The following is a 112,412-nucleotide window of genomic DNA, read 5'->3' as shown; positions in this document are numbered from 1 at the left end:
GTACTCCGCCACCGCCCGCTCAGCCTCCTGCTTCGCCTCCTCCGCCGCCGCCCGCATGTAACTCTCGTACTGCACCCGGGCGTACTCGGCGACCCGCCGCGCGTAGTCGTGCGCCTGCGCGATGATCTGCTCGGCCTCCCGCTGCGCCGCCGACAGCAGATTCACCTCCTTGGCCGCCGGCACCTTCGCCGCCGCCGGAGTACTCGGGATCACCCCGTGCCGGTGCAACTCCACCCGGTCGGTGAGCCGCTCGTTCTCCGCGCGCAGGTTCGCGATCTGCGTCGCCAACAGATCCAACTCGTCGGCGACCTGCACCCGGAACCGGTCCACATCCGCGTTGTCGTAACCACGCCGCGCGAACGGCGCCGTCCCGAACTCCCACCGCCGAACCCGGTCGGAGGTCATCCGCACCTGCACACCGCCGGACACCTGCATCCCGTCGTACCGGCTGATCGGGGTCGCGCTCACCGCTCACGCCTCTCGTTCGCCACAGCGGGGCCCGCGAGCCCCTCACTCGACTGCTGAACCGCCGTACGCCACGCCGAGCCGTACCACTGCGTGCCCAGACCCTCGTGGTGCACCTGACCCTCGTGGTAGCCCGCACGGGCCAACGTCTGCACCGTGTGCGACACCATCTCGTCCGACCCGCACACGTACACGTGCCGCGAACGCCAGTCACCATCGGCCAACGCCCGGTCCACCGCCTGCACGAACTCACCCGGCCGGTGCACATCCGCGCCCACCACGTACGTCACCGTCAACCACGGAAACGACGACGCCAACTTGTCGATCGCGTCGCTGTCGTAGAACTCGCTGGGCGACCGCGCACCCACATACAGGTCCACCCGACGACGGGAACCCTCCGCGGCGACCTGCTCCACCAACGCCTTCACCGGCGCCCAGCCGGTGCCCGACGCCAGCAGCAACAGATCACTGGAACCCGCCGACCACAACCCCAGGCGCTCCCCCACCGGCGCGGCCAGATGCACACGGTCGCCCACCGCCGACCCGTACACCAGCCGCGACGACACCGCGCCCCCCGGAGCGGCCCGCACATGCAACTCCAGCGTGCCGTCCGCACGCGGCGCGTTCGCCGGCGAGTAGTACCGCCACGACCGCACCGACGGATGCGACACCCCGATCGACTGACCCGGCGTGAACGGCAACAGGTACTGCGGGCGCACAGTCAACACCGCCACGTCGAACGCCCGCCGCTCATGGGCCACGATCTCCGCCACCCACCACGGCGGATTCACCGCCTCCGCGGCCTGCGCGGACTCCATCATCACCTGCGCGATCAGCCCATACGCCGCCGCCCAGTCCTGAGCCAGCTCATCGGTCCACTGCTCGGCGAGGAAATGCTGCAACGTCGCCAACAGCGCCTCACCGACCGCCGGATAATGCTCCGCGCGGACCGCGAACTTCCGGTGATCCGCGCCCAGGTCCTGCAGGAAACCCACCAGCCGATCCACCTGGTCCACATGGGACACGATGTGCCCCAACGCGGTGACCAGGCGGTCCCGCTGCCCCGCCATGTTCGTGGGGAACATCTGCCGCGTCTCGGGATGCGCCAGAAACAACGTCGAATAGAAGTAGAGCGGCACCTCGTCGCCGTGCCCGGCGACGAGGGACCAACTCTGCTTGAGTCGGGCCTCGTCCACGCTCAGACGCCCGGACGCTCTCCGGCGGCCACCACCTGGTCCTGCACCTGCGCCAGCACCGCCCGCACGTCATCCTGCACATCGGCCGGAACGCCCAACTCGGACAGCGTCGCGATCAGGTACTCACCCACCTTGGCGTAGTGCGCCACCGGAATGCCCAACGGCTGGTGCGCCTCGGCCAACCCACGACCCGTGTACTCGTTCGGGCCGCCCAACACCACCGTCAACATCAACGCCAGGTGCCGACGCTGACCCGCCATGTCCACAGTGGCGAAATAACCCGCCAACTCTGCGTCGGCGAGCACCTTGTCGTAGAACAGTTCCACGGCCGCCTTCACCGAACTCGCACCGCCGATGCGGTCGTAATTCGAGGCGGGAGCGGTCTCTTCCGTAACCGTCACGGTCGTTCCTTCCGGGGTGACAGGTCGCGCGCGCGGTGACGCGCAGGGGCAACGGCCACCGACGTCACACCGTCAAGCCACGGCGGCGCACCGGGGACCGTGACGGACCATAGCGTGCCCCCGACCTCCGGTCAGGGCCCCCCTATCGGTTTCCCGACAGTTGCCGCACACGCACCGTCACCACAGGCAACCCGATGATCCACCCACCGCAACCAGGAGACAACCCACAGTGTCCACAGTGGAACAGACGACCCGTGCAACCGGAACCCGCGCCCAACAACCTGACCCACAGTCATCGGACGGCCGCAGCCAAAATTGTCACGGGTGTCGATGAGCCGAGCACCGACAGTCGCGCCGCGCCACTCAGCCCGCGCGCCGCCGCGCCCGCCGCGCCGCCAACTCGTCACCCACCGGATCCGACGCGGACCCCACCACCGACTCCGCCGGGCCGCTCACCGCCGGCTCCGCCGGCAGATGCGACAACGACCCCTGAATCTCCTTGAACGCCCCACCGATCGCGATCCCGAAGACGCCCTGCCCACCCTGCAACAGGTCGACCACCTCCTCCGGAGACCGACACTCGTACACAGTCGTCCCGTCGGAGATCAACGTGATCCCGGCCAGATCCTCCACACCCCGCGACCGCAACGCCTCGATCGCCTTACGGATGTTCTGCAGGGACACCCCCGCGTCCAACAACCGCTTCACGACCTTCAACACCACCAGATCGCGGAACGAGTACAGCCGAGACGTCCCCGAACCCGACGCGTCCCGCACGCTCGGCACCACAAGCGTCGTCCGCGCCCAGTAATCCAACTGTCGATAACTGATGCCCACCGCGTGGCACGCCGTCACACCGCGGTAACCCACCGAGCCGTCACTCTCAGTCGCCGCACCCGGCGACACCACACCCGACTCGCCTACCTGTGTACCCGGATCGGAATCCTGCGGCTCGTGCATCCGGACAACCTCCCCGTCAGTGCGGCGACGCGTCGTTTCCTCCGACGCGCACCCCTCGACACGGCAACCCTAACGCCACCGTCAGGGGTTACCACGGAGGAACCGACGCGACACGCCGCGCAGCCACCGAGAAAGATCACCAACCGGCACCGACGTCACCCACCGTGACACCAGCACCGAACCGAGCCACTCAGCCCGCGAAATCCTCCGGACGCACCTGCTCCAGGAACTCGCGGAACTTCTCCACCTCGTCCTCCTGCTCATCGGGGATGACGATCCCCGCCTCGCTGAGGACCTGCTCCGCACAACGAATCGGCGCACCGACCCGCAACGCCAACGCGATCGAATCGCTCGGCCGCGCCGACACCCGCACCCCATCGCCGATCAACAGATCCGCGTAGAAGACATTCTCCTTGAGCTCGGTGATCTCCACCGCCTGCAACGGCGCCTGCAACGCCGCCAACACATCCCGCAACAGATCATGCGTCAACGGACGGGCCGGCTTGACCCCCTGCTGCTCATAAGCGATAGCCGTGGCCTCGACCGCGCCGATCCAGATCGGCAGATAGCGGTCACCCTCGACCTCCCTGAGCAGGACGATCGGCTGGTTGCTGGGCAGCTCCACCCGAACTCCGACCACGCTCAGCTCGCGCACCGCCGCCTCCGTGTCGTTGTCACCTACGCCGCACCGCGCCCTTCCCTGCACGGTACACGGACCGCAACACGGCCGTCGTATGCGCTACAGCACCACGCCCGCGCCAGAAAGGGGTTACCCCGGCAAGCCTACGGCACGCTTCGCAGAAGAGATCTTTCCGCTCCACCACCACCTGCCGGGCACCCTCACCGACCCAACGTCGACCGCAGCCCCACCCGCACCAACGCCGCGTGCAACTGCTCCGACAACGCCACCAACTCCCGCGCCGTCTCCGCCGCCCGCGCCCGCGCCGCCGGATCACTCTGCCGCGCCAACGGCGCCACCAACTGCGCGAACAACCCGACCTCACGATCGGCCGCACTCCGGTAACCCCGCAGATGCCGCGGCTCCAACCCGTACGCCGCCAAACCCGCCACCGCCGACGCGATGATCAACGCATCCGCGTCATACCACCCCGGCGGATCCGACACCAGCACACCGAGCCGCTCCAACTCCACCAGAGTCGACTCGTCGATCCCACTACGGGCCACCAGCTCAGCCCGGCCGAGCCGCACCTGCGACGACTCGGCCGGCTCCGCCGACTCCCGACCCGGCACCGCACCATCGGGCCCCACCGCGACCAACGCCGGCCGCGACCGCTCCGGCTGCTCACCGGACGAATCCCACTGCGCCAACTGCTCACGGATCACCCGCAACGGCAGATACCGGTCCCGCTGCGCGGTCAACACGAACCGCAACCGCGCCACATCATCCCAGCTGTACTTCCGGTAACCCGCCGCCGTCCGCTGCGGCTCCACCAGCCCCTCGGCCTCAAGGAACCGCAGCTTCGAAATGGTCGTGTCCGGGAAATCCACCCGCAACTGACCCAGCACCTCACCGATGCTCATCAGCGGCTGGGACCGGGCCGCCCCGGGTGGCGTGGAGGCCGCAGGCTCGTTCACCCCCGGCCGGCCTCCTCCTCCGGGCGCGGACCGGCGATGAACACCACCCGGAACTTACCGATCTGAACCTCGTCACCATTGCTCAACGTGGCCGCCTCGACCCGCTCACGATTCACGTACGTGCCATTCAGGCTACCCACGTCCCGCACCGTGAACGTCCCACCATCACGGTGGAACTCCGCGTGCCGACGCGACACCGTCACGTCGTCAAGGAAGATGTCACTGTCCGGGTGCCGGCCACTGGTCGTCACATCGTGGTCCAACAGGAACCGGGCACCCGCGTTCGGGCCGCGACGAACCACCAGCAGCGCCATACCCGGCGGCAACGAACCGGACATCCGGCTCGGCACCACATCGGTGTCCGGCCCTTCCAGCACTTCGTCGAGCGAGCCGAGATTGAGCGTCGAGGTGACGTCGAGCGGGGGGAACTCGTCGTCTGGGCGCGTCATGGGACCACCTCACGGATCTGTTCGGTCGGCGTCGGGTAATGGCGGGTCTGGCCGCCGGGCGATCGTTCACCCGGCGGCTGGCTCCCCGTGCCCGGGAAGGCAATTCCGCAACGCTCAACTAATGGGTTCTTCTCGGTCGACTGGGCGAGCCTAGCCAGCGCCGAAATGCAGGGCAACCGGACGCGCGCAGACATCCCGCACACCGGATCAAGCACACTCAGCCTTCGGTGATCTTCTGGTACGCGCCCGCCGTCAGCAACCCGTCCGTCGCCGTCGGATCGTTCGGAGTGATCTCCACCAACCAACCCGCACCGTACGGATCCGTGTTGATCAGCTCAGGAGTGTCACCCAACGCGTCGTTACGCGCCGCCACCGTACCCGCCACCGGCGCGTAGATCTCCGACACACTCTTGGTCGACTCGATCTCGCCCAACGAGTCACCGGCCGCGACGACCGCACCCGCCTCCGGCAACTGCACATACACGATGTCACCCAACGCGTCCTGCGCGAAGTGCGTAATGCCGACCCGGATCGAACCGGTACCGTCACCCGCCACCCACTCATGCTCGGCGGTGTATCGCAGATCCTCGGGTATCACCAGACGCGTCCTCATCCATCGGTGCACCGGACCACCCGGGCCCGGCGCGGCCGCGCCGGCCAGGAGACCGGACGGGCGTGTTTCCTACTTGGTCGGCACGTGCAGCGCCGAAACCTCGGCAACCTCACGCTCCCCAAACGTCACGTTACCGCCGTCACCCCGGACCGTCGCGACCACCCCACCAGGAATGTTCAACGCCGTACGCATCGTCGCCGGATCACCGATCACCGTGATCGTGAACGGCCCCGTCAACCGACGCCCCTCCACCATCAACGACCCGTTGTCCCCATCGAGGAAGTACGTCGATGCGATCACCCGCACCGTCGCCCGGTCACCACCGGAGATCTGCATCGCCTCCGCGCCCGCGCCCCGCAACTCCTGCACGGCGTCCAACACCCGGTCCGCCGTGATCGGCTTGACCCCGTTGCTGGTGAACTGCACAGTCAACCCCGGCCCCACCGCCGGCAACGTACCCGCCAGAATCCCCAGCTCGTCCGCCCGACGGGTCGCCTCGTCCAACGCCGCCTGCCGACCCTGCGCACCCGAGGCCAACTGCCGCTGACTGTCCTCCAGCGCCCGAATGTCCTGCTGAAGACGATTCTCACGCGCATCCAGATCCGACAGGATCCGCACCAGGTCCTCCTGACGCGTCGCCCCCAACGTCGGATCCGCCGACGTCGTCCGCAACTGCACCACCAGGGTGAACCCCAGCAACGCCAACAACGCCGCGATCATCACACCCGCCGCGCTGAACCGCGCCCGACCCGCAGCCACCGGCGCCGCCGACTCCACCACCGGCTCGTCCACCGGCGCACCCGCCCGCGACACCGCGCTCAGGTCCACCGTCGCACCGTCATCGGCCGGCGCCACCTCGGGCTCCGCACCCGGTGACTCCGGCTCCTCGGCGGGACCGCTCGGCGCCAACGGACTCAACTCGTCCGGATCCGGCGCGTCCGGCCGCGGATCCGGCTCACCCGCCGGCCCACCCGGCCGCCCCGGCCCCGCCGGCTGCGGCCAACCCGTCCCCGTCTCCGCCTGCTCGTCGCTCATCGCTGTCAAACCTACGCCCGGAACAGGTGCCGACGGATCGCCGCCACATTTCCGAAGATCCGCACACCCAGCACGACGACCACACCGGTGGACAACTGCCCGCCCACCCCCAACTGGTCACCCAGGTACACGATCAGGCCAGCCACCAGCACGTTCGAGATGAACGACACCACGAACTGCTTGTCGTCGAAGATGCGGTCCAACTTCGCCCGGACCCCACCGAACACCGCGTCCAACGCGGCGACCACCGCGATCGGCAGGTACGGCTGCAACGCCGCCGGCACCGTGGGATCAAGCCACACGCCCAGCACCACACCGGCGAGCAACGCCAGCACCGCGATCATCCGCCACCTCCGGAAGGGCTAGCGGTCCCCGGCGAACCCGACGACCCAGGACTGCCGGACCGGACACCCGACCCGGAAGGACTCGGACTGACCGACGGCTTGGCGTAGCGTAGCTGCGGCTCCGGAGCCGCCGGCAGGGCGAGGTCCTCCGCCTTACGCACACCGAACGACAGGCCGGTCTTCTGCGCGACCTCCCGCATCACCGCCGCGCTCCGGCTGTCCTCGAACTTGCGCCGCATCGACCCCGGCCCGATCGCCGACACCTCGTACGGCCCCGTCACCGGCCGGAAATCCACAAGGATCGCCTCACCCGCCGTACGGATCGTCGACGTCGACGTCAACCGCTGACCGTTGATCGAAATCGCCTCCGCACCGGCGCTCCACAACGCGTTCGCCACGCCCTGCAGATCGCTGTACAGCACCTGCGACGGCCCCGCGCCCTTACCGGTCACCGCGTCCGCGTTGCCCGGGCCGTCCGCCAGGCGCACCACCACACCGTCACCGCGCACCCGACCCAACCCGGTGACCGCCTCCAGGTCCCGCAGACGCGCCGCGGTCGGCCCACTCAACGCCGCGTCCCGCTGCCGGCTGACCTCCTCCCGCAGCTGGTCCGCGCGCGTCGACAACCGGTCGGTCTGGCTCTCCCGCTCCTTGATCTGCGCCACCAACCCGGAGCGCGCCTGGGCACGCCCCGGCTCGTCCGCCATCGTCTGGCGATACGCCACCGCGAACAGGAAACCCAGCACCACCACCACGACCAGGCCGACCGCCCGAGCCGGCCAACCCCGGGACTCGTCCGGTGACGACGCCACCCGCCGGCGCGCGGCCGCCGCGTCGGCGTACCCCGGGTCCAGGGGATTGCGGAACAGTTCGGTGAGGAAGTCAGGCGCGTACACCCGATCCGGGCGGGGACGCTCCGGCGGCCTCGCGCTCACGCGGCCGCCCCCGCGCTGCGCGCCGCGCGCACCAGCCGCGACGCCTGCACCACGTACATCGCGCCGGCCACCCAGTAGAGCACCAGCCCCCACCAGGCCAACCCCCAGCCGATCGCGGCCGTCGCCGTCGCCGCCGCGCTCCACTCGGTGGCCAACAGCAGCACCGGGAACGCCGCGAGCAGCAGGAAGGTGGCGGTCTTGCCCATGTAGTGCACCGGCGGCGGCCCGTACCCGTAGCGGCGCAACACCGTCAGCGAGCCGAGCAGCAGCACCTCGCGGGCCAGCAGTGCCGCCGTGAACTGCCACGGCACCACCTCCCGGGCGGTGAAGGCGAGCAGCGTGGCGAGGATGTACAGCCGGTCGGCGAGGGGGTCGAGCAGCTCCCCGAGCCGGCTCACCTGACGCAGCCGGCGGGCGATCCAGCCGTCGACCCAGTCGGTGGTGCCACCGATGGCCAACACCACCACCGCCGCCACGTCCGCGTGGGCCACCAGGAACAGATAGAGGAACAGGGGTACGCCCAGCAGGCGCCCGAAGCTGATCAGGTTGGGCAGGGTGAGGATCTGGTCTCCGGGAGCCTGGTCACCGGTGTCCCGCGGATGCTCTGCCCGAGCCGGCCGACGCGACACCGAACCTCCTCCACGCACGCCCCCGCCGCCAGACCGTGATCGGGCGCGGCTCAGGTCGTACGCGCTGTCGGGCCGGCAACCGCCGGCGCCCCTGCGGCCCCGGGACGGGACCTCTGCTCTGATGCGGCCCGCGATCGTCGTGATCGCGGGCCGGGTGAGTGCGCTGCCACTATATCGGGCCACCCCTGTGTACCCCGGCCGCCGCCGCGTCCTGTTGGTGCGGTGCTGTCGCTTTGTGGTGGGGATCACCACGCGTAAGCCATCCTAGGATGGTAGTCGAAGGGACGGCGGATCAGGCCGTCTGCACCGCCTGGTCCACCTGCTGTTCCGGCACCGTCTGCGTCGCCGCCCGGCCGAAGGCGAGCAACGCCAGCAGCAGGTCGTGCTGCATCCGTGGCGGCATTCTGTCCAGCACGCCCTGCACCGCGCGCTGCCGCCGCTCCGCCAACTCCCCCAGCAGGGTCAGGGCGGCGGCCGTCAGCACCAGCCGCACCTCCCGCCGGTCGCGCGGGTCCGCCACTCGGCGCAACAGACCGGTCGCCTCCAGCCGGTCGCAGAGCCGACTCGCCGAGGAGGGCACCACGTCCAACAGCTCCGCCAGGCCGTTGACGTTGGTCTCCCGCCGGCCGTTGATGAGCATCAGCACCCGCAGCTGGGTCGGTGGCACCTGATGCCGCGCCGCCGCCGAGTCGAGAACGGCGATCAGCGTCTCGGCGGCCGCGTCGATCGCCGAGGCGAGATCCGCCTGTCGCTCCACCCGATGTCCCCTGCCGTCGTCGCGCTGGTGCCCCGCCCGGCACGACCCCGGCGATCCTCATCCGCCGTCCCGCTCACGCGGACCATGCCAGTCCAGGCAGACGACGACGGCGTCGTCGCGCAGATCCGAATCCGCGTGGTAGGCGTGCAGTTCGCGCATCACCGTACCAACCGCCTCGGTCGCCGGCTGCAAGCGCGTGGCCCGCAGGGAACGGGCCATCATCCGCTGCCCGTACGGCTCCCGCCCCGCCGGCTCGGCCGCCCACACCCCGTCGCTGACGACGAACACGCGGTCACCCGGGGCGAGCGGGAACTCCTGCACCTCGTAGCGGGTCTCGGCGAACATGCCCAGCGGCAGTTGCTGCTCCAGCTTCATCGGCTCGACAGTCGCGCCCCGCATCCGCAGCAGGTGCGGCGAGCCTGCGTCGACCGCCCGCACCCGTCCGGTGTGGATGTTCAGCTCCAGCAGCAGCGTGGCCACGTGCCGACGGCCCCGGTGCTGGTAGTAGACGGTGTCCGAGGCCAGCTCCGCCTGCTCCACGAGGCCACCGCCGGAGCGGCGGGCGTTGCGCATCGCGTTCACGGTGACCGCCGTCAGCAGCGACGCGGCCAGGCCACTGCCCTCACCGTTGAGCACCGTCAGGGTGAGCCGGTCCCCATCCAACGACCAGTCGAAGTGGTCGCCACCCACCGTGTACGCCGGTTCCAGCTGCCCGGCCAGGTGGAAGGCGCGGTGCGCCACGCTGCGGCCGGGCAGCAGGTCCCACTGCATCTCGGCGGCCATGCTGAGTCGCTCCCGGCGACGGGCCCGCCGATAGCGGTCGGTCTCCCGGTCCGCCGCCCGCATCGCCACCGCCAGGTCGCCGGCGATGTCGGTGGCGCGGCCGGTGACCGCCGGGCCCGGCACGGTCGGCAGCTCGATGAGCAGCACACCCAGCCGTTCTCCCCACACCGTCAGCGGCAGGTAGAGGCGGCACGCGCCGTTCTCGAGCCCGTCGCGCACCGGTTGCTGGCTGGAGAAGCAGCGCTGCGCCACGGTGTGCCGGGCCAGGGCTCCGGCCGCCGGCAGGTCCGGATCCAGCACCGGCCAGAGCCCGCTGATCCGGTAGTCGGCGACGAACACGTCGGTGCGCAACGCGCCCAACGCCGCCCGGATCGCCCGGTCCGCGGCCTCCGCCAACTGGTCGGGCGCGGCCTCGCGCAGCGCGCGCGACACCCCGTCCGGCGCGTCCACCATTGTTGGTCGTCCCTCCGGAAACTTGCTACAGGGCAAGCATCATACGGACGCCGCCGGACGACCGGTCGCCGCGGGTCAGCCGGCGCCCCGCGCCGCGAGGACGCCGTGGAAGGCGTCCGGCACGTCGGCGGGCGAGCCGCCACCGGGAAACCGCGACGATCCCGACCGGCGGTATCGCTTCGCCGCGCCGCCACGCCCGCGATACTGGCCCGGCGGGAGGTGGACGGTGAACTCGGCGGACAGCGCGGCGGTGGTGGTCGGCGTGGACGGCTCGGAGCCGTCCCTGCGCGCGGTGCGCCTGGCCGCCGCCGAGGCCGTGCGCCGGCACCGGCCGCTGCGGGTGGTACACGGGTTCGTCTGGCCGCTGCTGCACGTGCCCGTCTCCCCCGCGCCCGACGTCCCTCCCGGCGCCGGACTGCGCCAGCGGGCCCAGGAACTGGTCCGCGCCGCGGTGGCCGAGGCCGAGGCGACCGCACCCGGCCTGACGGTCTCCGGCGAGATCATCGACGGCGAGGCGTCCGCGGTGCTGGTGGGCGAGTCCCCCACCGCCGCGCTCGTCGTGCTCGGCGACCGCGGGCTGGGCGGCTTCTCCACGCTCGTCGTCGGCTCGGTGGCGGTGCAGGTCTGCGCGTACGCCGACTGCCCGGTGCTTGTCGCCCGCGGGGACCAGCGACCCGACGAACCGGTGGTGGTGGCCATGGACGGCTCGGCGGCGTCCCGGCTCGCCGCCGAGTTCGCCGCGGAGACCGCGCTGACGCGCGGCGTGCCGCTGCGCGCCGTGCACGCCTACCGCCACCCCGGCAGCAGCGGCCCCGGGGACATGCAACCCCTGGTGTACGACGAGGCGCAGCTGCACGGCGAGCAGGAACGGATGCTCACCGGCTGGCTGGACGGGCTGACCGACCGCCACCCGGGGCTGCGGCTGACCTGGCGGGCGACGCACGGCCGCGCCGGCGCGGTCCTCGCGGAGGCGTCGAGCACCGCCCAACTGATGGTCGTCGGGGGGCAGGGGCGCGGCGAGGTGACCGGGTTGCTGCTGGGGTCGGTGAGCCAGTCGGTGCTGCACCACTCCCGCTGCCCGGTCGCCGTGGTCCGCTGGCCCCGCTGACCCCGGGGTTGTACCGCCGCCAGACGGGTAGACGGCCGCGGTACGCCAACGGCGACGAAGGAGGCAGCAGATGCCAGGACCACGGCCGGGCAGCAACGCGTACGACAAGCAGCGCGCGCGGATGCGCAACGCGATCGACGATTCCGGACGTCGGGTACCCGACGGCAAGGCCAACCAGGTCGCGAACCGGATCCTGCAGGAGGATCGCGGCCAACGGGGCGTCGTCCGCGGCGAGCGCACCTACGGCCCCAAGAGTGAACGCGAACCGGGCGACCCGAAGTGAGGGGGGTCGACCTGGCCGACGGCGCCATCGCGGGCGCCGTCGGCAGCACCGCGCTCAACGTGGTCGGCTTCCTGGACATCGCCCTGCGGGCACGACCGGCGAGCAGCACGCCGGAGCAGACCGTCGACAGGCTTGCCGGCATCGCGCACGTGGACCTGGGGTCGGGGCCCCGGGCGGCGAACCGCCGCTCGGGGCTCGGCGCCCTGGTCGGCTACGGGCTGGGCATCGCCGCCGGCGTGGCGTTCGCGGCCTACGCCGGAGGTCGGCGTCAGCCCCTGCCGCTGGCGACCGGCCTGCTCGGCGCGGGCGTGATGGCGATGACCGACGGGTCCATCACCGTGCTGGGGATCAGCGACCCGCGCACCTGGCGGCGCTCCGACTGGATCTCCGACATCATCCCGCACCTGGCGTACGGGCTGACGGCCGCCGCCACCTGGAACAGGTTGCGGCGGCCGTCCGATCGCGGTCGTTAGGAGCGGGTGTCGCTGTCGTCCTCGGCGACCGGCTCACCCGCCGGGCCGTACGGCGACACCTGCCCCCTGGGCACCGGCCGGCCGGCGTCGCCAGGCGACGTGCCACTGTTGCGTGGGTGCCCGGTCGGCTGGGGCCCCTTGCTGTCCTGACTCGTCGCTCCCTTGGCGTTACGCCGGAACTCCTCCTGCTGCGGGTTGACCACGAGCGTCTCCCTCCCGGTACGGCAGGCGGCATCGACCGCCTCCAGCGGCGGCATACCCGCCCGAACCGGCGGCATTCCGGTCCCGCCCCGCCTCGGAAGGGCTAGCCGGGCCCGGGGTGGGTACCCGTGCGGTGTGGGTGACGATCGAGCGGTGGTGCGGGTCCTGCTGGACCGGCGCCGCCACACGTACGCGGAGGAGGCCGGCATCCGGCTGTCCGACCGCCCCGGTCCGCTGTACCAGCTGCTGGTGCTGGCCACCCTGCTGAGCACCCGGATCCGGGCGTGCGTGGCGATCGACGCCGCGCGGGAACTGTTCGCGGCCGGCTACCGCACACCGCAGGCGATGGAGGCGGCGAGCTGGCAGCAGCGGGTCGACGCCCTGGGCCGCGGTCACTACCGCCGCTACGACGAGCGCACCGCCACCATGCTCGGCACCGGCGCCCGCCTCTGTCTGGACCGCTGGCACGGCGACCTCCGGCGGCTGCACCGCGACGCCCAGGGCGACCCGGCCGGGCTTCGTCGACGACTCACCGAATTCCCCGGCATCGGGCCCACCGGCGCGGACATCTACCTGCGCGAGGCACAGACGGTGTGGTCCGACCTCCGCCCGTACGCCGACCGTCGCGCCCTCGCCGGCGCGAAGCGGCTGGGCCTGCCGGGCTCACCGGACCGGCTGGCCGGGTTGGTCGACGAACCGGACTTCGGTCGGCTCGCCTCGGCGCTGGTGCGGGTGGCGCTCGGCGAGGAGTCCGCGGGCGAGGTCACCCGCGTCGCCGCCGGGTGAGGCGCTCACTTGACGGTCTTGTCACCGGGTCGGGTCAGGTGCCACACGCCGAGGGCGGCGAGCAGCGCCAGGATGATCACCCCGCCGGAGATGCCACGGCCCTCCTCGGGGCTGCGGCCGGCGCTGCCGAAGTAGATCACCGCGAGGCCGGCGAGCACGGTGACGAACGTACGCAACCCTCGGTCCTTCACGTACCGCACGGTAGGCAGCGGGCAACCACGGCGGGTCTTTTCCGGCGTCCTGTCCCCCGTCCGGGCGACACGATCAGTGGTCCGGAACGAACCCGCGCAGCCGCACCCGCCGCACGGCCCGGTCGGCGACCTCCACCACCTCCATCGTCAGGCCGGGCAACCGCACCGTCTCGCCCGGCTCACCCGGCAGGTGACCCAACCGTGCCAACACCAGCCCCGCCACCGTCGTGTACTCCCGCGACAGCGGGAAGCTCAGTCGCACCCCCAGATCGGGCAGGTCGTGCAGGGGGAAGTCACCGGGCACCAGCAGCGACCCGTCCGGTTCCCGGGTCACGCCGCGCACGTCGCGGTCGGTCTCGTCGTACAGCTCGCCGACGACCTCCGCCAGCAGGTCCTCCAGCGTGACGATGCCGTCGATGCCGCCGTGCTCGTCGACGACGAGGGCCAGTTGCTGGTGTTCCTGGCGCAGCCGGCGCAGCGCGTCGGCCACCGGCAGGGTGACCGGCAGCAGCAACGGCGACCGGACCCGCTCCCCCACCGTCCCGGCACCGGCCCGCACCAGGTCGCGGATGTGCACCACGCCGAGCACCTCGTCCAAGCCGCCGGGCCCGGTCACCGGGGCACGGGACCGGCCGGCGCCGGCCAGCCGGCGTACCCCCTCGTCGGCGGGCAGGTCGGTCGGCAATGTGGTCACCTCACGGCGGGCCACCAGGATCTCCCGCAGCGTCCGACCGGCGATGTCGAACGCGCCGGTCAGGATCTCCCGCTGCTGCGCCGACAGGCCCCGCTGACTGACAAGCATCTCCCGCAGCTCCTCCTCGGTCATCTCCTCCCGGCTGGCCCGGGGGTCCCCGCCGGCCAGCCGGACCACCCTGTCGGTCGCCCAACTGAGCAGCCACACCGCCGGGCGCGACACCCGGGCCAGCACGTCCAGCGGCCCGGCGCTGAGCAGCGCCCACCGCTCGGCGCGCTGCATGGCCAGCCGCTTGGGCGCCAGCTCGCCCAGCACCAGCGTGACGAAGGTCAGCGCCACGGTCACCAGCAGCACCGCGGCCGGGCGGGCCGCCGCGCCGAGGAAGCCCAACGGGCCGACCAGCGGCTGCGCCAGCGACACCGCCGCCGCCGCCGAGGCGAGGAACCCGGCCAGGGTGATGCCGAGCTGGATGGTGCCCAGGTAGCGGTTCGGGTCCCGGGAGAGCCGGACCAGCCGCTCACCGGCGCGGGTGCGCCGACCCAACCGCCGCAGCTGCCCCTCCCGCAACGTCACCAGCGCCATCTCGCTGCCGGAGAGCGCGGCGTTGACAAGCACCAGGACGGCCACCAGCGCCACCTGCCCCAGCTGACCGCCCACCACGCACCCCCGTTGACCACCTCAGGTCACCTAACCGCAGCACGCCCGGCTCCGGGTCCGGTTTCCGGCCGTCCGGAACCTCAGTCGACCTCCAGGTCGTCCAGCGAGATGGCGTGGGTCATCAACCAGCGGGCCAGCGCCGACATGCCGAACAGCCAGAGCGGCACCGACTCGGTGGGACCGTTTGTCGCGTAGATGGCGAACCGCAGATCCGGCGCCCGGTACGCCTCGATCCGCCACCGGTGCTGCCGGTCCCGCCAGACCGCCGAAGGGTCCATGGCGTCACCGTAGGTGACCGCCGACGGTCGGGGGGCCGGTTAGCCCGGCACCGGGGGATCAGCCCGGCACCACCGCCACGCCGAGCAGCGCACGCGCTGCGGACACCAGCGCGGCGATGCCGAGCCCGGCGAGCAGCAACCAACCGACACCGCGCCACCCCGAGCCGCGATCGGGCGGCGGCCGCGAGGGTGGTCTCCACATCTCGCGGTACGACCAGGCCAGCACACCCACCCCCAACGGGAGGAGCCCGATCCAGAACCAGTACCAGCGGGTGCCGACCAACGGTGGGGCGCCCCCGACCAGTCGGACCAGCCACAGCAGGGTCACCGTGCCGGCGAGCAGCCCGGCCGCGTCGGCGATCCGGTGCGCGGCGGCGCCGCTGGTCTGCCACGGGTCGGCCACCGCGGCGAGTCGCGCGTCCGACCCCTCGGGCTGCTCCGTCGATTCCGGCCCTCCGGGGTCCACCTGCGCCTCGGGTGACTCGACGAAGGCGTACCGGATCCGGCCGCTCGGCACGCTCCAGGCGAGCATCCCGCCCCGCGTGTCGTACCGCGGCTGCGGCCGGCTGCCCCAGTACGCGTCGTCGTCGACCCAGCCCGACGCCCGCTGGAAGGTCACCACCCGGCCGGCCGCCAGATCCCGGTCAAGCTGCGCCTCCGTCGCCTCACGCGGCGCCACCCACCAGGCCAGCGAGGCCCACAGCACCCACAGCAGCGGCAACGCCCACCGCAACGCGACCGGGACGAGGCCCCGCCACCGGCCACCGGACGGCCGCGACGGGGCCGGAGACAGCTCGACCATCCCCCCACCATGGCAGCCGGACGCACTCCCGTCAGCCCCCGAGAGCGTCGAACACGACAGGGCCGCACGTCGCGGGGCTCAGGTGACGACGATCCGGGCGTCGTCGGGCAGGCGGCGGGTGACGCCACGCCGGTCCAGCAACTCCAGCAGCGGCACCGCCACCCGGCGGGTGGTGTCCAAGGCCTGCCGGGCCGCCGACAGGGTGAACGGCTGCGGCAGCCCGGCCAGCACGGTCACCGCCGCGTCGAGCGCCTCGGACGGCAGCACCACGCTGTCGGCCAGCCGCAGCAGCGCGCCGGCGCGTACCGCCGCACCGATCTCCCGGGGACCCAGGCCCAGGTCGGCGAGGCGGTCCGCCTCGGGGGCGCGAAAGGGCCGGTCGGCGTACTCGGCGCGCAGCCGCTGCACGGCCCGTGCCACCGGCGCCGGCAGGGTGTCGACGGCGGCCGTCCCGATCCGCCCACCGTGGACCCGCAGCGGCGGGCGGATCAGCGCCTCGACAAGCGCCCGGTCGGGCAGGGCGAGGCGTTGGCGCAGCGCGTCCACAGGCATGCCCGGCTCCAACGGGTGTTCCCGGGCGTAGCGGCCGACCTCCTCGGTGAGCTGCACGCCGAGCCGCTGCCAGTGCGCCGGGTCGGCCAGCCAGTCACCGGCCACCGGCGTGGCCTGCACCGGCACACCCATCCGGCGCAGCGCGCCGACCCGGACCAGTCGACGGCGGCGCAGCTCACCAGCCAGGTCGGGACTACCGTCGAGGCCGGCCAGGACCGCCGCGCGGGCGGCGGCCGCACCTCGACGTGACAACGGCGGCGGCGCCACGTCGAGGACCCGCACGCCACCGGCCACGTGGTGTCGGCCGGGATCACGCAGCAGCGCCCGGTCGCCGACCAGCAGCGGCAACGGGCGGGCCAGCCGCAACCGGACGGTGTCCGCGCCGAGCGGTCGCACGCGGACCGGCACCGCCGCCGACCCCACGTGCAGGGTGAGGGTGGCGGGCAGGTCGGCGGCCGCGTCGCCGGTGAGCCGTACGTCGATGACGTCGGTGCGGTGGAAGCGGCCCGGGGTGAGCAGCGCGTCGCCGCGGCCGAGCCGGTCCCGGGGCGTACCGCGCAGGTTGACCGCGACCCGGGCCACGGCCGCCACCTCGGGACGGGCCTCGCCCATACTGTGCAGGCCACGAACCCGCACCGTCTCCTCGGCCCCGGCCAGCTCCAACACGTCGCCGACGCGCACCCGGCCGGCGCCCAGGGTGCCGGTGACGACGGTGCCGCTGCCCCGCACGGTGAAACTGCGGTCCACCCAGAGACGCACCGGGGCGTCCACGGTGGGGGCGGGCAGCCGGGCGGCGAGCCGGTCCAGCGCGGCCCGCAGCTCCGGCAGGCCGGCGCCGGTCAGTCCACTGACCGCCACCGTCTCCACCGCGCCGAGGCTGCTCGCCGCGATCTCGGCGCGGGCGCGCTCCGCCGCCGGCGCCGGATCGGCCAGGTCCGCGCGGGTCACCACCAGCAGTCCGTGCCCGACGCCGAGCGCGTCGAGCGCGGCGAGATGCTCGGCGGACTGCGGCATCCACCCCTCGTCCGCGGCGACCACGAGCAACGCGGCCGGCACCGGGCCGACCCCCGCGAGCATGTTCGGCACGAACCGTTCGTGCCCGGGCACGTCGACGAAGGCGATGGTGGCGCCGGACGGCAGCGTCGTCCAGGCGAAACCCAGGTCGATGGTCATGCCCCGGCGGCGTTCCTCGGCCCACCGGTCGGGTTCCATCCCGGTCAACGCCCGGACCAGTGTCGACTTGCCGTGGTCGACGTGCCCGGCGGTGGCGACGACGAACATTCAGTCGTCCCCGGGAACGCGCAGCACGGCCGTCAGGACCGCCTCGTCGGCGTCGACGGGAACACAGCGCAGGTCGAGCAGGAGCCGACCCCGCACCACCCGGCCGAGCACCGGCTGGTCCCCGGTGCGCAGCGGCACCGCGTACCGCTCGGGCAGGCTCAGCGCCCACGAGTCCAGCTCGACGCCGGGGCCGCCGCCGCCGCCGACCACGGCGACCGCCGGGACGACCTCCGCCTTGCGGCCGTGCGCGCCGAGCCGGTCGCGCAGCAGCTCCACCCGCCGGCGCAGGGCGGCCGGGTCGGCGTGCAGCGCGGCCCGCGTCGGGGTGTCCGGGCGGTGCAGGGTGGCGGCCAGCGCGGCCAGGGTCAGCTTGTCCACGCGCAGCGCCCGGGCCAGCGGGTGGCGGCGCAGCCGTTCGACGAGCGTGGCGTCGCCGAGCAGCAGACCGGCCTGCGGGCCGCCGAGCAGCTTGTCGCCGCTCGCGGTGACCAGGGCCGCGCCGGCGCGCAGGGTGCCGGCGGCGTCCGGCTCGTCGGGCAGCAGCGGGTCCGGCGCGAGCAGCCCGGAGCCGATGTCGGCGACCACCGGCACGTCGAGCGTGGCCAGTTGGCGGACCGGTGTGGCCGAGGTGAAGCCGGTGATCTGGAAGTTCGACGGGTGCACCTTGAGCACGAACCCGGTCTGCGGGCCGAGGGCCGCGGCGTAGTCGTCGAGCGTGGTGCGGTTGGTGGTGCCCACCTCGCGCAGGCGGGCGCCGGTGCTCTCCAGCAGGTCCGGCAGGCGGAAACCGTCGCCGATCTCGACCAGTTCGCCGCGGCTGACCACGATCTCCCGGCCGGCGGCGAGCGCGGTGGCGGCCAGCACCAGCGCGGCGGCGCCGTTGTTGACCACGTGCACGGCGGCGGCGGCCGGTACGGCGGCGGCCAGCGCGTCGAGCGCGTCCCGGCCGCGACGCGCCCGCCGGCCCGTGCGCAGGTCCAGCTCGACGTCGGTGTGCCCGGTGGCCGCCACGACCGCGGCCACGGCGGTGGGTGACAGCGGCGCCCGGCCCAGATTGGTGTGCAGCACGACGCCCGTGGCGTTGAGGACCGTGCGTGGACCCGGGGCGGGCAGTCCGGCGAGTGCCGCGTCGCGGACCTCGTCGGGCTCGATCTCACCGCGGCGGGCCCGCTCCTGCGCCTGGACGACGGTGGCCTTGACCCGGTCCCGGCCGAGGGTCGCGACGGCCGCGGCCAGCCGCGGGTCGGCGAGCAGCGTGTCGGTGCGGGGCACCCGACGTCGCGGGTCCACGCTGCCGTCGCCCATCACGTCACTCCTGCCGCCGTTGGCGGAGACGGACGGGAATCGAACCCGCCTGGCCCGGGTCCCGGACCACACCGGTTTTGAAGACCGGGAGGGGCACCAGCCGCCTGAACGCCTCCGTCGCACATTCGATCACAACGCCGGAGCCGCCGCTCAGTCAGCCGCCGGATCCACCCCGGTCCGCCGCGCGTTCACCCGCTCGCGTTGCGGCACCACCGTGTAGCGCGGATCCCGCGCCGACGCGACGCCGCCGTAGAAGATGCCGAACCGGGTGGCCACCGACGCGCCCAGCAACGCCGCCCCCGACAACGCGCCCGCCGCCCGACTGCGCCGCCCGAGCAGCGCCCCTGCCACACCGGCGACGGTCAGCAGCCGACCGGCGCGCAGCAGCCGACCGGGTCGCCCCGACCGGTAGGGCGCGCTGAGCAAACCCAGGCGCGTCTCCACGCGGTGCGCGCCGAACAGTTCCAGGGCCGCCCCGGCCACCGCCATCCGGCGGGCCGGCCCGGCCTGCGCCGGCGGCGCGGCGAGCAGCCCCACCGCGGCGCCGCTGGCCAGCGCGCTGCCCGCGAAGATGACAGGCAACTCGGGGTACGCCTCATGCCACGACGGCACCGCCGTGTCGGCGAGCAGCACCCCGGTGTACGTGGCCAGTGCCGGCGCGGTGGCGGCGGCGACGAGCCCGGCGGCGTGCCCGGCCGGCGGCAGTGCCCGGCCGACCCACCCGAGCAGACCGCGTCGGGGCAGCCAGCCGGCGGCCTCGGCGACCGCCGCCACCCCTGCGGCCGGCCCGAACGCGGTGAGGATCCAGGTGCCCACCGACATGGGCGAGGTCGGCTTGGCCACCCGCAGCATGTGGTGGAACCGCTCCGGGCGGCCCAGGTCCCGGATCAGGAAGACGGCGCTGGCGCTGACGGCGCCCAGCGCGGTGACCCGGCCGGCGCGGCGCAGCACCGACCGGCCGGTGAGCTGCCCTCCCGCACCGAGCAGGGACGAGCCGGCGGCCAGCCCACCGGTGAACAGGTACGCGGCGATGTCCCACTTCCAGACCGGCGCCTTGAGGACGGGCCGGCCGTAGTACGAGGTGAACTCGGCCTCCGGCACCCGTAGCTCCTCGCCGCCACCGCCCCGGCGACCGCCCCGACGACGAGGCGGACGGCTGTCCGGTCCGACGGTCCCGGCCTGGCGGTCGTTGCCGTTGCCGTTGTGCGGTGCCAGGCCGGTCGCGGCATCGTGGCCGCTCGGCGTCGGCAGCAGTGGACCGTGTGCGGCCAACCGGTCGCGGAACCGGCGGAACCGGTCGCCCACCTCGGGACGGCGTGGGCTCACGAGGATCCTCCGACGACGAACGCGGCGACGGTCGCCGCCGTCATGGCCAGCGCGGCGAGGCCGGCGCGTTTCCACATCGCCGGCAGATCCCGGGTCGTCACCACCGGATCCGGCGGCAACCCGTACACCTCCGGCTCGTCCAACAGCAGGAAGAACGCACCATCACCACCGACGCCGTCGTTCGGGTCGTGCCCGTACAGACGCGCCTCCGGCACACCCCGCTCCTGCAACGTCGCCACCCGCGCCGCCGCCCGCTCCCGCAACTCGTCCAGAGGCCCGTACTGAATCGACTCCGTCGGACACGCCTGCGCACACGCCGGCGTCATCCCCGCACCCAACCGGTCGTAACACAACGTGCACTTCCACGCCCGACCATCATCCTTACGCTGATCGATGACCCCGTACGGGCACGCCGAGATGCAGTAGCCGCAGCCGTTGCAGATGTCCTCCTGCACCACCACCGTCCCGAACTCCGTCCGGAACAACGACCCCGTCGGGCACACATCCAGGCAGGCCGCATGCGTGCAGTGCTTGCACACATCCGACATCATCAACCACCGAAAATCCGACCTCTGCTCCACACCCGTACCCCGCCCCGGCGGCTGCCCACCCGGCATCCCCAGGAACTGCGGGCCCGCGCCGCCGGTGGTCCCGGCCGCAGCGGTGGGGCCGTGGCCCGTGACGGGGTGTGCGCCGGTGTGGTGCGCGCCTACCGGGTCGCCGAGCACGTCGAGCCGGCCGTCGTGGCCGCTGACCGGCGGGGTGCCGTCGGGCCGGGTGCCGTTGGTCATGCGCGCGGCGGCCGACGGTGACCCGGGGGGCAGGCCCGGGTCGGTGCCGGTCGGGCCGGTGGTGCCGGCGGCGACCGCCGCCGACGCCGCGCTGACCGCCGCGCCGGTGGGTGTGCCCGCGAACGCCGCGCCGCCGTGCCCCGCCGAACGCGGCTGCTCGACGAACGCGACGTGCCGCCACGAGTTCGCCGTCAACGCCCCCGTGTTGTCGTACGACATGCCCAGCAGATCCAGACCACTTCCCGGAACGCCGTTCCACTCCTTGCAGGCCACCTCACACGCCTTGCACCCGATACACACGCTCGTGTCGGTGAAGAACCCCATCCGCGGCGGCGCGTCCCCATAGCCGGCGTCCGACGCCGGATCGAGCGGCCCGTAGAGGCTGTTCGGGTCAGGAACCATCGCGCCCCTCCACGTCCTGGTCGGTGGTGACGGCCGGCGCGTGTCCGCCCGGTGTGATCCCGGCACGCCGCTGGTAGTCGGCGACCAGGTCGAGCAACGCCTTCCCGGTGGGCCGGCGGCCCGACCGGACGTCACAGGTACCGATCTTGCTCTCCTGGATGAGGACGTTGGGGTCGAGGGTGATGCCGAACAGGTCGTTGGCCGAGTCACCGGTCACCAGACCCTCGAAACCGAAGTGGTACGGCAACCAGACCTGGTGGATGATCCGACCGTCCACCCGCAGCGGAGTGAGCCGGTCGGTCACCAGCACCTTCGCCTCGATGACCGCGCGCCCGCTGATCAGGTGCGCCCACCCCAGATGCGCCAACCCGACCTCGGCGGCCAACTCCGGCGACACCTCGACGAACATCTCCGGCTGCAGCTCGGCCAACGGGCGCACCGTACGGCTCATCCCACCGGCGGTGTGGTGCTCGGTGAGCCGGCTGACCGTGAACACGTACGGAAAGACCTGGCTGTGCTCCTGCGGAGGGCTCGGGTTGACCGAGTTCACCGGGTGCGCGTACGACTTGCGGGTCGGGTTGGCCTGCTGCCGGTAGAGCGGGTTGCGCACCGGCGACTCCACCGGCTCGTAGTGCGTCGGCAGCGGCCCGTCCAGCACCCCACTGGGCGCGTACAGCCAGCCCTTGCCGTCGCCCTGCATGACGAACGGATCGTCACCGGCGATGCCCTCCGGCCCGGACGCGCCATCCGGCGGCCGGTACGACGGCGGTTTGGTCTTCTCGAAGTCCGGCACGTCGTAGCCGGTCCACTCGGCCCTCTCCGCGTCCCACCACACGTAGCGTTTGCGCTCGCTCCACGGGTTGCCGTCCGGGTCGGCCGAGGCACGGTTGTAGAGGATGCGGCGGTTCGCCGGCCACGCCCAGCCCCACTCGGCTGCCACCCAGTCCTGCTCGTGGCGGGACTTGCGCCGGGCGGCCTGGTTGACGCCGTCGGCGTACACACCTGTGTAGATCCAGCAACCGATCGCGGTGGAGCCGTCCGCACGGGCCTCGGCGAAACTGGACAGTGGACGCCCGGTCGTCACGTCGTACCCGTTGATTTCGCGAAGAACCGACTCGGCGCTCGGCTCCGCGTGCGGGCCGTGCGTGGGGTAGTCCCAGGTGAGGTCGAGCAGCGCCCGGTCGCGCCGCAGCGGCGAGGCGGCCAGCTTCTCGCGCAGCCTGCGCCCGAGGTGGTAGAAGAACCACAGCTCGGAGCGGGCGTCGCCCGGCGGCTCGACGGCCTTCTCCCGCCACTGCAGCAGCCGCTGCGTCTGGGTGAACGTGCCCTCCTTCTCCACGTGGGAGGCGGCGGGCAGGAAGAACACCTCGGTCCGGCATTCCTCGGGCACGATCTCGCCGGTGGCCACCTCGGGACCGTTCTGCCAGAAGGTCGCGCTCTCGATCATGAACAGGTCCCGGACGACGAGCCAGTCCAGGTTGGCCATCCCGAGGCGCTGCGCGCGGCCGTGCGCCGAGCCCACCGCGGGGTTCTGCCCGAGCAGGAAGTACCCCTTGATCTTTCCGTCGATCATGTTGAGCACCTGCTGGTAGGTGCCGTGGTCGCCGGTCATCCGCGGCAGGTAGCCGTAGCAGTAGTCGTTCTCCGGTGTCGCCGCGTCACCCCAGTACGCCTTCAACAGACTGGCCGCGAACGACCGCGCGTTGCCCCAGAACCCCTTCTGCCCCGGATGCCGAATGCTGTCCACCCATTCGTCGAAGCTCGGGTGCTCGGCGTGGTGTGGCATCGGCAGGTAGCCGGGCAGCAGGTTGAACAACGTCGGAATATCCGTCGAGCCCTGGATGCTGGCATGCCCGCGCAACGCCATGACCCCGCCACCCGGCCTACCCATGTTGCCCAGCAACAACTGGATGATCGCCCCGGTACGGATGTACTGCACACCGACACTGTGCTGCGTCCAGCCCACCGAATAGACGAGCATTCCGGTGCGTTCCCGGCCGGAGTTCGCCGTCCAGGCCCTCGCCAACTCCAGGAATTTGTCCTGCGGGATCCCACAGACCCGCTCGACCATCTCCGGGGTGTAGCGGGAGAAGTGCCGCCTGAGGATCTGGTAGACGCAACGCGGATGCTGCAACGTCTCGTCGCGCCGGGTCTGCCCACCCACCTGCGCGCCGTGCGACTCGTGCGCCAGCCCCGCGGCGCTGTCCCGCTCCTGAGCGGTGTGCCCACTGCCCGACGAGCCCCCGTGCCCCTCGTACTGCCAGCTGTCCTGCACGTAGGTGCCGGTCTCCGGATCGAAACCGGAGAAGAAGCCATCGCCGTCCTCGGTATCAACGAACTCTTCGCTGACGATCGTCGCGGCGTTCGTGTACGACAGCACGTACTCCCGGAAGTCCAACTCGTTGTCCAGGATGTAACGCACCACCCCACCGAGCAGCGCGATGTCCGTGCCCGCCCGGATCGGCAGGTACGAGTCAGCCACCGCGCTGGTCCGGGTGAACCGCGGGTCGACGTGGAACACCTTCGCGCCGCGCCGCTTGGCCTCCATCACCCACTGGAAGCCCACCGGATGCGCCTCCGCCATGTTCGAACCCTGGATGACGATGACGTCAGCGTTGGCGATGTCCTGCTGGAAATCCGTCGCACCGCCACGACCGAAGCTGGCCCCCAGACCGGGGACGGTGGCGGAGTGTCAAATACGGGCCTGGTTCTCGATCTGGAGCGCCCCCATCGCGGTGAACAACTTCTTGATGAGGTAGTTCTCCTCGTTGTCCAGCGTCGCCCCACCCAGACTGGAGAAACCCAACGTCCGGTTGAGCGGCCGACCCTGCTCGTCGGCGTCCTCCCAGGTCTGCTCGCGGGCGGCGAGCATCCGGTCGGCGATCATGTCGAGCGCGGTGTCGAGCTCCAGGTCCTCCCACTGCGTCGAGTACGGCCGCCGGTAGCGGACAGTCGTCTGCCGCAGCGGACTGGTCACCAGGCTCTTGCTCGCCGCGCCCTTCGGACACAACCGACCCCGCGAGATCGGACTGTCCGGGTCACCCTCGATCTGCGTGACCTGCCCGTCGGCGACGTACACCCGCTGGCCACACCCCACGGCGCAGTACGGGCAGACGGACCGGGCCACGCTCTCGGCGGCCTCGGTGCGAGCGGTCAGACCGGCCGAGCGCGCCGACTTGGCGGCCGCGCCCCGGCCCAACGGGTCCGTGCCGGTGAGCTGCCGATACACCGGCCAACCCTCGATGAACGTCCGCAGACCCATCCCCGACACCCCCTCCCACGCGAGCGACCCCACGAACATAGGTCAGGCGAGGAGTCTTCGCGAATCGAGGGGGCGCCGGGTCGCGAATGGTCAGTCGGCGCCGGTGCCGGCGAGCCCGCGCAGTCGGCCGACGCGGCCGGCCCGGCCCACGACGGTCACTGTGCACCGTCCGCCGGCAGGCGCTGCGGCAGCCCGAGCAGCGGGAACTGGTCGTCGTGGAAGATGACCATCTCGGCGACCGCCCCGCCGGTGATCCGCAGGACGTCGATGGTCAGCGGCAGGTACGCGCCCTCGGACTCCCGCCACAGGTAGAAGGCGACGGCGGGCTGCCGGTTCACCGCCGTCGGTACGGCGCGCAGACGCCCCAGGTCCGCGAAGCCGTCCTCGACCCAGTCGCGCACCACCGCGTCGCGGCCGACGTGGACGCCGGGAGTGGGCGGCATCGAGCAGCGCACATCGTCGCGCAGCATCGCGGCCAGCCCGTCGATGTCCTTGGCCACGCTCGCGTCGGTGAAACGGCGCACCAGCTCGCGCGTCTGCGCGTCCCCGTCACCGCCGGTCCAGTCCTGCCGCTCGGCGGGCAGATGCTCACGCATGCCGGCGCGGGCCCGTTGCAGCGCGCTGTTCACCGAGTTCACGGAGTCCCCGAGCAGCTCCGCGACGTCCCTCGCGGGCCAGCCCAGCACGTCCCGCAGGATCAGCACGGCCCGTGGGCGCGGCGCGAGGTGCTGAACCGCCACCAGGTACGCCAGCTCGATCGTCTCCCGCGCCACCGCGCGGCTCTCCGGCTCGTCCGCGTCGCCCGCCGGCAGCTCGTCGAGCAGCCGGTCCGGGTACGGCTGCAACCACCGCACCTCACCACCCGTCGCGGGCTCCGGGCGGCACCTGGCGAGCAGGTCCAGGCAGGCGTTCGTGGCGATCCGATACAGCCAGGCCCGCAACGACGACCGCCCCGCGAAGGTCTCCCGCCGCCGCCACGCCCGCAGCAACGTCTCCTGCACGGCGTCCTCGGCGTCCTCGAACGAGCCGAGCATCCGATAACAGTGCACGTGCAGCTCCCGCCGGTGCCGAGCCGTCAGCCCCGCGAACGCCGACTCGTCGACCCCACCCAGACCACCCACGTCCACAGGCTCCCGCGTGTGCGTACTCGTCACGTCCCGCTCCCGTCTCGTCGTGTGCCGTCGTAGGTATGACGGCCGCGGGCGCGAGAACTCATCACCGCCCGCCGCGCGGGCCCAGGAACGTAGCTGAGCGACACCGGGACCGGCGGGGGTTACCCTGACAGCATGCAGGCCGTCTCGCCCACCGCGACCGGCGTGGCCTTCCTGGCCCGCCCGGGTCGTCCGGCCGTCGTGGCGCGCACCCTCACCGAGCTGACCGGCCCCACCCGCGGCGTCGTGGAGCTGCCGGTGCGGTTGATGTGGAACGCCGAGCGCACCTTCGACCTCGGCGACCCCGACCAGCTGCTCTGGATGTACGAGAACGTGCTGCGCGAGACCGCCAGCGCCGACGACCTCCGCAAGCTGATCAACGGGCGGACACTGCGCCGGGTATGGCGGTTGCTCAACCTGCCCCGGGGCGTCCGCCTCGCCTGGGAGAGCCGGCACCGCGGCCTGCGCGCGGCGTGATCGCACCACACCTGCACGAGTTCTACCGGGAGGTGGCCCGGGTGGCGCTGACCGCTGCCGGTCCCCACCGGTTCGTGCTCGGCGGTGGGGTGGCCTGGGCCGCGCACGGCCTGGTCGCCCGGCCCACCGAGGACGTGGACCTCTTCGCCGACGTCGAGGGCGCTGCCGCGGCGGCCACCGCCGGAGTGCGCGTCGCGCTCGAGCGGGCCGGGTTCACCGTCACCGACGCCGACCCCGACAGCGAGCTCGCCGACCTGTTCGACGGCTACGGCCAGGACATGAAGGACTTCGTGGTGAGCCGCGACGGGCGACAGATCCGGCTCAGCCTGGCCCGCCTCGACCGGCAGCAGAGCCCGGTGGTCATGGACCTCGGCCCGGTGATGGACGTACGCGACCTGGTCGCCAACAAGATCGCTGCGTTGGTCAACCGGCGGGAGGTCCGAGACTTCATCGACGTGGCCGCGGCGCTGGAACACTACGACGTGACGCAGCTGCTGGTGCTCGCCCGGCAGGTCGACCCCGCGCTGGATCCGGCCGACGTACGGGCCGCCGGGCGCTACCTGGACCGGCTGTCCGACACGCGTTTCAGCCGCTACGGCCTGGGTGCCGACGACGTCGCGCGGGTGCGGCACCGCTTCGCCACCTGGCCCCGCTGACCCCACCGCCCGCGAACCCGTACCGCCGGGTGGTCACCCACGGGCGACCACCCGGCGGTGCGATCACTTGGTCGGTCGACCGCCGGTGACCCCAAGGATCTCGCCGGTGACGTAGCTGGACTCCTGGGAGGCGAAGAAGACGTACGCCGGGGCCAGCTCGGCCGGCTGACCGGGCCGACCCTCCGGGGTGTCGGTGCCGAACTGCTCCACCTTCTCCTTCGGCATCGTGGAGGGGATCAGCGGCGTCCAGACCGGGCCGGGGGCCACCGCGTTGACCCGGATCCCCTGCTCCGCGAGATCGGCCGCGAGGGCCTTGGTGAAGTTGGCGATCCCCGCCTTGGTGGTGGCGTAGTCCAACAACTGCGGCGACGGGTCGAACGCCTGGATCGAGGCCGTGTTGATGATCGCCGACCCCTCCGCCAGGTGCGGGATGGCCGCCTTGCAGAGCCAGAACATGGCGTACAGGTTGGTCTTGAGCACCCGGTCGAACTGCTCGGTGCTGATCCCGAGGATGCCCTTGTCCTGCGACATCTGGTACGCCGCGTTGTTCACCAGGATGTCGAGGCCGCCCAGGTCACGTACCGCCCGGTCGACCAACTCCTGGCAGTGCGCCTCGTCGGTGATGTCGCCGCGGACCGCGATCCCCCGCCGCCCGGCGTCCTCGACGAGCCGCACGGTCTCCCGGGCGTCGGCGTCCTCCTCCTCGCTCAGGTAGGAGACGAGCACGTCGGCGCCCTCCCGGGCGAACGCGATCGCGACGGCCCGGCCGATCCCCGAGTCACCGCCGGTGATCAGCGCCCGCTTGCCGTCGAGTTTCCCGCTGCCCCGGTACGACTCCTCACCGTGGTCCGGCTTCGGCGTCATCTCCCCCGTCGAACCGGGTGGCGCCTGCTGCTGACCGGGCGAACCGGACTGCTGGCCGTACTGGCTGGTCGGATCCTGCTGGGTGTGCTGGTCCTCACTCACCGACATCTCCTCGCACCGCGCGGGTTCGCTCCCGCGACAACCGTTCCCCACCGCCCTACCCGGCGCCAGGCTGCGAAAACCGGGGCTGGCGTGGCGGGAGTGGCTCCTGCTCGTTATGGTGCGCGAGGCGCTCACGAGGCGCGTCCACCCCCATGGAAAGGCACGTCATGACCTCTGGATCCGGTCCGTCGCGTCGCCAGGTGCTCGTCGCCGCCGCCGCGGCGGCGACCGCCCCGCTGATCGCCGACGCCCCCGCGCAGGCGGCGGGCCCGGCCCGGTCGCGCACCTGGGACCTCACGCTGCTCGGCACGTCGGACACCCACGGCAACGTCTACAACTGGGACTACTACCGCGACGCCGAGTACGACGACAGCAAGCACAACGACATCGGCGTCGCGAAGCTGGCGACCCTGATCAACCAGATCCGCCGGGAGCGGCGCGGCAAGGCCACGCTGGTGCTCGACGCCGGCGACACCATCCAGGGCACCCCCCTCGCCACGTACTACGCCAAGCAGGAGCCGATCACCGCCACCGGCGAGAAGCACCCCATGGCCCGGGCCATGAACGTCATCGACTACGACGCCGTGACACTTGGCAACCACGAGTTCAACTACGGCCTGCCGCTGCTGGACCTGTGGATCCGTCAGCTCGGCTTCCCGGCCCTCGCCGCGAACGCGATCAACGCGAAGACCGGCAAGCCCGCCTTCCTGCCGTACGTCATCAAGAAGGTCTCCCTCGGCTTCGCGGCGCCGACCCTGCGGGTCGGCATCCTCGGCCTGACCAACCCCGGCGTGGCCATCTGGGACAGGGGCAACGTCGAGGGCAAGCTGCGCTTCGACGACATGGTGGCGACCGCCGCCAAGTGGGTGCCGATCATGCGGGCCCGCGGCGCGGACCTCGTGCTGATCTCCGCGCACGGCGGCGACAGCGGCACCTCCAGCTACGGCCCGGAACTGCCGAACGAGAACCCCGTGGCGCTCATCGCCGAGCAGGTGCCGGGGATCGACGCGATCCTCTTCGGGCACGCCCACAACGAGGTGGTCGAGCGGTTCGTCACCAACGCGCGGACCGGGGAGCAGGTGCTGCTCTCCGAGCCGTCGAAGTGGGGCCAGCGGCTGACCCGGATGGACTTCACCCTCACCCGCACGCGTGGCCGGTGGACCATCACCAAGAAGGCCGCCACCATGCTGAACACCAACACGGTGGTCGAGGACCCGAAGGTGCTCGCCGCCGTGCGCGCGCAGCACCAGAAGACCATCGCGTACGTGAACCAGGTGGTGGCCCAGGCCACGGTGGAAATGTCCGCCGTGGAGTCCCGCTACAAGGACACCCCCATCCTGGACTTCATCAACCACGTCCAGGCCGAGACCGTCACGAAGGCGCTGGCCGGCACGCAGTACGCCGGACTGCCGGTGCTCTCGCAGGCCTCGCCGTTCAGCCGCACCGCGGTCTTCCCCTCCGGTGACGTCAAGATCCGCGACGTGGCCGGGCTCTACGTGTACGACAACACCCTCGAAGCCGTCGTGCTCAGCGGCGCCGAGGTACGCGCGTACCTGGAGTACTCGGCGAAGTACTTCCGGACCCTCGCCCCGGGCGCCCCCGTGGACACCGAGCAGATCAACGACTCGACGGTGCCGGACTACAACTACGACGTCATCGCCGGCCTGGACTACGACATCGACATCGCGAAGCCGGTCGGCCAGCGGATCACCCGACTGGTGCTGCCCGGCACCGACACCCCCGTCGACGACGACGCGCAGTTCGTGGTGGCGGTGAACAACTACCGGCGCAGCGGCGGCGGCAACTTCCCCGGCATCGTGAAGACCCAGGTCTACAACGAGCAGCAGGAGATCCGCCAGCTGCTCATCGACTGGGCGCAGGCCAAGGGGACGATCAACCCGGCCGACTTCTTCCAGCCCAACTGGCGGCTCGTACGCGAGGGCGTGCCGGTCTTCTGACCGCGACAGTCGGCGGGCCGTGGGTGGCGACACCCCGGCCCGCCTTCTCGTCTCTCAGCCCTGCACGTTCCAGCGAACCGGGTCCTCGGCCTTCTCCGGCCGGTCCCGCCCGGGATCGGTCTCGGTCAGCGCGACGCGCTCGTCCGGGCGAACGGCGGGCGGCAACTCCCCGAACCGGATGTGGCGCAGAAACGCGTACTCGTCCTCGGTGAACTGTTGCTCGGCCATCGGCACCTCCTCCTACCCCGCCATTGTCCGCCGGCTGGCGCTCCCCAGCACCGGTCTGTCGGCTGACAGCGCCCTCGACCTTCAGGTGCGGTGGCCGGCACACCGCGTAGAGCATCCTAGGATCCTGGGTGTATGGCCAGAAGCGGCATGCGCCGTCGGCATGGGCGGACGAGTCCAGACCAGCAGGCGGGCCGGATCGGGCGCAAGCCACACGGGCCCGGCGAGCGAGCGGGCGCGGGCGAGGCGGCCGGGCGAGCGGACCGCCGCCTGCTCAGGGGTGAACGCTGGTAGCCGGTCGACGAGGGGCGGGCAGGCGGTCCAGCACCGCGAGCGCCGCCCGGACCGGTCGTCGTCGCAGCATGTCGTCGAAGCTCGCCCGGCCCTGACAGAAACGGACGAACATCCGCCAACCCGGCGGGGTCGCCAACAGCGCGTGGAACACCTCCGGGCGGCGGGTGAACAGGTCCAGCAGCCGGTACCCCGCTCGCATCTCCGGCGTCAGGTGCACGCCGACCGCCCGCTCGTACCCGGCCAGATCACCGTCGGCGACCGCCGCGCCGGCCATCTCCCCGGAGCGCAGCGCGAAGCTGATGCCCTCGCGGCTCCACGGCTCCAACAACCCGGCGGCATCCCCCACCACCAGCACGCGGCCGTTCCGCAGCGGCGAGTCCTCCTCGCGGCAACGGGTCAGGTGACCCGAGTCGTGCTCCGCCGGCAGCCCGGTCAGGCCCAACCGGTCGACGAACTGCCGCAGGTAGGCGCGCGTCCCCTCCCCCGCGCCGCGACCCGCGATCACCCCCACCGTCAGCCGGTCGCCCTTCGGAAACACCCAGGCGTACGAGCCCGGCATCGCCCCCCAGTCCAGCAGCAGTCGCCCGCGCCAACGCTCCTGCTCGGCGGGCGGCACCGGCACCTCCAACTCCAGCCCCAGATCCACCTGCCGGTAACGCACACCCACGTGCCGGGCGGTCACACCCGAGGAGCCGTCCGCGCCGATCACCGTGCGGGCCGCGATCGTCGTACCGTCGGCCAGTCGCAGGCGTACCCCCTCGGGGTCCTGCTCGATCGCGCGGACCGCCACCTGCTCCCGCATCTGCGCGCCGGCGGCGACCGCCGCCGCGCGCAGCCGGTCGTCGAACTCCTCGCGGCGCACCATGGTCACCACCGGACTGCCGTTACGGCGGGTGAACTCCCGCCGGCCGTCGCGGGTGAAGGTCACCCGGTCCACCCGGTCGTGCGCGGGCACCTCGATGCGGCCACGCACGGCCGCCAGCGACGTGCCGATGAGGCCACCACCGCACGTCTTGTACCGCGGGTGCGCGGCCCGCTCGACAACCAGCGTACGAACGCCGGCGCGGGCCGCGGCATGTGCCGCGGAGAGCCCCGCGGGGCCGGCGCCGACGACGACGAGATCCCAGACGATCACGGTTGCAGCCTAGGGCACCCCCCGCCGCGCGGCCCGAGCACGCCGCGCCACCAACCGCCCGATCGAGTGGGCATCTTCGGTCAGACAGGGGGTAACCGACGCGGCGCGACCGTCCGCGCGAAGCGGACGAGCAAAGGAGGAGATCATGCAGCAGGTGCAGCTGTCGGAGATCGAGCAGCGGGTGTACCAGGCGGTCACCGCCCTCGAAGCACGTGGTCAAGTGCCCTATCCGGACCTGATCGCCGAAGAATCCGGCCTGACCGACGAGCAGGTGCACACGCCACTGCACCAACTCACCGAGAAGGGCCTGCTGCACCGCGAGGACTCGCCGATGGCCGGCCTCGACTTCGGCCCCCGGTTCTGCGCCCGCCAGATGGCGTGACCCACGGCACCACCCACGACGGTTCGCCCCCCGTTGACCGGGGTAGCGGTCAGGGATGCATGATCGACGGTCAACGGGGGGAACGATGAGCGCGGCGAACGAGCCGCAGCAGGTCGACGCGGCCGAGAACCGCCGGCGCTGGCAGGCCGTCGGAGTCGGGCTGGTCGCCGCGTTCATGACGCTGCTCGACGTGAGCATCGTCAACGTCGCGGTGCCGTCCATCGACCGCGCGCTGCACGCCTCCCCGAGCGACCTGCAGTGGGTCCTCTCCGGGTACGCGCTCACCTTCGGGCTGGTGCTCGTACCCGCCGGCCGCTTCGGTGACTTCCGCGGCCGGCGCAACGCGTTCGTCTTCGGCATCGCGCTGTTCACCCTGACCAGCGCGCTCGCCGGCCTGGCCACCTCCCCCACCTGGCTGGTCGCCGCCCGACTGCTCCAGGGCGCCGCCGCCGGCATCATCAACCCGCAGGTGATCGGGTTGATCCAACAGCTGTTCCGGGGGCCGGAACGAGCCCGCCCGTTCGGGTTGCTCGGCGCGACCATCGGCATCTCCACCGCCGTCGGGCCGCTGCTCGGCGGGCTGCTCATCGCCCTCGGCGGCGAGGAGCACGGCTGGCGGTGGGTCTTCTTCGTCAACGTGCCGGTCGGAATCGTCGCGGTGATCCTCGGGTGGCGGCTGCTGCCCGGCCGACCCGAAGGGCAACCAGGTCGCCGTCGCCTCGACCCGGTCGGTGTGCTGCTGCTCGGCGTCGGCGTGGTGCTGGTCCTGCTGCCACTCGTACAGGAACAACAATGGCGTACGCCGTGGAAGTGGGCGCTCATCCCGGCCGGCCTGGCGGTGCTTGTCGCCTTCGGGCTGTGGGAACGGTGGTACGCGCGGCACCAGGAACCGCTGTTCGACCTGCGCCTGTTCACCTTCCAGTCGTACACACTCGGATCGCTCATCGCGCTTATCTACTTCGGTGGATTCACCGCCATCTTCTTCATCTTCACCCTGTTCCTGCAGAACGGCCTCGGCTACAGCGCGCTCGTCGCCGGCCTCGCCATCACCCCGTTCGCCCTCGGATCCGCCGCTGCCTCCGCGCTGGGTGGACGCATCGTCAACCGCTTCGGCCGTCCCCTGGTCGCCATCGGCCTGCTCGGCGTGGTGATCGGTCTGGCCGCGACAGTGCTCGCACTACGCCTCGCGCCGGACGCCCCCGCGCCCTGGGTCACCGCCGCGCCACTGCTCATCGCCGGCATCGGCAGCGGGCTGGTCATCGCCCCCAACCAGACGCTCACCCTCGCCCAGGTGCCGGTCCCCCAGGCGGGCAGCGGGGCCGGCATGCTCCAGACCGGTCAGCGGATCGGCGCGGCGGCCGGCATCGCCGCGGTCGGCTCGATGTTCTTCTCCTCGCTCGCCGACAGTCACGGCAACTGGACGTCGGCCTTCGAGAAGTCGCTCCTGCTCGCGACGGGGATCATCGCGCTCGCGCTGGTCGCCGCCCTGATCGACATCCTCCGCGGTCACCACGACTGAAAATCAAATCCCAGGGTGTACGCGCGCCGCCGTGCCGACGTACCGCCAGGGCCGACGCGCCGTCACGACCGCCGGCACCCTCGGCGCGGCATCCGGGCCGCCCACCGACCAGCCGGCACGCAACGGCCCGACACCCGCGCCGCCACTGACCGGCCGGCACCCATTGCCCCGGCGGGCACGCGGGCATGCGGGCATCCGGGCATCCGGGCATCCGGGCATCCGGGCATCCGGGCATGCGGGCATGCGGGCATGAGATCTTGGACAGTTTCCGTTCGGGCCGAACGGAAACTGTCCAAGATCTGAAGCCAGACAACCTTCGAGAGTCGGACCCGGGCGGTACCAGGCCCGAACGAAACCAGGCCCGGGCGAAGCCGGGCCGGGGTGGGCGGGGCTGGGTATGCCGCTGGCCGGCACCCGGGTTCGGGTGCCGGCCAGTCGGTCGGGTCGTGCGGTGGGTCAGCTGTTCCAGTGCTGGGCGACGAGGTCGGTGGCCTGCTGCTCCCACTGGGCGTACGCGTCCGGGTACGCGGAGACCTGCACGGTCTGCGCGGCCTCGGTCAGCGGCATGTCCTGCCAGCCGTCAACCTGACGCAGGCCCTTGAGGAACGCGGTCGTCGAGTACTCCGGGTTGGTGATCTGCTCCGGCGTACCCCAACCGGAGGACGGGCGCTGCTGGAACAGGCCCAGTGAGTCGTGGTCGTTGGCGTCGCCGAGGTGACCCAGGTTGTCGAGCTTCGACTCCTGCAGGCTGGTGGCGATGGAGATGACCGCGGCGCGTTCGGGCAGGCCGGCCTTCTTCGTGGCGGCGATGATCGCCTTGGCGTTGCCGGTCTGCTCGTCGTTCAGGGTGATGTGCGACTGGTCGCCCTGCGGCTTCGGCGCCGTGGTCTGCACGACGGCGACGGGCTTGGCGTCCATCGTCGGCGTGGCGGCGTGGGCGGCGATCGGGCCGGCGAAGACACCACCGGCGAACGCGAGACCAGCAACGGACAGCATGCTCTTACGGAAGATCGTGTTCATGGGGGTAGCTCCTTCGGGGGTAGGAACACCCACGCGACCGATGGGGGCCGGTCCAGCGCGGGTGTGAGCACCTCGTCCGGCGCTGCACAGTTCACGGGGGAAAAAGTCTGGGGGCGGCGCCTGCGAGCGGAGGGCTCGCGGCGCACGAGGCGGCCTGCGAGCCGGGGGGCTCGTGGCGCCGGGACCGTGTGTAACGACCGTCGAGCCGGGGTGATTCCCGGGGCCGGCGGGCCGGTTCGCTGGCGGGTCGCCCGGGTGAACGGGTGTGCCGCAGCAGACGGCCGCGCGGGCCGATCAGCCCCGCCGGGGCTACCGGATCTAGCCGGTGCGCTCGGCGGGCCTGCGGTCGTTCGGGGATCCGCAACGACCCGACCGGGCCTGCCATTCCCACCCCCCATGATGGGGCGGGTGGCCGTGGTCCTGCGATCGTCAGGGTGTGTAACGACCCCCGGCCCGCCACGATTCCAGCCCACGGATGCACCCGATCACACCCCAACAACCCCCAGAACCGGACATTCAGCCCCAACCGCGCGTGACCCGACCGGCACCCCGGTCGCCAAAGGGATGATCGACTCCAGGTCGGCGATATCGCGCCATCCGGCCCAGCGGGACACCCCCACATCGATCCGGGCGAGAGTCTCCCCGAGCGCCTCGAAGGAGGCCGCACCGCGTCGATCGACTCGGGTTGCTGGACGTCGGGGTGTCCCGGGCGCGTACAGATGGCCCGTTTTCCAGGAACGCGAGTCGATCAAGCTGACGCCCGTCGGGAGATCCGACGGGCGTCAGCTTGACGTGCGATCCGGGCATTGCCCGGTGGGTGGTGCCGGTTAGTGCGCGGCCCCGCCGAAGCGCTGGCGGCGACGCCAGGCCAGGGTCAGCAGCAGCATGATCGCGCCGGCGCCGACGAGGCCGCCGCCGAGCTTGATGGGCGTACCGATGCTGTCACCGGTGACGGGCAGCGGCTGCTTCTTGTGCAGCACCCGCAGCTCGGCGGTGGCGGTCCGGCCGGACTCCCGGCCCGTGGCGGTGAAGGTCAGGTGACCGGTCACCGACGGCTTGTAGCTCTTGGTGAAGTGGCCCTGGGCGTCGGTGTTCGCCGTGAAGCTGAGCGGCGCGCTCGCCTGGAACGCTACCGGCGCCATGGCCACGGTGGTGCCGTCGCTGCGACGCGCCGGTGCCTGACCTCCTGCCGGAGCGGCGAACGGGGCCACCGTCACCACGATGTCGACGGTCTCGTTGGGGCCGAAGCCGGTCCCCGTCAGGATGACCGTCTCGCCGAGGAAGATCGTCGGCCGGTTGACGGTCAGGTTCGGGCCGGTCGGCGGGTACGGGGGCGGCTGGGGCGGGTCGGTGGTAGCGCTCGGCTGCGGCTGCGGCGCAGCCGCCCCCGCTGCCGTCGGCACGGCCACCACGGCCAGGCCGACCGTGAGCGCCATGATGATGCGGGATAGCCGCATGATTGGTTCCCTCCTACTGGTCACAGCTTGGTGCGGAATGAACTTGGGTGGTCCACGGGCTGGCGGTGGGGGTCAGCCACAGCTCGGCCTGCCCGACGCCGGTCTTGGCCGTCAGAACGGTGACCTCCAGCGCCCGCTCGGCGCCGGGGCCGATGTCGACGTTGGCCGTCGCCACCTGGCGGCGGCGTTCGGTACCGCTGCCAACTGCCGTCTCGGCCCCGTCGAGCCGGGCTTCGAGGACGGTGCCGCCAGCCGGACTGAAGATCGACACCAAGGTGCGAACGGTGTACGGATCACCGGCCAGGCCGAGGCCGAGGACCGACTTGCTCAGTCCTGACTTCGGCGCCGTCGAGCGCAGGGTCACCCGCAGCCGGAGCTCGCGGCGGCCGTCGGGCCGGCACTCGCCGACCGTGAGGCTCGCCGTCGGCCGCAGGTAGTAGCCGAGCTTCGCGCCGCTGCCGTCGTTGAGGAACACGCCGACCGTCGGCACGGTGTCCTGTTCTGGAAGCGTCCCGGCCATCCGGCTGTCACCGAATGTCCGCTGTTCTTCCGGTCGGGCACTCCAGAACAATATCCGGCGTTCAGTGATAGCACGGTCAAATGCGGACAACAACACCCTCGGGTTGACATTCTTCTTGAAGAAGGCGTCGAACACCGCTGCGGCGGAGGACGCGAAGTACTCGTCCTGTTGCGCGGTGTCCAGCCTTTGGTAGGTCTCGTTGAGCAGGGTCTGCACCACCTTCTCGCTGGCCAGCGGCACACCGCCGGGCACCAGCACCGGGCCTGTCGCCTTGAGCAGGTAGGACAGCACCACCGGGTCGACGGCGAGCACGCCGTCGACAGTGATCCCGGTCTTGCGCCGGAACATCTCCCGGTACAGAGCGGCAGCGGTCGGGAAGTGCGGAGTGAGGTTGACGTCGGCGGGATAGATGCCCGGCAGGTCGGTCCAGACGGCCCGCGTCTCGGCGGGCAGCTTCAGCGCCGGCGTGAACCGGCCGAGGGAGGCGCTGCTGCCCTGCTGGCCCATCCGGACGCGACCGTTCTCGGCCTCGATCATCGCGTACGCGCCGAACATGCCGCCGGTGGCGCGCAGCTCGGCCAGGTTCTGCGAGACGAGCAGGTAGCGCCGCGCGCCACTCGCACCGAGCAGCGGCGGCAGCAGTCGCGCGCCCTGGTCGGCCGCGGCGGTGAGGCTGGCCAGTCGGTCGATCTCACCGCGCAGGTCGGTCAACGCCTGGCGGACCTGGCTGACCAGTCGGTCGACGGGTACGGCACCCAGGTCACGACGGGTGCCCTGCACCGCGTCGTTCACGCGGGTCAGCTCGGCCGAGACCGACGTGAGCCGGGCCAGGTCCAACCGGCCCTCGGCCGGCACCAGGCTGGTCAGGTCCGTCCGCAGCAGGGACGGAAACGCCCGCCGGGCCAGGTCGTCGATGGCGACGGCGATCTGCCGGACCGCGTCGAGGTCGTCGCCGGCGAACGGGGTACGCCGACCGAGCTTCCAGCTCGGGTCGGAGGTCGCGGCCCGGGCGGCGCCGGACTGCTCCTGCAGGGCGGACAGGGTCCGCAGGGCCCGATCGGTGTCCCCGCCGACCACCTGAGCGCTAAGCTCCCGGGCCAGACCGGCGGCGTTGAGCAGGTGGGCACGCGCCTGCCAACCGCGGAAACCGACCCATCCCCCGGCGGCCAGCAGCAGCGATCCGACGACCAGGGCACCGAGCAGTGCCCGTCGCAGTCGAGCCCGCCGACGACGCCGGGATCGGCTTCGCCGTCGACGCGGCCGTTCGCTCTCCGTCACACCCACACTCCCGTTAACCGGAACCGGACAGTAGGTCGGATTCCCTGATCTTCTTAGCACGTTTCAGGGAAACTCGTACCGTTATAGCGTTTCTTGTCCCTTACGCGAGGTTTACTCGCGGCTCCCCCACCGCCTGCGGATTCCGGCCGGCGGCCTCGTGCAGCAACCGTTCGATCCGGTCCACGCCGGCCGTCAGCGACATCTCCCGCAGGTACGTCTGTCGACCCCGGCGCCCCATCTCGGTACGCGCCGGCGGCGGGATGGTGGCCGCCAACCAGAACCGGTCGGCCAGCGCGGCCCAGTCCTCCGGCGGGCAGGACAACCCGGCACGGGCGCGTTCGACCAGCTCAGCGGTGTCCCCACCGGCCGACGCCACCACCGGCGCGGCGCAGGAGAGCGCGGCCTGGAGCTTGCCGGGCACCATGCCGCGAAGTTCCGGCAGGTCGCGCAGCATGATCAGCTGGTAGTCGGCGGCGGCGTACAGCTCGGGCATGTCGACAGGTGACCGCCGCTCCAGGAAGCGGACGTTCTCCGCCTTCAGTTCGGCGGCGAGCCCTCGCACCCGCCGCTCGTCCGCGCCCGACCCGACCAGGACCAGGTCCATGGTGCGGTCCAGCGCGGCGGCGGCCCGTACCGCCGTCTCCAGCCCCTGGCGCGCGCCGATGGTCCCGGCGTGCATGACCACGCACCGACGGTCCCGGCGGACCATCTGCCGGGCCGCCGCGCCGGGCGTCGCCGGATAGAAGATGCGCTCGTCGGTCCAGTTCAGCACGAGCTGGACCCGGGACGGATCCGCCCCGGCGGCGACCACGAGATCCCGCATCGACGGCGCGGCCACCGCGACCCGCGCGGCGGTCCGGTAGATGCGGGTCATCGCGGCACCCATCCGCGCCGACCAGCGGCCTTCGCCCGCCGCGTCCACACCGTCGCGTGCCCACACATCCTGTACGTGCAGCACGGCCGGCACCTTCGGAAGCAGCCGGAACACCGCGGCGGTGGCGAACGTGGTGGCCGGCAGCTGGAAGACGTAGAGCGCGTCCACGTCCCCGAGGAACCGACGCGCCGCCAGGGACGCGCTGCCGGCGAACGACAGGTAGCTGGCCATCCGCGCGCCGGTGGAGGCGGCCCCGCCGGAGAAGCGCGGCACCCGCCGGACCGCCAGCCGTTGACTGTGCGTCTCGTGGTGCCAGCGCTGCCGCCACCCCGGATAGACGTGGCCGCCGGGGTAGTCCGGGAAGCCGGTGAGCACGCGGACCTCGTGTCCCCGCGCGGCCAACTCCTCGGCGAGGCTGCCCGGGATGAAGGCGGGCTCGGGCGGGAAGTGGTACGACAGGATGCCGATCTTCACCGGGACACCGCCGACGAGCACGTATCGGCCTCGGCCGGCGCGGCACCGCGGCCGGCGGGCGTGGTGCCCGCGTACGATGCCGACAACCCCTCCCCGCGCGGCCAGCGGCGTCGACGCACCGCCCTCGCGGTGTGGCGACCCCTGTCCGCACCCACGAGAGGGCTTCCGATGGCCGACCGCGTGTTGTTCGTCTGCCACGCCAACCTGTGCCGCTCGCCCATGGCCGAGTACCTGGCCCGCAGGCTGCTGGCCGACCGGCCCGTGCTGGTGTCCAGCGCCGGCACCGACGCGATGGACGGGATGGCCATGCACCCGTACGCCGCGCAGGTCGCTGCCGAGGGCGGCGGCGACCCGGCGGCGTTCGCCAGCCGGACGCTGCGTCCCGAATATCTGGCGGACGCGGCGCTCGTGCTGACCGCGACGCGGCGGCAGCGTTCGGTCTGCACCGCGCTGGTGCCCGGCGCGCTGCACCGGACGTTCACCCTGCGCCAGTTCGGCCGGCTGGCGGCGGCGGCCGAGCTGCCCGACGGGTCGCGCGACGACCCGCTGGCCGCCGCCATCGCCGCCGCCGCCCACGCCCGGGGGCGGTTGCAACCCGCCGCCCCGGACGCGGACGACCTGCGGGACCCGATCGGCGGGACCGCCGCCGACTTCCGACGTTGCGCTGAGGAGATCGAACGCTCGCTACGACCCCTCGCCGCGCTCATCGGGGCAACCGGGTGAGTTCCTGGGTGCGGTCGCTGACGCCGTTGACCCCGGCGCCCTCGCTGTGTCGGGCGGCGGTGGCCCGGTCGGTCGGCACCGACGGCGTGGCCTGCGAGGCGACCACCCGGTAGGCCTCGTACTGGTACGCCTCGGCCTTTGCCACCTTGGCCATGTTCAGCACACAGCCGAGCAACCGCACCGAGACCGAGTGCAGCGAGCGGGCGGCAGCGGCCACCTGGGCTCGAGACGTACGGCCCTGCTGCGTCACCAGCAGCGCCCCGTCTGCCTGCACGGCCACCACGACACCGTCGGTCACCGCGAGCAGCGGCGCGGTGTCGATGATCACGATGTCCGCGGACTCCCGCAGCGCGAGCAGCAGGTCCGCCATCGCCTTGGAGCCGAGCAGTTCGCTCGGGTTCGGTGGCGCGGAGCCGCTGGGCAGCACCAACAGGGACTTGTCGCCCCACCGCTGCACCACGTCACCGACCTGGACGTCGCCGACAAGCACGTCGGTGAGACCGACGCCCGCGTCCAGGCCCAGGTACTCGTCGACCTTCGGGCGGCGCAGGTCCGCGTCGACAAGCAGCACTCGCCAACCCGCCTCGGCCAACGCGATGGCCAGGTTGCAGGAGAGCGTCGTCTTGCCCTCGCCCTGGAGGGCGCTGGTCACGGCGATGACGCGGGCCGGCTCGTGTACGTCCACGAAGCGCAGGTTGGTCCGCAGCTTGCGGATCGCCTCGGCACGGGCCGAACTCGCGGCCTCACCGATGATCAGCGGCGAGGTGCGGGCGCTGCTCTCGAAGGGAATGTCACCGAGCAGCGGGCTGCCGGTGGCGCGTTGCAGGCCGGCGGCGTCCCGCAGGCGGATGTCGGCGACGCCGCGCAGGATCGCCAGGCCGACGCCGAGCACCAGACCGACCAGACCGCCGAGGGTGAGGTTGCGCATCGGTCGCGGTGAGACGGGGCTGGTGCTGACCCGTGGGCCGCTCACCACCTCGATCTTGATCGGTGCCTTGCCCTCGGGCGGCGTCTCGACCTTCTGGACGAGTTCGACGAACTTCGTGGCGAGGGTTTCGGTCACCCGCAGCGCCCGGGCCTGGTCGGTGTCGGTGACGGAGGCGCGCAGCAGGACGGTGCCCGTCTCGGTGGAGGTGGTCACCCGGTGCTGGACCTCGTCGGCGGTGAGCCCGACCGGGGTCTCGGCCACCACGCTCTGCGCGAGTCGGTCGCTGCTGAGCAGGTCGGCGTACGACTTGACCCGCTGCTGAAGGAACAGTCCACCCTGGTAGGCGTCGGTGACGCCCTGGTTGGGGGTGGTGACGAAGAAGGTCACCGAGGCGACGTACCGGGGCTGGGCCCGTACGGTCAGGAACGCCGAGACGCCCAGGGTCACCATGACCGTGACCAGTACGACCCACCAGTGCCGACGCACGTGGCGCAATTGGCGGAGCAGGTCCATCAGGAGTGCCTCCGTGCGGGTCCGGTTACGCCAAAGAACTTCACGAAAACCCCCAAGGTCGTCTGCCAACTCGTGAAACCATTAAAGCCGCTCATACGGCTTATGTCCGGAGTTACGTAGTTTCGGGGGCGAACAAGTGCGCCCGCATGACCAACCCGACAAAGGGCCATTCGGCAGCGGCGACATCCGGGAAAAGTCCACGGCCAATCGCTGGCACCCTCGACCTGCGCCGGGCACCCGGGCCGCCGACGGGCCTTCCTCGGGGCGGAGCTGGCCTCACGCGCGAGGTCGTGGTCGACGACCTGCGCTGGCCATCCGCTGTGGCTGCCCGCCGTGTGGGGGTGCTGGTGAGCCACGCACCTCAGAGGTGTGAATGCGAGTCTGCGGTATGTGGCTGATGACGACCGCATCGGTCCCTACGGAGGGGACCGACGGTCACCGGGTGCCGGCCGTGCTCGCGGTGGTCAGCCCACACCTGGCACCGGCCGGCAGAAAGTGGCGGTCGCGGACGGAAACTCGTCGGCCGCGACCGCAAGGGCGCCAGCGGTCGCCCGCACGGGGCGACCGCCGGAATGTGGAACGCGTCAGCGGCGGCGCTCGTTGGGCCGGCGCTCCTCGGTCTCGTCGGCCAGCGCGTCGGTCGTCGGCGCGGTGAGATCGTCGCCGGGCACCGCCACCTCCTCCGCGAGATCCTGCTCGTCGGGCTTGCCGCCGGGCTGGGGCTCGGGAGCGGTGGCGCCGCCGGCGTAGCCGTACTCGTTGGGTTCGTCGTGCCGACTCATGTGGTTATCCTCCCGCTTTCCCTGTTTCGCTGCTACCGCCCACGCTAAGTGGTGGTCGTCGTCCGCGCAGCGTGGCGGGGATTGTCGGGCGCGACCATGGCGGCGTGAAACTCAACGCCGCCGCGAGCAGTTGGCGCAGCGCGACGATCGCCGCCGCGACGGCCAGGCCACCCCACTGCGGATCACCGGCGAGACGGAGCAGACCGGCCGCCGTCAGCAGGTCCAACAGCACCCGGACCGCGACCCGAAGGGCACCGGTGCACAGCGCCGTCACCACACCGACGATCAGGGCCAGCGCGGTCACCACCTCGACCAGCGCGCCGATCACGACCGCTGCTGCCCGTCGCTGACCTGCCGCTGCTCCTGCCGGATCTCCCGACCCAGGAAGTAGTTAAGCGCCGTCCGGATGGTGGCGATCGCCGCCAGCTGGCCGATCTGGGTGAACGACGGCGACACGGCGGTCCGTAGGACGTCGGCCGCCAGTTGGAACTCCAGACCGAGCGTCAGAAACCGGCCCAGGGACAGCCGGATCGGAGTGAAGACGGCGGCGGTACGGTGCCGCAGCCCTTCGACCGCGAACCGCACCGCCGCCCACAGGGCGCCCACGAAGATCACCAGAGCGCCGGCCACCTCCACCACGGCGACAAGCACCTCGTCGCCGTGGCGCAGCAGCTCCGCCGGCTCCACCCGCAGGCGTTACCCGCCAACGGGGCAGCTAGTCGGCGCTCAGGTCAGCTCGTTGACCGCCTCCAGGATCAGCCAGAGGCCACTGATGGCGAAGAGCACCGCGGCGCCGTACTTGATGGTCTTCTCCGGCAGGCGGCGGCCGAGCATCCGGCCGACCAGGATGGCCAGCGCGTCCGCGGCCACCATGCCGACCGTGGAGCCGAGCCAGGTGCCGAACCAGCCGTACTTGGTGGCCAGGGTGATCGTCGCGAGCATCGTCTTGTCGCCCAGCTCGGCCAGGAAGAACGCCACCGACACCGCCACGATCGCTCTCTTGCTGGTCCTCTCGGCCTTGCGCTTCTCCTCCTCGGTGAGCGTGTCACCGCGCAGCGTCCACGCGCCGAAGCCGAGGAACGCCACACCGGCCACCAGCGAGATCCACTCGGTGGGCAGCACGGCGCCGAGACCCGAACCGATGGCGACCGACGCCAGGTGCACCACAGCCGTGGCGACGGTGATGCCGATCAGCACCGGAACCGGTTTGAACCGCGTGGCGAACGTCAGCGCCATCAACTGGGACTTGTCTCCCAGCTCGGCCACGAAAATGACACCGAAGCTGACGACCAGCGCGGCGAGGAATCCCTCCATGACATCCTTCCCGTTCACGCCGGGAGGAGGTACGGGGCGCCCTCGACCCGGCTGCAACAGCCTGAGTCGAAGGTCTCGCCCGCCCCGGAGACCGGGGCCGCGTGGCCGGGTGCGGAACACACCAGTATGTCGACCACGACATTGGGGGCTACTCCCCTTCGCGCCCCCAGCCTAACGGATCACCGAACGGGCCGGGCGTCGTGGGTGAACAGCCTCACCGTGCCTGCGCCAACGTCACCCCGAAGAGCCCGTCCGGGTCGGTCCAGAAGTGTGCCGCCGCGAAACCCGCGTCGCGCAGCTCGGCGGCCACCCCCTCCGGGCGGAACTTCGCCGACACCTCCGTCCGCAGCTCCTCGCCCGCCGCGAACTGGACCATCAGGTCCAGCACCCGGACCCGCATCGGCCGCGTCGCCCGCAGCCGCATCTCGATCCACTCCTGGGCCGGGTCCCAGTGAGCGACGTGCGCGAACGCCTCCGGGTCGAAGTCGGCGCCCAACTCCCGGTTGATCACGTACAGCACGTTGCGGTTGAACTCGGCCGTGACCCCTGCCGAGTCGTCGTACGCGGGCACGATCACCGACGGGTCCTTCACCAGGTCGGTGCCGAGCAGCAGCCAGTCACCCACCTCCAGCGCGGCGCGCATCGCCGCCAGGAAGTCGGCCCGCTCGGCCGGCAACAGGTTGCCGATCGTGCCACCCAGGAACACCACCAACCGCCCACCACCTGTGGGCAGCCGGTCGAGGTGGCGGGTGAAGTCCCCCACGATGCCCCGAACCCGCAGCCCCGGATAGTCGACGGCGATCTGCGCTGTCGACCCCAGCAGGGCACTTACCGACACGTCCAACGGAACGAACGTGCCCAGCCCGCCCTGACGGGTGAACGCGTCCAGCAGCAGCCGGGTCTTCTCCGACGAGCCGGAGCCCAGCTCGATCAGGGTCTTGACGCCCGTCAACGCCGCGATGTCGGGTGCGTGCTCGGCCAGCACCGCCCGCTCCGCCCGCGTCGGGTAGTACTCGGGCAACCGGGTGATCTCCTCGAACAGCTCACTACCCCGCGAGTCGTAGAACCATTTCGGCGGCAGCCACTTCGCCTCGGCGGTCAACCCGGCCCGGACGTCCTGACGCAGAGCACGCTCCAGGTCCTGCGGCTCAAGGTAGATCTCCAACGGTTCCGCGGTCATCGGTCCTGCCTCTCTGCTCCGTCACACACCTCGCGTTGCCGACCGGCGCGACTCACGCGGTCGGCAGCGGACACATCCGCACCTCGTCCACGGTGGCCGTGACCAGGTGCCCCTCCGGCACCGGCCGCCACCCGGGGTCGTCGTCGTGTGGCTCGGACGCCACCAGCACCGAGCCCGCCGCCGCGCGCACCGACAGCGCATGGCCGGACGTGGTGGCCACCACCCGCCGCCCGTCGGTGAGCAGCACGTTCAGCCGCGACCCCGGGGCTGCCACGGCGACCTCGGCCACCGTCGCGGCCACCGCCTCCGCCGGGTCGTCGCCGGCGCGCAGCCGGTGCCGCACCAGCGCCCACAGCAGCGCCGAGTCGGTGGCCGCGTCGAGCGTCAGCAGGTCACGCACCGGCAGGCCGGCGGCGAGCGGCACCACCGCGTCCGGCCAACCCCGGACCACCCCGTTGTGGCTGAACAACCACCGCCCCTCGGCGAACGGCGCGGCGGCTCCGTCGAGCACCGCCATCCCGACGGTCGCCGAGCGGACCGCGGCCAGCACCGCGCCGACGCGGGTCACCGCCGCCAACTCGGCGATCGTCGGGTCGCTCCAGATCGGCTGGCCACGCCGGTACCGCACCGGATCGCCGTCGTCCGGATACCAGCCGACGCCGAACCCGTCGGCGTTGATCGTGCCGCCGCCGCGCATGTCGCGTGGTGCCCACGACTGGCGTACGAGCGCGTGCGCCGGCTCGAACAGCAGCTCGGCGAGCGTGACCGGCGGCCCCAGATAGGCCAGGTGACGACACATCAGCGCAACCCGGCCGCCAGCGCTCCGGCCCGGTGGGGCGTCACCGCCGCGACTCGTCCGGGCGGGCGTCGCGAGCGCAACGGAAGCCGCTGAAGATCTGCCGCCGGATCGGATAGTCCCAGTTGCGGAACGTCCCCCGGCACGCCGACCGGTCCGTGCCGAACGAGCCGCCGCGCAGCACCCGGTAGTCGTCGCCGAAGAAGACCTCCGAGTATTCGCGGTACGGAAACGCGGTGAAGCCCGGATGCCCGCGGAACGTGGTCGACGTCCACTCCCAGACGTCCCCGATGAGCTGGTGCACCCCCAGCGGCGACGCGCCGGCCGGGTACGCGCCCACCGGCGCCGGCCGCAGGTGACGCTGGTCGAGGTTGGCGTGCGCCTCGGTCGGATCCCCGTCACCCCACGGGTAACGGCGCGACCGACCCGTCGCCGGATCCCACCGGGCGGCCTTCTCCCACTCCGCCTCGGTCGGCAGACGCTTGCCGGCCCACGCGGCGTACGCCTGCGCCTCGTGGAAGCACACGTGCACCACAGGCTCGTCGGCGCGCACCGGATCCCACCGGCCGAACCGCCGGTACGCCCAGCCGTCGCCGTCGCGGCGCCAGTGCATCGGCGCGACGAGCTGCTCGGAGACCCGGTGCTCCCAGCCCGCCGCGCTCCACCAGCGCGGATCGGCGTAGCCGCCGTCGGCGATGAACGCCTCGTACTCGCCGTTGGTCACAGGTGTGGCATCGATGACGTACGCCGGCAGGTCGACGCGGTGCGCGGGGCGTTCGTTGTCCAGCGCCCACGGATCGGTGTCGGTGCCCATCGTGAACTCGCCCGCCGGAACCAGCACCTCGCCGCCGACCCGGGCGGTCGGCTCGGGCGGTGGCGGGGCGTGCAGGACCGCCGCACCCGCCCGCAGCTGGTGGGTCGCGAGCATCGTCTCGTCGTGCTGCTGCTCGTGCTGGACGATCATGCCGAAGGCGAACCCGTCGGCGACCAGCGGCCGATCGGTGAAGCTCACGGCGTCGAGCAGGTCGTGCACCTTGTCGCGGACCGTACCCAGATAGGCGCGCGCCTCCGCCGGTGGCAGCAACGGCAGCGCGGGGCGGTCCCGGCGGGGCTGCTTGAACGCGTCGTACAGCTCGTCGATGTCACAGCGGACCGGCTCGCGGCCACCCACATCACGGACCAGCCAGAGCTCCTCCTGGTTACCGACGTGTGCCAGATCCCAGACCAACGGCGACATCAACGGAGAGTGCTGGCGCATCAGGTCGTCGTCGTCGACCGCCTCGGTCAACAGGGCCGTGCGGGACCGGGCGCGCGCCAACTCCTCCGCTATCCGGCCCCGCAAACCCTCCCCGTCGGGATGTTCCGTCGTGCGTACGCTCACCGTCTCGCCCTTCACCGCTTTCCCTTCCGCTCGCGACTGCGGGGCTCGCAACCCCGGCTCACTCCTCGCGCTCACCGGACCGCCCTCCGCTCGCGACTGCGGGGCTCGCAACCCCGGCTCACTCCTCGCGCTCACCGGTCTCCCCTCTGTGCGGCGGCCAGCCGCCGCCGTACGCCTCGTTCGATCTCGTCCTGGGTGTCGGCCGGCAGTTCCAGCCGGGGCAGCGCCGCCAGGGCCAGGTCGAGCAGCGCGGCCGCGGCGGCGGCCAGCGGCGGGTCGGACAGGCCGTGCCGGGCGGCAGCCGACCAGCGGTGCGCCACCGGCGCGGCGATCGCGTACGCCGCCCGCACGGTGCCCGCGTCGACGAACAGCGCGCTCAGCACCGCCAGCGGAAGACGCCAGTCCCGGTCGGGCTGAGCATCCAGGTAGCGCAGCTCCAGGTAACCGCGCGGGCGCACGGGTGGAAAGAGGGTGCTGACGTGGTAGTCGAGATCATCGGTGGTGGGCGGGCGGGGCAGCGCGCCGTCGAGCCAGTCGGCGAAGGTGACACCCGGCGGCGGAGCCCAGTCCGGGCCGCGTCGACGCAGGCAGAGCAGCGGCGCGGCGAGCACGTACCGGATCCAGGTGGCCGTCGGGTCATCGTCGGCGTTGCCGGGCACCCACACCGGGCGGGTGCGGGCCGGGTCGATGGCCAACCAGGCGGCCATCCGCGCGGACGCCCAACCAGTGCGCCGCCCGGCGTGCCGGCTGGCCGAGGCGAACGCCGCGAGCAACGGCGGCCCGACCGCGTGGGCCGCTGCCCAACGCGCCGCCAACTGGTCGGGCTCGCCGATGTCGAGGCAGACCTGCAGACCGGCGGTGCTGTACATCATCGTCCGGCCGGCCGGACCGCGCCTGTCGAAAGCGCGACGCATGGCGCGGTAGCGGGGGGTGTCCACCACCGGGCGGGGCCGACGGTGTGGATCGATGCCGCTGCGACCCAGGGTCAGCCCGGCGGCGGCCAGTAGGCCGGTGACCTGGGCGATGTCGGCCTCGGTGGCCTGGATCAGAGAACCGGTCGAGGAGCGCGGCGGGGTGGAGATCTCCAACTGGCCGCCCGGTTCGACTGTCACCGTGCCGCCGTGCCGCAGCGGCTCGGCGGGACTCGTGGCGTCCAGCGTGACGGGGCTGTGACGCCCCAGCGCCGCCCGCAGCCGCACCGGATCGACAGGTCGGGCAGGGTCGGCGGCGTCGTGCACGGTCCATTCCAGTTCGACGCCCGTGTACGTCGGGGGGCCGGTCTTGAAGCAGATGCGGGCGAGATGTCGGCCTGCGGCGGCGGACTCCCGCATGATCGCGCTGCGGTCCAGCTCGGGCGACGTCACCATCGGTGCAGCCTCCTTCGTGCGTCAGCTCCGGGACACTGTGCCACCGTAAACCCACCCACCGACACCCTCGGCGGCGTCGACCGTGCCACCAACCCCTGTCTAACAGACGAATTTCCCCGTGCACGCCAGAACGAACCGTGCCGGCCGGACGCTCAGTTCCGAGCCGGCTTCGCCGGGTGGGAGGGCGTGACCCGCGCCGAACCGGGCAGCGTCGGCGGTTCGGCGGGGGGAGACGGCCGCGCCGGAGCGGACGGCGCCGCCGACGGGGACGGTCGCGCCGGAGCCGACGGCTTGGCCTCGGGCACCAGCCGCTGGCAGTACGCCTCGACGGCGGGAACGCCACCGGCGGCCGTCACCAGCCGCTGGAAGGCCGGCGTCCGCAGCGCCTTCTCCCGCTGCTCCGGCTTCTTGGCCAGCCAGGCCCGACACAGTCCGTGCAGCTGACCGTTCGGGGTAGATCCGGCGGACGGAGTGCCGGCCGAGGACGGCGGCCCGGACGGCGTCGACCGGGTCGGCGGGGCTGACGGGGTCGGCGGGGCCGACGGGGCGGACGGGGTCGCCGCGGGACCGCTGCCGGTCGGTGGCGCGCTGCTCGGCGCCGGCGGCAGCGGGTCGGGTGCCCGGTCCAGGCCGGCCGCGGCGAACGCGGCACCCGCGGTCGCGGTCGCGGCCAGCGCGCCGATCCAGGCCAACGCGCCCGTGGTGAGCCGGCGGCGGCGTGGTCGTCGGGCCACGGAGGGCGCCGGGGCGGCGACCCGGGCGGCCCGGAACGCGGCAAGCGCGGCCTCCTCACCCGCCAACTCCCCCGGCCGGACCGGGCCGGCAGCGGCAGCGAGCAGGTGCGTCAGCGGGTCGGCCGCCACCACCGAGGCGGCGGTCCCGCCGGATCGCTCGGTCGCGTCGAGGTCGAGGGTCGCCCCGGAGTCGACGGCCGCGTCGCTGCGGGTGCCGTCGAGAGCGGGAGACGCCTCGGAGTCGAGAGACGTGTCAGGGCCCAGAGACGCCTCGGGATCGACTGCCGCGTTGATGCGGGTGGCGTCGAGCAACCGTTCGGTCTCGGCACGGCCGCCGTGGCGGTCCGGCCGGTACGGGTTCATCCGGAATCCCCTCACGTCAGCCGTCCGCCTGCTCGGCGTGTGACGTCCGCCGGGATCGGCCGGCCCGCCCGCGAGGTGGCGGAACCACCTCGGCGCCGACCGACGGTACGACGCCGTCGGCGCCGAGGACCGGCGCCGAGGTCGCGTCCTGGGCGGTCGGCGCGGACGCCGGGCCCTGAGCGCCGGGCGCAGGGGCAGGCCGCGCGGTCGGCGCGGACACCGGGCCCGGTACGCCTGTCGCCCGGGTCGTGACAGCGCCCGCGGTCGGCGGCTCGGTCACCGTCTGCCGGTCCAGCAGGGTGGCCAGCCGCCGCAGCCCACGGTGGGCGGCGGTCCGGACGGCTCCGGCTCGGCGGCCCAACACCCGACCGGCCGACTCCGCGTCCAGCCCGATCACGGCCCGCAGCAGCACCGCCTCGGCCTCGCGCGGCGGCAGCGTGGCGATCAGCGCCAGGGCCGCTTCGGTGCTGATCGTCTCGCCGGCCCGCTCGGCGGTGTCGCCGTCGCCGGCCAGCTCGGTGAGCGCCTGCACCGGGACCGGCAGCGACGGCCGTCGACGCAGGCGGCGCAGATGGTCCATGGCCCGATTACGGGCGATGGTGACCGTCCAGGCGCGGAACTCACCGCCGGTGAAATGGGGCAGGTCACGGGAGATCTGCAACCAGGTCTCCGATGCCACGTCCTCGGCGTCCGCGCCGACCAGGGCGGTCAGGTAGCGGAGCAGACCGGGCTGGAGGCTGCGGTAGAGGAAACGGAAGGCGTCCTCGTCTCCGGCCTGCGCGGCGGTGACCGCCTCGGACAACTCGCCGGTCATCGGCGGCTCGCGGATGGCTCGGGGTGGCGGCCCGGCCTCACGGGCCGCGCCGGCGCTGTCCGCGCGCGAACCGTCGGCCCCACCGGCTCCCGCACCCGCACCGCCCTCCACCGAATCCGCTGTCGCGCCCGCTTCCGGGCCGGCGGGGTGGCCGCATCGACGCGAGGGTTCTCGACGCGCGGCCCGCCGGACGGCTCCGAGCCGGGCTAACGGTAGGAGGCGGCCATCGGAGCGACAAGCCGGGATCGCGTCACGGAAGAGTGACAATTATCAAGCCGTCCACACGGCGTGCCGCCGTAACAGGCACGAAACACTGGACGCTCCCCGTGCCAGGACACGGCCCGCAGCGGTGATCCGGAAAGCGTACGCCGGAATGTGTCGGGTTTTGTCACCTAGTGCTGTCGGACCGTCACAGAGAGGCCGGCTCCACAAGGGTCGGACCGGACGGACCGGAGGGTACGACCACGTTGCCGATCAACCGCAGCGCGCCGTTGTCCGCCACTCTGGGTACCGTAAGGCTGTGTTGTCATCGGAGGTCGTGCTCAGCGGGCGGTACCGCCTGGACGAACGTGTCGCCACCGGCGGCATGGGCGACGTCTGGCGTGCCTCGGACCTGGTCCTCGGCCGACAGGTCGCGGTAAAGGTCCTGCTGCCGGCACTGGTCTCCGACCCGGACTTCATCGCCCGCTTCCGGGCCGAGGCACGGATCATGGCAGCTCTGCGGCATCCCGGCATCGTGCAGGTGTACGACTCCGGCGAGGACGACCTGCCCGACGGTGGTCGGGCGGACTACCTGGTCATGGAGTTCGTCGAGGGTGAGCCGCTGTCCAAGCGGATCGAGGCGGCCGGCCGGCTCGACGTGGCCGAGACGATGTCGATCGTGGCCCAGGCGGCGCACGCCCTGAGCGCGGCGCACCGCGGCGGCATCGTGCACCGCGACGTCAAGCCGAGCAACCTGCTGGTGCAGGAGGACGGCACTGTCGTCCTGGTCGACTTCGGCGTCGCCCGTTCCACAAATGTGACAAGCATCACCAGCACTAACGCGGTGCCGGGCACCGCACTCTACATGGCGCCCGAGCAGGCCGCGGGTCGTCCGGTAAGCGGCGCCACCGACATCTACGCGCTCGGCGCGGTCGCCTACTGCTGCCTGACCGGCGGTCCACCGTTCACCGGGGACAACCCCCTCCAGGTTGCCATCCGACACCTGGACGACGAGCCGCCGGAGCTGCCGCACGACATGCCGGAGGCGGTCCGCGCCCTCGTGTCGCGGGCCCTCGCGAAGGATCCGCTGGATCGCTTCACCAGCGGCTCGGCGATGGCCGAGGCCGCCCGCACCGCGGTCACCGGTGGTGAGCCGCCGACGGCTTTGGCGACGGCGGTCCCGCTGCGCGAGGCAGGGCCGGGCACCCGCACCGACGCTCCGATCGGCGCGGCGGTGGCGAGCCCGGCGGGCGCCGGCCGGCAGCGGCGGCGCGGGCCACTGGTCGGCGCGGCGGCCGCGATGCTTGTCGCCCTGATCGGCCTGGGAGCGGCACTGGGTGCGGCGCGCCACGCCGGCGACAACGAGCCGGCCGTGAACCTGCCGACGACCTCCGCGACACAGGGGTCGACCGAGCAGGCGGAGTTGCCCGCAGCGAACGAGCAGGTCACCGACGATCCGCAGCGTTCCAACCGGCCGACCGGCCCGGACGCCACCGTGTCGGCGTCGACCACCGCCACGCCGAGCGTGCAGCCGTCCCAGTCGTCCAGCCCGCCGTCGGCGACGCCGAGCGGCGCCACCACCGCGCCGCCGGCCAGCGACCCGCCGAAGAGCGATCCGCCACCGAGCAACCCGCCGCCACCGACCGACCCGGCCCCCACCACGGGGACGTCGACCGGCCCGGAGGACCCGGCCGGCGAGTGACCCGCCACCCCACCAGCACCGATATCCCCAAAACGGACTTACGCCGCCGAAGACCCCTCTAGGCTCTCAGCAGGTCATTTCACCATCTGCCGCGGGAGCCCGGGTGAGCGCTGAGAAGCTGGTCGTGATCGGCCAGGGGTACGTCGGACTGCCGCTGGCCATGCGCGCCGTCGAGGCGGGCCTGGACGTCGTCGGCCTCGACGTCGACGCCGACCGGGTGAAGCGGCTCGCGTCCGGTGAGTCCTTCGTGGAGGACATCCCCACCGACCGGCTCGGCCGCGCGCTGGGAAGCGGTCGGTATCACCCCAGCACGGAGTACACCGACGCCGAGGGTTTCGACATCTGCGTCATCACCGTTCCCACCCCGCTGCGTGACGGCACCCCGGACCTGAGCTTCGTCGAGCAGGCAGGCGTCGGCATCGGCCCGTACGTGCGGCCGGACTGCACGGTGATCCTGGAGTCGACCACCTATCCGGGCACCACAGAGGAGCTGCTCCGACCGCTGCTGGAGTCGGCCAGCGGGCTGACCAGCCCCGGCGACTTCCACCTCGGCTACAGCCCGGAGCGGATCGACCCGGGCAACCCGACCTGGCGACTGGAGAACACCCCGAAGGTGGTGTCCGGTGTCGACTCGGCGTCGCTGGCCCGGGTGCAGGGGTTCTACCAACGCCTCGTGGAGCGCACCGTCGCGGTGGACTCCACGAGGGTCGCCGAGCTGACCAAGCTGATCGAGAACACGTTCCGCCAGGTCAACATCGCGCTGATCAACGAGCTGACGATGCTCTCGCACCACCTGGACATCGACGTCTGGCAGGCGATCGACGCCGCCGAGACCAAGCCGTTCGGGTTCCTGCCGTTCCGGCCCGGCCCCGGTGTCGGCGGGCACTGCCTGCCGATCGACCCGTGCTACCTGTCCTGGCAGGTCAAACGGCGTCTCGGCCGACAGTTCCGGTTCATCGAGCTGGCCAACGACATCAACCACGAGATGCCCGAGCACGTGGCGCAGCGCATCATGGCGGGCCTGAACCGCGCCGGCCGGGCCGTGAGCGGCGCACGACTGCTGCTGCTCGGGCTCGCGTACAAGAAGAACACCGGGGACATGCGGGACTCCCCCGCCGTCGACGTGGCCCGCCGGTTGCAGGCCCTCGGCGCGGAGGTCCACGCGGTCGAGCCGTACGCGGAGGCCCATCAGATCCCCGCCGGGGTCACAGTTGTCGGGCTCACCGAGCGGGAGGTGCGGGCCGCGGACGCGGTGGTGGTGGTCACCGACCACGACAGCTTCGACTACGACCTGGTGGTCCGGCACGCCCGCTACGTCTTCGACACCCGCAACCGGTGCGTCGGCGAGATGGTGGAGCGCCTCTAGACCCGGCACCGCTGGCCGGTCCCGCCGCCGGGGTAGACGGCGGGGCCGGCCGGCGGATGTCCGTCCGGAGGCCGCGAGGCAGGACGGGCCGGGATCACTGGTCGGCGAGCGCCTCCACGACGGGCCGCGACAGCGCCCGGCGGGCCGGCAGCACCGAGGCGGCCAGGGCGGCCAGCACGGCCACGCCGAGGATCAGCCCGAGCTGGCCGAGCGGCAGCACCACGTGGAAGTCCCCACCGAGGCGGGCCAGCAGGGCCATCGCGGCGGCGCTCACGCCGGTGCCCAGTCCGATGCCGAGCACCGCGCCGACGAGCGCCATCAGGACCGCCTCCACCGCGAGCATGGCCCGCATCCGGGCCCGGGTCAGACCAACCGCCCGCAGCACCGCGTTCTCCCGGGTGCGCTCGACCACCGACAGGCTCAGCGTGTTCGCCACACCGACCAGGGCGATCACCACGGCCAGGCCGAGCAGCGCGGTGACGAAGGCCAGCAGCATGTCGACGGTGCCGGTGAGCATCTTCTTGTACGCCCCCTGGTCCATCAGGTTCACCGTCGGATAGCGGGCCAGCACGGTCTCGATCGCGGCGCGGGCCTGTTCGACGCTGACGCCGTCGGCGGGGTCGATCTCGGCCAGGAAACCCCGCTCGCGGGGAAAGAGCGCGGCGAAGTCCGCGTCGTCCAGGTCGATGACGTGCCCCTCGGGCACCGAGCTGGCGGCCATTTCCGGCGCGTCGTCGGCGACGACCGCCGCCACCGTCAACTGCCGTCCCGCGACGGCGACCGGGGAGCCGACCTGCCAGCCGCGCGCCCGCGCCAACTCCCGGTGCACCAGGACCTGCCCCGGCCCGAGCCGCCCGACGTCACCGGCCAGCACCGCGCTCAGCGTCCGACCGACAAGTGCCGGGTGGGCGGCCCGGACCTCGATGCCGCCGGTGACGATGCTGCGCTGCTCGTGCACCACACCCAGCTCGGGTCGCGCGGCCAACTCCCCGGCGAGCGTGGCGGGCAGATTCTGGCCGATGCCGCTGACCACGAAGTCCGTCCCGATCTCGGCGTCGACGCTGCGTTCGATGCCGTCCTTGGTGCTGCGCGCGCCGACGACGAACGCCGACACGAGTCCGATCCCGATCACCAGGGCGGTCGCCGTGGCGGCGATCCGGCGCGGATTGCGGACCGCGTTCGCCACCGCCAGGCCGGCGGTCATCCCGAACAGCCGGCGGGCCGGCCACCCGATCACCCGGACCAGCGCCGGGACGAGCACCGGCCCGAACAGCACGATCCCGAAGAACGCCAACACGCCGCCGACGGCCACGAGCAGCACCTGACCGGCGCTGGCGGCACCGGCGAGGGCCGCGACGCCCGCGCCGAGCACCACCGCGCCGAAGATCAGACGCAGCCGGCCGGCGCCCCGGCTGGGCTGCACCGCCGCGTCGGTGAGCGCGGCCACCGGGGCGACCCGGGTCCCCCGCCAGGCGGGCAGGAGGGCGGAGGCCACGGTGAGCACGGTGCCGACAAGCAGGCTGGTCAGCACCGTCGAGCCGGCTACGGTCAGCCCGCCGGAGAACGGCACCTCCAGCTGGGACATCAGCAGCCGCATGCCGGCGGCGAGGGCCACTCCGAGCAGCACCCCCAGCACGGAGGCGACGAACCCGACAAGCGCGGACTCCAGCACTGCGGCCCCGAAGACCTGCCCACGGGTGGCGCCCACCAGGCGCAGCAGCGCGGTCCGTCGGGTGCGCTGTGCCAGCACGATCGCGAACGTGTTGGCGATGACGAAGCCGGCCACCACCACCGCGACCCCGACGAAGATGAGCAGCAGCATCATGAACTGGTTCAGGTTGCGGACCGCCTCGTCGACGGCGTCGTCGAGGATCTGCTGACGGTCCTTCACCGTGGTGCCGGTGCCGGCGACGGCCCGCACCCGGTCGACCAACGCGGCGTCGGAGGTGCCCGGCCGGGCCGCCACCATGATCCGGCCGTACCCGCGCATGTCGGCGACCGCGAGCGCGTCCGGCCCGACCAGGCCGATGAACGGCCCGCCGATGTCGCGGACGGTGCCGGCCACGTCGACGGTGCCGACCAGGGTGTACGGGCGGGCCGCTCCACCGGTGCCGCCGATCTGGACCGGGGCGCCGAGGGTGAAGCCCTCCTCGGCCACCGTGGGCGCGTCGAGCACCACCTCGCCCGCGCGGTCGGGCAGGCGACCGGCGACCACGTCGTACGAGCGCAGGGCGGGTTCGGTGGGGATGGCGGCGAGCACGGCGTAGCCGAGCACCGGCCGACCGTCGGCGCCGAGAAGTCCGCCGGTGGCGGTCAGCTCCCCGGCCGCGGCGGCGACGCCGTCGACGGCGCGGACCCGATCGACGAGGCTGGCCGGCAGCGCCTTGTCGCCAGTGGGGTAGACCCCGAGGTCGGTGTGCCTGTCGAAGGTGCCGGCCCGGTCGTACGCGCCGGCGCGCATGCCGTCGACGAAGATCAGGGTGCCGGCGATGAACGCGACGCCGAGCACGACGGCCAGCGCGGAGAGCAGCATGCGCAGCGCCTCGGCGCGCAGCGAGCGCAGGGTCAATCGGATCATGTGCGGGCTCCCGGTGCAGGCGCGGATCGGACCCCTCCGACGCTATGGCCGGTCCACCGGTACTGATCTCCACCTGCGCGCTCGACGCGTGTACGCCCGAGGTAGCGCCCGATCCGCCGGCCGTACGACCCGGGTCGTACGGCGTGTCACCGGCCGGGCGTGACCAGCCCGCTCTCGTACGCCAGCACGACCGCCTGGACCCGGTCGCGCAGGTGCAGCTTCGCCAGGATCCGCCCGACGTGGGTCTTCACCGTGGCCTCGGCCACGTGCACCTTGGCGGCGATCTCGGCGTTGGACAGGCCCTGCGCGACCAGCAGCAGCACCTCCCGTTCCCGCTCGGTGAGCTGGGCCAGTCGGGGGTCGGCGGTCGGGCCGGCGCCGAGCTGACCGGCGAAGCGGTCCAGCAGCCGCCGCGTGATCGACGGGGCGACGACCGAGTCGCCAGCCGCCACCACCCGGATCGCGTCCAGGAGCTCCTCCGGCGGCACGTTCTTGAGCAGGAAACCGCTGGCGCCGGCCTGGAGCGCGGCGAACGCGTCCGCCTCGGTGTCGAAGGTGGTGAGCACCAGTACCCGGGGAGGGCCGGACGGCCGGTCGGCGCAGAGCCGGCGGGTCGCCTCCACACCGTCCATGGTCGGCATCCGGATGTCCATCACCACCACGTCGGCCTCGATGCGAGCCAGCACCCGCAGGGCGTCCGCGCCGTCGATGGCCTCCCCGACCACCTCCAGGTCGGGCTGCGAGCTCAGCACCATCCGGAAACCGGCGCGCACCAGCGCCTGGTCGTCCACGATCACCACCCGGACCGTCATGCCGCGATCACCTCCGTTGCGGGTTCCGACGGTAGAGGTAGCCGCACCTCGACCTGCCAACCCCCGGTGGGCTGAGCGCCGGCGGTGAGGCTGCCGTCGTACACCGCCACCCGCTCGCGCATGCCGAGCAGACCGTGACCGCCCGACGGCGCCGGGCTGACCACGGGGCGGCCCCGGCCGTCGTCGGCGACCCGGACCACGACGGCGTCGGCGGCGTACGCCAGGGTGACGTCGACGGCGGCCCCGACGCCCGCGTGTTTGAGCGCGTTGGTGAGCGCCTCCTGCACGACGCGGTAGACGGTCAGCTCCAGGCCGGGCGGCAGGGTCGGCGTATCGCCGCTGGTGGTGTCGCGAAGGCGCAGGCCGGCGGCGCGGAAGCGGGCCAGCAGGTCGGGCAGCTCGGCGAGGGCCAGCCGCCGGTGCTCCGGGTCGGCGGCCACCACCGAACCGGCGGAGGGACCGGCGTCGCGCAGGACGCCGACCAGCCGACGCATCTCCTCCAGGGCGGCGCGGCCGGTGTCGGCGACCACCTTCACGGCGGTACGAGCCTGCTCGGGGTCACGGTCGAGCATGAACCGCGCCCCGTCCGCCTGGACGATCATGACGGCCATGCTGTGCGCCACCACGTCGTGCAGCTCCCGGGCGATGCGGGTGCGCTCCTCGGCGACCGCGGCCCGGGACTCGGCCTCCCGCTCGCGTTCCAGGGTGGTGGCGCGCTCCTCCAGGCTGAGCACGTAGAGCCGACGGGTCCGCACGTTCAGCGCGACGAGCCAGACCGCGCCGGTGACCAGCGCGTACCACAGCGCGGTCGCCCACCAGGCGCCGACGCCGGGGGTCTGCGCGGCGGCGAGCAGCACGCCCACGGCGGCGACCGCGCCGGCGAGCACTCCGTCGCGCAGGCGCTCGCCGTACTTCACCACGCTGTAGAGCGCGATCAGGACGGCGACGTCGTAGGGAAGCGGGCCCCACCGGGCGATCACCTGGACCAGCGCCAGCGCCGCGACCACCACTGTCACCGCGCTCGGATGGGTGCGGCGGAACAGCAGCGCCACCGCCATCGCGGCGCCGACACCTGTGGAAGCCCAGCCGCCCGGCTGGTTCACCGCCGCGGTGAGGCTGAAGAGCACGACCACGCCGGAGACGGCCACGTCGAAGGCGACGCCGCGCGGGGGGCGGCCGAACAGCGTGCGTCTCACGGTCACCCAGCGTACGTGTCGTGGCTGGTGGCGGCCGGGCGGCGGTCGGTCAGGGCGGGGTCAGCTCGCGCAGGCGGGCGATCTCGATGGCCTGTTCGGTGGCGAGTGAGGTGGCCAGCTCGTTGAGTGTCGCGTCGACGCCTACCGACAGCAGGTCGGTGGCCATGGTGACGGCGCCCTGGTGGTGGTCGGTCATCATCGCGATGTAGAGCCTGTCGAACTCGACCCCTCGGGCGGCGCTCAGCCGCTTCATCGCGTCGGGTGACTGCATCCCCCGCATGCCGGCGTGGTCGTGGCCGGGCGCCGTCTCGGGCAGTCCGCGGGTGGCGAGCCAGCCGCGCAGGACCTTGATCTCCGGGCCCTGGCCGGCGCGGATCCGGTCGGCGTAGGCGCGGATGCGGGGATCGGCCGCGCGCTCCTGGGCGAGCGTGCTCATCTCCAGCGCCTGCTGGTGGTGCGGGATCATCATCTGGACGTAGATGGTGTCCAGGCCGTTGTGCCGCGGCGGGGTGTCGTCGCGCAGCTCCTGGGCGGAGCGGGCGACGGCGGGCTCGCCGGGGCGGCCCGGCACGAGCACCGGTGGGGGCGGCGGGCCGGTGGGGCTGGCCGCCGTCGGACTGGGCGACGCCGAGCGGGCCGAGGCGGCTGGGCGGCCGGGGTCGCCGGTGGCCCGGACGGCCAGCACCGCCAGCACCACAATGAGGGCCGCCGTTATGACGACGGCCAGTAACCGACCACGTCGGACAGTCATGCCGTACCCCCCTCAGGTCGAGGTCGCAGCGATCCTATCCATTGACGAGTCGGCACAGATGTGACCCGGGTCACATCGATGATCTCCGACGGTCGGTAAGGTACCGACCATCGCCATCCCCTTTCGAAGGGCGCCGCCGATGATCCGATCGACCACCGCACGGCTCCGACAAATCCGCATCGTCAGCCTGGCCGCAACAGGTCTGCTGCTGACAAGCGTCGCCGTGGCGACGCCGAGCAGCGCCCAGGAGGCCGCGCCAGCGGCGGCACCACAGGCCGCCGCGAGCGACATCCCGGGCGTCGACGAGATCCGCAGCAGCCCCAACCTGCGGCAGATCGCCAACCTCCCCAAGCAGGCGCCGTTCGACACGACGGCCGCGCTCAACAGCGACATGGCGTTCCAGGGCAAGTACGCCTTCGCGGGCAACTACAACGGGTTCGTCGTCTACGACATCTCCCGGCCCAGCGCGCCCAAGATCACCGCGCAGGTGTCCTGCCCGGGCTCGCAGAACGACATCTCCGTCTACGGCAACCTGCTGTTCGTCTCCACCGACTCGTCGCGCAGTGACGACTCGTGCGCGAGCGTCGCCCAACCCGCCTCCGTGAAGGAGTCGTGGGAGGGCATCAAGGTCTTCGACATCAGCGACAAGGCCAACCCGCGCTACATCAAGTCGGTGGAGACCGCCTGCGGGTCGCACACCCACACGCTGGTGCCGGGCAAGGACCGCAAGAACGTCTACCTGTACGTCTCGTCGTACAGCCCGCGGGCGGAATTCCCCGACTGCCAGCCGCCGCACGACTCCATCTCCATCGTCAAGGTGCCGGTGAAGACGCCGACCCAGGCGGCGGTCATCTCGACGCCGAACCTCTTCCCGGACGGCGGTTTCCCGGGCAGCGAGACCGGCTCGGCGACCACCGGCTGCCACGACATCACCGCGTACCCGGCGAAGGACCTGGCCGCCGGCGCCTGCATGGGTGACGGCATCCTGCTCGACATCAAGAACCGGGAAGCTCCCCGCCTGATCACCCAGGTCCGGGACACGGCCAACTTCGCCTTCTGGCACTCGGCCACCTTCAACAACGCCGGCACCAAGGTCGTCTTCACCGACGAGCTGGGCGGCGGCGGGGCGGCCACCTGCAACGAGACCGTCGGCCCCAACCGGGGGGCGGACGCCATCTACGACATCACCGGCCGCGGTGACGCCCGGACGTTGGCGTTCCGCAGCTACTACAAGATCCCCCGGACGAACGCCGAGACCGAGAACTGCGTGGCGCACAACGGCTCGCTGATCCCGGTGCTCGGTCGGGACGTCATGGTGCAGGCGTGGTACCAGGGCGGCATCTCCGTCTGGGACTTCACCGACTCGCGCCACCCCAAGGAGATCGCGTACTGGGAGCGGGGCCCGCTCTCCGCCTCCGAGCCCATCACCGGCGGCGCGTGGTCGACGTACTACTACAACGGCAACATCTACTCCAACGACATCCAGAAGGGCCTGGACGTCCTGGAGCTGAACGACTGGCGGACCTGGACGGCCAACCTGGTCCGGTTCAACGAGCTGAACGTGCAGACCCAGCCCGGTTACCTGAGCTGGTAGCACCGACCGCGCGATCCGGGCCCGGTCTCTCGTCGAGGGGCCGGGCCCGGCCACGTCCGCCGCATGGACCAGGCCCCGCGCCTCGATCGGGGGCGCCACGGTGGGGCCGGTCACCTGAGCGGGGGTTGGCGGCCGGCTGACCGGGCTCTGTGCGACCGTGGTCAGCTGTGAAGTCTGCCGCTGGCGCGCCGCCGGCCCCGCCCGAGCCGACCGCGCGCTGGCGTCCCCACCCGCTCGACGTGGTGGCGGTCGTCCTCGCGGTGGCCGGTGCGGCCTGCGCGCTGAGCGGGCTGCTGCCCCGCGCCGAGACCACTGCCACCCTGCACCGCATCCTGCCGCTGCTGCTCTTCCTCGGCACCGTGATCGTGCTGGCCGAGCTGACCGCCGTGGCGGGCGTCTTCGACGTGCTGGCCAGCCGGCTGGCCATCGCCTCCCGGGGCCGCTGGGCGGCGCTGTTCCTGCTCTGCGGTGGTCTCGCCACGGTCACCACACTCGTGCTCAACCTCGACACCACTGCCGTGCTGCTCACCCCGGTGCTGCTCGCGCTGGCCCGCGGCCTGCGCGTCCCGGCCGGGCCGCTCGCCGTCACCACGGTCTGGCTGGCGAACACCGCCAGCCTGCTGCTGCCGGTGTCCAACCTGACGAACCTGCTGGCCGCCGACCGGGTCGGGCTCACTCCGCTGGCGTACGCCGAACGGATGGCGCTGCCGCAGCTCGCCGCCGTGGTGGTGACCATGGTGCTGCTCTGGTACGCCTGGTGGCGGCGCGAACGGCCGGTCGGCGGACGCTTCGTCCCGCCGGCACCGCACGTGCCTGCCGACCCGGTGCTGCACCGCATCGCGCTGGCCGGCTGTCTGCTCTTCGTCGCCGGCATCCTGGCCGGGGTGGAGATCGGGCTCGCCTCCAGCGTCGCGCTCGCGCTGGTGCTGCTCGGCTTCGCGGTCCGCTCCCCCACGACGCTGCGCGCTCAGTTGGTGCCCGTACGGCTGCTGCTCTTCGTCGTCGGCCTGTTCCTGGTGGTGCAGACCCTCGGCCGGCACGGGCTGGACGACCTGGTCGCCGATCTGGTCGGCGCCGACGGCGGGGCGGCCGGCGCGCTGCGGGCCGGCGGCACCGGAGCGCTGTTGGCCAACGCGGTGAACAACCTGCCGGCGTACCTGGCCGGTGAGGCGGTGCTGCCCAGCGCCGACCACACCCGCCTGCTGGCCCTGCTGATCGGCACGAACGTCGGCCCGCTTGCCGCGCCGTGGGCGTCGCTGGCCACCCTGCTGTGGTTCGAACGGTGCCGGGCGGCCGGGGTGGCGGTGCCGGTGCGACGTTTCGTGCTGACCAGCACCCTGCTCGCCGTCGTCGGCACGATCGCCGCGGTCGGCGCGCTGCTGCTGGTGAGCTGACAGTCGTCAGCCGGCGGCCCGCTCCACCACGAACATGAAGCAGCCGTAGACAACGTTGCGGCTGTGCAGCTGGCGCACCCGCGGGTCGGCGAACAGCTCCGCGATCACCGCCTCCGGATCGGTGCCGTCGTGCAGCCGGCCGCCGCAGATCCGTCCCTCCCGGTCGTACGCCCGCAGGACCTGGGGGCGTCCCCGCCAGGCCGGCGGGTGGCCGCCGCCGTGGTCCGGGCCGGGGCAGGCGGCGGCGTGCGCGAAGACCGGCCCGATCTCCCGGTACGCGGCGGCGTCGATCGGCGGGGCGTAGCCGAACAGCAGCAGCGCCTCCCCCGCCTCGGCGTCGCGCAGACAACAGCGCAGCGGCTCCCCGCCGCCGGCCAGGCACGCTTCGACGGGGTGACCGGCGGCGTCGCGGCCGGTGTGACGGACGAGGTCGAGCGCGGCGGCCGGCACGGCGTGGACGTGGAAGGTGGCGGTGGTCGTCATGCGTCCAGCCTGGCCCGGTGGCGGCGACGATGCTGGCGGCGATCGGACCTGGCGCTGATGCGTGTTTTCGGCCTTGTCGTCGTGTTGTCGCCATACTGTGCCGGATGACCGTTTATCCTGGTCAGGACCCATACGAGTAGGGAGTACCCATGACAGCGCACCGCGAGCTGGAGACCACCGAGACGGCCGTGCCGGACTACCGGCCGCCGACGATCCGGCGCCTCGGCACCCTCGCCGAGCTGACCAAGGGCGGCACGGTGGGCCCGGACGACGGCCTGGGCGGTGGAGGCGACGGCTCGCTCTGACCGGTCTTCGGCAGTGGGAACACCGCCGATGCTGTCCGTCCGCCGGGCCCAGCGTCGGTTCGGCCGTCGGGTGATCTTCACGGACCTCGACCTCGACGTGTCCGCGGGCGCCCGCGTCCTTCTGGGCGGCAGCAACGGATCCGGCAAGACCACACTGCTGCGGTGCCTGTCCGGCACGCTGACCCTCAGCGCCGGACAGGTCACCGTCGGCGGCCACCCCGTCGGATCGCTGCCCGCGAGACGTCTGACAGGTGTGTGTCTCGCCCCGGAGCAGGGCCTGTACGAGAAACTGTCGGCGCGGGAGAACCTGGCTCTCGTCGCCCGACTCCGGCTGCCCCGGCGGGCCGTGGCCCCGGCCGTCGCCGACCTTGAGCAGGAACTGGACCTGACCGGCTACGCCACCGTCCCGGTGGAGCGTTGCTCGGCGGGAATGCGGGCCCGGGTGAGCATCGCGCGGGCCCTGGTGGGCGCGCCCGCCCTGCTGCTGCTCGACGAGCCCAGCCGGTCGCTCGACGATCCCTCCCGGCTGCTGCTGTGGCAGGCGCTGGACCGGCGACCCGAGCTGAGCTGCGTGATCGCCTCGCACCACGCCGACGACCGACGCCGGTGCCAGTCGGCCCTGACGCTCGCGGCGGCGGCATGACCCCGACCGCCGTCACCGCCACCCGCGCCACCGGCCGCCGGGCGGGCAGGGGCGGGGCGGGCGGGGCCAACGCGGTAGGCATGGTCCTCGCGCTGGTCCGTCGCGACCTCGGCGACCCGCGTCAGTTCCGGCTGCCACTGCTGCTGGACGTCGCCTTCGGCGTCGTGAACCTGGTCGTCTTCCTGTTCATCTCCCGGGTGCTGACGCCGGCCACCGGCACCGACCTGACCCGCTCGCCCAGCTACTTCGACTTCGTGGCGGTCGGCATCACCTTCCTGCTCGTCCTCCAGGCCGCGAGCACCCAACTGACCGGCCGGGTGATCCGGGAACAGCGCAGTGGAACCCTGGAACTGCTGGCGGCGCAACCCGTTCCGGTTCCCGCGCTGGCCATCGGGACCGCGGGCTACCCGTTCCTGTTCGTGTTGCTGCGCTCCGGCGTCTACCTGGCGATCCTCGCCACGGTGCTCGGCCTGCGCACCGAGCACGCCGACTGGTGGGGTGTGACGGCGGTGCTTATCGCCGGCAGCGCGGCCATGATGGGCGTCGGTATCGGGTTGGCGGCGTTCACCATCGCGCTCGGGCACGGCGACGGCGCCGCTCGTCTCGTCGTCGTCGGGCTGTCCTTCGTGTCCGGCACGTACTTTCCGGTGTCCGAGCTTCCCGGCCCGCTGCCGACGCTGACCGCGGTGCTGCCCAGCCGGATCGCCCTGGACGGCCTGCGCGCCGCCCTCACCGGCGGTCACTGGGCCGGGTCGGCAGCCGCGCTGCTGGTGGCCACCGCCCTCCTGCTGCCGATGGCGAGTTGGGCCTTCGGGCGGGCGCTGCGCGTCGCCGCCCGCCGGGGCACCCTGAAACGCGACTGAGGTGACAGTGCTCCGTCCGACCTCGTTCGACATCTCCACCGGAACGGTGCTGGGTGTCGGTCCGCCACGTCGGCCCACGCCGACCGGATCGCCATTGCCGCGTCGGCCCATGCCCACCGGCCCGCCGGATCCGCTCGGCGCGCTCGACGCCGCCGTGCTGCCCGGCCTGGCCCGACCGCCGTGCGTGGTCAGCTTCTCCGGCGGACTGGACTCGTCGCTGGTCCTGGCGGTCGCCGTCCGGGCCGCCCGCCGGGAGGGTCTGCCCGACCCGGTCCCGGTCACCTGGCGGTTCGCCGGGGCGCCCCGGGCCAACGAGTCCGACTGGCAGGAGCGGGTGATCCGGGCGCTGCGTCTGGACGGCTCCTGGCAGATCCTGCGGGCCGACGACGAGCTGGATCTGGTGGGGCCTGTCGCCCGCCGGCTGCTGCGCCGCTACGGGGTGGTCCATCCGGTCAACCTGCACCTGCACCTGCCCCTCGCCGAGCTGGCCGCCGGCGGCTCGCTGCTGACCGGCGGCGGCGGGGACCAGATCCTGGCCGGGTGGCGCCGCCCGCCGGCGACCTCGCTGCGCGCCCGACTCTGGTGGCTGCGCCACGACCTACGGACGCGGCAGGGGCCGGTGGAGCAGTTCGGGTGGCTGCGCCCCGAGGTGGCCCGCGACGTGCAGCGGGCGCACCGGGCCGAGGAGCGCGCCGAGCCGCGCCGGCTGCGACACCGGATCGCCTGGCACGCCCGCCGTCGAGACCTGCTGCTGACCTGCTCCGCACTGTCCAGGATGGCCGGAGATCACCAGGCGGCGGCGATCCAGCCACTGCTCGACGAGGGGTTCCTGGCCGCGGTGGCGCACTGCGGCGGCGACCGGCGCGGGGTGGGGCGGGACGCGCTGCTCGCGGAGATCGTCGGGGACGCCCTGCCGGCGGAGGTCATCGCGCCGCGCCGGAAGGCACGGTTTCGTGACGTGTTCCTGCGGGAGCCGACGCGGGAGTTCGTCCGGTCGTGGGACGGCACCGGCGCCGACGCCAACCTGGTGGACCCGGACCGGCTGCGGGACCTGTGGTCGCGCTGGCCGATCCCGGGCGGCACGGCGAGCCTGGTGCAACAGCTCTGGCTGGCCGCGTACCCGGCCGAGCCGGCGGGCCCGGCCACGGTGTCCGACATCGGCGTGGAGGTGCGGCCGTGACGCAGGAGGCCGGCACCGGGTGGGATCAGCCGGGCACGGTCAGCGGCTCTTGTGGCGTTGGGCCTCGCGCACCTCGGCCAGCATGGTCGGGAGCCGCCCGGCGTTTCGGGCCAGCCGGGTGAGGTGCGCCACCAGCAGCCCGACCCGGCCGCGCCGGGCCAGCGAACTGGCGTGACGCATCGACGCCGACGTCGGGAACAGTCGCGGCCCGAGGTGCCGCAGCCGGCCGCGCACCGTGGGCAGTTCGGCGAGTTGGGCCAGCGCCACCGCACCGGGAGATGCCCGGTGGGCCCGCAGCCACAGCGCCGCCGAGCCGGGCCCGGGCAGGGCCAGCGTGGCGGCCAGGGCCGCGCCGGCCGGGATGAGGCGCAGGCCGAGTGCGAACGACGCGACCGCCCCGGTCCGCTCGGCGAGGTCGGCCGCCGCCCGCCAGGTCCCGGCGGGAAGGACCTCCACGGCCCGCGTCAGATCGGCGCGCGGCCGGTTGGACAACCCCGGCGCGGCGGCGTGCAAGGCCACCAGCAGGGCCGCTCCCGCCTCGTCGGGTACGGCGATCGTGCCGCCGGCCAGCGCGATGCGCTCCGCCGAGGCGGACAGCACCGCCCAGAGTGCCTCGGGATCGCCCACCCCGTGGAAACCGCGATGCAGGTCGACGGTGAGGGCCAGTGGGCCGGGCAGCAGCCACGGCCGCTCGTACCAGTGCGAACGGTGGTCGGGTCGACCCTCGGGGAGGGCGCTGCGGCAGCCGAGGTCGGCAAGTGCCGCCTGCGCACGGTCGAACGACTCCGGGGCGACCAGCAGATCGATGTCGGTGTAGACGCGGTGCCGCTCCTGACCCAGCCGGCGGGCCAGCCCCGCGCCCTTGAGCAGGACGGTGTCGACGCCGCGCTCGGCCAGTGCCGCGCTGAGGGTCACGGCGGCCGCGTCGAGGCTCAGGCAGCGCACCGCCTCCGACACGCCGGTCATCGGATCGACCCCACGGCTCGGCTGGCGGCGATCGTCTCGGCGAGCAGTCGGTGGGTGGCGTCGAGGCCGGCCCAGTCACGTGGCCGGATCAGGTCCCATCCCGGCAGGGCCGCGATCGACAACAGCGCCACCGGATCGGACGGCAACTCGCCGAACGACCGCAGGCCGGCGAGCCGGGCCAGCAGGACGGCCTGCGGCAGCCGGGTCAGGCCCACCGCCGCGCCCCAGCGCAGGAACAGCCAGCCACCGAGCGGGACGCGAGGCGCGATCGGGGGCAGCCCGACCCGCAGCCGGTCACCGGCGCGCACCCGCCGGGTGGGCAGCGTCACCCCCGGCACGGGCTGCCGCAGGTCGACGCAGCGCGGACCGGCGAACGCGGCGACGCCGTCGGTCACCAGGATGTCGTCGGCCAACACCGGCACACCCCGCGCGGCCAGGGCCGCGAGCAGGCTGCTCTTGCCTGCGGTACGCGGGCCGAGCACCGCCCAGGCGCGACCGGCCAGGACGAACGCGCCACTGTGGAACGCCTCCCGCCCGGCCCACCTGTTGACGGTTGTCGCCACCGGCGCGAGGTAGGGGTGGGCCAGCACGTCCGGGGTGAGCGGCGGCCCGTAGAAGGTCGCGGTGCCGTGCTCCCGGTCGACGGCGAGGGTACGCCCGTCGGCGAGGACCCTCGTGCCCCGCCTGTCGTCCAACGGCACCGGCGGTGGTGGGGGTGTGTCGCACTGACCGACCCGCACCGCGGGCCAGTCCAGGGCGGCGTCGTCGGCCGGTGGGAGGTCGCCGACCTCGTCCAACCCGTGCACCCGCAGCCCGTACGCCGCTCGGCCGGATGTGGGCATGGTTCCCCCGTTCATGCGCTGGTCAACGACCATTGGCACGGACACGGTGCGGGTGGCGCTCGTGGTGACGCGCCACCCGCACCCTCATCTGTCGAGCGTCAGCGCAGCGTGCCGCTGTCGACCGTCAGCTTCTGCGACTCCTTCAGCCGCTTGGCTTCCGCCGCGCGCTGCTTGGCCGCCTTCTCGCCCTTCGCCGACGCCGCGACAGTGGGGACGACGCCCCCGCCGAGCGCGTCGACGTCGTACGCCAGCCACCACGATCCGGGTGTGTCCACCGCCAGGGTCAGCGCGATGTGGATCGACGCGCCCGGCGCGAGCCCACCCAGGTCGATGGGGATCGTCAGGGTGGTGCCCAGCCCACCACCCGGCGGGCTGGTGGCCGGCGTGTCCATGGACAGGTTGCGCACCAGCAACGTCCGGCCGTCGCTGATGGTGATCGAGGTGGTCGCGTTGGCCGGGTTGACCAGCCGCAGGTTGGAGTGCACCTGCGGCGACGACCCACCGGGGTACGGTGCGCCGTTCTCCGCGCTCACCGACGTGATCCGGATGCGGGCCTGGGTGATCGGCGCGGACGACCTGTTGGTAAGTGTCCGGCGGATCACCAGGCTGGTCGCGGTGCGGACCCGGTTCGGCGCTGCCGACACGGCCACGTTCGGGTCGAACAGCGTCGACTGCACCGCCGCGTTCTGCTGGTAGGTGCCCAGCGTGTTCTGCGGTGACGGACTACCGAGTGTGGACGGGACCCCGTTGATCGGCCCGAGCACGGTGGCGACCAGCCGGAAGTCGGCCACGTTGTTGGCGGTGTCCTTCAGGTTGCCTCCGATCCGGAGTCGGTTCCAGGCGTAGGGGACGAACGGCGGTGAGTTGAAGGCGGGCAGCGGCGGTCCCTCGGAGAAGCCCGGTGTCGACCCGGCCCGGTCGGTGACCGTGTGGGCCGCGTCCGGTGCGACAAGCCGGAAGCCGCCCTGGCCGAGGCTCGGGACGATGAGGTCGGGTTGGATGTTGAACAGGGAGTAGTTGGTGGCCGCGATCAGGTAGCCCCGCTTGGGCGGCAGCGGCCGCGCGCTGCCCGGGATGGTGACGGACAGTCCGCCGGGCGCCTCGACCTTGAACCCGGCGATCGGCAGGTTGATCGCCGTGCCGTTGACGATGGAGACGAACTGGTCGGCGATGCCGCTGATGCCAGACTGCGCGAACTGGTCGATGACCAGCTGGCGGGGTGCGGCCGAGACCTCGATGGCGACCTCGTTGGACACCGCCTCGCCCAGCGGGCCGGTCCCGTCGTACTGCGCCCGGAACTGGTTGTGCCCGAACGCCGGCACGTAGACCTGGAAGGTGGCCACGTTCAGGTTCAGCGGGAAGGTGCCCAGTGGGGTCTCCACCCCGTTGGGCAGTTCGTCGATGAGGGTCACGCTGCCCTCGGCGACGCCGGGGCCGACGATGACCTGGAACTGCACCGAGCTGCCGAAGTTGATGGCATTTGTGGACACGCTCAGCGTGGCCACGCTCTTGGGCTGGATCAGGATCCGGATCGCCCGGTTGGCGGCGAAGCCGTTGGCGTCGGTCACCCGCACCGTCGACGGGTACGCGCCGACAGTTGTCGGCCGGCCGGACAGCAGGCCGGTCGTCGGGTCGAGGGTCAGCCCGGGCGGAAGCGACCCGGAAGGCAGGGACCAGGTGAACGGCCCGGTGCCGCCAATCACGTTGAGCTGCTCGGAGTAGGGCGCGTCGACCTCACCCAGCGGCGGCGCCGGGAAGCTCAGGATCGGCGCCTTGTTGACCACCAGGGTGATCAGCCGGGTGCCGGTCTCGCCGTCCGCGTCGACGACCCGGATCACCACCGGATAGGTCCCCGCGGTGGTCGGCACGCCGGAGATGCCGTTGGTGACGGGGTTCAGCAAAATGCCGGGCGGCAGGGTGCCCGAGTCGACGCTCCAGGTGTAGGGCGGCACGCCGTGTGTGATGTTCAGGGTGGCGGTGTACGCGATCCCGACCGTCGCGTCGTTCGGGTGGTCGAACAGCAGCGTCGGCGAGACGTTCGCGATCACCTCGTCCGACAGGACGGACTCGGGACCGGTGCCCTCGGCGGTGCGGGCCGCCACCGTGAAGCGGTAGGCGGTGGTGGGGAACAGGCCGGTGACCGTGTTGGTGGTGGACGCCCCGAAGGTCTGGGCCGGCTGGCGCTTGCCGCCGACCCACGGGGTGACGATGTAGCCGGTGATAGGTGACCCGCCGTTCGGGCCGGGCTTCCAGCTAATCAGAGCCGTGGCGGTGTCGGCGGTGACCGCGATGATGGTCGGCGCGCCGGGCAGGGCCATGATCTTGGCGCCCTTGGACGCCCTGCTGGCCGGGCCGGTGCCCTCGGCGTTCTTCGCGGCGACGGTGAAGGTGTAGGTGCCCTTGGCGGTCAGACCCTCGACCTTCTGGCTGGTCTTCGACGCGTCGAAGGTCGCCGTCTTCACCTTCTTGGCATTGCGGTAGGCGGTGACCACGTAGCCGGTGAGGGCGGCGCCGTGGTCGGCGGGCGCCTTCCAGTGCACGGTCGCGGTGCCCGCCCGCCAGGACGCGAAGGGCGTCGCCGGAGCGGCAGGTGGTTGCGCCGGGGCGGCTGCCACGGCCACCCGCTCCAGGGCGGCGGCCGGCGCGGTGACCGGCGCGGACGCGGCTGTGGGTGTACGGCTCGGGGCACGGGCCGAGGCCGCCGTGGGGGCGACCAGCAGGCTGACGAGCAACGCCAGGATGGCGGCGCACGCGGTGACAACCCGTGGACGGGCGCGGAGCAGTGGGGACATCGATGTTCTCCCTCTCCGGGGGACGAGGCCCACAACGGATGGAGGAAGAAGGCGGGCGACCGGGTCCATCCACGGTGGCCACACGCCTGGTGCCCCCGGCCGCAGGGCGACTGGTAGAGACGCGATCCGTCGCTCGCGAAACGACTTTCGCGTATCGCGCGACGTATCTATTGCGGTTCTAGCAGTTTTCCCAGCTCAGAGGCCATATCGGCTGCGGGAAACCGTCCCCCTGAACGCACGGGCTGTCCGGAACCCGACTGCCGTCGCGTCCTTTTGACGAGGACGCGACGGCAGCGCGACGGTCAGGCGCGGTCGACGATGAGCTGGAGTTCGGTGACGCCCTGCTCCGGGGCGTCCTGGCAATATTCCAGGTACACCTCGCGGGCGAACCCGTCGGTGCGGTAACCGTTCTCCTCGATCCACCGGGCGAGCACCTCGATGCTCTGCTCGACGTCGTCCATGGCGCCATGGTGGACGATCGTCGCGGCAGTGCCCGCCGCCGGCAGGTCCCGTACCGCCAGGTCGGGAAGTGCCGAAACGCCGGCGCCGACTGTCACCCCGGCGTGCACGACCACCGCGTCGCCGTCGTCGTCGGCGGCGGGTTCGTACCAGGCGATGGCCGGGCCCGTCGGCGTGATCCCGGCCTCGGCCAGCCTGCGAAACAGCTCCGGGTAGAGCGGCTGGATCACCGGGCCGATGTCCTGGCTCGCATAGCTGGGCGCGACGGCGGTCAGCTCCGCGACGCGCACCGGCGCGATCTTTTTGAGTACGACGTCCTGGGTGGTCATCCGACCCTCCGATTCGATCATCCGGAGCCTCGCCTCGACGGCCGCGAGCCGGGCGGTGTCGGCGGCCAGTTGCGCCGTCAGCTGGCTACGGCGCAACCGCAGCATGCCCCGCAACTCGGCCACGTCGACGGCGTCGTCCAGGATCGCCCGCACCTGGTCCAGGGTGAGACCCAGGTCCTTGAGGGCGATCACCCGGTTGAGCCGACGCAGCTGGTCCGCCCGGTAGAAGCGGTAGCCGGTGTGCGCGTCGACACTGGCCGGCCGGAGCAGGCCGATGCTGTCGTAGTGGCGCAGCATCCGTACCGACACGCGGCCCAGTCGGGCGAAGTCTCCGATGGTGAACATGATCCCCTCACGCTCGTCCCTGACACGGTGTCAGAGTCAAGCGTGACCGAGAGGTTTCAGCGGCGAGGGGGTCGCGGGCCGACCAGCCGGCGGACCATCGGCGCGGCGTTCCACTTCGCCGCCCCGACCAGGTCGCGGGCGTGTTCCAGGACCGTGTAGTCGGGTCGGTTCATCCCGTCGGCGATGGCCCGGTCCAGGTCGTTGCCGCAGCGGCTGAGCACTGTGTCGAAATCCCGGCGGACCGGCTCCAGCAGGTCGTAACCGAACGACCTGTGCATCCGGGCGAACAGCGGCTTGTAGAGCCGGACCCGTTCGTGCAGCCCGGTGGAGTACGACATGGGGTTCTTCGGCCGGCGCAGGACGTAGTCGGGCAGCACGTCGGCGAACGCCCGCCGCACGATCCACTTCTCCTGGCCGTCGCGCACCTTCAGATCCAGCGGCAGACGCATCGCCAACTCCACCACGCTGAGGTCGAGGAACGGCACCCGCGCCTCCACCCCGTGCGCCATGGCGGTCCGGTCGACGCGCTGCAACTCCGTACGGCACAGGTTGCGGATGCGGTGCAGGAACAGCCGACGCGACGCGATCGGGTCGACCTGGCGATACATGGGGTACCCGCCGAACAGCTCGTCGGAGCCGTCGCCGGTGAGCACCACCTTGACGCCCAGGTCGCGCAGTCGCCGGAAGATCGGCACCGAGACGACGGCGTTGATGATGTCGCCGTACTCGGTCAGCTCGGAGATCCGGATGGCCTCGCGCACGTCGGCCAGCCGGATGTCGCGGGGGCGCAGCTCGACCACCACGTGTGGCACGTCGAGGTCGGCGGCGAGCCGCCGGGCGTACGCCACGTCGGGGCTGTCCGGCACGCCGACGGTCACGGCCACGCAGTCCGGGTGGATGTCGCGCACCTGCCGAAGCGTCAACGAGCTGTCCAGCCCGCCGGAGAGCACCACCCCGACGGTCAGGTCGGTCTCCACCCGCATTCGGATGGCGTCGCTCAGGGCGGCCCGGACAAGCACCGTGGCCTCGTCCGGGTCGTCGATGACCGGCAGACCCGCGCCAATGGTGAGCAGGTCGACGTACGGGCGCAGCCGCACCGGCCCGTCCGGCTCGGCCCAGCCGTGATGCCCGGGCGGCACCTCGGCGACCGGGGCGTGGTGCCCGACGAGCGCCTTCACCTCGGAGGCGAGGTAGAGGCAGCCGGGCCGCCGGGACCAGTAGAGCGGCTTCACCCCGAGCGGGTCCCGGGCCAGGTACGCCCGGCCGGTGGCGCGTTCGACGATCGCGAAGGCGTACTCGCCGCGCAGCCGCGTCACCGCCGACTCGCCCCACTGCTGGAACGCGGCCAGCAGCACCTCGGTGTCGCTGTCGGTGCGGAACACCTGCCCGAGCCGGGTGAGCTGCGCGCGCAACTCCCGGTGGTTGAAGATCTCGCCGTTGAAGCAGAGCAGCCAGCGCTCGTCGGTCGAGGTCCAGGGCTGCACCGCCCGGTCCCGGTCGACGACGCGCAGTCGGCGGGTGCCGGCGAGCAGCCCGTTCTCGGAGCGGGTCTCGGTGACCTCGCCACGCGGGGCGAGGACGGCGAGCATCCGCCGGAAGGTCGCCGGGTCGGCCTCGGGGCCGAGGCTCAACGCGATGCCGCACACGGGCTCAGACCCCCATCTCGGCCTCGTACGCCCGGCGCAGCCGACGCCGGTCGGCGGGCGCGAGACACAGGTGCCACGCCTGACCCTCGTCGATGACGTTCAGCTCGCCGGCGTCCTGGCGGGCCAGCAGCAGCTCCGCGAGGGTGTCGCGCGCGCCGAACCGCTCGAACCAGGCCAGCTCGACGTCCGCCGAGTAGCCGAGGCAGTGCCCGCTGGGCAGCATCGCGGCGTAGCCCAGGCGACGCAGCCGGTACTGGTGTTCGGTGCTGCGGACGAGGCTTGTCACCCACAGCGGCGGGGTGGCCGGTGGCGTGGCGGCGGCGAACTCCCGGCCCAGCTCGTTGAGCAGGGCCACCACCTCCCGGCGGGCACGACGGAACAGCAGCCCGGCGGTGTGCGGGCTCGCGTCGGGTCGCAGTCGCCGACGCAGTCCGCGCGCGGCGCGGCCCAGGAGGGTGGCGGGTTGCTGCTGGTACCGGAAGCGCAGCAGATCCCGACGGCGCAGCCACTCCAGGTCGACGAGGTCCGTGCTGCCGTTGACCTGGTCGTCGGTGACGAAGATCGGGGCGTTCTGCCACCACAGCACGTCGATGCGGGAGAGCAGGTAGATCCGGACCAGCGCGGTGAGGTCCCGGGCGGAGGTGCGGTCGTTCGGCTGGTAGCGGGCCATCTCCAGCAGCAACGTCTCGCGCGCGCCGAGCAGGCCCTGCGGGGTGGCGTCGAGCACGGCCGCCATGGCCGGCTCGCGCAGCCGCTCGTCGATGAGCACCTGGCGGGCGCGGGCGCTGGCCGCGTCGGCCAGGGCGCCCACCTCGACCAGCAGGTCGGCCACGGCCGCGCGGTAGGCGGCGAGGTCGGGTGGGGCGGTGGGCAGCCGGCGGGCGGCGGTGCTGGGCGGCCTGCGGCGGGCGGGGGCGGTGGGCGACGCGGGCGGTCCGGGCTGCTGGCCCGGACTACGGCTGGGCACTCGCATGACGGGGTCCCTTCTCCGGTCACGGCGCTGGGTAGATCGCCCTGAACACACCGTAATCATCGGGACCGGGCACAGACCGAACAATCCTCCGATCTCCCCCCGAACGGACGCGACCGCCACCGCGCGCCGACGGGGACCGTCAGTCGCCGTCCGTCGCCACCAGGCCCTGCACCTCGGCGTACGACGGCAGTCCCGCCGCCACGGCGACTCCGCCGGCTCGGACGGCGTCGGCGGCCTCGACCGCGGCGCCCAGGGCGGCTCGGAACAGCAGGGAGCCGGTGCTGACCCGCGCCACCCCGGCCCGGCTCAGCTCGGCCAGACCCGGCCCGCCCGGTTGGTACAGCGCGTTGACCGGCGCGTCGAGTCGTTCGGTGAGCACGCGCAGCGTCGCCGGGTCGACGGTTCCCGGCGCGAAGATGCCGTCCGCGCCGGCCGCCCGGTAGGCGCGAGCACGGGCGAGGGCCTCTGGCAGCGGGTCGGCCACCCCGAGCCACCACGTGTCGGTACGCGCGTTGACGAACAGGTCCGGCACCGCCGCCTTCACCGCCGCGATCGTGTCGGCGACGCACTCGGGTTCGGCGAGAGTGCCGTCCGGGCGCCCGTCCTCCAGGTTGATGCCGACCACGCCGAGGCCGGCCAGCTCCGTCACGTACCCGGCGACCTCCGCCGGGTCGTCGCTGAACCCGGCCTCCACGTCGACGCTGAGCAGCACCGGCAGTCGAGCCAGTCGCCGGGCCAGCGCCAGGGTCTCCCCCGCGGTGGCCGCGGCGCCGTCGGGAAGGCCGGCGGTCGCGGCGACGCCGAGGCTTGTGGTGCCTATCGCCGGGTGGCCGCGCGCGGCGAGCGCCGCCGCCGAGGCGTGGTCCCAGGCGTTGGGCAGCAGCAGGGGACGGCCGGTGTGGTGCAGTGCGTGGAACGCGGCACGGCGCTCGGTCATCGGACGCTCACCTCCAGGCGGGTCGGCACCCGCAGGACCGGGTGCGGCTCGTGGCGCAGCGGGGTCGGGGTGCGCCGGCAGCGTTCCCGCAGCACGTCGAGCACCCCGCCGGCCAGGGCGAGGGCGTGCCGGTCGCCGGGGCAGCCGCGCTCCCCCGCCCCGAACGTGAGCAGATCGGCCCCCGGGCGGCCGGGTCGGAACACCTCCGGTTCGGCGAAAACCCGCGGGTCGCGGTTGGCCGCGTCGAAGCGCACCAGCACCGGGCCGCCCGCCGGCAGGTCCCGTCCGCCCAGTCGTACCGCGTCGACGGTGACCCGTCGGGTGGCCCGGACCGGCGGGTCGAGGCGCAGCACCTCGGTCAGCAGGTCGGCGGTCCGCGCCGCGACCGGGACGGCCGGAGAGAGCACGTGGTGGGCGGCGGCGCCGATCAGGCCGGCGGTCGCGTCGCACGCCTGGACCAGCAGACCGATCAGGTTCGCCCGTACCTCCGGGGGGCCTTCCGGCGTGAGCGCCAGCAGCGCCGCCACCGCCCGGTCGGCCCGCGCGACGAGAGCAGGGTCAACACCCGGGTGGTACGCGGTGGCAACGACCTCCACCGCCGTCCCGGCGGCGACCGGTTCCGAGAAACCCAGCCGCCGGGCCAGCACCCGCAACGGCACCGGGCGGGCCAGTTCGGTCATCACGTCCAGGCGGTCACCGGCCCGGTCCAGGATCGTCATCGTCAGCCGGGCCGCCTCGTGGCGCAGCTCGTCCGGGTCCAGCGCGGCCAGCGCGCCGACCCCGACCGCCCGGCGTTCGGCGTGCCGTTGGGGCGGACTGAACCGGCTGACCGAGGCGCGCAACCAGGCGAGCGCGCCGGGCGGGCCGGTCTCGACGGCCGGCACCTGGAACGCTGGATCGGTAAGCGCGGCCCGCACGTCGGCGTGGCGCGTCACCCACCACACGCCGTCGGCGTCGAGCGCGGGCGGCCCGCACGCAGGTGTTTCCGGGGCGGGCGCGATGACGGGCCAGGTGTCGGTCACCGCCCGACCGTAGGACCCGAACCGTTCGGCCCTCACCGAACGATCCGCGTGTGAAGAAGGGAGGGGTTTCGGTCGTCGGCATGGGTGTCATGCCGCTGGAGAAGGCGCACGATCGCGCAGCAGGGGCAGCCCTGGTGCCGACCGGTCAGGCGCGGCGACCGGTGGGCGACGCGGGCGGGGCGAGCCTGTGTTCCGGAACGGACAGCGCGGCGGCGAGGGCGGGGCGTCCGGTGGCGGTGAGGCGGATCGCCCGGCCGCCGCCCCGAGTGGTCCACCCCAGGTCGGTGAAGCGACGGCAGAGCGCCGCGCCCAGCGCCCCGGCCAGGTGCGGGCGGCGTTCGGTCCAGTCCAGGCAGTCGCGTACCAGCGGGCGTCGGGTGGCGCGCAGCTCGTCGACCGGCACGCCCAGTCCGGTCAGCCAGGCCCAGCCGTCGGCGGTCAGCGCCAGTCCACTGGCCCGGTCCAGCCGGCCGTCGGCCAGCAGCGCGTCGTACATCAGCACGCCCAGCCGCCCGGCGAGGTGGTCGTAGCAGGTCCGCGCGTACGCCAGGGCGGCGGTGGCGTTCGCCGTGCGCAGTGACCCGGTCGGTGTGGGCGCGCTCGGCGCGTGCCCGGCCAGATCCTCGATCAGCTGGGCCACCGACGGCCCGGCCAGACGCAGGTAGCGGTGCCGGCCCTGCCGTTCCTCGACGAGCAGCCCACCCCGGACCAGGCGGTTGAGATGGTCGCTTGCTGTCGACGGGGCGACCCCGGCCCGCCGGGCCAGCTCACCCGCCGTCCACGCCCGGCCGTCGAGCAACGCCACGCAGATGCCGGCCCGGGTGCCGTCGGCCAGCAGGGCGGCCAGCTCGGCCATCGCCCGACCGTCGGTGCCTGTGCTCATCGGCCCAGTCTAGGGAGGTGGCATCGCAAACTCTTTACAACGTTGTATCCAACGTTGTAAGAACGGAGGGCACACCGCCCACTCCCCCGAGGCAGGTCCACATGCGACATCTCCGCCGCGGCGGCGCGCTCGCCGCCGTGCTCGGTCTGCTCCTGGCCGTGCCCCCGTCCACGTCGGCCGCCGGATCCGACGGCCCGCCCCGCTACCGCAACCCGGTCTCCGCCGACGTCGGCGACACCTTCGCCGACCCGGTCGTCGTCCGGGGCGACGACGGCTTCTGGTACGCCTACGGCACCACCGACCCGCTGCGCGAGGGCGAGGGCGTGTTCCACCGGGTGCCCACCGCCCGCTCGGCCGACCTGGTCTACTGGACGTTCGTCGGCGACGCCTTCGGCCCCGACCAGCGCCCGCCCTACGCGGCGTCCGGCGCGGCGTACTGGGCGCCCGACGTGCGCCGCCTGGGCGACCGCTGGGTCATGTACGTGACGGTCACCGACACCACCGTCTCCGCCGAGGGCAGCGACTACGCCATCGGCGCGGCCACCGCCCCCAGCCCGACCGGGCCGTGGACCTTCGCCGACGAGCCCGTCGTCGCCCCGCGCCCGGGCGGTGGTGGCGGCTGGCTGTGGACCATCGACCCGAGCCAGTTCACCGACGTCGACGGCCGCGCCTACCTCTACTACGGCAGCTACTACGGCGGCATCTCGGTCACCGAACTCAGCCCGGACGGCCTGCGCGCGGTAGGCACGCCGACGCCTGTGGCGATCGACAACAAGTTCGAGGGCAGCTACGTGCTGCGCCACGACGGCTGGTACTACCTGTTCGCGTCCACGGCGAACTGCTGCGCCGGCCCGGCCACCGGCTACTCCGTCCAGGTCGGGCGCGCGCGCAGCCCCCGCGGCCCGTTCACCGACCGCGGGGGCGTCGCCCTGACCGCGTCCCGGGCCGGCGGCACGCCCGTGCTCACCCAGAACGGCAACCGCTGGATCGGCACCGGGCACAACGGGTTCCTCACCGACCTGTCCGGTCAGGACTGGATCGTCTACCACGCCATCGACCGCGCCGACCCGTACCTCGACGAGCCCTTCGGCATCAACGAGCGGCCGATGCTGCTCGACCGCCTGGACTGGATCGACGGCTGGCCGACGGTGAACGCCGGCGTCGGCCCGTCCGAGGGCGCCCGACCCGCGCCTGTCACGACCGGCCGCGTGGACGAGCGCTTCGACAGCGCGAGCCTCGCCGGCTGGCAGCGCGCCGGCCAGTGGCGGGTCACCGACGGCCGGCTCAACGGCAGCGGCGCAATCACCAGCCGTACCACGGTGGGGTCGGACGTGCGTGCGGAGGCCGACCTGCGGCTCACCGGCGCGACAAGCGCCGGGGTCACCCTCGGCGACCGGGTCGAGGTCCGGGTGGACGCGGCCGCCGGCCGGCTGGTCGCCCGCGACGGCCGCCGCCAGGCCAGCACGCCGCTGCCCGCCGGGCTCGACCTGGGCAACCCACACAACCTGGCCATCGAGGTACGCGGACAGCAGCTCACCGCCGAGCTGAGCCCCGCCCGCCTCGGTGACCAACTCGCCGTGGTGTCGCTGCGGCTGGACCGCCCCGTCGCCGGCCGACCCGGACTGACGGCCGGCGGCGGCACGGCCGAGTTCGACAACGTAAGCGTGGCACGGCTGTACCAACCGGCCAGGCGGGCGGTGCCCGAACCTCGGGTCGGCCCACGCCTCACCGCATACTCCGACGAGTTCGGCGACGGGCTCGACGACCGCTGGCAGTGGGTACGCGCGGATCCGGCCGCCACCGTCGCCGACGGGGCGCTGCGCTGGCCCGTGCAGGCCGCCGACCTGACCGGCACCGGCAACACGGCAGGCGTGCTGCTGCGCGACGCCCCGAGCGGCGACTACGTCGCCGAGACGGCCGTGACGCTGGACCTGGGCGAGGAGACCGTCCGCAACTACCAGCAGGCCGGCCTGGTCGCCTACGTCGACGACGACAGGTTCGCCCGCCTGACCCAGGTGGCGATCTGGAACACCCGCCAGGTCGAGTACGGCTACGAGCTGCCCTTCGCCGGCCAGCCGGTGTACGGCGGCAGCATCGTCGGCACGCCGGCCACCACCACCTGGCTCCGGTTGGCGCACCACGTCGACAGGGCCACCGGGGAGCACGAGTTCCGGGCCGGGTCCAGCCGCGACGGACGTACCTGGACCTGGGGTGCGGTGTGGACGTTCCCGGCCGACACCACCCCCCGGATCGGGCTGGTCGCGCACGGCGGTGCCGAACCGGCGGTCACCGCGGAATTCGACTACCTGCGCTTCTACCGTTGACCGGTTCCGGACGGCCCGGGGCGCAAGCTCCGGGCCGTCCGGACAGGGAACTGGGACTACCCTCGCGCCGTGGAGAGCACAGAGATAGCCGCACCCATCATCGGCGTCACCGTCTACCCGGACCGGGCCCGGGTCACCCGCCGGAGCAACCCTCGACTGCCCGCCGGCGAGCACCGCGTACGCATCGCGCCGCTCCCCCTCGGCCTGCGGCGCGACTCCATCCGGGTCGGTGGTCGGGGCGCGGCCACGGTACTCGGCGTGGACGTGACCACCTGGCGGCAGGCCCGCAGCGCCGACGCGCAGATCGTCGGCCTCGAAGAGCGACACCGCGAGCTGGCCGACGAGTTGGCCGAGGTCGAGGACGCGGACGGGATCGAGGAACAGCGCGGGGAGTTCCTCACCCGGTTGGCCGAGCGCGCCGGTGGCACGTACGCCCGGGCGTTGGCCTCCGGCGACGCGGCGCCTACCGACGTGGCGGCCTTCACCGACGCGGTGGCCGGTCAGCTCGCCGAGTCACGCGGCCGACGGCGCGGGCTGTCTCGGCGGCGCACCGACCTGGCCGCGGAGCTGGCCGCGGTCGAGCGCGACCTCAAAGCCGCACGCGGCAAACGGACGCCGGACCGGTTGGCCGCCGAGGTGACGGTCTCGGTCACGGCCGACGACGCGGAGGTGGAGTTGGAGCTGACCTACCTGGTCGACGGCGCGGTGTGGCGACCCTCCTATGACCTGCGGCTGGTCGAGGACACCGTGACCGTCACCTGGTTCGGGCTGGTCAGCCAGAACACCGGGGAGGACTGGCCGGAGTGCGAGCTGCGGCTCTCCACCGCCCGGCCCGCCGCGGCGACAGCCGTACCCGAAATGTCGCCCTGGTATCTCGACCGGTTCCGGCCGGAGCCCTTCGGGCCCGCGGCGAGGGCCGTGCCTGCCGGGATGTCGCCACCGGCACCCGGCGGGGCACCGGCGCGGTCCGCCGCACCCCTGCCCCGGATGAAGGAGAGCGTCGCCCAGGTCGAGCAGGGCGTCAGCGCGGCCACCTACCGGCCGGCCCGTCCGGCAGCCGTGCCGGCCGACGGCAGCGCGCACCGAGCCACCATCGCCGTGCTGGAGCTGCCGGCCCGACTGGACCACGTGACCGTGCCGGTCCGCGCCGCCGAGGCGCACCTGCGTGCCACGGTACGCAACACGTCGGATCACACGATGCTGCCCGGTCCGGCGGCGGTGTTCCACGGCGCCGATTTCGTCGCGGCCACCGAACTGCCGACGTGGGCGCCGGGCGAGGAGATCGAGCTGGGGCTCGGGGTCGACGACCGGCTGCGGGTGGAGCGGAAGCTGCACCGGCGCTCGGAGACCAAGGCCACGCTCGGGTCGACGCGGCGGCGGGAGGTGGACTACCGGATCACCGTCGCCAACCACACGCCGCGGCCGGCGACGGTCGAGGTACGCGACCAGTTGCCGGTCTCCCGCGACGAGGCGGTGGTGGTGCGGGAGACGAACCTGGCACCGGCGCCGACGGAGCGTACGGAGCTGGGCGAGCTGGCCTGGCGGCTGTCGCTCGCCCCGGGCGACAGCGGTGAGATCGCCATCGGTTTCCGGGTAGAGCTGGCCAAGGGAGTGGAACTGACCGGCTGGCGAGAGTAGGTCGCGCCCGGACCAGGCGGGGTGCGCTCAACGGTGCGGCCTTGGCCTCCTGCCCTACCCTGAAGCGGCCGCGACGCCACTTCGGCAGGTCGGGGCCCTAGCGCTCGCACCTTGGGCGGATGGACGTGCCGCATGAACTGGACGACGTTCCGCAGCGACCGCACCCCTCGCCGACTCCGCGCAGTGTCCGACCTACGGTTTCCCGCCAGCGGGCGCGAGCATCTACGGAATCGGTATCCCCAGCTCAGCGAGGACGACCTCGTGCTCGTCGAGACCGCGACCCGGCAGTGGTTCCGGCTCACCGCCCGCCAGACCGGCGCGACGTTGGCGATGCCGTCGGTGGTCGCGGGCGAGCTGTGGCGGGAGCTGACCCTGCACACGCAGGACTACGCCGCCTTCTGCGACGCCGCGTTCGGGCGCCTCCTGCCCCACCAGGCGGGGTCCGCGACAGGCGGCGCCCCGCTGCTCGCCACGCTGAGCCACGGCCGCCGGGACGAGGATTGCGGCCCGACCGGTCTTCCCCTGCTGTTCCGGGTGGACCAGGAGCTCAGCATCCCGGACGGCAACCGCTACCTGGCCGACTGCGGAGGCCGTGGCGAATGCTTCCCGGCCGCCAACCGGGTCTGCCTGCAACACCTCGGGGGGCCGGGTAAACGACCCAAGCCGCGCGGCATTCGCGGCGACCTGCCCTTCAACGACGGCCGACACGGGTACGCCGGCGGCGCGGGCGAGAGCGGCGGCGGAGGCGGAGGCGGGTTCAGTGTCGGGGGCGGCGACGGCGGTGGAGGCGGCAACTGACTGCGCACGGCCGACTGCCCGACCGAACGGCCTAGAGGACGTCGAACTCGTTGCCCTCCGGGTCGGCCATCGTCACGTGGTCGGGCGTCCCGTCGAGTTCGTCCACCCGGAGCACGGCCCCGCCCGCCGCCACCAACCTGTCCACCACCGCCTGGACCCGCGGCCAGCGCACCTCGAACGGCTCCTGGCGGCCGCCGCCGGCGTGGATGTCAAAGTGCATGCGGTTCTTGACCACCTTCGGCTCCGGCACCTTCAGGAACGACACACCGGGCCGGACGCCGTTCGGGTCCTCGATGAAAGCGCCGTCGTCCCATTCTTCCTCGGGAACCTTGAAGTGGGTCTGCCACGCTTCCCAGGTGGTGAACCCCTCCGGTGGTGCGGCCGGGGCGTACCCCAGCGCGAGGCACCAGAACGCGGCCAGCTCGCGCGGGTGCGCGCAGTCGACGGTCAGCGACCACTGCTCGGACATCGCCACACGATAGACCGCAAGGTCACACCGGCGGACGGGTCAACGGGGTCACCGAACGGTCCGTGCCGTCGTAGCTGCGGGCCGCGTCGAACGAGCCCGTCGGGCGCTGCCCACCGGTCACGGCGCGGGCCAGCCGCAGGTCCGCGTCGCGGAAGCGCAGCGCCAGGCTGAGATGCGGCACCCACGCTCCCGGGGCGTGCCAGGGGCGCTGCCCAGCGGCCTCGGCGAGGACGTCCCAGACCGCCGCGTGCAGCGCGGTAAGCGCCGGTGTGGGTCGTACGAGCCAGACCAGCGGGGCGCTGCCGTCGAGGACGACTACCCGGTCGAGCGTGACAGGCACCGGCAGCGCGGCGTCGAACAACTCGGCGAGACGGTGTTCGACACAGGCCGGGAACTCGTCGACGGCGGCGAGGGTCAGATGCGGCCGGTTGGTCGGATGGATGTTGCGGGCCAGGCTGGGCAACCTGGCGGCCGCCAACCGACTCCAGGCCGTCCGGATCGCAGCGTCCAACCCCGTCGAGCAGACCAGTTCCACCGTACGCACCCCGCCACGCTAACGGGAACGGCCCTGGCCGTACGGGTGACCGGCCCCGCCGCCGGCCGCGGGGTTGACCCCACCGGCGAGCCGCGCCCGGATCGTCAGGCCGAACGCGGCGACGACGGTGATGGTCGCCGCGCCCAGCAGACCCACCGCCAGTGGCGGAAGTTGTGCTGCCACCGGGCTGAGGATCAGGCAGGCCACCACCGACGCGAGGCAGTACTTCGTCAACTGGCCGAACACCCACGCCTCGAAGATCAGCCGCCCGACGAGGAAGAGCAGGGGTCCGACCAGGATCGCGACCACGTTCCCGGTCGACATACGCCCGCCGGGCGCCTTCTGCATCAGCTCCCCGCCGATGCCGGTGAGCAGGATGCCCCCCACCATCAGCAGGTGGGTGTAGCCGGCCCGCAGGTTGGCCCGGTACGGGTCGACGGCCACGTTGATCTTCACGGCGAGGCTGGTCGTCGTCCGGTAGAAGTAGGTCCACCAGAGGAAGACGACAGTCCAGAAGGTGATCAGGAAGGCAGCGGTGTCCTCCAGGTCACGCGACGACTCCCGGTAGAAGTTGCCGGTGGCCAGGATCGTCTCGCCGAGAGCCAGGATGATGAACTGGCGGTACCGCTCGGCCAGATGGTCGCCCGAGAGACGCCACTCCCCAGCGGTGGCCCGGCCGAGCCCCGGAACCCGCCAGCGCAACACCGGCGCCGCGTAGTCGATCGCCAGCGCGCAGATCCAGAACAGGGCCCGCGCAGTGCCGTGGGACGCGGCCCCGGCGAACCACAGCGTCCCGGACAGCAGATACCAGATCACGCCCCGGACCGGCCGGCGCCAGGCAGGCGTGCCTCGTAGATAGAAGGCCATGACCAGGGTACGGCCCAGGTGAATCCCGAGGTACGCGCCCGCGAAGACGAAGGCCTGATCGCCGAACGCGTCGGGAACGTTTATCGACATCAGCAGGCTGCCGAGCATCACGCAGATGATCAGAACCTGCACGATGGGACGTTCGCAGTCGAGGCTGTCAGTGGCAAGGTTGGTGTTGTACCAGATCCACCAGAACGCGAGCAGGAAGATCACCGCGTGGAGGGCGGCGATCCAGCTCGGCTCCTCGGCCAGGGTCGACGACAGACGGCCGAGGGTGAAGATGAAGACGAGGTCGAAGAACAGTTCGACGGCACTCGACCGCACCGGATTGACCGGACCCGCCGCGACCTACCTGCGCATCAACCCATCATTACATCCAATTCGGACATAAGTGCGCGACTGGTCTTATCGCCCAGCGCGCGATCCTGCCCTGGCACCGACCGGCGGAGACCGGCTTCCGGGAGCAGGCGGGGATGCTCGGATCAGCGTCGCTCGTCAAGGTGGTTGCGGAGGGACCTGCCCGCTCCCCGCGCTCGGCGGGGTAGCCAGATCGCGCCGATCACCAGCAGGACGATCACAAGGATGAGCAGCCAGCGCATCACAACCTCCGTGTCCGGGGGCGCCTCACCACGTCCCAGGTGCAGGCTTGCTTGCCCCGCCGCCGGCCTCCGTCAAACCAGTCGGGAGCCAGAGTGCCAATGACCGTCGCTCTCATCGGCTGACGCCGCCCAGACCGAAGGCGGCACATCCAGTCGAGGTGCGAGACGCAATGACTCTGCGGTATGCCACTCACGACCACATCCGCCCCCAACGGAGGTGACCGACGGTCACCTCCGGCCGCCGGCGGGCCGCCGGTTGCACCCATCGCCCCAGCCAGGGTTGGGAATTGCTCGTCTAGTGCTGGGCTCGCGCGAAGCCGACGAAGTCTCGCCACGCCCGCGGCGCGAAGGTAAGCGTCCCGCCGTCACGGTCCTTCGTGTCCCGAACCAGGACGACGCCGGGAAGGTTGTCGGCGACCTCCACGCAGTTGCCACCGTTGCTGCCACTGCGTGTGCTCTTGTGCCACCGCGCGCCGGTCACGTCCATGATTCCGCCACTTTCCTCATCAGCTCTAAAGATTGCTGCCTCGGGAGGGCTTCGGCGCGAATCCGCTCCCACCGGCTCTCAAGAGTAGCAATGTCCTGGACCCGATCCGTGATCGTCGCGGCCAACTGACCGTCCGCACAGGCAACTCGACCCCCATCCGGCAGGTTGGCAAGCACGAATGGTCCACTCAGCCCCGAGTACATCCCCACACCCGCCGGGACGAGGTGGACCTGGACATTCGGCCTCTCGGCGATCGAGACGAGGTGCTGAAGCTGCGCCGCCATCAGCCCGCGCTGCCCCTCGGCAAACCGAGCTACGACAGCCTCGTCCAGAACGACCGTCACCAGCGGTGGCGGGGTCCGATCGAGGAGTACCTGCCGGCCAAGCCGGGACGCCACGAGGCGGTCAACCTCCTCTGCGGTCAGCGACTCGCCCACGAGGGTCACCCGCGCGTACTCCTCTGTCTGCAAGAGCCCGGGTATCCATCCTGGCTCGAACCACCGAAGAGACACCGCCCGCTGCTCGTCCTCGATCCACTCGCGGAGCCAGATCGGGGCGCCCATTTTCTCGAAGAGCCTCATATAGAGCCCTCCGGTCTGAAGTGCTTGGTCAACGGCCCTCACGTAGTCGACCTTCAGTGGACGCTGGCCGCTCTCGACGTTTCCCACATGAGCGCCCGAATAGCGGATGAGGCGACCAAATTCCTCCTGCGAGGCACCCCGCGAAACGCGCGCCGCACGTAACTCTCCCAGCAGAAATCCGATGCCGCTCTGCACTCGCCTTCACCACCCCTTCAACGTTCCGCCAGCCGCCGCCGAGCGTCCGCCCGCAGCCTTCACCCGGTCCATGCCGTCACTCAACGTCTGCTCTCGACTTCCGAGAGTAGGCGTCTCCTGTCCAGGGTGGAAGGCGAGTGGGACCGCTTCTAGGGCGCTTGCCGGGGGCGGTCTTCGCGGGGGCGCCCTCGGGCTGGCAGCCGGGGCGCCCCCTTCCAGAGGTGACAAGGAGAGAGACGTGTCGGACGGTGTTGTGCAGAATGCCCGCACGATCAGAGTCGGGGACGTCCTGTACCTGACCCGTGCCGCGAGTCCGCAGTTCGTCCGCCCGCTCACCCTGCGGGTCGTTCGGGAGCTGACCGACCGCCACACCTATCACGGATGGACGTGGGTCGAGGGGTACGAGCTGGACCCTGGCGGCCTGGCCGTGGCGAAGCGTGAGTTGTTCGTCCTCCGGGACGGGCTGCGGTGGCTGTCCGTCAGGCCTGAGCGCCGTCCGGATCGGAACTCATCGCGGACAGGGGCGTCCTGGTGAGGGGTCGACGCCTCCCCCATCTGGCGACCCGCCCCACCTGGCGCTGCCAGTCGTGCGGGATCGCCTGGCCCTGCTCGGCCGCGAAGCTGAGCCTCCTCGGTGAGTACCGCGAGAACCGGTCGGCCCTGGTGGCCTACCTGATGACCCTGCGGGACGAGGCCGCCGGGCAGTGCCACGGCACGAAGCCGGCCGACCTCGACGACCGGTTCGTCGCCTGGGCGCGATGCCGGTAACCGGGCAGAGCAGAGGGCAGCCGAAGGGTCAGAGCCAGCCGCTGTCCCGGGCGGTACGCACCGCCTCGGCCCGGTCGGTCGCGCCGAGCTTCTGCACGGCCGCGGACAGGTGGTTGCGGACGGTGCCGGTCGACAGGTGCACCCGGCGGGCGATCACCGCGACCGGTGCGCCGAACTCGGCCAGCCGCAGCGTCTCCAGTTCCCGCGGGGTCAGCGGGCACGGCGGCAGGGTCAGTGCGTCGGCGGCCAGCGACGGGTCCACGTACCGGCCGCCGGCGTGCACCCGCCGGATCACGTCGGCGAGCGCGCTCCCCGGCGCTCCCTTGGGCAGAAATCCTCGCGCGCCGGCGGCCAGCGCCTGCCGCAGGTGACCCGGCCGGCCGTGCCCGGTGAGGACCACCACCGCACACTCAGGACGGACGCGGGTCAGCTCGGCGGCCACCGCGATGCCATCCAGGCCGGGCATCTCCAGGTCCACAACGGCCACATCCGGGCGGTGCGCGAGCGTCGCGGTGACCGCCGTCGGTCCGTCCGGGGCCTGTGCCACGACGTCGATGTCCGGTTCCAGGCCGAGCAGCGCGGCGACCGCGACGCGGATCAGGTCCTCGTCGTCGGCGAGCAGGACGCGGATCACGACGGCGCCGGGACGGTGATGTCGAGGGTGAACACCGCGTCCTCGCGGTGCACCCGCAACTCGCCCCCGACCGCGGCGATCCGGTCGGCGATGCCGCGCAGGCCGTGGCTGTGCTCGTCCGGTCCTCGGTCGTCGGCGCCGTCGTTGGCGACAGTCATCCTGACCACACTGTCCTCCCGGTCGATGTCGATGCGACACCATTGGGCCTGGCTGTGCCGCAGCACGTTGGTGCCGGCCTCGCGAAGCACCGCCGCCAGTTCGGCGGCGGCCGACTGCGGCAGGTCGACCGGTGGCTGCTGCACCGTGCAGCGCACGCCGCAGGACCGCAGCACCCCCGCGACGGCGGCCAGCTGCTCACCGAGGTCGACCGCACGGTACCCGTGGACGGTCTCGCGGACCTCGGCCAACGCCGACGCGGCGAGTCGCTGCGCCTCGGCGGCCTCCCGACCGGCCCGCACCGGATCGACAGGCGCCAGTCGGGCGGCGAGTTCGGCCTTCAACGCGATCACCGTGAGGTGGTGCCCCAGCACGTCGTGCACGTCACGGGCGAAGCGCAGCCGCTCCTCGGCGGCGGCCAGTCGGGCCTGGGCGGCCTGGCCCTGCCGGGCCTCCACGAGCAGACTCCAGAACCAGACCTGGAACCAGTTGACCGCCGCCACGCCCACCCCGATCCCGCCCGTCACGGCCAGGTTCCGGCCGACGGAGCCGCCGGTCCACCAGGCCACGGCCGCCGACACGAGCAGGGTGCTGGCGGTGACCGCAAGCGCGCCCGGGAGGCGAACCAGCAGCGGCGCCATCCCCACCAGGGCGGCGCCGATCCAGGCCCAGGTGGGCCAGACCCCGGCCGCGACCGGGGCGACGAGCGGCACGGTCAGCGCCGCCACGACGATCAGACCGAGTTGGGCGCGGCGTCGCCACCGCTGCGCGAGCCACGGGGTGACCGCCGCGTACAGCACGGCGGTCTGGGCGACCGCGAACGCGAGGATGCCGACCGCGCCGAGCACGACGCGGCTGCGGTCCGGCTCCCGGGTCAGGCCGATCGCGGGCAGCAGCACACTCGCCCACACACCGGTGGCCAGCGACAGCAGCGTCGCCTGCCGAGCACGGTGCAGCCGGCGGTCCGCCCGGGGAATCACCGTCTCGCTCGCCACGCGTCGATCCTAGGACCGGCCGGCGCACGACCCACCCGTGCGAGTTGTCACGGTCGGACCGTGCGCGCCGCGCAGCTTTCCCGTGACGGACGCGCCTGCCCCTCGCACCGGAACCCCGGCAGGGTCAACGGCATGGAGAAGACACGGATGTACGCGGACACCGCAAGCCCCGTACGGCAGCCCGGGTCGCTGCCCACCGCGCAGTCGGCACCCTCCCACGGCACGCGGCGGCTGCTGTGGCATCTCGCCGAGATGGCGCTGGCGATGGTCGCCGGGATGGTGCTGCTCGGGCCGCTCTGGGAGATGGCCGGCACGGCCCTGGGCGTTGCCGGCGCACTGGCCCGGCCGGAGGTGGCCGCCCTGGTGATGGCCACGAACATGACAGTCGGCATGACTGTGTGGATGCGCTACCGGGCGCACCACTGGCGCGGGGTCGGCGAGATGGCCGCCGCGATGTACGTACCGTTCCTGCTGCTGCTCGTACCGTTCTGGGCCGGTCTGCTGGACGGCGACGCCGTGCTGCTCGGCGGACATCTGCTGATGGTGCCGGCCATGGTGCTGGTGGTGCTGCGCCACCGGTACGAACCACCGGCGGTGATACGCCGCCACCCGGCAGTGGTGGCGCTCGCCCGCCGCTGGCCGGCCGGACTCGCGCTGCTGCTGACCGCGGACCTGTGGGTCGACCCGATGGTGCTCAGCCCGTGGACGATGCTGGTGCTGCCCGGCGGGTACCTGCTGATCGGCGTGGCCCGGCGGACGCTGCGCGGGCCGGGCGTGCTCGCCACCCAACTCGCCGGCCTGGTCGTCTGGGTGGCCGTGACGCTTGTCGCGGTCGCGGCCGGCGGGCGGACCGCCGCGTGGCTGGTGGCGTTCGGGTGGCTGGTGCACGCCGGGTGGGACCTGGTCAACCACCGCACCGGCCGGGTGGTGCCGCGCGGGTACGCCGAGTTCTGCGGCGTGCTCGACACCGCCCTCGGCGGGATGATGATCCTGGCGATCCTGACCACCACCTGACCCGCCGAGCCGCCCGCCGACAAGATCCGCGGGCGGCCCGGGGGCGCTCTTGTGCCGGTCGGCGCAGCGGCCCCGACGGCGTGATGAAAGGCTTGACCCATGAGTTCCGCACCTGCACAGCACGACGCACCGACCGACGCACCGATCGACGCCGCCCCCGCCGACGCCGAAGAGGTGTACGCCTTCACCGAGCTCGGGCTGCGTCCCGAGCTGCTGGGCGCGCTGTCCGCCCTCGGCTACGAGGAGCCCACCCCGATCCAGCGAGAAGCCATCCCGCCGCTGCTCGACGGTCGGGACCTGCTGGGTCAGGCGGCCACCGGCACCGGCAAGACGGCGGCGTTCGCGCTGCCACTGCTGAACCGGATGTCGGCGCACCGCGACGGCGGGGACCCGGTGGCGCTGGTGCTGGTGCCGACACGGGAGCTGGCGGTGCAGGTGTCCGAGGCGTTCCACCGCTACGGCAAGGACCTGGGCGCGCGGGTGCTGCCGATCTACGGTGGGCAGCCGATCGGGCGGCAGTTGCGGGCACTGGACAGCGGCGTCGACGTGGTGGTGGCCACCCCCGGGCGGGCCCTCGACCACATCGCCCGGGGCACCCTGCGCCTCGGTGGCCTGGCCACGGTGGTGCTCGACGAGGCCGACGAGATGCTCGACATGGGCTTCGCCGAGGACATCGAGGCGATCCTGGAGCACGCTCCCGCCGAGCGTCAGACGGTGCTCTTCTCGGCCACCATGCCGTCGCGCATCGACGGGATGGCCCGCCAGCACCTGCGCGAGCCGGTCCGGATCGAGATCGGCCGGGAGCAGACGGTCGCGGGCGAGGCGCCCCGGGTGCGGCAGAGCGCGTACATCGTGACGCGCGCGCACAAGCCGGCCGCGCTGGGCCGCGTCCTCGACGTGGAGTCGCCCACGGCGGCGATCGTGTTCTGCCGCAGCCGCGAGGAGGTGGACCGGCTGACCGAGACGATGAACGGCCGGGGCTACCGCTCCGAGGCGCTGCACGGCGGGATGAGCCAGGAGCAGCGCGACCGGGTGATGGGCCGGCTGCGGGCGGGCACCGCCGACCTGCTGGTGGCCACCGACGTGGCGGCCCGCGGGCTCGACGTCGAGCAGCTCACCCACGTGGTCAACTACGACGTGCCGTCGGCGCCGGAGTCGTACGTGCACCGGATCGGCCGGGTGGGCCGGGCCGGCCGGGAGGGCGTGGCGATCACCCTCGCCGAGCCGCGCGAGCACCGGATGCTCAAGACCATCGAGCGGGTCACCGGCCAGCGGATCACCATCGACAAGATCCCGACCGTGGCCGACATGCGGACCCGCCGGCTGGAGCTGACCCAGGCGGCGCTGCGGGAGAGCCTGCTGGAGGACGACCTCGACCCGTTCCGGGTGATCGTGGAGACGCTCACCGACGAGTTCGACCTGATGGAGGTCGCGCTCGCCGCGGTGAAGCTGGCGCACGAGGTGACGTCCCCGGGCTCGGACGACGAGGAGGAGATCCCGCAGGCGCCGGTGCGCGGCCCGCGCGAGGGCCGGCCGGAGGCCGGCGGCCGGGGCGGCGACCGGCGCGGCGGGGGTCGGCCCCGTTCGGGTGGCGGCAACACCGTCCAGGTCTTCGTCGGGCTGGGTCGGCGCGCGGGGGTCCGCCCGCAGGACCTGGTCGGCGCCATCACCGGCGAGACGGGGATCCGCGGCCGGGACATCGGCTCGATCGAGATCGCCGACCGGTTCTCCCTGGTGGAGGTGCCGCAGGGGGTGGCCGACGAGGTGATCTCCGGGCTGCGTTCCAGCACCATCAAGGGCCGCAAGGCCACGGTCCGTCGCGACCGCGGCGGCGAGGGGCGCTGAGCGCGCCGCCGGCGACCGCCGGGGTACGACGGTCGCCGGCGCGTCAGCTCAGAAGGAGTACGGCCCGAAGCGGCCCCAGGCGACCACCGCGGCGAGGACGAGCAGCACCGCGCAGGTGATCGCGCCCTGGAGCTCCGTACGACGCTCGGCCTCCGTGTCGCGCTTCTTCCTGTCGCGCAGGTGCACCAGGATGGCGCCGATCATGACGATGACCAGCCCGACGGCGGCCAGCGGCGTGAGCACTGTGGCGATGCCGGTCAGAGCCGGCAGCACGAGCCCGACGGCGGCCAGCACCTCGACCGCGCCGAGGGCCTTGACCTGCGACGGCGGGACCGGATCGACCCAGGCCATCCGGTCGCGCAGCTTCTCCTTGGGTTGGGTCAGCTTGGCCAGGCCGGCGCCGACGAAGACGACGGCGAGCAGGATCTGGATGATCCAGAGCACCAGGTTCACGGGGGTTACCTCCGGGGACACCGCCTCGCGGCGGAGAGGTGGTTGAGGGTTCCCGCGGACTGTAGCCCCTCATGCGCGAACATCAATGACCCCCGCCGTCGGAGGACGGCGGGGGTCACTGGGCTCGGAAGTCAGACCGTGAAGAGCGCCGGTCCGTCGAGCGCCTGGACGTCGGCCGGGCGCAGCGCCAGGGCGAGCACGTCGGCCACGTCGGCCAGGGTGTGCACGGTCAGCGCCTCGCGCACCTCGGTCGGCAGGTCGTCCAGGTCCGGCTCGTTGCGCGCCGGGATGATCACCTCGGTGAGGCCGGCCCGGTGCGCGGCGAGCAGCTTCTGCTTCACCCCACCGATCGGCAGCACCCGACCGGAGAGCGTCACCTCACCTGTCATCCCGAACTCCGGGCGGACCGGGCGGCCGGTGACAAGCGACGCCAGGGCCGTCACCATGGTGATGCCGGCGCTGGGACCGTCCTTGGGCACCGCGCCCGCCGGGACGTGCAGGTGGATCCGGCGTCCCGCCAGGGCGTTCGGGTCGATGCCGAGCCGACGCCCGTTGGAGCGCAGGTACGACAGCGCGATGTGCGCCGACTCCTTCATCACGTCACCGAGCTGGCCGGTCAGGGTCAGGCCCGGCTCGCCCTCCATGCTCGTCGCCTCGATGAAGAGCACGTCCCCGCCGGCGCCGGTGACGGCAAGGCCGGTGGCCACGCCGGGCACGGCGGTGCGCTCGGCCGACTCCGGGGTGAACTTCGGCCGCCCCAGGTAGCCGGTGAGGTTGTCGGTGTCGACGCGTACCGGCGACGGGTCGGTCGCCAGCGTCACCGCCACCTTGCGCAGGATCTTGGCCAGGCCCCGTTCGAGCTGCCGGACACCGGCCTCCCGGGTGTACTCCCCCGCGATCAGCGCCAACGCCTCGTCGGCGATCTCCACCTCGTCGGCGGTCAGACCGGCCCGCTCCCGCTGCCGGGGCAGCAGGTGGTCACGGGCGATGGCGACCTTCTCGTCCTCGGTGTAGCCGTCCAGGGTGACCAGCTCCATCCGGTCCAGCAGCGGGCCGGGGATGGACTCCACCACGTTGGCGGTGGCCAGGAACAGCACGTCGGACAGGTCCAGGTCGACCTCCAGGTAGTGATCCCGGAAGGTGTGGTTCTGCGCCGGGTCGAGCACCTCCAGCAGGGCGGCGGCCGGGTCGCCCGCGTAACCGGCGGCCAGCTTGTCCACCTCGTCGAGGAGCACGACCGGGTTCATCGAACCGGCCTCACGCAGCGCGCGCACGATCCGACCGGGCAGCGCGCCCACGTAGGTGCGCCGGTGCCCGCGGATCTCCGCCTCGTCGCGGACGCCGCCGAGCGACACCCGGACGAAGTTGCGCCCGAGCGCCCGAGCCACGGACTCGCCCAGGCTGGTCTTGCCGACCCCGGGAGGGCCGGCGAGAGCCAGCACCGCGCCGGAGCCGCGACCGCCGACCACGCCGAGGTTGCGCTCGGCCCGGCGGTTGCGCACGGCCAGGTACTCCAGGATGCGGTCCTTCACGTCGGCCAGGCCGGCGTGGTCGGCGTCGAGCACCGCCCGGGCCGCGGCCAGGTCGGTGTTGTCCTGGGTACGCGTACCCCACGGCATTTCCAGCACGGTGTCCAGCCAGGTGCGGATCCAGCCGGCCTCCGGTGAGGCGTCACTGGCCCGCTCCAGCTTGCCGACCTCGCGCATCGCCGCCTCGCGGACCTTGTCCGGCAGCTCGGCGCTCTCGACCCGGGAGCGGTAGTCGGCCGAGCCGTCCGGCTCGTCCTCGCCCAGCTCCTTACGGATGGCGGCGAGCTGCTGGCGCAGCAGGAACTCCCGCTGCGACTTCTCCAGGCCCTCGCGGACGTCGCTGTTGATCTGCTCGGTGACCTCCTGCTCGGCCAGGTGGTCCTTCACCCAGCCGACCAGCAGCTCCAGCCGGGCGGTGACGTCCGGCGCGGCGAGCAGCTCGGTCTTCTGCTCCAGGGTCAACCAGGGCGCGTAGCCGGCCGAGTCGGCCAGCTCGGACAGGTCGGTCATCCGCTCCACCGCGTCGATGACCTGCCAGGCGCCGCGCTGCTGGAGCACGGAGGTCACCAGGGCGCGGTACTCGCGGGCGAGTTCCCGGGCCTTGCCGGCGGGAGCGGGTTCGTCGAGTTCGGTCGCCTCGACCCAGAGGGCCGCGCCGGGGCCGGGCACGCCGGAGCCGATCCGGGCCCGGGACAGGCCACGGACCACGGCGGCGGGCTCACCGTCGGGCAGCCGGCCGACCTTCTCGATGGTGGCGACCACGCCGACCGGGCCGTACTCGCCGTCGATGCGCGGCACGGCCAGCAGCTTGCGGTCGCCGGTCGTCCGTGCCGCGTCGATGGCGGCCTGGGTGGTCGGGTCGAGGGTCACCGGGATCACCATGCCGGGCAGCAGCACGGCGTCGGTCAGGGGAAGTACCGGAAGAGTTGCCATCGAACACCTGCTATCGCGTTGAGTTGAGCGTGTCTCACTCAAGTAACAAAGCGTTCCCCTTGTTCCGAGGTGTGACCCAGACCACTGCTCGGCGCTGGCCGCTGTCGTGGACGACCACCCCCTCTTCGTCCGCGGCCTCGAGCTGCTGCTTCCGGTGACCACCGACGGACGCGCCGAGGTGGTCGGCTCGACCGGCGACGCCGCCGCGGCCGCCGCCCTGGTCAGCCGCTGTCACCCCGACCTGGCGCTCGTCGACCTGCACATGCCACCACCCGGCGGGATCCGCGCGGTGGCGGCCATCCGGCGGACCACTCCACGCGTACGGGTGGTCGCCATGTCCGGTTCCACCGACCCGGCACCGGCGCTCGAGGCGTTGCGGGCCGGCGCCGAGGGGTTCCTGCCGAAGACAAGCGAACCGGAGGAGCTGCTGCCCCCGTTGCTCGCCATCCTCGACGGCTGGGCGGTGCTGCCCGCGGAGTTACTGCGCGCCCTGCTGGGCCCCGCCCGCGCCGCGTCTGTCGACCTGGACGCCGAGGAGCGTCGCCTGCTGCGGGCGATCGCCGCCGGTCGCAGCACCGTCGACGTCGCCGAGGAACTGCACGTATCGGAACGGACCGTGAAACGGATGACCGCGGCGCTGCTGCGCAAGCTGCGGGTTTCCAACCGCGCGGAGGCGGCGGCCATCGCCGGACACGCCGGCCTGCTTACCGATTGACGCGGCCCCCGAGGCCTGCGATTCCGCGGCGGTTCACGGTTTTGTACGCCATGCAATCGCGACGCGCCGAAATGAATGGGACGCGTATTGTTGCGGATTACCCGGTTGATAGGTCAGACTTTGGACACATCCCGCCACCTACAGGGAGTAATCGGCAATGGCGAGAAAAGTAATCACGGTGCTGACCGACGACCTCGACGGCGGGAAGGCCGACCGGACGGTCGAGTTCAGTCTCGACGGCGTGGCCTACACGATCGACGTCTCGGACGAGAATGCCGGCGTCCTGCGTAAGGCTCTGGACCCGTACATCAATGCGGGTCGGCGGATCGGTCGAGGTCCGGTGGAGAACACGCGGACAGTTCGGCGGCCGGGGCGCCCCAGCGGCGCCGGAATGGACCGCGAGCAGAACCGGGCGATCCGCGAATGGGCCGTCAAGAACGGCTACAAGATTTCCGAGCGGGGCCGGATCCCGGTCGAGGTCGTCGAGGCGTACAAGAGTCGCTGACACGCGGCACACAGTGACGGGGTCCCACCGTTTCCGGTGGGACCCCGTCGCTGTGTGCGCGGCCGGCCAGCCGGGGCTGTTCGCCCTGACTGGCCGGCCGACTGTCGAATCAGTTCACGTTGATGCGGATCGAGTCGAAGGCAGGGGTCTGGTTCGCCCGCTCCATCATCGGCAGACGGTGCGAGCCGTCACCGGCCCAGACCGAGCACTGCGCCGTACCCGACTCCGGCAGGCCCGGAATCTGGATGGTCACCTCGTCCGGCTGGGCGCCACCGCGGCCGTCCTCGGTGGCGACGAAGAACGCCGGCACCTCCTGCGGCTCCGGCGGCGCGGTCAGGCTGTCCAGCATCCGGCAGGCGGTGTGGAAGTGACCCCGGACCAGGCCCTGGGCGTTGAGCAGCGAACTCTCCACGTAGTACCCGCCCTGACCGGCCGCGAGGAAGCGGTCACGAACCAGGTTCTTGGTGCTGACCCGCAGGGTGAAGGGCTGGTTGCGACCGACCTGCTGCGGGAACTGGGTGATCAGCAGCGACGGGTTGTTGGCGGCGGCGCCGACCTCACCGAACTCGGTGCTCACGCACCGGTTGCCCTTCTGGAAACCGTCGTGCGCCTCCAACTTGCTCTCGTCGCAGTCGTTGGCCAGCACGCCCAGTCCCGCGCCGGGAGCGGTGCCGCCATTGTTTCCGCCGCTGTTGCCACCACCGTTGTTTCCGCCACCGGTGTTCCCACCGTTGTTGTTGCCACCGCCGGTGTTCCCACCGTTGTTGTTCCCGCCCCCGTTGTTGTTACCGGTGGGCTGCACCTGACACTCGGCGAGCTGCGCCAAACCCTGCGGGCGCGGACCGACCCGGTCGATAGCCGTCGTGATCCGGTCCAGCACCGCCTTACGCTTGCCGGCCAGCGGCTGCAGGATCGCATTGCGGATGAACGCGGCGCCCTTGTTGCCCTCGGCGGCCAACCGGCGATCGGCCTCGGCGATCTGGGTCTGCAACTGCGCGAGATTACGGTCGACCTCGGCTCGCGCCCGATCCGGCACCTGCGGCAGCTTGGCCGCCACATCGGGACAGGCGACGGCCGAGCCGGTGCCCACCGTGCCGTCCTTGCCGTCCTCGCACTCCGCCACCGACTCCTGACCGTCACCCCAGTGGTTGCGCACCCAGCGGCCGTTCTGCCAGGTACGGCTGGTCGAGGCGCCGCTCGGCGCGGTCGAGCCCGGGCTCGGCTCCACGCACTGGCCGGCGACCGGTCGAGGCTTGTTCGTCCGCCGGTCCTGGGCCGACGAGATCTGGGTGACGGCGACTACTCCGCCGAAGACCACGAGCGTGCCGACAACGGCCAGCAGACGCTTGCTCCGCGCGATGCCGGGTGACCGGCGCGCCCGAGTGGACCTGCGCATCGAATTGCTCTCCTTCTCGATCCGGTAGTGGATTCCTGCCCTCGGCGGACCGACGGATAGATGGCACGCCACGGCGGCGACCACCGCGACCTACCCGGTAACGTGTCGATGGCCGACGATGCCCTTTCCGCACCGTCTCCCGCGTCCGGTCGACGCGGTTGGGGAGATCCTCTTCGTTCGCGCAGGAGTACGGGACGGCGGCGGGGAAGGTTCAACAGGCGCACAGAAAATTGCTCCGCCCCCGAGCGGATCGGGTGCGGAGCAGGGTTTCAGCAGGAAAAGCGGCCGGTCAGTCCGCGCAGAGGTGGTCGAACGCGAAACCGCCCACCAGCTCGTCGCGGCGGCGGCTCAGCGCCACGATCTCCGTGGTGAGGTCCGCGCGCGCCAACAGGTCCGGGCCGTCCGGTCGCGCGGCGCGCAGCCGCTCACCCACCGCGACGGTCGCCAGGTCCTCGGCCAGCCGGGCCGCGTCGACGCCGCAGGAGAAGCGCTGCGCGGTCACCGACACCCGCTCGACGAGGCAGGCGTCCGGACGCACCTGAACCCAGCTCCAGCCCTGCGCCGGGCCCTCGGCCCAGTGCACGTGCAGCCCGCGCACGATCGGGTCGGCGAGCTGCCCGGCCACGTACGCCTCCACCGCCGCCGCACGGGTCAGCGCGCCGAGGTCGTTCACCGGGCCGGTCCGGCCATCGGGAAGCCGCCCGAGGATGTCGCGGAAGCCCACCGGGGCGGGCTCGTCGTCACCGCCCGCCACGGCGGCGCCCGCCACGTACGCCCGCGCGTCGAGCACGTACTCCACCAGGTGCCGGCCGTGTTCCGCGGCCCGCAGCGTCGGTGAGCCGATGCGCAGCACGGGCAGCCCGACGGCGGCGCTCACGGCGTCGGTGAGGCGCTCGGCGCGCTGTTCGGCCGACCCGGCCGGCGGGATCGGGCCGATCGCCACGGCGACGACGGGCCGTCCGGTGTCGGTGGCGCAGACCACGAGGTCGAACGCCGTCCGGCTGGCCGAACCCCACTGACTGCCAGTGACGCCGGGCGGCCGCCCCTGCACCAGCTCGCTGAGCCGGCGCGTCCCGTACACCAGGTGGCCGGCGCGGTCGAACAGCGCGTCGCGTCCACCATTGGCGGGCATCGCCCGCAGCCAGCCGCGGTCGTCGCTGCTCGTCATCTGCCTGATCCATCCGCCGGTCGGTCGAACCGCGCCGAGTCTAGGCGGTCGATCACCCGTCCCGGCGGACCGGCCCGGCCGGCTGCCGCAGCGCCGTGCCCGTGCGCTAACGGCAGACCGCCGTGACGACGACGGGCGCCTGCGGCAGGGCCGGCGGGTGACAGGCCCCGGGCGCTGCCGGCCGCCAGGCCGCCGCGACGTTGTGGACCATGTCCTCCGGCACGTTCTCGGCCCACCGGGACAGGTCGTTGCCGCCGTTCAGGCCACTGGCGAGCAGCACACCGCTCGAACCTCCTACCCGGAGCGCGACCAGCATTTGCTGCATGCCGACCGCCGGATAGCCGAGCGCGGAACACGCCACATCACCGTCACGCCAGCACTTCCAGGCGAGGGCCGGGTCGGCGATCGCCCGATCCGGGTACGGTGCCGAGAACAGGTCGAACATCACCGTCTCGCCGTAGTAGAGGGTCCGACCGACGCTCTGCCAGAAGTCGAGGGCGTACTCGAGGTCGGGTGCCGGCTTGGCGCAGACGGCACGTTCGTCCCGGCAGGTCGCCCCCGGCCCGGTGTAGCGGCCGTGGCTCCAGCCGAGAGCGAGGATGGGCGTGATGCCGGCGACCGTCAAGCGTTGCGTGTACGCGACGATCTCCTGCCGGTACCGCTCGCCGCCGAAGCGGGGGTCCACGTACGACAGGCCGAGCCAGCAGGCCTCGTTGAGCGGGACGTACACCGCCTGGACGCCGCGTGCGGCGAGCCTGGCCACGGCGGCGTCGTCGACCGGGCCGTCCCAGATGCCGCGCCCCCGCACGCAGCGGGCCTCCGCACCGGTGCGCACGAGCGGCGTCAGCCGTCGGGGGGCTGCCGCGTCGACGACCGGGGAGATGCCCCAGAGTTGGTCGCGCACCACGCTGACGTAGGGCGCCTGCCGCTCCTCGCCCGGTGTCAACACGCGGACGGACGGGTTCACGTCGGTCCACCGCGTCGCGCCCTGGTCGTCGTACGCCTGGGCGTGCAGGTAGTAGGAGCCAGCCGGCAGGTCACGCCACTGGGCGGTGTATGGCGCGGTCGTGTCGGTACCGAGCGAGGTGCGGTCCACCCCGGTGCCCCAGCCGAAGAACTCGACGCGGGTGATCCGCCGGCCGGGCGCGGGCGTGGCGACGGCTTCCGCGTTGATGGTGGCCGGGGCGAAGAAGTGGTCACCGTCTTCCGGCCTGATGATCGCGACGGACGGCCGGTTCGGGTCGGGAACGGGACTGGGTGACCCGGTCGGCCGCGGGCTCGGCGAGACCGGCGGCGGGGTCGACGGAGGCGGGCGCGGAGGCAGCACGGTCGTGCAGGTGACGCCGTTGAGCGTGAAGTTCTGCGGCAGGCCGGTCCGGACCCCGCGCGTCATGACGAAGGGAAAGAACTGCTGCTCGTCGGCCGGCAACGTGACACCGGGTCGGTTGCGGATCGTGACCTCACCGCCGTGCTGTTCCCAGCGCACACCGTCGACGTTCTTGATCTGCTCGGTCGGGTAGCGCAGCGGGAAGGTCAACGTCCACTCCGTGAGTGGCTGGCCGACGCTCAGCACCCTGAGGTCGCCGCGCAGCATCGACGGGTACTGGAAGCCGACCTGGAGCTGCGCCGCACACCCGCTGGCGGCGGACGCCGGGACGACCACGGCGAGAACACCCGAGGCGGCGGCGAGCGCGGCGACGGCCAGAGAGACGACCCGGTTCCTCATCAACGACCCCCGTCATCGATAAACGTCACTGGATCCTCGCTCCGATCGACGTCGGAAGTCAAGGCCGGCGACGCCGCGCGCCCCGCCGGCGCGCGAGCCGGGGTCGCCGGTGCGTCTACTCCGCGGCGCCCATCACCAGGCCCTCGATGGTGTGCTTCTGCCGGATCGGCTCCAGCCGGTCCACCACCGGGCAGGGCAGGTGCTCCCGGACGGCAGGGGACAGCCGCTCCCAGTACGCCCGGGTGACGGCCATGTCGTGGTGCGCGGCGTTTCCCGCGCCGGGCGCGTCGACGCCGAGCACCAGCACCGGGCGGGCCGAGGAGGAGACGTTAGGCGTGCCGCGGTGGACGGTAAGCGCCGACCGGGCCGAGATGTCACCGCGCTGCGGGTACTTGCGTACCGCCCGCTGCTGGTAGCGGGGGTAGCGCTCCCGGGGCGGGAACATCCCGTGGTCGAAGTCGGCCCCGTCGTCCCACTGCGTGCCCGGGGCGATCTCGAACGGCCCCATCTCCTCCACCGTGTCGACGGTGGTCAGGTTGAACGCCAGCGAGGTGAGCCGCCGCTGCCGCCGGGTAGCCACGGGCATCGGGAAGTCCCGGTGCCAGGGCTGCATCGCGGCCCCGGGAAACGGGGTGTCGAAGCCCAGCTCGACGATCTCGTAATCGTCGCCGAGGACCGCCCGGCAGACCGACACCACCCACGGATGGGTGACCAGCTCGACGAAACCGGTCAGCTGCTCCGGATGGATCTCCACGTACCACCGTTGCGGGCCGCGTCCGACCGCGCCGTCGGGTCGCGAGCGCGCCTCCTCGAACGCGGTGGCCACGTCCCTGCCGACCTGGTCCACCCAGGCCGGGTCGAAGGCGCCCCGACAGGCCGTGATGCCGTCTCGGTAGAGGTCGCCGAGTGCCTCGACCGGAACGTCGCCGTCGGCCGCGGGGTGCGTGGCGGGTGCCGCTGACTGAGCCGGGGATTCGCGCATCGGGGCCTCCTCGGGCGGACGACGCATGTCTTACAACGTTGTAGAAGCGTGCCAAGGGTCACCGAACGACGCCAGCGTCCAAGGAGCATCTGTGACCTGGATCACATGCGACTCGTGTTCCAGGACACCCGACGAGGTGTATCCAGCGAGGTCGCCCGCAACGGACCGGCTGGGAGGTCAGAGCATGTCGCGTCAGCAGTCCGGCACCCGCGCCGCGAGCGGGCCGGCTCCTCGCCGACCCCGGACGCAAAGCCCGCGCCAGCAGCGCCCGGCCGGTGATCCGACCATTCGCCGCCGACCGAACCCGAAGCGAGCGGGACGGCACCACCGACTTTCCCCGCGACCCGCCGCCACCCGTTCCACAGCGAGCGCCGACCCGCTCGGCGGCGGTGGGTCGCGTCCCGCCGAGACGCGGACGGTGGGCGACAGCGGCGCGGCGCTGGAGGTCGGGCGGATCGCTACCGACGCGGCCGGTCGGGTGCCGGGCGTGTCCGACGTCCGTCCGACCACCGTCCGCGTGGACGACCGGTCCGTGGGCCTCGACCTGCACCTCACCATCGAGTACGGCCACCGCGTGCCCGCCGTCGCCGACGCGGTCCGCCGGACGGTCGCCGAGCAGGTGCTCGCCGGCACCGGCCACGCGGTGGCCGCGGTGACGATCACCGTGCGGGACCTGGCGATGCCCGGCTCCGACGACGACACCGCGCCGCGTCCACCTGTCGTACGCCCCGAGCTGACCACGGCGACCGCGAACCGGGTGGCCACCGCGCTGCTGGCCCTCGTCCTGCTCGCCGGTGGCGTCCTGCTGGCCGCGCAGGCGCTGCTGGTCACGCTGGGCCGCCCGACGGCGCTGCTCATCCGCCCCGGCTGGTACGACGCGCTGACCACCACCCGGTGGCACGATCCGGAAGTGCGGGCAGTGGCCGGCGTCGCCGTCCTGCTGGGTCTGGTCGTCCTGGCCGCCCAACTGCGCCGGTGGACGCCGGTCCGACTGCGCGTGGACGAGCGCGACGGCTGGCACCTGCACCGACGGTGCGTGGAACGCCGGCTGACCGACGCGGCGGACACCGTGCCCGGCGTACGCGGAACCCGGGTACGGGTCCGACGCCACGGCGACCGCTGGCGGCCCCGGTTGCGCGCCTCCGGCGACCCGACGGCCCGAGCCGAGGTCGAGTTCGCCGTCCGCCAGGAGCTGCGTCAGCTCGCCTCGCCACGCACCGAGCGCGTCGAGATCCGACTGCTGCCCCGCAGGCGGCCGGCATGACCGATGCCGCGCACCGCCTGCTGTGGACGATCGTCGCGCTGCTGCTGGTGGCCGTCGGGGTGACGGCGCTGGCGGCCGGCTCCGGCGCGCTGCCGGGCGGCCACTCCGACGCGGTCCTGCTGGGCGGCGGTTTGACGGACGCGTGGCGGCTCGCGACGCCCTGGAGCACCCTGGCCGCGGCGGTCGCCGGGCTCCTGACCGCCGTCGCCGGTCAGCGCCTGCTGCACCGGACGCTGCGCCGACCCGACCGCGCGCTGCGGGGCACGCTGAGCCGACCCGGACGACACGGCGGTCGTACCCGCCTGGCCACCGAGGTGCTCGTCCGCGCGCTGGAACGGGACCTGCTGCGCGCGCCTGGGGTGCACCGGGCCCGGGTGGTGCTCACCGGCACGCCACCGCGCCCCGACGTGTGGATCCGGGTGGACCTGACCGGCGACGCCCGCGCCGCCGGAGTCCGCGAGCACGTCCACGACGCGGTACGCCGGTTCGCCACGACGGCCGGCTGCCAACCGGCACACCTCGACGTGACGGCCCGGATCGAGCCGGTCCACCCGTGACGCCCGCCGTGACGTGTGCCCCGCCGGCCCCGCACATCGGTGGTCCGGTGGTCGTGTCGGGGCCGGTGGCGGGTCCGCCGCACATCGGTGACGCGCTATCCGGCAGGATCGACGGTGACCGGACACATCACCCAACACGGCAGGAGATCCCCGCATGAACCAGGCAGCAGGTGCCCGATCGGGCAAGCCCGAGGTGGGTCCGATCGAGGGTGCGCCGCCGGCCGACCTCGTGACCGAGGACATCACCGTGGGCGACGGCCCGCAGGCCGAGCCGGGTCAGTTGGTGAGCGTGCACTACGTCGGCGTGTCGCACTCCACCGGCGGCGAGTTCGACTCGTCCTGGAACCGGGGCGAGGCGTTCGAGTTCCCGCTCGGCGGCGGTCAGGTCATCGCCGGCTGGGACCAGGGCGTGGCCGGGATGCGCGTCGGCGGCCGCCGCCGCCTCACCATTCCGCCGCACCTGGGATACGGCGACCGCGGCGCCGGCGGCGTCATCAAGCCGGGCGAGACGCTGGTCTTCGTCGTCGACCTGCTCGGCGTGCGCTGATCGACCCTGACGGGGGCCGTTCGGCTCGATGCCGGCGGCCCCTGGCGCGCGGTCGGCCTCAGGCGGCGAGCGCCAGGCCGCCGGCAGCGGCCGGCAGGCTGGCGCTGGCCTCGACCAGGTCGACAGGCACCGGGCGACGAGCGGCCTCGACCACCCGGGCGGGCTCGAGGATCGGCATCACCCGGTGCAGGCCGGTCGCGCGCAGCACCCGGGCAACTACCGGGGTGGGATCGACCACGACCAGCTCGCCGCCCCGGGCCCGGACGCGCAGATGCGCGGCGAGCAACGCGCGCACCCCGGCCGCGGAGAGCAGGCGCAACCCGGACAGCTCCAACTGCACGACCGGCCGCGCCGGCGCGGACCACAGGGCGGCCCGGAACACGGCGACGGTGGCGATGTCGACCTCGCCGGCCACCCGCACCTGGACCACCTTGTCACCCACGCTGACCTGCACGTCGATCCGGTCGCTGCGCTCTACCATGACGTGAAATCTAGCCCCCACCACCGACAGTTTCGCCCCTCTGCGGAGTGATTCCGGGTACGTCCAGGGTCATCCCCCGAGGTGCCCCTCATCCCCCTAGGGGTGGAGGCCAGGGGCCTCGCGGTCGACCGAACGGCCCGGTGGCGCGCCGCGTGTACGACGCTTCGGGTTCACCGGGCATCGGCGGTGGAGAATGAGCCGATGGTGATCCCCCGGCCTCGGCCGCCACGGCTGATCCGGCCCGTCCGCGAACCGGCCACCGTTCCGCCTCCGTTCAGCGGCCCGTGGGCGGCCACGGACCGCCGGCTCGACCAGGTCGACCTCCTACCCCTGCCCGAGGGGGCCGTCGGGCCGGAGGACGTGCTGGTCGACGCGGGCGGTCGGGTCATCAGCGGCGACGAGGACGGCAACCTCTGGTGGTGGCCGGCCGACGCGCCGGCCGGCACCCGGCCCCGGCTGCTGGCCGAGACCGGTGGCCGGCCTCTCGGCATCGAGGCGGACCCGTCCGGGGAGGCGCTCATCGTCTGCGACGCGTACCGGGGGTTGCTGCGGGTCACGCCGGACGGGGCGGTCCACGAGCTGACCGGGACGGCGCCGCCCGTGCACCTGGCCAACAACGCGACGGTCGCCCGCGACGGCACCGTCTACTTCACCGACTCGTCGGACCGCTTCCCGGTCTCGCACTGGAAGCGGGACCTGCTGGAGCACCGCCCCAACGGCCGCGTGCTGGCCCATCACCCGGGCACCGGACGCACCGAGGTGGTGACCGACGGGCTGTACTTTCCCAACGGGATCGCGCTGACCCCCGACGAGTCGGCACTCATGCTTGTCGAAACCACCACCCACCGACTGCTGCGCGTGGAGTTGCGCGGCGGGATACGGGTGCTCGCCGATCTGCCCGCGTACCCGGACAATCTCTCCGCCGTGGGCGACGGGACGTACTGGATCGCCCTCCCCAGTCCCCGGGTGCCCATCGCCGAACGTCTGCTGCCGCACCCGCGGCTGCGCCAGCTCGCCGCGCTGCTGCCCGACGCGATGCAGCCGCAGCCGCGCCGCTACGGGCTGGTCGCGCTTGTCGACGGCGAGGGCGCGGTCCGTCGTACGCTGCACGGCCCGTCCGGCACCTACTCGATGATCACCGGGGTACGACAACACGGCGACCAGCTCTGGCTCGGCAGCCTCATCGGGCCCGGCGTGGCCCGCGTACCCCTGGCGTGAACGCCTGACGCCCACCCGGCGCGTGTCGGGCGGTGGCCGACCCCGACGCGGCCGGGTGCTTCCGCGGTGAACGAGCCGACCCACCGCGAAGGTGGGTCGGCCCGTTGTCCGGTCTCTCGGCGCCCGGCGCCTCGGTGTCCGGTGTCTTGGCGCCTGGTGTCTTGGCGCCTGGTGTCAGCGACCGCTTACCGAGGGCGCCGGCGCGGGTGACCCGCCGGCCACCGCGCCCGGGTGCGCCGGGGCGACCGGTGCGGGCTTGAGCCCGGACGGCACCGGCAGGGCGCTGCCCTTGACGAACTCGTCCCAGCTCACGTTCCACGCCGTCCAGCCGTTGCCCGGTTGCAGGTCGACCTCGGTGCCCTTGACGGTGACCAGGTCACCGACCTGGGTCACCCCCATCAGCCAGTCCGCTGCCGTGGCGGAGACGTTCGCGCAGCCGTGCGAGGTGTTGGTGTAGCCCTGCTCGCCCTCCGACCAGGGGGCCGAGTGGATGAACTCACCACCCCACGTCAGCCGCTGGGCGTCATCGACGTCGACCACGTAGCCGCCGTTCGGCTCACCCCGGGTGTCGAAGGTGGTCCGCTCGTGCTTCTCCATGATCACCATCTTGCCGCTGGAACTGGGCGTGCTCGGCTTGCCCAGGCTCACCGGGATACGACGGACCTGCTTGCCGTCGCGCAGCACCGTCATCTGCTTCGTGGCGTTGTCGATCTCCAGGGACACCTGTTTTCCGATCTTCGAGCTGGCGTTCCGCTCGGCATCCCCGACCAGGTTCTTGCCGATCGGCAAGCCCTCCAGCCCGGCGCGGACACTGATCGTCGTGCCCGGCCGCCAGAAATCGGGTGCCCGGTAATAGACCTGACTTCCGTCGTCCAGCCATGACCAGGCGCCCGGCTGCGGCGGATTGGTCTTCACGAACAACCGCCGCTGCACATCCGCCCTGGCCTCTTTCGGAATTGCCGGGTCGAACGCCACGGTTACCGGCATCGCCGTGCCGTACGTCCGGTTGCCGACAAAATAGAGGGTGCTGGTGATCTGCGGCTTCGTGGACTTGGCCATCGTGGTGAAGGTGGTGGTCCGCGTCGTGGTCGCACCCGAGTCACCGGTCGCGGTCACCTCCGCGGTGTACGTACGCCGAGGTTGCAACGGAGCGCTCGGCACCCAACCCGAGCCGTCCTCACGCGGTTCCGCCTTGACCTGCACACCCTTGTCGTCGGTGAGCCGGACAGCGGTGACCCGTCCGCCCCTGACCGTCGCGCCGACCTCGGCGCTGACCGGCACGTCGCGGGTCTTGTCCCCCGGTGTCACGCTGAGCTCCGGCGCCGCGGCGTGTCCCTTCGCCGGCCCGGCCGCCGAGTCCCGGTCGGCGGTGCACCCGACCAGCACGAGCGGTGCGGCTGCGATAGTTACCGCCAACAGCGTCAATCGCCGCCTAGACGTCATCTTCAGTCCCCCCGTTTTCGGCTTCCCTCTGCCACATTCTGTCGGCCCCGACAGGAGTATCCAGGGCATTCGGAAATAATCGGCGGCGCATTTATCGGCGCATTTTCCGACGCTGCGCCGTTGACGAGATAAGCGCACTGGTGCCGCCTCTCGGCACGCTCCGCACTCCGGCACGGCACCCGACCCGCAACGTCCGGTCCCACCCGAACCCCGCCACGCCCGCACCTATGGCCGCCGTTGCACGAGTTGAGTTGCGCTCCGCGCCCCGCGCCCCGGACGTGGGGGCTGCGGGCGCGGAGGGCGGGGCGGACACGGGGTGGCGCGCGCGTGGGACGGGGGTGGGCGGCCGCCGCACCTGCTGGGAGGACTTTTGTCATTTGGAGCGAAACTTCTGCTCATCGAGGCCGAGCTTTGCCTTTGTCCGAAGGCAAGGGTAAGGTCAGCTTTCAGATAGAAGGTTGCCCATTCGTCGATCAGCCTGCCTGCCTCCCTTGCCGGGTCGGCCGCGGTCCCCCTGAGGGGCGCCGACCGCAGCCACGCGTCGTCCTCACCGTCCAGCCGGAGCGTTGCCTCCGGCCGGTTCGGCGCGCCCCGGCAACGGCAGCCGGTCGACAGTTGCCGACGGCACACCAGCCGTCAGGAAGGGACCACCACCATGGATCACCAGACCAACCGCTCGACGCCGACAGTGACCTCCGAGGCGCTCAGTCGACGCGGGCTGCTCCGGGCCGCGACCGTCTCGGCGGCCGCCGTCGGTGCCGCCGGGCTCCTCGCCGGCCCGGCCAACGCCGCGCCGGCCGGCGACACGGCCGGTCAGTCCCACGGTCGACGTCGGGTGCCGGTGGACCGCATCAGCATCCAGCTCTACACGCTGCGCGACCAGCTCGCCGCCGATCTGCCGGGCACCCTGACCGCCCTGCGCCGCATCGGCTACCGGCGGGTGGAGCACGCCGGCTTCGTGGGGCGTACGGCCGCGCAGTTCCGGGCCGCGCTGGACGCGGCCGGGCTGCGCGCCACCTCCGGGCACACCGCCATCCCACAGCCGTTCGACGCCGCGACCTGGGAACGCGCCCTCGCGGACGCCAACACGGTGGGCAGCAAGAAGATCGTCCACCCGTACTTCGGTCGGGACGCCGAGGGGCGTGCGTACCGTGACCCGGCCGTCTACCGTGCCCTGGCCCGGGATCTCAACCAGGCGGGCCGGTTGGCCGAGCGTGCCGGGCTCGATTTCGGCTACCACAACCACCAGCTGGAGTTCGTGCCGCTGACCGACGGCTCGACCGGCTTCGAGATCCTCACCGGCCAGACCGATCCCCGGCTGGTCCACTTCGAGCTCGACCTGTACTGGACCTGGCGAGGAGCCCACGACCCGGTCGACGTGATCCGGGCCAACCGCGGCCGGATCCGCCAGGTGCACGTCAAGGACCTGGACGTCGAGGGTGGCTTCGCGGACCTCGGCGACGGCGTCATCGACTTCGGCCGGATCTTCGCCCACGAGCGGGAGGCGGGCATCGAGGAGTACATCGTGGAGCGCGACGACGCGGGCACCACGCCGCGCGCTCCCGCCGACGCCCTGGACACCGCCCGTGTCGGCTTCGACTTCCTCGCCGCACTGCGGTACTGACCACCCCCGGGGGGGATTACCTGATGATGAACAGGACCGCTTTCGCGTCCGCACTGCTCCTGGTGTCGGCCGGCCTGGTCGCGCCGACCACGACGGCAGCCGCCGCACCTGCGGCCGCGCCGCCGGACAGCAGCTTCCAGAAGGTGACGCTCAACGATTTTCCCGGCGAGCCGATGAGCCTCGCCGTCCTGCCCGACCTGCGGGTGCTGCACACCTCCCGCACCGGCGAGGTCCGCATCCACGACCCGCGCACCGGGCTGAACACCCTCGCCGCCGACATCGACGTGTACGAGCACGACGAGGAGGGGTTGCAGGGCGTCGCGATCGACCCTGACTTCGCGCAGAACAAGTGGGTCTACCTGTACTACTCGCCGCCGCTGGACACGCCCGTGGACGACCCGGCCACCCCCGGCGTCAACGAGGGCGACGCGCCGGAGACCGGCACCGAGGCCGACTGGCAGCGGTTCAAGGGCGCGCTGCGGCTGTCCCGGTTCAAGCTGGACGGGATGAAGCTCAACCTCGCCAGCGAGCAGCAGATCATCGACGTGCCGACCGACCGGGGCATCTGCTGCCACGTCGGCGGCCAGATCGACTTCGACAGTAAGGGCAACCTGTACCTGTCGACAGGTGACGACACCAACCCGTTCGCCTCCGACGGCTACGTGCCGATCGACGAGCGGGCCGACCGCAACCCGGCGTACGACGCCCAGCGCACCGCTGCCAACACCAACGACCTGCGCGGCAAGCTGCTGCGCATCAAGGTGAAGGCCGGTGGTGGCTACACGGTGCCGGCCGGCAACCTGTTCAAGCCGGGCACGGCGCAGACCCGCCCCGAGATCTACGCGATGGGCCTGCGCAACGCGTTCCGGTTCGCCGTCGACAGGCGTACCGACAACGTGTACCTGGGCGACTACTCCCCCGACGCCTCCACCGCGAACCCGGAGCGCGGGCCGGCCGGACACGGCCGGTGGATCCTCGTCGACAAGCCGGCGAACTACGGCTGGCCGTACTGCGTGACGCCGACGATCGCCTACCGCGACCGCGACTTCGCCACCGGCGAGTCCGGCCCGAAGTTCAACTGCAAGCGCCCGGTCAACGACTCACCGCACAACACCGGCAAGCGCGTGCTGCCGCCGGTCGAGCAGCCGCAGGTGTGGTACGCGGCCGCCGCCTCGGCCGAGTTCCCGCAACTGGGCACCGGCGGCATCGCCCCGATGGGCGGCCCGGCGTACGACTACGACGGGACCAGCACGTCGCGGACCCGGTGGCCGGCCTACTACGACGGGGTGCCACTGTTCTACGAGTGGAGCCGGGACTACATCAAGGAGTTCCGCCTCGACTCCGACGGGGACGTGACCGACATCCGGCCGGTGGCGCCGACGCTGGTGGTGGACAACCCGATGGACATGGAGTTCGGGCCGGACGGCGCGCTCTACGTGCTGGAGTACGGGGACGGCTACTTCGCCGAGAACCCGGACGCCCAACTGTCCCGGATCGACTTCGTCCGGGGCAACCGGACGCCGATCCCGAAGGTCAGTGGTACGCCGACCGTCGGGCAGGCCCCGCTCACCGTCGCGTTCTCCAGCGCCGGCACCACCGACCCGGACGGTGACAGGCTGAGCTACGCGTGGGACTTCGACGCGGACGGCTCGGTGGACAGCACCGACCCCAACCCGACCTGGACGTTCCAGGAGAACGGCTCGTACACGCCGACGTTGAAGGTGACCGACCGCACCGGACGATCCGCGTCGGCGACCCTGCCGCTGCTTGTCGGCCCGACCGCGCCGGTCATCGAGTTCGTCGCCCCGGTGGCCGGGCAGCCCTTCCAGTTCGGGCAGACGGTCGCGTACGAGGTGAAGGTCACCGACGACCTGCCGGTGGACTGCTCCCGGGTGACTGTCACCTACGTGCTCGGGCACGACGAGCACGGGCACCCGCTCTCCACCGCGACCGGATGCTCCGGGACGATCCCCACCTTCGTGGACGGTGGGCACAGCGGCGCGGACAATCTGACCGCGGTCTTCGTCGCCGAGTACACCGACGCGCCCACCGAGCCGGGTGTGCCGCCGCAGTCCGCCTCGGCCACGGTCGTGCTGGACCCGACCCCGGTGGCCGGCCTGGCCGGCTGACCCCACATGCCGGCCTGGCCGGCTGACTCCACAGCACGATGAGCGGCGGCGACCGGAGAGCATCCGGCCGCCGCCGCTTCGCGTTCCGTCCCGGCTGACTCCGAGCCGCCGCCGTTGACAGCCGACCAGCTTCGAGCCGCCGCCGTTGACCGCCGGCCCCGGCCGGTCAGCTCCAGTCGCTGTCGACGTGGTTGTCGCGCCAGCGTCCGCCCACCGGCGGGGTGTCCAGGCGCATCCCGTCGTCGGCGTTGCCGGCGAGGTCGTTGTCCTCGACCCGGCAGTCCACGCAACTGCCCCGCTCGGTGATCCACAGCCCGTGGGTCTGGGTGCGGTTCTCGTGGTTGTCCCAGATCCGGTTGCCGCGGACGGTGGCCGAGTCGAACGCCGCGTCGATGGTGATGCCGGCCCGCCGCTCGGGCGCCGCGGACAGCTCGTACCCGCAGCCCGGCGGCGGTATGTCCCCGCTCCACGCGCTGATGCCGTCGGGCCGGACCGGCGCCAGGACGAGTTCGTCGCCGGTGTTCGAGGCGACCATGGCCACGGCCCGTCCCACCCGCAGGACCTTGCCCCGGTGCCCGTCGTGCGGCCAGTTCGCGGACCGGTCCACCATGGACCGCTCGGCGTAGCGGACGGTCTCGCCGCCACCGCTGGCGGCCTGCGCGTACTGTCGCCCGTTGTTGCGGATCCGGTTGTTCAGCAGCACGGCGTCGGTCATCTGGTGGTCGATCCGGACGGCGTCCAGCCCGTTTCCCCAGAACTCGTTGCTCTCGATCACCACGTCCCGGACCGGGCCCTGATAGCCGCGCCCGAGGTCGTGGCCGTGGTAGCCGTGCTGGCCGTTACCGCTGATCCGGTTGCCCCGGATGGTGTACGGCCCCGGGCTGTTGCCGACGCTGACTCCGTCGCGGATGTTGCCGTCGATGACACAGTCGGTGAGCAGCCCACCGCGTCCGGCCACCTCCGCGGTGCCCTGCGCGGAGATGTCGAAGCCGGCCTCCAGGTTGCCGGTCATCGTGCAGGCCGAGACGATGAGACCGTCGGCGCCCCAGTCGGAGATGCCGAACCGGTTGCCCTGGCTGTGGCAGCCGATGATGCGGTAGCCGCAGGGTGGGACCCAGTAGTCCTTCTGCAGCTCCAGGAAGATGCCGTTGGTGCCGTTGGCGAGCGTGGTGCAGTTGGCGATGGTCAACCGCTCCATCGCGCCCCAACCGCCGATGCCCACGCCGATGCCGGCGCCGCCGATCTGCTCGCCGTTGTCGAGGCGGCCACAGCCGACCACCACCACGCCGTCGATGAGCGAGTCCTGCAGGAAGTCGCAGCCCAGCCCGGTGGCGGCGGTGTGGTGGATGTAGAGGTTGCGGAACACGCCGCGCACGACGTACTGCAGGCCCAGGCCCTTGGCGAGGTAGTTGTACTCGGCCATCGCCACGCCGGAGCCGTCGATCTGGAAGTCGGCGAAGGTGCAGTCGGCGATGTGCCGGTCCCGGTCGGCGCCGTGCTGCACGGTGGTCCAGAAGGCGAGCGGGGTCGGGTCGGCGCGGTTGCCCTCGTTGCTGAGCATGAACCGGGTCGCCGCCGGGCCGGCGCCGACAAGCGAGACGCCGCTGCGCCACACCGTTCCGGCGTCGCGGATCGAGTAGATGCCCGGCGGGCAGTAGATGACGCGGGCCCGGCCGTCCGAGGCGTACCCGGCGCCGAGGCGGTCCACGAGGGCGGCCAGCGCCGGTTGGTCGTTTGTCGCGCCGTCGCCTGTCAGCCCGTACTCCCGCGCGTCGCAGTAGAGGGGAGCACCGGCAGCGGCGGGCCGCCTGACCCGTATCGAGTTCAACAGCAGCTCGTTCGCCACGGCCACGGGCGGGCTCCCTTCGACGCGTCCGATGCGCTCCGGCGGGGCCGACTTCCCGAGAACGCGGCCGGGAAACCCCGGACGCACACCGACCCCGGCGCCGCGTGGGCGGCGCCGGGGCCGGGAGTACGCGTCAGACGGCGGCGATCAGCAGCGCCGGGCGCTCCACGCAGTCGGCGACGTGCCGCAGGAAGCCACCGGCCACCCCACCGTCGCAGACCCGGTGGTCGAACGTGAGGCTCAACTGGGTCACCTTGCGCACGGCCAACTGCCCGTCGACGACCCACGGCTTGTCCACGATCCGCCCCACCCCGAGCAGAGCCGCCTCCGGGTGGTTGATGATCGGCGTGGAGCCGTCCACGCCGAACACCCCGTAGTTGTTCAGGGTGAAGGTGCCACCGGTGAGTCGGGCCGGCGCGAGCGTCCCGGCCCTCGCCGCGGCGGTGGTCGCCGCCAGCTCGGCGGCCAGCTCGGCAGTGGTGAGTCGCTGGGCGTCGCGCAGCACCGGCACCAGCAGGCCCCGGTCGGTCTGCGCGGCGATGCCCAGGTGCACCCCGGCGGACTGGACGATCCGCTGGCCCTCGGTGTCGACGCGGGAGTTGAGCTGCGGGAACCGACGCAGACCGCTGAGGCAGATCCGGGCCAGCAGGGCCAGGATGCTCACCGGCGCGTCGGGCGTCGCCGCGTTGATCGCCGCCCGGGTCTCCAGCAGCCCGGTGGCGTCGACGTCGACCCAGATGGTCACCTCGGGGATCTCCCGCCGGCTGCGGGAGAGCTTGTCGGCGATCACCTTACGCACGCCGGTGAGCGGGACGATCACGTCGCCGTCGCCCTCCGGGGTCGGCGCGACCTGCGGGTCCGGCACGGCGGCGAGCCGAGCGACGGGGACGGCCAGCGCCGCCTCGACGTCGGCGCGGCGGATCACCCCGCCGGGCCCGCTGCCCCGGACCGTGCCCAGGTCGACGCCGCGCTCCCGGGCCAGCCGACGCACGATAGGCGAGATGACCAGCGCCGCAGGCCCGGGGGCCGCCGCGCTCCCGGCGGCAGTCGGGGCACCGCCCGCAACCGCGATCTCGACCGCATGCAGATCAGGGGCCGCGGTCGGAACGGCACCGGCATCAGCCGCGGCGGCTTCGGCCGGTTCGGGGGCCACTGCCAGGCGCGTTCGACGCCGGCGGCGCGTCGCGCCGCCGTGCCCGGTGCCGTACCCGATCAGCACGTTGCCGGAGCCGGCCCGCTCCTCCTCGCGGTAGGTGGCGTGCCCGGCGGGCTCGTCGCCGCCGTCCAGGGGCGCGATGGTGATCAGCGGCTGGCCGACCGGACGGACCTCACCCGCCGCGCCGTGCAGGGTCACGACCCGGCCGGCGTACGGGCAGGGCACGTCGACGACGGCCTTGGCGGTCTCCACCTCGACCACGCTCTGGTCGACGGTGACGACGT

107 protein-coding genes, 1 tRNA gene and 1 pseudogene (2 of these 109 running past the window's edge) are annotated in these 112,412 nt (G+C 72.5%); 33 read left to right on the top strand and 76 right to left on the bottom strand.

The window, feature by feature from the left end; translation table 11 throughout:
- The 14 genes and pseudogenes from ACGFIE_RS08305 to ACGFIE_RS08240 all read right to left on the bottom strand — a co-directional run.
- Positions 1 to 468 carry the 5' portion of a DivIVA domain-containing protein gene (locus ACGFIE_RS08305; protein ID WP_363685819.1) on the bottom strand. It extends 228 nt beyond the left edge of the window, so the window shows 468 of its 696 coding nt (coding positions 1-468); it begins with the start codon at positions 466 to 468; its stop codon lies off the left edge, out of view.
- A complete protein-coding gene (locus ACGFIE_RS08300) occupies positions 465 to 1,661 on the bottom strand; it encodes a globin domain-containing protein (RefSeq protein ID WP_393292369.1) in 1,197 nt (398 codons plus the stop codon). Before ACGFIE_RS08300 ends, ACGFIE_RS08305 begins: the two co-directional genes overlap by 4 nt.
- A 2-nt stretch (positions 1,662 to 1,663) precedes the next feature.
- Positions 1,664 to 2,062, bottom strand: coding sequence for a group 1 truncated hemoglobin (locus ACGFIE_RS08295; protein ID WP_363685815.1), 399 nt, complete (start codon positions 2,060 to 2,062; stop codon positions 1,664 to 1,666).
- Between the two features lie 363 nt (positions 2,063 to 2,425).
- On the bottom strand, positions 2,426 to 3,022 hold the full coding sequence (locus tag ACGFIE_RS08290) for a MerR family transcriptional regulator (RefSeq protein WP_393292367.1): 597 nt from the start codon (positions 3,020 to 3,022) through the stop codon (positions 2,426 to 2,428).
- 190 nt (positions 3,023 to 3,212) lie between these two features.
- Complete coding sequence (locus tag ACGFIE_RS08285; RefSeq protein ID WP_007460347.1) at positions 3,213 to 3,677, bottom strand: bifunctional nuclease family protein; 465 nt, start codon at positions 3,675 to 3,677, stop codon at positions 3,213 to 3,215.
- Between the two features lie 185 nt (positions 3,678 to 3,862).
- Positions 3,863 to 4,564, bottom strand: a complete 702-nt coding sequence (locus ACGFIE_RS08280; RefSeq protein ID WP_193376631.1) for a MerR family transcriptional regulator — start codon at positions 4,562 to 4,564, stop codon at positions 3,863 to 3,865.
- Positions 4,565 to 4,614: 50 nt separating this feature from the next.
- Positions 4,615 to 5,067: an FHA domain-containing protein gene (locus ACGFIE_RS08275; protein ID WP_007071101.1), complete on the bottom strand. Its 453-nt coding sequence runs from the start codon at positions 5,065 to 5,067 to the stop codon at positions 4,615 to 4,617.
- Between the two features lie 217 nt (positions 5,068 to 5,284).
- Positions 5,285 to 5,665: a glycine cleavage system protein GcvH gene (gcvH, locus tag ACGFIE_RS08270; RefSeq protein WP_363686170.1), complete on the bottom strand. Its 381-nt coding sequence runs from the start codon at positions 5,663 to 5,665 to the stop codon at positions 5,285 to 5,287.
- A gap of 11 nt (positions 5,666 to 5,676) precedes the next feature.
- Positions 5,677 to 6,715, bottom strand: a pseudogene (locus ACGFIE_RS08265) (DUF881 domain-containing protein).
- Positions 6,716 to 6,726: 11 nt separating this feature from the next.
- Positions 6,727 to 7,059, bottom strand: coding sequence for a small basic family protein (locus ACGFIE_RS08260; RefSeq protein WP_007460356.1), 333 nt, complete (start codon positions 7,057 to 7,059; stop codon positions 6,727 to 6,729).
- A complete protein-coding gene (locus ACGFIE_RS08255; RefSeq protein WP_393292364.1) occupies positions 7,056 to 7,994 on the bottom strand; it encodes a DUF881 domain-containing protein in 939 nt (312 codons plus the stop codon). The genes ACGFIE_RS08260 and ACGFIE_RS08255 overlap by 4 nt, the downstream gene beginning before the upstream one ends.
- Positions 7,991 to 8,623, bottom strand: coding sequence for a CDP-alcohol phosphatidyltransferase family protein (locus ACGFIE_RS08250; RefSeq protein WP_393292361.1), 633 nt, complete (start codon positions 8,621 to 8,623; stop codon positions 7,991 to 7,993). Before ACGFIE_RS08250 ends, ACGFIE_RS08255 begins: the two co-directional genes overlap by 4 nt.
- Before the next feature lie 292 nt (positions 8,624 to 8,915).
- Positions 8,916 to 9,380: a MarR family winged helix-turn-helix transcriptional regulator gene (locus tag ACGFIE_RS08245; protein ID WP_393292359.1), complete on the bottom strand. Its 465-nt coding sequence runs from the start codon at positions 9,378 to 9,380 to the stop codon at positions 8,916 to 8,918.
- Positions 9,381 to 9,437: 57 nt separating this feature from the next.
- Positions 9,438 to 10,616 carry a PP2C family protein-serine/threonine phosphatase gene (locus tag ACGFIE_RS08240; protein ID WP_393292356.1) on the bottom strand — a complete coding sequence of 393 codons (1,179 nt, stop codon included), beginning with the start codon at positions 10,614 to 10,616 and terminating at the stop codon, positions 9,438 to 9,440.
- 226 nt (positions 10,617 to 10,842) lie between these two features.
- On the opposite strand from ACGFIE_RS08240, the gene ACGFIE_RS08235 reads away from it, so the two are divergent.
- From ACGFIE_RS08235 to ACGFIE_RS08225, 3 genes are all read left to right on the top strand, one after another.
- Positions 10,843 to 11,724, top strand: a complete 882-nt coding sequence (locus ACGFIE_RS08235) for a universal stress protein (protein WP_393292354.1) — start codon at positions 10,843 to 10,845, stop codon at positions 11,722 to 11,724.
- 70 nt (positions 11,725 to 11,794) lie between these two features.
- Positions 11,795 to 12,007, top strand: a complete 213-nt coding sequence (locus tag ACGFIE_RS08230; RefSeq protein WP_007460364.1) for a hypothetical protein — start codon at positions 11,795 to 11,797, stop codon at positions 12,005 to 12,007.
- Positions 12,004 to 12,480, top strand: coding sequence for a hypothetical protein (locus ACGFIE_RS08225; protein ID WP_393292351.1), 477 nt, complete (start codon positions 12,004 to 12,006; stop codon positions 12,478 to 12,480). Before ACGFIE_RS08230 ends, ACGFIE_RS08225 begins: the two co-directional genes overlap by 4 nt.
- Here the strand turns inward: ACGFIE_RS08225 and ACGFIE_RS08220 are convergent.
- Entirely contained in the window at positions 12,477 to 12,683 is a 207-nt protein-coding gene (locus ACGFIE_RS08220; protein ID WP_393292349.1) for a hypothetical protein, read from the bottom strand. The two genes, ACGFIE_RS08225 and ACGFIE_RS08220, sit on opposite strands and share 4 nt — an antisense overlap.
- A 133-nt stretch (positions 12,684 to 12,816) precedes the next feature.
- Between ACGFIE_RS08220 and ACGFIE_RS08215 the strand changes: the two genes are divergently transcribed.
- On the top strand, positions 12,817 to 13,467 hold the full coding sequence (locus ACGFIE_RS08215) for a hypothetical protein (protein WP_363685795.1): 651 nt from the start codon (positions 12,817 to 12,819) through the stop codon (positions 13,465 to 13,467).
- A gap of 5 nt (positions 13,468 to 13,472) precedes the next feature.
- On the opposite strand, the gene ACGFIE_RS08210 is transcribed toward ACGFIE_RS08215, so the two are convergent.
- The 11 genes from ACGFIE_RS08210 to ACGFIE_RS08160 form a co-directional block, all read right to left on the bottom strand.
- Positions 13,473 to 13,658 (bottom strand): hypothetical protein, encoded by a 186-nt coding sequence (locus ACGFIE_RS08210; RefSeq protein WP_363686189.1) that lies wholly within the window; start codon positions 13,656 to 13,658, stop codon positions 13,473 to 13,475.
- 73 nt (positions 13,659 to 13,731) lie between these two features.
- Positions 13,732 to 15,009, bottom strand: coding sequence for a hemolysin family protein (locus tag ACGFIE_RS08205; protein WP_393292346.1), 1,278 nt, complete (start codon positions 15,007 to 15,009; stop codon positions 13,732 to 13,734).
- An 80-nt stretch (positions 15,010 to 15,089) separates the two neighbouring features.
- Complete coding sequence (locus ACGFIE_RS08200; protein ID WP_030327722.1) at positions 15,090 to 15,287, bottom strand: hypothetical protein; 198 nt, start codon at positions 15,285 to 15,287, stop codon at positions 15,090 to 15,092.
- 58 nt (positions 15,288 to 15,345) lie between these two features.
- The gene (locus ACGFIE_RS08195) at positions 15,346 to 16,089 is read right to left on the bottom strand and encodes a hypothetical protein (RefSeq protein ID WP_393292344.1); all 744 of its coding nucleotides are present in this window, start codon (positions 16,087 to 16,089) and stop codon (positions 15,346 to 15,348) included.
- Positions 16,090 to 16,167: 78 nt separating this feature from the next.
- A complete protein-coding gene (gene selB, locus ACGFIE_RS08190) occupies positions 16,168 to 17,922 on the bottom strand; it encodes a selenocysteine-specific translation elongation factor (RefSeq protein WP_393292342.1) in 1,755 nt (584 codons plus the stop codon).
- Positions 17,923 to 19,227 (bottom strand): L-seryl-tRNA(Sec) selenium transferase, encoded by a 1,305-nt coding sequence (gene selA / locus ACGFIE_RS08185; protein WP_393292340.1) that lies wholly within the window; start codon positions 19,225 to 19,227, stop codon positions 17,923 to 17,925.
- A 20-nt stretch (positions 19,228 to 19,247) separates the two neighbouring features.
- Positions 19,248 to 19,343, bottom strand: a tRNA-Sec gene (locus tag ACGFIE_RS08180).
- A gap of 34 nt (positions 19,344 to 19,377) precedes the next feature.
- Positions 19,378 to 20,553, bottom strand: coding sequence for an NrfD/PsrC family molybdoenzyme membrane anchor subunit (gene nrfD, locus ACGFIE_RS08175; protein ID WP_393292338.1), 1,176 nt, complete (start codon positions 20,551 to 20,553; stop codon positions 19,378 to 19,380).
- Entirely contained in the window at positions 20,550 to 21,746 is a 1,197-nt protein-coding gene (locus ACGFIE_RS08170) for a 4Fe-4S dicluster domain-containing protein (protein WP_393292336.1), read from the bottom strand. The genes nrfD and ACGFIE_RS08170 overlap by 4 nt, the downstream gene beginning before the upstream one ends.
- Positions 21,736 to 25,008 carry a formate dehydrogenase gene (gene fdh / locus ACGFIE_RS08165; RefSeq protein WP_393292334.1) on the bottom strand — a complete coding sequence of 1,091 codons (3,273 nt, stop codon included), beginning with the start codon at positions 25,006 to 25,008 and terminating at the stop codon, positions 21,736 to 21,738. Before fdh ends, ACGFIE_RS08170 begins: the two co-directional genes overlap by 11 nt.
- 155 nt (positions 25,009 to 25,163) lie before the next feature.
- The gene (locus tag ACGFIE_RS08160) at positions 25,164 to 26,162 is read right to left on the bottom strand and encodes an RNA polymerase subunit sigma-70 (protein WP_393292332.1); all 999 of its coding nucleotides are present in this window, start codon (positions 26,160 to 26,162) and stop codon (positions 25,164 to 25,166) included.
- A gap of 132 nt (positions 26,163 to 26,294) precedes the next feature.
- Between ACGFIE_RS08160 and ACGFIE_RS08155 the strand changes: the two genes are divergently transcribed.
- Complete coding sequence (locus ACGFIE_RS08155) at positions 26,295 to 26,636, top strand: hypothetical protein (protein WP_393292329.1); 342 nt, start codon at positions 26,295 to 26,297, stop codon at positions 26,634 to 26,636.
- Positions 26,633 to 27,292, top strand: coding sequence for a nucleotidyl transferase AbiEii/AbiGii toxin family protein (locus tag ACGFIE_RS08150; RefSeq protein WP_393292326.1), 660 nt, complete (start codon positions 26,633 to 26,635; stop codon positions 27,290 to 27,292). The genes ACGFIE_RS08155 and ACGFIE_RS08150 overlap by 4 nt, the downstream gene beginning before the upstream one ends.
- Positions 27,293 to 27,355: 63 nt before the next feature.
- On the opposite strand, the gene ACGFIE_RS08145 is transcribed toward ACGFIE_RS08150, so the two are convergent.
- Positions 27,356 to 28,258 (bottom strand): SDR family oxidoreductase, encoded by a 903-nt coding sequence (locus ACGFIE_RS08145; RefSeq protein ID WP_393292324.1) that lies wholly within the window; start codon positions 28,256 to 28,258, stop codon positions 27,356 to 27,358.
- 167 nt (positions 28,259 to 28,425) lie between these two features.
- On the opposite strand from ACGFIE_RS08145, the gene ACGFIE_RS08140 reads away from it, so the two are divergent.
- The gene (locus ACGFIE_RS08140; RefSeq protein WP_393292322.1) at positions 28,426 to 30,216 is read left to right on the top strand and encodes a bifunctional metallophosphatase/5'-nucleotidase; all 1,791 of its coding nucleotides are present in this window, start codon (positions 28,426 to 28,428) and stop codon (positions 30,214 to 30,216) included.
- A 54-nt stretch (positions 30,217 to 30,270) separates the two neighbouring features.
- Here the strand turns inward: ACGFIE_RS08140 and ACGFIE_RS08135 are convergent, their stop codons facing one another.
- Both ACGFIE_RS08135 and ACGFIE_RS08130 read right to left on the bottom strand, forming a co-directional pair.
- Positions 30,271 to 30,444 carry a hypothetical protein gene (locus ACGFIE_RS08135; protein ID WP_266242653.1) on the bottom strand — a complete coding sequence of 58 codons (174 nt, stop codon included), beginning with the start codon at positions 30,442 to 30,444 and terminating at the stop codon, positions 30,271 to 30,273.
- 271 nt (positions 30,445 to 30,715) lie between these two features.
- Positions 30,716 to 31,870, bottom strand: coding sequence for a geranylgeranyl reductase family protein (locus tag ACGFIE_RS08130; protein ID WP_393292319.1), 1,155 nt, complete (start codon positions 31,868 to 31,870; stop codon positions 30,716 to 30,718).
- A 145-nt stretch (positions 31,871 to 32,015) separates the two neighbouring features.
- Here ACGFIE_RS08130 and ACGFIE_RS08125 point away from each other — a divergent pair, with 145 nt between their 5' ends.
- Positions 32,016 to 32,252: a hypothetical protein gene (locus ACGFIE_RS08125; protein WP_358143331.1), complete on the top strand. Its 237-nt coding sequence runs from the start codon at positions 32,016 to 32,018 to the stop codon at positions 32,250 to 32,252.
- Positions 32,253 to 32,337: 85 nt separating this feature from the next.
- Positions 32,338 to 33,771 (top strand): MFS transporter, encoded by a 1,434-nt coding sequence (locus tag ACGFIE_RS08120; RefSeq protein ID WP_393292317.1) that lies wholly within the window; start codon positions 32,338 to 32,340, stop codon positions 33,769 to 33,771.
- Between the two features lie 456 nt (positions 33,772 to 34,227).
- Here the strand turns inward: ACGFIE_RS08120 and ACGFIE_RS08115 are convergent, their stop codons facing one another.
- The 4 genes from ACGFIE_RS08115 to ACGFIE_RS08100 form a co-directional block, all read right to left on the bottom strand.
- A complete protein-coding gene (locus tag ACGFIE_RS08115; protein WP_393292315.1) occupies positions 34,228 to 34,791 on the bottom strand; it encodes a hypothetical protein in 564 nt (187 codons plus the stop codon).
- An 827-nt stretch (positions 34,792 to 35,618) separates the two neighbouring features.
- Positions 35,619 to 36,248 carry a hypothetical protein gene (locus ACGFIE_RS08110; protein WP_393292313.1) on the bottom strand — a complete coding sequence of 210 codons (630 nt, stop codon included), beginning with the start codon at positions 36,246 to 36,248 and terminating at the stop codon, positions 35,619 to 35,621.
- Between the two features lie 13 nt (positions 36,249 to 36,261).
- Positions 36,262 to 38,046, bottom strand: a complete 1,785-nt coding sequence (locus tag ACGFIE_RS08105; protein ID WP_393292311.1) for a DUF4012 domain-containing protein — start codon at positions 38,044 to 38,046, stop codon at positions 36,262 to 36,264.
- A 100-nt stretch (positions 38,047 to 38,146) separates the two neighbouring features.
- Positions 38,147 to 39,394 (bottom strand): glycosyltransferase family 4 protein, encoded by a 1,248-nt coding sequence (locus ACGFIE_RS08100; protein ID WP_393292309.1) that lies wholly within the window; start codon positions 39,392 to 39,394, stop codon positions 38,147 to 38,149.
- Positions 39,395 to 39,562: 168 nt separating this feature from the next.
- Here ACGFIE_RS08100 and ACGFIE_RS08095 point away from each other — a divergent pair, with 168 nt between their 5' ends.
- Positions 39,563 to 40,117, top strand: coding sequence for a low molecular weight phosphatase family protein (locus tag ACGFIE_RS08095; RefSeq protein WP_393292307.1), 555 nt, complete (start codon positions 39,563 to 39,565; stop codon positions 40,115 to 40,117).
- Here the strand turns inward: ACGFIE_RS08095 and ACGFIE_RS08090 are convergent.
- From ACGFIE_RS08090 to ACGFIE_RS08040, 11 genes are all read right to left on the bottom strand, one after another.
- Positions 40,098 to 41,558, bottom strand: a complete 1,461-nt coding sequence (locus ACGFIE_RS08090) for a polysaccharide biosynthesis tyrosine autokinase (RefSeq protein WP_363687955.1) — start codon at positions 41,556 to 41,558, stop codon at positions 40,098 to 40,100. The two genes, ACGFIE_RS08095 and ACGFIE_RS08090, sit on opposite strands and share 20 nt — an antisense overlap.
- A gap of 584 nt (positions 41,559 to 42,142) precedes the next feature.
- Complete coding sequence (locus ACGFIE_RS08085; protein ID WP_393292305.1) at positions 42,143 to 42,340, bottom strand: hypothetical protein; 198 nt, start codon at positions 42,338 to 42,340, stop codon at positions 42,143 to 42,145.
- Positions 42,341 to 42,344: 4 nt separating this feature from the next.
- Complete coding sequence (locus ACGFIE_RS08080) at positions 42,345 to 42,668, bottom strand: hypothetical protein (RefSeq protein ID WP_393292302.1); 324 nt, start codon at positions 42,666 to 42,668, stop codon at positions 42,345 to 42,347.
- Positions 42,665 to 43,027: a DUF1622 domain-containing protein gene (locus ACGFIE_RS08075; RefSeq protein ID WP_363687961.1), complete on the bottom strand. Its 363-nt coding sequence runs from the start codon at positions 43,025 to 43,027 to the stop codon at positions 42,665 to 42,667. The genes ACGFIE_RS08080 and ACGFIE_RS08075 overlap by 4 nt, the downstream gene beginning before the upstream one ends.
- 39 nt (positions 43,028 to 43,066) lie before the next feature.
- Complete coding sequence (locus ACGFIE_RS08070; RefSeq protein ID WP_363687963.1) at positions 43,067 to 43,654, bottom strand: TMEM165/GDT1 family protein; 588 nt, start codon at positions 43,652 to 43,654, stop codon at positions 43,067 to 43,069.
- A 214-nt stretch (positions 43,655 to 43,868) separates the two neighbouring features.
- On the bottom strand, positions 43,869 to 44,834 hold the full coding sequence (egtD, locus tag ACGFIE_RS08065; protein WP_393292300.1) for an L-histidine N(alpha)-methyltransferase: 966 nt from the start codon (positions 44,832 to 44,834) through the stop codon (positions 43,869 to 43,871).
- A gap of 52 nt (positions 44,835 to 44,886) precedes the next feature.
- Positions 44,887 to 45,633 carry an ergothioneine biosynthesis protein EgtC gene (gene egtC / locus ACGFIE_RS08060; protein WP_393292298.1) on the bottom strand — a complete coding sequence of 249 codons (747 nt, stop codon included), beginning with the start codon at positions 45,631 to 45,633 and terminating at the stop codon, positions 44,887 to 44,889.
- 40 nt (positions 45,634 to 45,673) lie between these two features.
- Positions 45,674 to 47,011 (bottom strand): ergothioneine biosynthesis protein EgtB, encoded by a 1,338-nt coding sequence (gene egtB, locus ACGFIE_RS08055; protein ID WP_393292295.1) that lies wholly within the window; start codon positions 47,009 to 47,011, stop codon positions 45,674 to 45,676.
- 131 nt (positions 47,012 to 47,142) lie between these two features.
- Entirely contained in the window at positions 47,143 to 48,378 is a 1,236-nt protein-coding gene (gene egtA, locus ACGFIE_RS08050) for an ergothioneine biosynthesis glutamate--cysteine ligase EgtA (RefSeq protein ID WP_393292292.1), read from the bottom strand.
- Positions 48,379 to 48,530: 152 nt separating this feature from the next.
- Positions 48,531 to 49,475 (bottom strand): hypothetical protein, encoded by a 945-nt coding sequence (locus ACGFIE_RS08045; RefSeq protein WP_393292290.1) that lies wholly within the window; start codon positions 49,473 to 49,475, stop codon positions 48,531 to 48,533.
- 16 nt (positions 49,476 to 49,491) lie between these two features.
- The gene (locus tag ACGFIE_RS08040) at positions 49,492 to 50,289 is read right to left on the bottom strand and encodes an RNA polymerase sigma factor (protein ID WP_393292287.1); all 798 of its coding nucleotides are present in this window, start codon (positions 50,287 to 50,289) and stop codon (positions 49,492 to 49,494) included.
- Positions 50,290 to 50,809: 520 nt separating this feature from the next.
- Here ACGFIE_RS08040 and ACGFIE_RS08035 point away from each other — a divergent pair.
- Together ACGFIE_RS08035 and ACGFIE_RS08030 are read left to right on the top strand one after the other, a co-directional pair.
- Positions 50,810 to 52,192 (top strand): serine/threonine-protein kinase, encoded by a 1,383-nt coding sequence (locus ACGFIE_RS08035; protein WP_393292285.1) that lies wholly within the window; start codon positions 50,810 to 50,812, stop codon positions 52,190 to 52,192.
- 103 nt (positions 52,193 to 52,295) lie between these two features.
- Positions 52,296 to 53,558 carry a nucleotide sugar dehydrogenase gene (locus ACGFIE_RS08030; protein ID WP_393292283.1) on the top strand — a complete coding sequence of 421 codons (1,263 nt, stop codon included), beginning with the start codon at positions 52,296 to 52,298 and terminating at the stop codon, positions 53,556 to 53,558.
- 94 nt (positions 53,559 to 53,652) lie between these two features.
- Here the strand turns inward: ACGFIE_RS08030 and ACGFIE_RS08025 are convergent, their stop codons facing one another.
- The 4 genes from ACGFIE_RS08025 to ACGFIE_RS08010 all read right to left on the bottom strand — a co-directional run bounded on the left by ACGFIE_RS08025 (position 53,653) and on the right by ACGFIE_RS08010 (position 58,895).
- Entirely contained in the window at positions 53,653 to 56,136 is a 2,484-nt protein-coding gene (locus ACGFIE_RS08025; protein ID WP_393292280.1) for an ABC transporter permease, read from the bottom strand.
- A gap of 146 nt (positions 56,137 to 56,282) precedes the next feature.
- Entirely contained in the window at positions 56,283 to 56,948 is a 666-nt protein-coding gene (locus ACGFIE_RS08020) for a response regulator (protein ID WP_393292278.1), read from the bottom strand.
- Positions 56,945 to 58,150 carry a sensor histidine kinase gene (locus ACGFIE_RS08015; RefSeq protein WP_393292275.1) on the bottom strand — a complete coding sequence of 402 codons (1,206 nt, stop codon included), beginning with the start codon at positions 58,148 to 58,150 and terminating at the stop codon, positions 56,945 to 56,947. Before ACGFIE_RS08015 ends, ACGFIE_RS08020 begins: the two co-directional genes overlap by 4 nt.
- A 43-nt stretch (positions 58,151 to 58,193) precedes the next feature.
- A complete protein-coding gene (locus tag ACGFIE_RS08010; protein ID WP_393292273.1) occupies positions 58,194 to 58,895 on the bottom strand; it encodes a DUF305 domain-containing protein in 702 nt (233 codons plus the stop codon).
- A gap of 139 nt (positions 58,896 to 59,034) precedes the next feature.
- Between ACGFIE_RS08010 and ACGFIE_RS08005 the strand changes: the two genes are divergently transcribed.
- Positions 59,035 to 60,489 carry an LVIVD repeat-containing protein gene (locus ACGFIE_RS08005; protein ID WP_393292271.1) on the top strand — a complete coding sequence of 485 codons (1,455 nt, stop codon included), beginning with the start codon at positions 59,035 to 59,037 and terminating at the stop codon, positions 60,487 to 60,489.
- Between the two features lie 167 nt (positions 60,490 to 60,656).
- Positions 60,657 to 61,883, top strand: coding sequence for an SLC13 family permease (locus ACGFIE_RS08000; RefSeq protein ID WP_393292270.1), 1,227 nt, complete (start codon positions 60,657 to 60,659; stop codon positions 61,881 to 61,883).
- A gap of 6 nt (positions 61,884 to 61,889) precedes the next feature.
- Here ACGFIE_RS08000 and ACGFIE_RS07995 read toward each other — a convergent pair whose 3' ends face one another.
- On the bottom strand, positions 61,890 to 62,366 hold the full coding sequence (locus ACGFIE_RS07995; protein WP_363687991.1) for a DUF1203 domain-containing protein: 477 nt from the start codon (positions 62,364 to 62,366) through the stop codon (positions 61,890 to 61,892).
- Between the two features lie 149 nt (positions 62,367 to 62,515).
- Here ACGFIE_RS07995 and ACGFIE_RS07990 point away from each other — a divergent pair, with 149 nt between their 5' ends.
- The 4 genes from ACGFIE_RS07990 (at position 62,516) to ACGFIE_RS07975 (ending at position 65,357) form a co-directional block, all read left to right on the top strand.
- A complete protein-coding gene (locus tag ACGFIE_RS07990; RefSeq protein ID WP_266242711.1) occupies positions 62,516 to 62,671 on the top strand; it encodes a lasso RiPP family leader peptide-containing protein in 156 nt (51 codons plus the stop codon).
- Between the two features lie 28 nt (positions 62,672 to 62,699).
- Complete coding sequence (locus ACGFIE_RS07985) at positions 62,700 to 63,314, top strand: ATP-binding cassette domain-containing protein (RefSeq protein WP_393292267.1); 615 nt, start codon at positions 62,700 to 62,702, stop codon at positions 63,312 to 63,314.
- Complete coding sequence (locus ACGFIE_RS07980; protein WP_393292265.1) at positions 63,311 to 64,177, top strand: ABC transporter permease; 867 nt, start codon at positions 63,311 to 63,313, stop codon at positions 64,175 to 64,177. The genes ACGFIE_RS07985 and ACGFIE_RS07980 overlap by 4 nt, the downstream gene beginning before the upstream one ends.
- A gap of 109 nt (positions 64,178 to 64,286) precedes the next feature.
- Entirely contained in the window at positions 64,287 to 65,357 is a 1,071-nt protein-coding gene (locus ACGFIE_RS07975; RefSeq protein ID WP_393292263.1) for an asparagine synthase-related protein, read from the top strand.
- Between the two features lie 39 nt (positions 65,358 to 65,396).
- Here the strand turns inward: ACGFIE_RS07975 and ACGFIE_RS07970 are convergent, their stop codons facing one another.
- From ACGFIE_RS07970 to ACGFIE_RS07930, 9 genes are all read right to left on the bottom strand, one after another.
- Positions 65,397 to 66,323, bottom strand: a complete 927-nt coding sequence (locus tag ACGFIE_RS07970) for a nucleotidyltransferase family protein (protein ID WP_393292262.1) — start codon at positions 66,321 to 66,323, stop codon at positions 65,397 to 65,399.
- Complete coding sequence (locus ACGFIE_RS07965; protein ID WP_393292260.1) at positions 66,320 to 67,165, bottom strand: hypothetical protein; 846 nt, start codon at positions 67,163 to 67,165, stop codon at positions 66,320 to 66,322. The genes ACGFIE_RS07970 and ACGFIE_RS07965 overlap by 4 nt, the downstream gene beginning before the upstream one ends.
- 98 nt (positions 67,166 to 67,263) lie before the next feature.
- Positions 67,264 to 69,957 (bottom strand): fibronectin type III domain-containing protein, encoded by a 2,694-nt coding sequence (locus ACGFIE_RS07960; protein WP_393292257.1) that lies wholly within the window; start codon positions 69,955 to 69,957, stop codon positions 67,264 to 67,266.
- Between the two features lie 302 nt (positions 69,958 to 70,259).
- Positions 70,260 to 71,090, bottom strand: coding sequence for a MerR family transcriptional regulator (locus ACGFIE_RS07955; protein WP_393292254.1), 831 nt, complete (start codon positions 71,088 to 71,090; stop codon positions 70,260 to 70,262).
- A gap of 56 nt (positions 71,091 to 71,146) precedes the next feature.
- On the bottom strand, positions 71,147 to 72,736 hold the full coding sequence (locus ACGFIE_RS07950; protein WP_393292252.1) for an asparagine synthetase B family protein: 1,590 nt from the start codon (positions 72,734 to 72,736) through the stop codon (positions 71,147 to 71,149).
- A gap of 4 nt (positions 72,737 to 72,740) precedes the next feature.
- Entirely contained in the window at positions 72,741 to 73,709 is a 969-nt protein-coding gene (locus ACGFIE_RS07945) for a hypothetical protein (protein WP_393292251.1), read from the bottom strand.
- Positions 73,710 to 73,848: 139 nt separating this feature from the next.
- Positions 73,849 to 74,646, bottom strand: coding sequence for an isocitrate lyase/phosphoenolpyruvate mutase family protein (locus tag ACGFIE_RS07940; protein ID WP_393292249.1), 798 nt, complete (start codon positions 74,644 to 74,646; stop codon positions 73,849 to 73,851).
- Positions 74,643 to 75,668, bottom strand: a complete 1,026-nt coding sequence (locus tag ACGFIE_RS07935) for a cytochrome P450 (protein ID WP_393292247.1) — start codon at positions 75,666 to 75,668, stop codon at positions 74,643 to 74,645. Before ACGFIE_RS07935 ends, ACGFIE_RS07940 begins: the two co-directional genes overlap by 4 nt.
- A gap of 145 nt (positions 75,669 to 75,813) precedes the next feature.
- Positions 75,814 to 76,551: an ArsR/SmtB family transcription factor gene (locus tag ACGFIE_RS07930; RefSeq protein WP_393292244.1), complete on the bottom strand. Its 738-nt coding sequence runs from the start codon at positions 76,549 to 76,551 to the stop codon at positions 75,814 to 75,816.
- Positions 76,552 to 76,652: 101 nt separating this feature from the next.
- Between ACGFIE_RS07930 and ACGFIE_RS07925 the strand changes: the two genes are divergently transcribed.
- The 3 genes from ACGFIE_RS07925 (at position 76,653) to ACGFIE_RS07915 (ending at position 81,311) form a co-directional block, all read left to right on the top strand.
- Positions 76,653 to 78,875, top strand: a complete 2,223-nt coding sequence (locus ACGFIE_RS07925; RefSeq protein WP_393292242.1) for a family 43 glycosylhydrolase — start codon at positions 76,653 to 76,655, stop codon at positions 78,873 to 78,875.
- Positions 78,876 to 78,944: 69 nt separating this feature from the next.
- On the top strand, positions 78,945 to 80,513 hold the full coding sequence (locus ACGFIE_RS07920) for a DUF4139 domain-containing protein (protein ID WP_393292240.1): 1,569 nt from the start codon (positions 78,945 to 78,947) through the stop codon (positions 80,511 to 80,513).
- Between the two features lie 261 nt (positions 80,514 to 80,774).
- Positions 80,775 to 81,311, top strand: a complete 537-nt coding sequence (locus ACGFIE_RS07915) for a hypothetical protein (RefSeq protein ID WP_393292237.1) — start codon at positions 80,775 to 80,777, stop codon at positions 81,309 to 81,311.
- Between the two features lie 31 nt (positions 81,312 to 81,342).
- Here ACGFIE_RS07915 and ACGFIE_RS07910 read toward each other — a convergent pair whose 3' ends face one another.
- From ACGFIE_RS07910 to ACGFIE_RS07885, 6 genes are all read right to left on the bottom strand, one after another.
- Entirely contained in the window at positions 81,343 to 81,780 is a 438-nt protein-coding gene (locus ACGFIE_RS07910) for a VOC family protein (RefSeq protein ID WP_393292235.1), read from the bottom strand.
- 22 nt (positions 81,781 to 81,802) lie between these two features.
- Positions 81,803 to 82,324, bottom strand: a complete 522-nt coding sequence (locus ACGFIE_RS07905) for a 2'-5' RNA ligase family protein (protein ID WP_393292233.1) — start codon at positions 82,322 to 82,324, stop codon at positions 81,803 to 81,805.
- Between the two features lie 9 nt (positions 82,325 to 82,333).
- Positions 82,334 to 83,506 carry a low temperature requirement protein A gene (locus ACGFIE_RS07900; protein ID WP_393292231.1) on the bottom strand — a complete coding sequence of 391 codons (1,173 nt, stop codon included), beginning with the start codon at positions 83,504 to 83,506 and terminating at the stop codon, positions 82,334 to 82,336.
- 158 nt (positions 83,507 to 83,664) lie between these two features.
- The gene (locus ACGFIE_RS07895; RefSeq protein ID WP_363688022.1) at positions 83,665 to 83,781 is read right to left on the bottom strand and encodes a twin-arginine translocase TatA/TatE family subunit; all 117 of its coding nucleotides are present in this window, start codon (positions 83,779 to 83,781) and stop codon (positions 83,665 to 83,667) included.
- 295 nt (positions 83,782 to 84,076) lie between these two features.
- Positions 84,077 to 84,268: a DUF397 domain-containing protein gene (locus ACGFIE_RS07890; RefSeq protein WP_393292229.1), complete on the bottom strand. Its 192-nt coding sequence runs from the start codon at positions 84,266 to 84,268 to the stop codon at positions 84,077 to 84,079.
- Entirely contained in the window at positions 84,259 to 85,044 is a 786-nt protein-coding gene (locus tag ACGFIE_RS07885) for a helix-turn-helix transcriptional regulator (protein WP_393292227.1), read from the bottom strand. Before ACGFIE_RS07885 ends, ACGFIE_RS07890 begins: the two co-directional genes overlap by 10 nt.
- 238 nt (positions 85,045 to 85,282) lie before the next feature.
- Between ACGFIE_RS07885 and ACGFIE_RS07880 the strand changes: the two genes are divergently transcribed.
- On the top strand, positions 85,283 to 85,579 hold the full coding sequence (locus ACGFIE_RS07880) for a hypothetical protein (protein ID WP_393292225.1): 297 nt from the start codon (positions 85,283 to 85,285) through the stop codon (positions 85,577 to 85,579).
- Positions 85,576 to 85,812 carry a flavin reductase gene (locus tag ACGFIE_RS07875; protein ID WP_393292223.1) on the top strand — a complete coding sequence of 79 codons (237 nt, stop codon included), beginning with the start codon at positions 85,576 to 85,578 and terminating at the stop codon, positions 85,810 to 85,812. The genes ACGFIE_RS07880 and ACGFIE_RS07875 overlap by 4 nt, the downstream gene beginning before the upstream one ends.
- Positions 85,813 to 85,840: 28 nt before the next feature.
- Here ACGFIE_RS07875 and ACGFIE_RS07870 read toward each other — a convergent pair whose 3' ends face one another.
- Positions 85,841 to 86,446, bottom strand: coding sequence for a DNA-binding response regulator (locus ACGFIE_RS07870; protein ID WP_393292221.1), 606 nt, complete (start codon positions 86,444 to 86,446; stop codon positions 85,841 to 85,843).
- The gene (locus tag ACGFIE_RS07865; protein WP_393292219.1) at positions 86,443 to 87,597 is read right to left on the bottom strand and encodes a histidine kinase; all 1,155 of its coding nucleotides are present in this window, start codon (positions 87,595 to 87,597) and stop codon (positions 86,443 to 86,445) included. The genes ACGFIE_RS07870 and ACGFIE_RS07865 overlap by 4 nt, the downstream gene beginning before the upstream one ends.
- Positions 87,598 to 87,729: 132 nt before the next feature.
- Between ACGFIE_RS07865 and ACGFIE_RS07860 the strand changes: the two genes are divergently transcribed.
- Positions 87,730 to 88,611, top strand: a complete 882-nt coding sequence (locus ACGFIE_RS07860) for a hypothetical protein (RefSeq protein ID WP_393292217.1) — start codon at positions 87,730 to 87,732, stop codon at positions 88,609 to 88,611.
- Positions 88,612 to 88,710: 99 nt separating this feature from the next.
- Entirely contained in the window at positions 88,711 to 90,456 is a 1,746-nt protein-coding gene (locus ACGFIE_RS07855; protein WP_393292215.1) for a DEAD/DEAH box helicase, read from the top strand.
- Between the two features lie 48 nt (positions 90,457 to 90,504).
- Here ACGFIE_RS07855 and ACGFIE_RS07850 read toward each other — a convergent pair whose 3' ends face one another.
- Both ACGFIE_RS07850 and lon read right to left on the bottom strand, forming a co-directional pair.
- Positions 90,505 to 90,909: a DoxX family protein gene (locus ACGFIE_RS07850; protein ID WP_393292213.1), complete on the bottom strand. Its 405-nt coding sequence runs from the start codon at positions 90,907 to 90,909 to the stop codon at positions 90,505 to 90,507.
- Positions 90,910 to 91,040: 131 nt separating this feature from the next.
- On the bottom strand, positions 91,041 to 93,371 hold the full coding sequence (gene lon / locus ACGFIE_RS07845) for an endopeptidase La (RefSeq protein ID WP_393292211.1): 2,331 nt from the start codon (positions 93,369 to 93,371) through the stop codon (positions 91,041 to 91,043).
- A gap of 106 nt (positions 93,372 to 93,477) precedes the next feature.
- Between lon and ACGFIE_RS07840 the strand changes: the two genes are divergently transcribed.
- Positions 93,478 to 94,086: a response regulator gene (locus tag ACGFIE_RS07840; RefSeq protein WP_393292210.1), complete on the top strand. Its 609-nt coding sequence runs from the start codon at positions 93,478 to 93,480 to the stop codon at positions 94,084 to 94,086.
- Between the two features lie 157 nt (positions 94,087 to 94,243).
- A complete protein-coding gene (locus tag ACGFIE_RS07835; protein WP_363688052.1) occupies positions 94,244 to 94,591 on the top strand; it encodes an Lsr2 family protein in 348 nt (115 codons plus the stop codon).
- A 109-nt stretch (positions 94,592 to 94,700) separates the two neighbouring features.
- Here the strand turns inward: ACGFIE_RS07835 and ACGFIE_RS07830 are convergent, their stop codons facing one another.
- From ACGFIE_RS07830 to ACGFIE_RS07815, 4 genes are all read right to left on the bottom strand, one after another.
- Entirely contained in the window at positions 94,701 to 95,987 is a 1,287-nt protein-coding gene (locus ACGFIE_RS07830; protein WP_393292207.1) for a hypothetical protein, read from the bottom strand.
- A 289-nt stretch (positions 95,988 to 96,276) separates the two neighbouring features.
- Positions 96,277 to 97,155: a hypothetical protein gene (locus ACGFIE_RS07825; RefSeq protein ID WP_393292205.1), complete on the bottom strand. Its 879-nt coding sequence runs from the start codon at positions 97,153 to 97,155 to the stop codon at positions 96,277 to 96,279.
- A 106-nt stretch (positions 97,156 to 97,261) separates the two neighbouring features.
- Complete coding sequence (locus tag ACGFIE_RS07820; RefSeq protein WP_393292203.1) at positions 97,262 to 98,881, bottom strand: Ig-like domain-containing protein; 1,620 nt, start codon at positions 98,879 to 98,881, stop codon at positions 97,262 to 97,264.
- Positions 98,882 to 98,996: 115 nt separating this feature from the next.
- Positions 98,997 to 99,863, bottom strand: coding sequence for a phytanoyl-CoA dioxygenase family protein (locus tag ACGFIE_RS07815; protein ID WP_393292200.1), 867 nt, complete (start codon positions 99,861 to 99,863; stop codon positions 98,997 to 98,999).
- Positions 99,864 to 100,281: 418 nt separating this feature from the next.
- Between ACGFIE_RS07815 and ACGFIE_RS07810 the strand changes: the two genes are divergently transcribed.
- From ACGFIE_RS07810 to ACGFIE_RS07800, 3 genes are all read left to right on the top strand, one after another.
- On the top strand, positions 100,282 to 101,127 hold the full coding sequence (locus tag ACGFIE_RS07810) for an Asp23/Gls24 family envelope stress response protein (protein WP_393292198.1): 846 nt from the start codon (positions 100,282 to 100,284) through the stop codon (positions 101,125 to 101,127).
- The gene (locus ACGFIE_RS07805; protein WP_393292195.1) at positions 101,124 to 101,684 is read left to right on the top strand and encodes a hypothetical protein; all 561 of its coding nucleotides are present in this window, start codon (positions 101,124 to 101,126) and stop codon (positions 101,682 to 101,684) included. The genes ACGFIE_RS07810 and ACGFIE_RS07805 overlap by 4 nt, the downstream gene beginning before the upstream one ends.
- A gap of 154 nt (positions 101,685 to 101,838) precedes the next feature.
- The gene (locus ACGFIE_RS07800) at positions 101,839 to 102,231 is read left to right on the top strand and encodes an FKBP-type peptidyl-prolyl cis-trans isomerase (RefSeq protein WP_363688066.1); all 393 of its coding nucleotides are present in this window, start codon (positions 101,839 to 101,841) and stop codon (positions 102,229 to 102,231) included.
- Between the two features lie 58 nt (positions 102,232 to 102,289).
- Here the strand turns inward: ACGFIE_RS07800 and ACGFIE_RS07795 are convergent, their stop codons facing one another.
- Entirely contained in the window at positions 102,290 to 102,712 is a 423-nt protein-coding gene (locus tag ACGFIE_RS07795; RefSeq protein WP_393292192.1) for an STAS domain-containing protein, read from the bottom strand.
- Between the two features lie 201 nt (positions 102,713 to 102,913).
- Here ACGFIE_RS07795 and ACGFIE_RS07790 point away from each other — a divergent pair, with 201 nt between their 5' ends.
- Positions 102,914 to 103,930 (top strand): SMP-30/gluconolactonase/LRE family protein, encoded by a 1,017-nt coding sequence (locus tag ACGFIE_RS07790; RefSeq protein ID WP_393292190.1) that lies wholly within the window; start codon positions 102,914 to 102,916, stop codon positions 103,928 to 103,930.
- 174 nt (positions 103,931 to 104,104) lie between these two features.
- On the opposite strand, the gene ACGFIE_RS07785 is transcribed toward ACGFIE_RS07790, so the two are convergent.
- Entirely contained in the window at positions 104,105 to 105,373 is a 1,269-nt protein-coding gene (locus ACGFIE_RS07785; protein ID WP_393292188.1) for an Ig-like domain-containing protein, read from the bottom strand.
- A gap of 655 nt (positions 105,374 to 106,028) precedes the next feature.
- Between ACGFIE_RS07785 and ACGFIE_RS07780 the strand changes: the two genes are divergently transcribed.
- Positions 106,029 to 106,997: a sugar phosphate isomerase/epimerase family protein gene (locus ACGFIE_RS07780; protein WP_393292186.1), complete on the top strand. Its 969-nt coding sequence runs from the start codon at positions 106,029 to 106,031 to the stop codon at positions 106,995 to 106,997.
- Between the two features lie 23 nt (positions 106,998 to 107,020).
- Positions 107,021 to 109,126, top strand: a complete 2,106-nt coding sequence (locus tag ACGFIE_RS07775) for a PQQ-dependent sugar dehydrogenase (protein WP_393292184.1) — start codon at positions 107,021 to 107,023, stop codon at positions 109,124 to 109,126.
- Positions 109,127 to 109,292: 166 nt separating this feature from the next.
- Here ACGFIE_RS07775 and ACGFIE_RS07770 read toward each other — a convergent pair whose 3' ends face one another.
- A complete protein-coding gene (locus ACGFIE_RS07770; RefSeq protein ID WP_393293196.1) occupies positions 109,293 to 110,972 on the bottom strand; it encodes a right-handed parallel beta-helix repeat-containing protein in 1,680 nt (559 codons plus the stop codon).
- A gap of 133 nt (positions 110,973 to 111,105) precedes the next feature.
- A protein-coding gene (locus tag ACGFIE_RS07765) for a dihydrolipoamide acetyltransferase family protein (RefSeq protein WP_393293195.1) crosses the window boundary here: on the bottom strand, positions 111,106 to 112,412 show its 3' portion. The gene runs 109 nt beyond the window's last position; 1,307 of the gene's 1,416 nt are visible here — the last part of the coding sequence; its start codon lies off the right edge, out of view; its stop codon occupies positions 111,106 to 111,108.

The organism is Micromonospora sp. NPDC049275 (genome assembly GCF_043197115.1).
GTDB lineage: Bacteria > Actinomycetota > Actinomycetes > Mycobacteriales > Micromonosporaceae > Micromonospora.
This window is presented reverse-complemented; position numbering and strand designations above follow the sequence as displayed.

What these genes read in the sequence shown, in the direction of transcription:
- selA (WP_393292340.1), bottom strand. Translation starts at nt 19,227, where the DNA reads ATGGGCGACGGCAGCGTGGACCCGCGACGTCGGGTGCCCCGCACCGAC.
- egtC (WP_393292298.1), bottom strand. Translation starts at nt 45,633, where the DNA reads ATGTGTCGTCACCTGGCCTATCTGGGGCCGCCGGTCACGCTCGCCGAG.
- ACGFIE_RS07990 (WP_266242711.1), top strand. Translation starts at nt 62,516, where the DNA reads ATGACAGCGCACCGCGAGCTGGAGACCACCGAGACGGCCGTGCCGGAC.
- ACGFIE_RS08195 (WP_393292344.1), bottom strand. Translation starts at nt 16,089, where the DNA reads ATGGTCGAGCTGTCTCCGGCCCCGTCGCGGCCGTCCGGTGGCCGGTGG.
- ACGFIE_RS07805 (WP_393292195.1), top strand. Translation starts at nt 101,124, where the DNA reads ATGACCGATGCCGCGCACCGCCTGCTGTGGACGATCGTCGCGCTGCTG.
- ACGFIE_RS07925 (WP_393292242.1), top strand. Translation starts at nt 76,653, where the DNA reads ATGCGACATCTCCGCCGCGGCGGCGCGCTCGCCGCCGTGCTCGGTCTG.
- ACGFIE_RS08090 (WP_363687955.1), bottom strand. Translation starts at nt 41,558, where the DNA reads ATGGACCTGCTCCGCCAATTGCGCCACGTGCGTCGGCACTGGTGGGTC.
- ACGFIE_RS07825 (WP_393292205.1), bottom strand. Translation starts at nt 97,155, where the DNA reads ATGACGAGCAGCGACGACCGCGGCTGGCTGCGGGCGATGCCCGCCAAT.
- ACGFIE_RS07980 (WP_393292265.1), top strand. Translation starts at nt 63,311, where the DNA reads ATGACCCCGACCGCCGTCACCGCCACCCGCGCCACCGGCCGCCGGGCG.
- ACGFIE_RS07960 (WP_393292257.1), bottom strand. Translation starts at nt 69,957, where the DNA reads ATGTCCCCACTGCTCCGCGCCCGTCCACGGGTTGTCACCGCGTGCGCC.
- ACGFIE_RS07955 (WP_393292254.1), bottom strand. Translation starts at nt 71,090, where the DNA reads ATGTTCACCATCGGAGACTTCGCCCGACTGGGCCGCGTGTCGGTACGG.
- ACGFIE_RS08025 (WP_393292280.1), bottom strand. Translation starts at nt 56,136, where the DNA reads ATGATCCGATTGACCCTGCGCTCGCTGCGCGCCGAGGCGCTGCGCATG.
- ACGFIE_RS08240 (WP_393292356.1), bottom strand. Translation starts at nt 10,616, where the DNA reads ATGGTGGACGCGCCGGACGGGGTGTCGCGCGCGCTGCGCGAGGCCGCG.
- ACGFIE_RS08095 (WP_393292307.1), top strand. Translation starts at nt 39,563, where the DNA reads ATGGCCGACCGCGTGTTGTTCGTCTGCCACGCCAACCTGTGCCGCTCG.
- selB (WP_393292342.1), bottom strand. Translation starts at nt 17,922, where the DNA reads ATGTTCGTCGTCGCCACCGCCGGGCACGTCGACCACGGCAAGTCGACA.
- ACGFIE_RS07820 (WP_393292203.1), bottom strand. Translation starts at nt 98,881, where the DNA reads ATGAGGAACCGGGTCGTCTCTCTGGCCGTCGCCGCGCTCGCCGCCGCC.
- ACGFIE_RS07890 (WP_393292229.1), bottom strand. Translation starts at nt 84,268, where the DNA reads ATGGACGTGACCGGCGCGCGGTGGCACAAGAGCACACGCAGTGGCAGC.
- ACGFIE_RS07995 (WP_363687991.1), bottom strand. Translation starts at nt 62,366, where the DNA reads ATGACGACCACCGCCACCTTCCACGTCCACGCCGTGCCGGCCGCCGCG.
- ACGFIE_RS07775 (WP_393292184.1), top strand. Translation starts at nt 107,021, where the DNA reads ATGATGAACAGGACCGCTTTCGCGTCCGCACTGCTCCTGGTGTCGGCC.
- ACGFIE_RS07860 (WP_393292217.1), top strand. Translation starts at nt 87,730, where the DNA reads ATGGAGAAGACACGGATGTACGCGGACACCGCAAGCCCCGTACGGCAG.
- ACGFIE_RS08005 (WP_393292271.1), top strand. Translation starts at nt 59,035, where the DNA reads ATGATCCGATCGACCACCGCACGGCTCCGACAAATCCGCATCGTCAGC.
- ACGFIE_RS08290 (WP_393292367.1), bottom strand. Translation starts at nt 3,022, where the DNA reads ATGCACGAGCCGCAGGATTCCGATCCGGGTACACAGGTAGGCGAGTCG.
- ACGFIE_RS07815 (WP_393292200.1), bottom strand. Translation starts at nt 99,863, where the DNA reads ATGCGCGAATCCCCGGCTCAGTCAGCGGCACCCGCCACGCACCCCGCG.
- ACGFIE_RS08200 (WP_030327722.1), bottom strand. Translation starts at nt 15,287, where the DNA reads ATGGACCCTTCGGCGGTCTGGCGGGACCGGCAGCACCGGTGGCGGATC.
- ACGFIE_RS08070 (WP_363687963.1), bottom strand. Translation starts at nt 43,654, where the DNA reads ATGGAGGGATTCCTCGCCGCGCTGGTCGTCAGCTTCGGTGTCATTTTC.
- ACGFIE_RS07940 (WP_393292249.1), bottom strand. Translation starts at nt 74,646, where the DNA reads ATGACCGAGCGCCGTGCCGCGTTCCACGCACTGCACCACACCGGCCGT.
- ACGFIE_RS07785 (WP_393292188.1), bottom strand. Translation starts at nt 105,373, where the DNA reads ATGACGTCTAGGCGGCGATTGACGCTGTTGGCGGTAACTATCGCAGCC.
- ACGFIE_RS08085 (WP_393292305.1), bottom strand. Translation starts at nt 42,340, where the DNA reads ATGAGTCGGCACGACGAACCCAACGAGTACGGCTACGCCGGCGGCGCC.
- ACGFIE_RS07795 (WP_393292192.1), bottom strand. Translation starts at nt 102,712, where the DNA reads ATGGTAGAGCGCAGCGACCGGATCGACGTGCAGGTCAGCGTGGGTGAC.
- ACGFIE_RS07930 (WP_393292244.1), bottom strand. Translation starts at nt 76,551, where the DNA reads ATGAGCACAGGCACCGACGGTCGGGCGATGGCCGAGCTGGCCGCCCTG.
- ACGFIE_RS07780 (WP_393292186.1), top strand. Translation starts at nt 106,029, where the DNA reads ATGGATCACCAGACCAACCGCTCGACGCCGACAGTGACCTCCGAGGCG.
- egtA (WP_393292292.1), bottom strand. Translation starts at nt 48,378, where the DNA reads ATGGTGACGTCGCCCGAGCTGGACCGCAGCGCGATCATGCGGGAGTCC.
- ACGFIE_RS08155 (WP_393292329.1), top strand. Translation starts at nt 26,295, where the DNA reads ATGCAGGCCGTCTCGCCCACCGCGACCGGCGTGGCCTTCCTGGCCCGC.
- ACGFIE_RS07965 (WP_393292260.1), bottom strand. Translation starts at nt 67,165, where the DNA reads ATGCCCACATCCGGCCGAGCGGCGTACGGGCTGCGGGTGCACGGGTTG.
- ACGFIE_RS08010 (WP_393292273.1), bottom strand. Translation starts at nt 58,895, where the DNA reads ATGACTGTCCGACGTGGTCGGTTACTGGCCGTCGTCATAACGGCGGCC.
- ACGFIE_RS07830 (WP_393292207.1), bottom strand. Translation starts at nt 95,987, where the DNA reads ATGCGCAGGTCCACTCGGGCGCGCCGGTCACCCGGCATCGCGCGGAGC.
- ACGFIE_RS07855 (WP_393292215.1), top strand. Translation starts at nt 88,711, where the DNA reads ATGAGTTCCGCACCTGCACAGCACGACGCACCGACCGACGCACCGATC.
- ACGFIE_RS07895 (WP_363688022.1), bottom strand. Translation starts at nt 83,781, where the DNA reads ATGCGCTGGCTGCTCATCCTTGTGATCGTCCTGCTGGTGATCGGCGCG.
- ACGFIE_RS08260 (WP_007460356.1), bottom strand. Translation starts at nt 7,059, where the DNA reads ATGATCGCGGTGCTGGCGTTGCTCGCCGGTGTGGTGCTGGGCGTGTGG.
- ACGFIE_RS07800 (WP_363688066.1), top strand. Translation starts at nt 101,839, where the DNA reads ATGAACCAGGCAGCAGGTGCCCGATCGGGCAAGCCCGAGGTGGGTCCG.
- ACGFIE_RS08040 (WP_393292287.1), bottom strand. Translation starts at nt 50,289, where the DNA reads ATGACCGGCGAGTTGTCCGAGGCGGTCACCGCCGCGCAGGCCGGAGAC.
- ACGFIE_RS08110 (WP_393292313.1), bottom strand. Translation starts at nt 36,248, where the DNA reads ATGCGGCTATCCCGCATCATCATGGCGCTCACGGTCGGCCTGGCCGTG.
- ACGFIE_RS08140 (WP_393292322.1), top strand. Translation starts at nt 28,426, where the DNA reads ATGACCTCTGGATCCGGTCCGTCGCGTCGCCAGGTGCTCGTCGCCGCC.
- ACGFIE_RS08170 (WP_393292336.1), bottom strand. Translation starts at nt 21,746, where the DNA reads ATGGTTCCTGACCCGAACAGCCTCTACGGGCCGCTCGATCCGGCGTCG.
- ACGFIE_RS08275 (WP_007071101.1), bottom strand. Translation starts at nt 5,067, where the DNA reads ATGACGCGCCCAGACGACGAGTTCCCCCCGCTCGACGTCACCTCGACG.
- ACGFIE_RS08045 (WP_393292290.1), bottom strand. Translation starts at nt 49,475, where the DNA reads ATGAACCCGTACCGGCCGGACCGCCACGGCGGCCGTGCCGAGACCGAA.
- ACGFIE_RS07975 (WP_393292263.1), top strand. Translation starts at nt 64,287, where the DNA reads ATGCCCACCGGCCCGCCGGATCCGCTCGGCGCGCTCGACGCCGCCGTG.
- egtD (WP_393292300.1), bottom strand. Translation starts at nt 44,834, where the DNA reads ATGACCGCGGAACCGTTGGAGATCTACCTTGAGCCGCAGGACCTGGAG.
- ACGFIE_RS08135 (WP_266242653.1), bottom strand. Translation starts at nt 30,444, where the DNA reads ATGGCCGAGCAACAGTTCACCGAGGACGAGTACGCGTTTCTGCGCCAC.
- ACGFIE_RS08120 (WP_393292317.1), top strand. Translation starts at nt 32,338, where the DNA reads ATGAGCGCGGCGAACGAGCCGCAGCAGGTCGACGCGGCCGAGAACCGC.
- ACGFIE_RS08020 (WP_393292278.1), bottom strand. Translation starts at nt 56,948, where the DNA reads ATGACGGTCCGGGTGGTGATCGTGGACGACCAGGCGCTGGTGCGCGCC.
- ACGFIE_RS08125 (WP_358143331.1), top strand. Translation starts at nt 32,016, where the DNA reads ATGCAGCAGGTGCAGCTGTCGGAGATCGAGCAGCGGGTGTACCAGGCG.
- lon (WP_393292211.1), bottom strand. Translation starts at nt 93,371, where the DNA reads ATGGCAACTCTTCCGGTACTTCCCCTGACCGACGCCGTGCTGCTGCCC.
- ACGFIE_RS07985 (WP_393292267.1), top strand. Translation starts at nt 62,700, where the DNA reads ATGCTGTCCGTCCGCCGGGCCCAGCGTCGGTTCGGCCGTCGGGTGATC.
- ACGFIE_RS08230 (WP_007460364.1), top strand. Translation starts at nt 11,795, where the DNA reads ATGCCAGGACCACGGCCGGGCAGCAACGCGTACGACAAGCAGCGCGCG.
- ACGFIE_RS08280 (WP_193376631.1), bottom strand. Translation starts at nt 4,564, where the DNA reads ATGAGCATCGGTGAGGTGCTGGGTCAGTTGCGGGTGGATTTCCCGGAC.
- ACGFIE_RS07790 (WP_393292190.1), top strand. Translation starts at nt 102,914, where the DNA reads ATGGTGATCCCCCGGCCTCGGCCGCCACGGCTGATCCGGCCCGTCCGC.
- ACGFIE_RS07835 (WP_363688052.1), top strand. Translation starts at nt 94,244, where the DNA reads ATGGCGAGAAAAGTAATCACGGTGCTGACCGACGACCTCGACGGCGGG.
- ACGFIE_RS07945 (WP_393292251.1), bottom strand. Translation starts at nt 73,709, where the DNA reads ATGCGAGTGCCCAGCCGTAGTCCGGGCCAGCAGCCCGGACCGCCCGCG.
- ACGFIE_RS08115 (WP_393292315.1), bottom strand. Translation starts at nt 34,791, where the DNA reads ATGAACACGATCTTCCGTAAGAGCATGCTGTCCGTTGCTGGTCTCGCG.
- ACGFIE_RS07970 (WP_393292262.1), bottom strand. Translation starts at nt 66,323, where the DNA reads ATGACCGGCGTGTCGGAGGCGGTGCGCTGCCTGAGCCTCGACGCGGCC.
- ACGFIE_RS07910 (WP_393292235.1), bottom strand. Translation starts at nt 81,780, where the DNA reads ATGTCCGAGCAGTGGTCGCTGACCGTCGACTGCGCGCACCCGCGCGAG.